At 65.7% G+C, this 111,441-nt stretch carries 113 protein-coding genes and 1 pseudogene (2 of these 114 running past the window's edge); 58 read left to right on the top strand and 56 right to left on the bottom strand.

What is annotated here, in order from left to right; genetic code table 11:
- Together ACLB6G_RS00285 and ACLB6G_RS00290 are read right to left on the bottom strand one after the other, a co-directional pair.
- Positions 1-137, bottom strand: the 5' portion of a protein-coding gene (locus ACLB6G_RS00285) for a Flp family type IVb pilin (RefSeq protein ID WP_410354106.1). Its footprint begins 37 nt before the window's first position; the window shows 137 of its 174 coding nt (coding positions 1-137); its start codon is at positions 135-137; the stop codon falls past the left edge of the window.
- 271 nt (positions 138-408) lie between these two features.
- Positions 409-576: a Flp family type IVb pilin gene (locus ACLB6G_RS00290; protein ID WP_410354107.1), complete on the bottom strand. Its 168-nt coding sequence runs from the start codon at positions 574-576 to the stop codon at positions 409-411.
- Between the two features lie 389 nt (positions 577-965).
- On the opposite strand from ACLB6G_RS00290, the gene ACLB6G_RS00295 reads away from it, so the two are divergent.
- From ACLB6G_RS00295 to ACLB6G_RS00305, 3 genes are all read left to right on the top strand, one after another.
- On the top strand, positions 966-1,388 hold the full coding sequence (locus tag ACLB6G_RS00295) for a pilus assembly protein N-terminal domain-containing protein (RefSeq protein WP_410354108.1): 423 nt from the start codon (positions 966-968) through the stop codon (positions 1,386-1,388).
- A gap of 143 nt (positions 1,389-1,531) precedes the next feature.
- A complete protein-coding gene (locus ACLB6G_RS00300) occupies positions 1,532-2,122 on the top strand; it encodes a TadE/TadG family type IV pilus assembly protein (RefSeq protein ID WP_410354109.1) in 591 nt (196 codons plus the stop codon).
- A gap of 38 nt (positions 2,123-2,160) precedes the next feature.
- Complete coding sequence (locus ACLB6G_RS00305) at positions 2,161-2,784, top strand: TadE/TadG family type IV pilus assembly protein (protein ID WP_410354110.1); 624 nt, start codon at positions 2,161-2,163, stop codon at positions 2,782-2,784.
- 40 nt (positions 2,785-2,824) lie between these two features.
- On the opposite strand, the gene ACLB6G_RS00310 is transcribed toward ACLB6G_RS00305, so the two are convergent.
- On the bottom strand, positions 2,825-3,724 hold the full coding sequence (locus ACLB6G_RS00310) for a PhnD/SsuA/transferrin family substrate-binding protein (RefSeq protein ID WP_410354111.1): 900 nt from the start codon (positions 3,722-3,724) through the stop codon (positions 2,825-2,827).
- A 133-nt stretch (positions 3,725-3,857) separates the two neighbouring features.
- Here ACLB6G_RS00310 and ACLB6G_RS00315 point away from each other — a divergent pair, with 133 nt between their 5' ends.
- The 10 genes from ACLB6G_RS00315 to ACLB6G_RS00360 all read left to right on the top strand — a co-directional run bounded on the left by ACLB6G_RS00315 (position 3,858) and on the right by ACLB6G_RS00360 (position 14,713).
- The gene (locus tag ACLB6G_RS00315; RefSeq protein WP_410354112.1) at positions 3,858-5,096 is read left to right on the top strand and encodes a phosphopentomutase; all 1,239 of its coding nucleotides are present in this window, start codon (positions 3,858-3,860) and stop codon (positions 5,094-5,096) included.
- Entirely contained in the window at positions 5,089-5,982 is an 894-nt protein-coding gene (mutM, locus tag ACLB6G_RS00320; RefSeq protein ID WP_410354114.1) for a bifunctional DNA-formamidopyrimidine glycosylase/DNA-(apurinic or apyrimidinic site) lyase, read from the top strand. Before ACLB6G_RS00315 ends, mutM begins: the two co-directional genes overlap by 8 nt.
- Before the next feature lie 39 nt (positions 5,983-6,021).
- Entirely contained in the window at positions 6,022-6,795 is a 774-nt protein-coding gene (locus ACLB6G_RS00325) for an enoyl-CoA hydratase (RefSeq protein ID WP_410354115.1), read from the top strand.
- A 166-nt stretch (positions 6,796-6,961) separates the two neighbouring features.
- Positions 6,962-7,225, top strand: a complete 264-nt coding sequence (gene rpsT / locus ACLB6G_RS00330; RefSeq protein WP_410354116.1) for a 30S ribosomal protein S20 — start codon at positions 6,962-6,964, stop codon at positions 7,223-7,225.
- A 917-nt stretch (positions 7,226-8,142) separates the two neighbouring features.
- Positions 8,143-9,612 carry a chromosomal replication initiator protein DnaA gene (gene dnaA, locus ACLB6G_RS00335; protein ID WP_410354117.1) on the top strand — a complete coding sequence of 490 codons (1,470 nt, stop codon included), beginning with the start codon at positions 8,143-8,145 and terminating at the stop codon, positions 9,610-9,612.
- A 338-nt stretch (positions 9,613-9,950) separates the two neighbouring features.
- Positions 9,951-11,069, top strand: coding sequence for a DNA polymerase III subunit beta (gene dnaN, locus ACLB6G_RS00340; RefSeq protein ID WP_410354118.1), 1,119 nt, complete (start codon positions 9,951-9,953; stop codon positions 11,067-11,069).
- A 17-nt stretch (positions 11,070-11,086) separates the two neighbouring features.
- Entirely contained in the window at positions 11,087-12,265 is a 1,179-nt protein-coding gene (gene recF, locus ACLB6G_RS00345; RefSeq protein WP_410354119.1) for a DNA replication/repair protein RecF, read from the top strand.
- 9 nt (positions 12,266-12,274) lie between these two features.
- Positions 12,275-13,036 (top strand): molybdopterin-synthase adenylyltransferase MoeB, encoded by a 762-nt coding sequence (locus tag ACLB6G_RS00350; RefSeq protein WP_410354120.1) that lies wholly within the window; start codon positions 12,275-12,277, stop codon positions 13,034-13,036.
- A 1-nt stretch (position 13,037) separates the two neighbouring features.
- Positions 13,038-14,300 carry an aconitase X gene (locus tag ACLB6G_RS00355; RefSeq protein WP_410354121.1) on the top strand — a complete coding sequence of 421 codons (1,263 nt, stop codon included), beginning with the start codon at positions 13,038-13,040 and terminating at the stop codon, positions 14,298-14,300.
- Complete coding sequence (locus ACLB6G_RS00360; protein WP_410354122.1) at positions 14,291-14,713, top strand: aconitase X swivel domain-containing protein; 423 nt, start codon at positions 14,291-14,293, stop codon at positions 14,711-14,713. Before ACLB6G_RS00355 ends, ACLB6G_RS00360 begins: the two co-directional genes overlap by 10 nt.
- A gap of 27 nt (positions 14,714-14,740) precedes the next feature.
- On the opposite strand, the gene ACLB6G_RS00365 is transcribed toward ACLB6G_RS00360, so the two are convergent.
- Positions 14,741-15,742 (bottom strand): 2-hydroxyacid dehydrogenase, encoded by a 1,002-nt coding sequence (locus tag ACLB6G_RS00365; protein WP_410354123.1) that lies wholly within the window; start codon positions 15,740-15,742, stop codon positions 14,741-14,743.
- A 207-nt stretch (positions 15,743-15,949) separates the two neighbouring features.
- On the opposite strand from ACLB6G_RS00365, the gene ACLB6G_RS00370 reads away from it, so the two are divergent.
- The 5 genes from ACLB6G_RS00370 to ACLB6G_RS00390 all read left to right on the top strand — a co-directional run bounded on the left by ACLB6G_RS00370 (position 15,950) and on the right by ACLB6G_RS00390 (position 20,964).
- Positions 15,950-16,495, top strand: coding sequence for an SH3 domain-containing protein (locus ACLB6G_RS00370; protein ID WP_410354124.1), 546 nt, complete (start codon positions 15,950-15,952; stop codon positions 16,493-16,495).
- Positions 16,496-16,707: 212 nt separating this feature from the next.
- Complete coding sequence (fabA, locus tag ACLB6G_RS00375; RefSeq protein WP_410354125.1) at positions 16,708-17,226, top strand: 3-hydroxyacyl-[acyl-carrier-protein] dehydratase FabA; 519 nt, start codon at positions 16,708-16,710, stop codon at positions 17,224-17,226.
- Between the two features lie 31 nt (positions 17,227-17,257).
- A complete protein-coding gene (fabB, locus tag ACLB6G_RS00380; protein ID WP_410354126.1) occupies positions 17,258-18,475 on the top strand; it encodes a beta-ketoacyl-ACP synthase I in 1,218 nt (405 codons plus the stop codon).
- A 9-nt stretch (positions 18,476-18,484) separates the two neighbouring features.
- Positions 18,485-19,297 (top strand): enoyl-ACP reductase FabI, encoded by an 813-nt coding sequence (gene fabI, locus ACLB6G_RS00385; protein WP_410354128.1) that lies wholly within the window; start codon positions 18,485-18,487, stop codon positions 19,295-19,297.
- Positions 19,298-19,386: 89 nt separating this feature from the next.
- Complete coding sequence (locus tag ACLB6G_RS00390; protein WP_410354129.1) at positions 19,387-20,964, top strand: putative bifunctional diguanylate cyclase/phosphodiesterase; 1,578 nt, start codon at positions 19,387-19,389, stop codon at positions 20,962-20,964.
- 19 nt (positions 20,965-20,983) lie between these two features.
- On the opposite strand, the gene ACLB6G_RS00395 is transcribed toward ACLB6G_RS00390, so the two are convergent.
- The 3 genes from ACLB6G_RS00395 to rpsO form a co-directional block, all read right to left on the bottom strand.
- Positions 20,984-22,006, bottom strand: a complete 1,023-nt coding sequence (locus tag ACLB6G_RS00395) for a class I SAM-dependent methyltransferase (RefSeq protein WP_410354130.1) — start codon at positions 22,004-22,006, stop codon at positions 20,984-20,986.
- Between the two features lie 77 nt (positions 22,007-22,083).
- Entirely contained in the window at positions 22,084-24,231 is a 2,148-nt protein-coding gene (gene pnp, locus ACLB6G_RS00400) for a polyribonucleotide nucleotidyltransferase (RefSeq protein WP_410354131.1), read from the bottom strand.
- Positions 24,232-24,523: 292 nt separating this feature from the next.
- Complete coding sequence (rpsO, locus tag ACLB6G_RS00405; protein ID WP_410354132.1) at positions 24,524-24,793, bottom strand: 30S ribosomal protein S15; 270 nt, start codon at positions 24,791-24,793, stop codon at positions 24,524-24,526.
- Positions 24,794-25,027: 234 nt separating this feature from the next.
- Between rpsO and ACLB6G_RS00410 the strand changes: the two genes are divergently transcribed.
- From ACLB6G_RS00410 to ACLB6G_RS00420, 3 genes are all read left to right on the top strand, one after another.
- Positions 25,028-26,056 (top strand): ABC transporter substrate-binding protein, encoded by a 1,029-nt coding sequence (locus ACLB6G_RS00410; RefSeq protein ID WP_410354133.1) that lies wholly within the window; start codon positions 25,028-25,030, stop codon positions 26,054-26,056.
- A gap of 74 nt (positions 26,057-26,130) precedes the next feature.
- Positions 26,131-26,901: an ABC transporter ATP-binding protein gene (locus ACLB6G_RS00415; RefSeq protein ID WP_410354134.1), complete on the top strand. Its 771-nt coding sequence runs from the start codon at positions 26,131-26,133 to the stop codon at positions 26,899-26,901.
- Positions 26,894-27,700, top strand: coding sequence for an ABC transporter permease (locus tag ACLB6G_RS00420; protein ID WP_410354135.1), 807 nt, complete (start codon positions 26,894-26,896; stop codon positions 27,698-27,700). Before ACLB6G_RS00415 ends, ACLB6G_RS00420 begins: the two co-directional genes overlap by 8 nt.
- A gap of 7 nt (positions 27,701-27,707) precedes the next feature.
- Here ACLB6G_RS00420 and ACLB6G_RS00425 read toward each other — a convergent pair whose 3' ends face one another.
- The 22 genes and pseudogenes from ACLB6G_RS00425 to tsaB form a co-directional block, all read right to left on the bottom strand.
- Complete coding sequence (locus ACLB6G_RS00425; protein ID WP_410354136.1) at positions 27,708-28,919, bottom strand: permease; 1,212 nt, start codon at positions 28,917-28,919, stop codon at positions 27,708-27,710.
- A 63-nt stretch (positions 28,920-28,982) separates the two neighbouring features.
- Positions 28,983-29,309, bottom strand: a complete 327-nt coding sequence (locus ACLB6G_RS00430) for a hypothetical protein (RefSeq protein ID WP_410354137.1) — start codon at positions 29,307-29,309, stop codon at positions 28,983-28,985.
- Between the two features lie 29 nt (positions 29,310-29,338).
- The gene (gene corA / locus ACLB6G_RS00435) at positions 29,339-30,412 is read right to left on the bottom strand and encodes a magnesium/cobalt transporter CorA (RefSeq protein ID WP_410354138.1); all 1,074 of its coding nucleotides are present in this window, start codon (positions 30,410-30,412) and stop codon (positions 29,339-29,341) included.
- An 8-nt stretch (positions 30,413-30,420) separates the two neighbouring features.
- The gene (locus tag ACLB6G_RS00440; protein ID WP_410355132.1) at positions 30,421-31,848 is read right to left on the bottom strand and encodes an aldehyde dehydrogenase family protein; all 1,428 of its coding nucleotides are present in this window, start codon (positions 31,846-31,848) and stop codon (positions 30,421-30,423) included.
- A gap of 120 nt (positions 31,849-31,968) precedes the next feature.
- Positions 31,969-32,919: a tRNA pseudouridine(55) synthase TruB gene (gene truB / locus ACLB6G_RS00445; RefSeq protein ID WP_410354139.1), complete on the bottom strand. Its 951-nt coding sequence runs from the start codon at positions 32,917-32,919 to the stop codon at positions 31,969-31,971.
- 2 nt (positions 32,920-32,921) lie between these two features.
- Positions 32,922-33,335, bottom strand: coding sequence for a 30S ribosome-binding factor RbfA (gene rbfA, locus ACLB6G_RS00450; protein WP_410354140.1), 414 nt, complete (start codon positions 33,333-33,335; stop codon positions 32,922-32,924).
- A gap of 104 nt (positions 33,336-33,439) precedes the next feature.
- Positions 33,440-35,995, bottom strand: coding sequence for a translation initiation factor IF-2 (infB, locus tag ACLB6G_RS00455; protein WP_410354141.1), 2,556 nt, complete (start codon positions 35,993-35,995; stop codon positions 33,440-33,442).
- Positions 35,992-36,621: an RNA-binding protein gene (locus tag ACLB6G_RS00460; protein ID WP_410354142.1), complete on the bottom strand. Its 630-nt coding sequence runs from the start codon at positions 36,619-36,621 to the stop codon at positions 35,992-35,994. Before ACLB6G_RS00460 ends, infB begins: the two co-directional genes overlap by 4 nt.
- 49 nt (positions 36,622-36,670) lie before the next feature.
- Positions 36,671-38,299: a transcription termination factor NusA gene (gene nusA / locus ACLB6G_RS00465; protein WP_410354143.1), complete on the bottom strand. Its 1,629-nt coding sequence runs from the start codon at positions 38,297-38,299 to the stop codon at positions 36,671-36,673.
- Between the two features lie 59 nt (positions 38,300-38,358).
- Complete coding sequence (gene rimP / locus ACLB6G_RS00470; RefSeq protein ID WP_410354144.1) at positions 38,359-38,970, bottom strand: ribosome maturation factor RimP; 612 nt, start codon at positions 38,968-38,970, stop codon at positions 38,359-38,361.
- 176 nt (positions 38,971-39,146) lie between these two features.
- Positions 39,147-39,332, bottom strand: coding sequence for a DUF2256 domain-containing protein (locus ACLB6G_RS00475; RefSeq protein ID WP_410354145.1), 186 nt, complete (start codon positions 39,330-39,332; stop codon positions 39,147-39,149).
- Between the two features lie 38 nt (positions 39,333-39,370).
- Positions 39,371-40,072: a tRNA (guanine(46)-N(7))-methyltransferase TrmB gene (trmB, locus tag ACLB6G_RS00480; protein ID WP_410354146.1), complete on the bottom strand. Its 702-nt coding sequence runs from the start codon at positions 40,070-40,072 to the stop codon at positions 39,371-39,373.
- 20 nt (positions 40,073-40,092) lie between these two features.
- Positions 40,093-41,361, bottom strand: a complete 1,269-nt coding sequence (gene metK / locus ACLB6G_RS00485) for a methionine adenosyltransferase (protein WP_410354147.1) — start codon at positions 41,359-41,361, stop codon at positions 40,093-40,095.
- Positions 41,362-41,539: 178 nt separating this feature from the next.
- Complete coding sequence (locus ACLB6G_RS00490; RefSeq protein ID WP_410354148.1) at positions 41,540-41,953, bottom strand: helix-turn-helix domain-containing protein; 414 nt, start codon at positions 41,951-41,953, stop codon at positions 41,540-41,542.
- A 146-nt stretch (positions 41,954-42,099) separates the two neighbouring features.
- Entirely contained in the window at positions 42,100-43,689 is a 1,590-nt protein-coding gene (gene lnt / locus ACLB6G_RS00495) for an apolipoprotein N-acyltransferase (RefSeq protein WP_410354149.1), read from the bottom strand.
- Between the two features lie 234 nt (positions 43,690-43,923).
- A pseudogene (locus ACLB6G_RS00500) lies at positions 43,924-45,009 on the bottom strand (hemolysin family protein); the annotation flags it as partial.
- Entirely contained in the window at positions 45,006-45,515 is a 510-nt protein-coding gene (gene ybeY, locus ACLB6G_RS00505; RefSeq protein WP_410354150.1) for an rRNA maturation RNase YbeY, read from the bottom strand. The gene ybeY and the pseudogene ACLB6G_RS00500, both read right to left, overlap by 4 nt.
- A gap of 8 nt (positions 45,516-45,523) precedes the next feature.
- Positions 45,524-46,534 carry a PhoH family protein gene (locus ACLB6G_RS00510; RefSeq protein ID WP_410355133.1) on the bottom strand — a complete coding sequence of 337 codons (1,011 nt, stop codon included), beginning with the start codon at positions 46,532-46,534 and terminating at the stop codon, positions 45,524-45,526.
- 61 nt (positions 46,535-46,595) lie between these two features.
- A complete protein-coding gene (miaB, locus tag ACLB6G_RS00515) occupies positions 46,596-48,005 on the bottom strand; it encodes a tRNA (N6-isopentenyl adenosine(37)-C2)-methylthiotransferase MiaB (protein WP_410354151.1) in 1,410 nt (469 codons plus the stop codon).
- 56 nt (positions 48,006-48,061) lie between these two features.
- The gene (olsA, locus tag ACLB6G_RS00520; RefSeq protein ID WP_410354152.1) at positions 48,062-48,907 is read right to left on the bottom strand and encodes a lyso-ornithine lipid O-acyltransferase; all 846 of its coding nucleotides are present in this window, start codon (positions 48,905-48,907) and stop codon (positions 48,062-48,064) included.
- Positions 48,904-49,395, bottom strand: coding sequence for a ribosomal protein S18-alanine N-acetyltransferase (gene rimI, locus ACLB6G_RS00525; protein ID WP_410354153.1), 492 nt, complete (start codon positions 49,393-49,395; stop codon positions 48,904-48,906). The genes olsA and rimI overlap by 4 nt, the downstream gene beginning before the upstream one ends.
- A gap of 2 nt (positions 49,396-49,397) precedes the next feature.
- The gene (gene tsaB / locus ACLB6G_RS00530) at positions 49,398-50,078 is read right to left on the bottom strand and encodes a tRNA (adenosine(37)-N6)-threonylcarbamoyltransferase complex dimerization subunit type 1 TsaB (RefSeq protein ID WP_410354154.1); all 681 of its coding nucleotides are present in this window, start codon (positions 50,076-50,078) and stop codon (positions 49,398-49,400) included.
- Between the two features lie 163 nt (positions 50,079-50,241).
- Between tsaB and ACLB6G_RS00535 the strand changes: the two genes are divergently transcribed.
- The 3 genes from ACLB6G_RS00535 (at position 50,242) to ACLB6G_RS00545 (ending at position 51,692) form a co-directional block, all read left to right on the top strand.
- Positions 50,242-50,682 (top strand): DsrE family protein, encoded by a 441-nt coding sequence (locus ACLB6G_RS00535; protein WP_410354156.1) that lies wholly within the window; start codon positions 50,242-50,244, stop codon positions 50,680-50,682.
- A 149-nt stretch (positions 50,683-50,831) separates the two neighbouring features.
- Positions 50,832-51,188 (top strand): rhodanese-like domain-containing protein, encoded by a 357-nt coding sequence (locus ACLB6G_RS00540; protein WP_410354157.1) that lies wholly within the window; start codon positions 50,832-50,834, stop codon positions 51,186-51,188.
- Positions 51,189-51,260: 72 nt separating this feature from the next.
- Positions 51,261-51,692: a MarR family winged helix-turn-helix transcriptional regulator gene (locus ACLB6G_RS00545; RefSeq protein ID WP_410354158.1), complete on the top strand. Its 432-nt coding sequence runs from the start codon at positions 51,261-51,263 to the stop codon at positions 51,690-51,692.
- Between the two features lie 89 nt (positions 51,693-51,781).
- On the opposite strand, the gene ACLB6G_RS00550 is transcribed toward ACLB6G_RS00545, so the two are convergent.
- The 6 genes from ACLB6G_RS00550 to ACLB6G_RS00575 form a co-directional block, all read right to left on the bottom strand.
- Positions 51,782-53,944, bottom strand: a complete 2,163-nt coding sequence (locus ACLB6G_RS00550; RefSeq protein ID WP_410354159.1) for a malate synthase G — start codon at positions 53,942-53,944, stop codon at positions 51,782-51,784.
- Positions 53,945-54,087: 143 nt separating this feature from the next.
- Entirely contained in the window at positions 54,088-56,100 is a 2,013-nt protein-coding gene (locus tag ACLB6G_RS00555; RefSeq protein ID WP_410354160.1) for a hydantoinase/oxoprolinase N-terminal domain-containing protein, read from the bottom strand.
- A gap of 131 nt (positions 56,101-56,231) precedes the next feature.
- Positions 56,232-56,540: a hypothetical protein gene (locus ACLB6G_RS00560; protein WP_410354161.1), complete on the bottom strand. Its 309-nt coding sequence runs from the start codon at positions 56,538-56,540 to the stop codon at positions 56,232-56,234.
- A 30-nt stretch (positions 56,541-56,570) separates the two neighbouring features.
- On the bottom strand, positions 56,571-57,779 hold the full coding sequence (locus tag ACLB6G_RS00565) for an ABC transporter permease (protein ID WP_410354162.1): 1,209 nt from the start codon (positions 57,777-57,779) through the stop codon (positions 56,571-56,573).
- The gene (locus ACLB6G_RS00570; RefSeq protein WP_410354163.1) at positions 57,769-58,533 is read right to left on the bottom strand and encodes an ABC transporter ATP-binding protein; all 765 of its coding nucleotides are present in this window, start codon (positions 58,531-58,533) and stop codon (positions 57,769-57,771) included. Before ACLB6G_RS00570 ends, ACLB6G_RS00565 begins: the two co-directional genes overlap by 11 nt.
- Positions 58,530-59,777: an efflux RND transporter periplasmic adaptor subunit gene (locus tag ACLB6G_RS00575; protein WP_410354164.1), complete on the bottom strand. Its 1,248-nt coding sequence runs from the start codon at positions 59,775-59,777 to the stop codon at positions 58,530-58,532. The genes ACLB6G_RS00570 and ACLB6G_RS00575 overlap by 4 nt, the downstream gene beginning before the upstream one ends.
- 182 nt (positions 59,778-59,959) lie before the next feature.
- On the opposite strand from ACLB6G_RS00575, the gene lepA reads away from it, so the two are divergent.
- Positions 59,960-61,771: a translation elongation factor 4 gene (gene lepA, locus ACLB6G_RS00580; RefSeq protein WP_410354165.1), complete on the top strand. Its 1,812-nt coding sequence runs from the start codon at positions 59,960-59,962 to the stop codon at positions 61,769-61,771.
- A 167-nt stretch (positions 61,772-61,938) separates the two neighbouring features.
- Positions 61,939-62,424: an RrF2 family transcriptional regulator gene (locus ACLB6G_RS00585; protein ID WP_410354166.1), complete on the top strand. Its 486-nt coding sequence runs from the start codon at positions 61,939-61,941 to the stop codon at positions 62,422-62,424.
- 11 nt (positions 62,425-62,435) lie between these two features.
- On the opposite strand, the gene urtE is transcribed toward ACLB6G_RS00585, so the two are convergent.
- The 5 genes from urtE to urtA form a co-directional block, all read right to left on the bottom strand.
- Positions 62,436-63,131 carry an urea ABC transporter ATP-binding subunit UrtE gene (gene urtE, locus ACLB6G_RS00590; RefSeq protein WP_410354167.1) on the bottom strand — a complete coding sequence of 232 codons (696 nt, stop codon included), beginning with the start codon at positions 63,129-63,131 and terminating at the stop codon, positions 62,436-62,438.
- 3 nt (positions 63,132-63,134) lie between these two features.
- Positions 63,135-63,995, bottom strand: coding sequence for an urea ABC transporter ATP-binding protein UrtD (gene urtD / locus ACLB6G_RS00595; protein WP_410354168.1), 861 nt, complete (start codon positions 63,993-63,995; stop codon positions 63,135-63,137).
- Positions 63,996-63,998: 3 nt separating this feature from the next.
- A complete protein-coding gene (gene urtC, locus ACLB6G_RS00600; RefSeq protein WP_410354169.1) occupies positions 63,999-65,165 on the bottom strand; it encodes an urea ABC transporter permease subunit UrtC in 1,167 nt (388 codons plus the stop codon).
- Positions 65,162-66,781: an urea ABC transporter permease subunit UrtB gene (gene urtB / locus ACLB6G_RS00605; protein ID WP_410354170.1), complete on the bottom strand. Its 1,620-nt coding sequence runs from the start codon at positions 66,779-66,781 to the stop codon at positions 65,162-65,164. Before urtB ends, urtC begins: the two co-directional genes overlap by 4 nt.
- A 129-nt stretch (positions 66,782-66,910) precedes the next feature.
- On the bottom strand, positions 66,911-68,161 hold the full coding sequence (urtA, locus tag ACLB6G_RS00610; RefSeq protein WP_410355134.1) for an urea ABC transporter substrate-binding protein: 1,251 nt from the start codon (positions 68,159-68,161) through the stop codon (positions 66,911-66,913).
- Between the two features lie 595 nt (positions 68,162-68,756).
- On the opposite strand from urtA, the gene hemA reads away from it, so the two are divergent.
- Together hemA and ACLB6G_RS00620 are read left to right on the top strand one after the other, a co-directional pair.
- Positions 68,757-69,971, top strand: coding sequence for a 5-aminolevulinate synthase (hemA, locus tag ACLB6G_RS00615; RefSeq protein ID WP_410354171.1), 1,215 nt, complete (start codon positions 68,757-68,759; stop codon positions 69,969-69,971).
- Between the two features lie 192 nt (positions 69,972-70,163).
- Complete coding sequence (locus ACLB6G_RS00620) at positions 70,164-70,454, top strand: hypothetical protein (protein WP_410354172.1); 291 nt, start codon at positions 70,164-70,166, stop codon at positions 70,452-70,454.
- Positions 70,455-70,463: 9 nt separating this feature from the next.
- Here ACLB6G_RS00620 and ACLB6G_RS00625 read toward each other — a convergent pair whose 3' ends face one another.
- The gene (locus ACLB6G_RS00625; protein ID WP_410354173.1) at positions 70,464-71,387 is read right to left on the bottom strand and encodes a carbohydrate kinase family protein; all 924 of its coding nucleotides are present in this window, start codon (positions 71,385-71,387) and stop codon (positions 70,464-70,466) included.
- Positions 71,388-71,429: 42 nt separating this feature from the next.
- Positions 71,430-72,656, bottom strand: a complete 1,227-nt coding sequence (locus ACLB6G_RS00630; RefSeq protein WP_410354174.1) for an ROK family transcriptional regulator — start codon at positions 72,654-72,656, stop codon at positions 71,430-71,432.
- A gap of 293 nt (positions 72,657-72,949) precedes the next feature.
- Here ACLB6G_RS00630 and ACLB6G_RS00635 point away from each other — a divergent pair, with 293 nt between their 5' ends.
- The 17 genes from ACLB6G_RS00635 (at position 72,950) to ureG (ending at position 84,647) form a co-directional block, all read left to right on the top strand.
- Positions 72,950-73,915 carry a substrate-binding domain-containing protein gene (locus ACLB6G_RS00635; protein ID WP_458543555.1) on the top strand — a complete coding sequence of 322 codons (966 nt, stop codon included), beginning with the start codon at positions 72,950-72,952 and terminating at the stop codon, positions 73,913-73,915.
- A gap of 133 nt (positions 73,916-74,048) precedes the next feature.
- A complete protein-coding gene (locus tag ACLB6G_RS00640; protein WP_410354176.1) occupies positions 74,049-75,119 on the top strand; it encodes an ABC transporter permease in 1,071 nt (356 codons plus the stop codon).
- Positions 75,116-75,898 carry an ATP-binding cassette domain-containing protein gene (locus ACLB6G_RS00645; protein ID WP_410354177.1) on the top strand — a complete coding sequence of 261 codons (783 nt, stop codon included), beginning with the start codon at positions 75,116-75,118 and terminating at the stop codon, positions 75,896-75,898. The genes ACLB6G_RS00640 and ACLB6G_RS00645 overlap by 4 nt, the downstream gene beginning before the upstream one ends.
- Complete coding sequence (locus ACLB6G_RS00650; protein WP_410354178.1) at positions 75,898-76,578, top strand: D-lyxose/D-mannose family sugar isomerase; 681 nt, start codon at positions 75,898-75,900, stop codon at positions 76,576-76,578. Before ACLB6G_RS00645 ends, ACLB6G_RS00650 begins: the two co-directional genes overlap by 1 nt.
- On the top strand, positions 76,575-77,192 hold the full coding sequence (locus tag ACLB6G_RS00655) for a nucleoside/nucleotide kinase family protein (RefSeq protein WP_410354179.1): 618 nt from the start codon (positions 76,575-76,577) through the stop codon (positions 77,190-77,192). The genes ACLB6G_RS00650 and ACLB6G_RS00655 overlap by 4 nt, the downstream gene beginning before the upstream one ends.
- Before the next feature lie 59 nt (positions 77,193-77,251).
- Positions 77,252-78,100: an urease accessory protein UreD gene (locus tag ACLB6G_RS00660; protein ID WP_410354180.1), complete on the top strand. Its 849-nt coding sequence runs from the start codon at positions 77,252-77,254 to the stop codon at positions 78,098-78,100.
- A gap of 15 nt (positions 78,101-78,115) precedes the next feature.
- Entirely contained in the window at positions 78,116-78,418 is a 303-nt protein-coding gene (locus tag ACLB6G_RS00665) for an urease subunit gamma (protein ID WP_410354181.1), read from the top strand.
- Between the two features lie 6 nt (positions 78,419-78,424).
- Positions 78,425-79,096 (top strand): HD domain-containing protein, encoded by a 672-nt coding sequence (locus ACLB6G_RS00670; RefSeq protein ID WP_410354182.1) that lies wholly within the window; start codon positions 78,425-78,427, stop codon positions 79,094-79,096.
- A complete protein-coding gene (locus tag ACLB6G_RS00675; protein WP_410354183.1) occupies positions 79,093-79,680 on the top strand; it encodes a HupE/UreJ family protein in 588 nt (195 codons plus the stop codon). The genes ACLB6G_RS00670 and ACLB6G_RS00675 overlap by 4 nt, the downstream gene beginning before the upstream one ends.
- 10 nt (positions 79,681-79,690) lie before the next feature.
- Complete coding sequence (locus ACLB6G_RS00680; RefSeq protein ID WP_410354184.1) at positions 79,691-79,996, top strand: urease subunit beta; 306 nt, start codon at positions 79,691-79,693, stop codon at positions 79,994-79,996.
- On the top strand, positions 79,993-80,388 hold the full coding sequence (locus ACLB6G_RS00685) for a lysozyme inhibitor LprI family protein (protein ID WP_410354185.1): 396 nt from the start codon (positions 79,993-79,995) through the stop codon (positions 80,386-80,388). Before ACLB6G_RS00680 ends, ACLB6G_RS00685 begins: the two co-directional genes overlap by 4 nt.
- Positions 80,389-80,401: 13 nt before the next feature.
- A complete protein-coding gene (ureC, locus tag ACLB6G_RS00690) occupies positions 80,402-82,114 on the top strand; it encodes an urease subunit alpha (protein WP_410354186.1) in 1,713 nt (570 codons plus the stop codon).
- Positions 82,115-82,182: 68 nt separating this feature from the next.
- Positions 82,183-82,479, top strand: coding sequence for a putative quinol monooxygenase (locus tag ACLB6G_RS00695; RefSeq protein ID WP_410354187.1), 297 nt, complete (start codon positions 82,183-82,185; stop codon positions 82,477-82,479).
- 31 nt (positions 82,480-82,510) lie between these two features.
- Positions 82,511-83,047 carry an urease accessory protein UreE gene (locus ACLB6G_RS00700; protein ID WP_410354188.1) on the top strand — a complete coding sequence of 179 codons (537 nt, stop codon included), beginning with the start codon at positions 82,511-82,513 and terminating at the stop codon, positions 83,045-83,047.
- 33 nt (positions 83,048-83,080) lie between these two features.
- Entirely contained in the window at positions 83,081-83,368 is a 288-nt protein-coding gene (locus ACLB6G_RS00705) for a YrhK family protein (protein WP_410354189.1), read from the top strand.
- Positions 83,365-84,018, top strand: a complete 654-nt coding sequence (locus tag ACLB6G_RS00710; RefSeq protein WP_410354190.1) for an urease accessory protein UreF — start codon at positions 83,365-83,367, stop codon at positions 84,016-84,018. The genes ACLB6G_RS00705 and ACLB6G_RS00710 overlap by 4 nt, the downstream gene beginning before the upstream one ends.
- Positions 84,015-84,647: an urease accessory protein UreG gene (gene ureG / locus ACLB6G_RS00715; protein ID WP_410354191.1), complete on the top strand. Its 633-nt coding sequence runs from the start codon at positions 84,015-84,017 to the stop codon at positions 84,645-84,647. Before ACLB6G_RS00710 ends, ureG begins: the two co-directional genes overlap by 4 nt.
- A 160-nt stretch (positions 84,648-84,807) precedes the next feature.
- On the opposite strand, the gene ACLB6G_RS00720 is transcribed toward ureG, so the two are convergent.
- The 7 genes from ACLB6G_RS00720 to infC all read right to left on the bottom strand — a co-directional run bounded on the left by ACLB6G_RS00720 (position 84,808) and on the right by infC (position 92,311).
- Entirely contained in the window at positions 84,808-85,416 is a 609-nt protein-coding gene (locus ACLB6G_RS00720) for a transglutaminase-like cysteine peptidase (RefSeq protein WP_410354192.1), read from the bottom strand.
- A gap of 176 nt (positions 85,417-85,592) precedes the next feature.
- Complete coding sequence (locus ACLB6G_RS00725) at positions 85,593-86,852, bottom strand: polyhydroxyalkanoate depolymerase (RefSeq protein WP_410355135.1); 1,260 nt, start codon at positions 86,850-86,852, stop codon at positions 85,593-85,595.
- A 337-nt stretch (positions 86,853-87,189) separates the two neighbouring features.
- Positions 87,190-89,607 (bottom strand): phenylalanine--tRNA ligase subunit beta, encoded by a 2,418-nt coding sequence (gene pheT, locus ACLB6G_RS00730; RefSeq protein ID WP_410354193.1) that lies wholly within the window; start codon positions 89,605-89,607, stop codon positions 87,190-87,192.
- Positions 89,608-89,621: 14 nt separating this feature from the next.
- Positions 89,622-90,707 carry a phenylalanine--tRNA ligase subunit alpha gene (gene pheS, locus ACLB6G_RS00735; protein WP_410354194.1) on the bottom strand — a complete coding sequence of 362 codons (1,086 nt, stop codon included), beginning with the start codon at positions 90,705-90,707 and terminating at the stop codon, positions 89,622-89,624.
- A 136-nt stretch (positions 90,708-90,843) separates the two neighbouring features.
- On the bottom strand, positions 90,844-91,245 hold the full coding sequence (gene rplT, locus ACLB6G_RS00740) for a 50S ribosomal protein L20 (RefSeq protein ID WP_410354195.1): 402 nt from the start codon (positions 91,243-91,245) through the stop codon (positions 90,844-90,846).
- Positions 91,246-91,292: 47 nt separating this feature from the next.
- Positions 91,293-91,502 (bottom strand): 50S ribosomal protein L35, encoded by a 210-nt coding sequence (gene rpmI / locus ACLB6G_RS00745; RefSeq protein WP_410354196.1) that lies wholly within the window; start codon positions 91,500-91,502, stop codon positions 91,293-91,295.
- Positions 91,503-91,774: 272 nt separating this feature from the next.
- Positions 91,775-92,311 carry a translation initiation factor IF-3 gene (gene infC / locus ACLB6G_RS00750; protein WP_410355136.1) on the bottom strand — a complete coding sequence of 179 codons (537 nt, stop codon included), beginning with the start codon at positions 92,309-92,311 and terminating at the stop codon, positions 91,775-91,777.
- Between the two features lie 170 nt (positions 92,312-92,481).
- Between infC and ACLB6G_RS00755 the strand changes: the two genes are divergently transcribed.
- From ACLB6G_RS00755 to ACLB6G_RS00775, 5 genes are all read left to right on the top strand, one after another.
- Positions 92,482-93,264 (top strand): alpha/beta hydrolase, encoded by a 783-nt coding sequence (locus ACLB6G_RS00755; protein WP_410354197.1) that lies wholly within the window; start codon positions 92,482-92,484, stop codon positions 93,262-93,264.
- Between the two features lie 137 nt (positions 93,265-93,401).
- Complete coding sequence (locus ACLB6G_RS00760; RefSeq protein ID WP_410354198.1) at positions 93,402-93,848, top strand: DUF2852 domain-containing protein; 447 nt, start codon at positions 93,402-93,404, stop codon at positions 93,846-93,848.
- A gap of 116 nt (positions 93,849-93,964) precedes the next feature.
- On the top strand, positions 93,965-94,732 hold the full coding sequence (locus ACLB6G_RS00765; RefSeq protein ID WP_410354199.1) for a M48 family metallopeptidase: 768 nt from the start codon (positions 93,965-93,967) through the stop codon (positions 94,730-94,732).
- The gene (locus ACLB6G_RS00770) at positions 94,729-94,896 is read left to right on the top strand and encodes a hypothetical protein (RefSeq protein ID WP_410354200.1); all 168 of its coding nucleotides are present in this window, start codon (positions 94,729-94,731) and stop codon (positions 94,894-94,896) included. Before ACLB6G_RS00765 ends, ACLB6G_RS00770 begins: the two co-directional genes overlap by 4 nt.
- A 21-nt stretch (positions 94,897-94,917) precedes the next feature.
- Complete coding sequence (locus ACLB6G_RS00775; protein ID WP_410354202.1) at positions 94,918-95,562, top strand: phosphoribosylanthranilate isomerase; 645 nt, start codon at positions 94,918-94,920, stop codon at positions 95,560-95,562.
- A 3-nt stretch (positions 95,563-95,565) separates the two neighbouring features.
- Here ACLB6G_RS00775 and ACLB6G_RS00780 read toward each other — a convergent pair whose 3' ends face one another.
- The 6 genes from ACLB6G_RS00780 to ACLB6G_RS00805 form a co-directional block, all read right to left on the bottom strand.
- On the bottom strand, positions 95,566-96,075 hold the full coding sequence (locus ACLB6G_RS00780; protein WP_410355137.1) for a GrpB family protein: 510 nt from the start codon (positions 96,073-96,075) through the stop codon (positions 95,566-95,568).
- Between the two features lie 5 nt (positions 96,076-96,080).
- Positions 96,081-97,424 (bottom strand): bifunctional folylpolyglutamate synthase/dihydrofolate synthase, encoded by a 1,344-nt coding sequence (locus tag ACLB6G_RS00785; RefSeq protein ID WP_410354203.1) that lies wholly within the window; start codon positions 97,422-97,424, stop codon positions 96,081-96,083.
- 69 nt (positions 97,425-97,493) lie between these two features.
- Complete coding sequence (gene accD / locus ACLB6G_RS00790) at positions 97,494-98,435, bottom strand: acetyl-CoA carboxylase, carboxyltransferase subunit beta (RefSeq protein ID WP_410354204.1); 942 nt, start codon at positions 98,433-98,435, stop codon at positions 97,494-97,496.
- 61 nt (positions 98,436-98,496) lie between these two features.
- Positions 98,497-99,336, bottom strand: coding sequence for a tryptophan synthase subunit alpha (gene trpA, locus ACLB6G_RS00795; RefSeq protein ID WP_410354205.1), 840 nt, complete (start codon positions 99,334-99,336; stop codon positions 98,497-98,499).
- A 1-nt stretch (position 99,337) separates the two neighbouring features.
- Complete coding sequence (gene trpB / locus ACLB6G_RS00800) at positions 99,338-100,504, bottom strand: tryptophan synthase subunit beta (protein ID WP_410355138.1); 1,167 nt, start codon at positions 100,502-100,504, stop codon at positions 99,338-99,340.
- 196 nt (positions 100,505-100,700) lie between these two features.
- Complete coding sequence (locus tag ACLB6G_RS00805) at positions 100,701-101,405, bottom strand: glutathione S-transferase N-terminal domain-containing protein (RefSeq protein ID WP_410354206.1); 705 nt, start codon at positions 101,403-101,405, stop codon at positions 100,701-100,703.
- A gap of 204 nt (positions 101,406-101,609) precedes the next feature.
- On the opposite strand from ACLB6G_RS00805, the gene ACLB6G_RS00810 reads away from it, so the two are divergent.
- From ACLB6G_RS00810 to ACLB6G_RS00820, 3 genes are all read left to right on the top strand, one after another.
- Positions 101,610-102,434 (top strand): cyclase family protein, encoded by an 825-nt coding sequence (locus ACLB6G_RS00810; protein WP_410354207.1) that lies wholly within the window; start codon positions 101,610-101,612, stop codon positions 102,432-102,434.
- A 25-nt stretch (positions 102,435-102,459) separates the two neighbouring features.
- Entirely contained in the window at positions 102,460-102,867 is a 408-nt protein-coding gene (locus ACLB6G_RS00815; protein ID WP_410354208.1) for a carboxymuconolactone decarboxylase family protein, read from the top strand.
- Positions 102,868-102,941: 74 nt separating this feature from the next.
- Positions 102,942-103,541 (top strand): glutathione S-transferase family protein, encoded by a 600-nt coding sequence (locus ACLB6G_RS00820; RefSeq protein WP_410354209.1) that lies wholly within the window; start codon positions 102,942-102,944, stop codon positions 103,539-103,541.
- Positions 103,542-103,629: 88 nt separating this feature from the next.
- On the opposite strand, the gene ACLB6G_RS00825 is transcribed toward ACLB6G_RS00820, so the two are convergent.
- Positions 103,630-104,658 (bottom strand): TRAP transporter substrate-binding protein, encoded by a 1,029-nt coding sequence (locus ACLB6G_RS00825; RefSeq protein WP_410354210.1) that lies wholly within the window; start codon positions 104,656-104,658, stop codon positions 103,630-103,632.
- A gap of 221 nt (positions 104,659-104,879) precedes the next feature.
- Between ACLB6G_RS00825 and ACLB6G_RS00830 the strand changes: the two genes are divergently transcribed.
- From ACLB6G_RS00830 to ACLB6G_RS00850, 5 genes are all read left to right on the top strand, one after another.
- Complete coding sequence (locus tag ACLB6G_RS00830) at positions 104,880-106,706, top strand: acyl-CoA dehydrogenase (protein WP_410354211.1); 1,827 nt, start codon at positions 104,880-104,882, stop codon at positions 106,704-106,706.
- Positions 106,707-106,932: 226 nt separating this feature from the next.
- A complete protein-coding gene (dnaK, locus tag ACLB6G_RS00835) occupies positions 106,933-108,846 on the top strand; it encodes a molecular chaperone DnaK (protein WP_410354212.1) in 1,914 nt (637 codons plus the stop codon).
- Between the two features lie 159 nt (positions 108,847-109,005).
- Entirely contained in the window at positions 109,006-110,136 is a 1,131-nt protein-coding gene (dnaJ, locus tag ACLB6G_RS00840) for a molecular chaperone DnaJ (protein ID WP_410354213.1), read from the top strand.
- Between the two features lie 113 nt (positions 110,137-110,249).
- Positions 110,250-110,849 (top strand): phospholipid N-methyltransferase PmtA, encoded by a 600-nt coding sequence (pmtA, locus tag ACLB6G_RS00845; protein ID WP_410354214.1) that lies wholly within the window; start codon positions 110,250-110,252, stop codon positions 110,847-110,849.
- 81 nt (positions 110,850-110,930) lie between these two features.
- Positions 110,931-111,441 carry the 5' portion of an NADPH-dependent FMN reductase gene (locus tag ACLB6G_RS00850; RefSeq protein ID WP_410354215.1) on the top strand. It continues 71 nt past the right edge of the window, so only the first 511 of its 582 coding nucleotides appear in the window; the start codon lies at positions 110,931-110,933; its stop codon lies beyond the right edge, outside the window.

Genomic DNA, 111,441 nt, shown 5'->3' on the forward strand with positions numbered 1-111,441 from the left:
GTGAACTTGCCGGCGACCTTGTCGCCGAGGTCGGTCAACCCGGCCATGATCGCGACCGATACGAGCGCTGCGACGAGCCCGTATTCGATGGCGGTGGCGCCAGACAAACTCCTGAGAAACAAGCAAAGCCTTCGCATCGATCTACCCCTCTTGCCTGCGGATGAGCGATGCGGTCCCGAAGCGCGCGCGCAGCAGGATAGGCATTGGCCATGGCCGTTCAGACCATGGAAAGGCAGGATGCAACCTTGGGATTATGGCCATCGTTTCGCCCCTGGCCGGGTGGCTCGCCGGCCTTGCCGTCCTTCGTCCCCGCACACGGGACATCAAGACACGCATCTGAAAGAAAAAGGGGCCACCCCGGATCGAGGCGGCCCCTGTCGTACCCTGCGGTCGAGACCGCCCCGGCGATCAGCTGCCGGCGAGCTTGGTGGCGACCGAGTTGAACTTCGTGTTCAGGTTGGTGCCGAGCGTGGTGAGGGTGCCCATGATGACAACCGAAATCAGCGCGGCGATCAGGCCGTATTCGATAGCCGTGGCGCCAGACTCGTCCTTCATGAATGCAACAAACTTCGACATGGTAGAGCTCCTTTGTTTATGCCTTGGTTGACAGCCGTTCCGTGAGTTCTTGTTCGCTCATCGGATGGGGGCAATCTACGGAGAACGTCTTGCGGTTCAGTTACGAAACGCAGTTTCCAAAACATGAACAGGGGCATGGTTAATGAAGGCTGAGCCGGAAGCCCGTTTCCAGGGCGTCTTCGGGATGGAGCGGACGGGCCATTCAGTCCGGGGCGTGCGCGGGATTCCTTTATTACGCGAACAGGCAGTCCATGCCGGGCCTGGCAATCGCGGACAGCATAGCCGGGGCGACAAGCGGCCTGCGGGCCGGCATGGCTTAACCGGCGGTTTACCATTCACGGGCATTTTCATGCAGAGAGTTCATTCCAGATCCGACCGGAGCACCCGTCATGATCCGCACCCTTGCCTTCGCCGCAGTTCTTGCCGCCGGGTTCGCATTCCAGGCGGGCGCGCCGGCATCGGCCGCTGAAGCGGGTATCGAGATATCGATGTACCAGGCCAAGATCATCAAGCTCACCCGCGCCGCCGACACCGTGGTGGTGGGAGAACCGAAGATCGCGGACGTGACGGTCAAGGATTCGACGACGATCGTCCTCACCGGCAAGGGATTCGGCGTGACCAACCTCGTCATCCTCGACCCGGAGGGCAAACCCATCGTCGACGAGCAGGTCTATGTCCGCCGTTCGCAGAACCAGTCGGTCCGGGTCTACAGGCGCAGCCAGGTGCAGACATTGTCCTGCTCGCCCTATTGCGAGACGGAATACCGCAACGAGGCGGTCATGGCGTCGGAAGCCGCCATGGCTGCCAACTGAACCGCCAGGCAATCCGCCACTCGCAATGAAGGTTAAGGCCGGGTGAATCCGGCCTTTTCGTTTTTCCGCAATCCCAAAACCGGATTTCAACCCATTCGCTGTAACGTCCTTGCCATACCAGTGCGTTGTCAAAAGGTATGGATATGGCACAAGAGACCAATGGCGTGATCCGGGCGGGGGAGATCGCGGAACAGGGCAAGACCCGCCGTACCGGCTTGTTCAGGCGCTTCGCGCGAAACAGGAAGGGCGCCACGGCGATCGAATTTTCCGTGCTGGCCATTCCGTTCTGCCTTCTCGTCTTCGCGATTCTCGAAAGCAGCATTTCCTTCGCCGCCCAGCAGGTCATGGCGAATGCCGGGGACAGCGTTGCCCGCCAGCTTCGCACCGGACAGATCAAGCCGAACGCCATCAACGAAGCCGCGCTGAAGCAGCTCATCTGCGACAAGCTCGAGATCATCGTGGCCGACGGTTGCCCCGGCCTGGAGGTCGACCTGCGCGAATTCAACACGTTCGACGCGGCCTCGAAGGTGCGCATCAAGCTGACAGCCGACAAGGACATCGACACGTCCGATTTCGATGTCGATCCGGGCGGCGCACTGACGATCAACATGCTGCGAGTTTTCTATCGCTGGCCGGTGATGACCGACCTGATGCGTTCGTCCATGTCCAACCTCAAGGACGGAAAGACGCTTCTGTTCTCGACCGTCACCTGGCGGAACGAGCCTTACAGCTGATGCGCGTGCGGAAATACCGGGGAGCAAGGGAAAAAGTCATGATGTCCTGGGCAAGAAAGACCAAATCAGGCGTGCTGGCACGCGTCCGCCGTTTCCAGGGCGACCGCAAGGGCATCGCCGCCGTCGAGTTCGCCATGATCGCGCCGATCCTGATCGTGATGTATTTCGTCACGCTGGAACTCGGCCTCGCCATCGAATCGAGCAAGAAGGTCGGGCGGACCGCTTCGATCGTCGCCGACCTTGTGACGCAGAACCAGTTCGTCACCAAGACCGACATCGACGCCATGATGCGGATCGGGGAAGGCACGCTCCAGCCCTACAACCGCTCGAACCCGGAAATCCGCATCACCGCCATCCAGTTCGATGACCAGGATCCGCCCGTGGGCCGGGTCACCTGGTCCCGCAAGGCGATCGGCACGACCACGTCGCAGCATCTTTCCAAGGACACCGATGTCACGCAACTCGTTCCAGCCAAGCTGCGCATCAAGGACACCTTCCTGGTGCGGGTCGAAACGCGGCTGTCCTACAAGCCGGTCATGGCCTGGACCTCGGACGAGAAGGAGGGGCTCGGCCTCACCGCCGCCTTCGATTCCATCGACATGGGCGAAACCTTTCACCTGCGGCCGCGCATGAGCGCGACCATCGGCTGCGGCGACTGCTGACACGGTCCGCCACCAATCCTCGAACCGCAAGGCCCGCCGGTCATTCCCCGGCGGGCCTTGTCTTTTCCTTCTCCAGGATCCCGTCCAGCATGGCTGCCGCGCCCTCGTAGCCTGCGTCCCCGACAAGGTGGAAGCCGCCTGGAAAGCGCGGCGACAATGCCTCGACGAGGTCCGGCCTGGCTTGTGCAAGCCCTGAAAGAAATCCGCGCAGGATCGTTTTCGCTTCGGCGTCGAGCGTTGTACTCACGGCGTGCGGCCCGAAGGCCAGGACAGGGCCGCGCAAGGCGATGGTCAGGCCGGCCGGCGAAAGGCCGCGCGCGCCAAGCAGCGCCATCGTGCCCGTCCCGGCGATGTCACCGCCGGGCCCGGTCAGCACATGACCGGCGAGCGCGTCGGTCCTGCCGTCGATGAAGGCCTGCAGCGCTTCCTCGCCGGTCGCGAAGCCGACCGGGCTGGCGCCCTCGGGATCGCCGCCCGGCGCCAGCGCCTCCAGGGCGCCCGGAAGGCCCGTCTCAACATGGGCCAGGATATAGGACCCGCCATCGCCGGAAACGGGCAAGCGCCGGATCACGACGGCACGCGATCCCGTCGCGCCCGTCGCGGAGACCGGCGCGGCAATCGCCTCGACGCAGGCGCAATAGCGGCGTGCCGCCACATAGGCCATGGCCGAATAGATCCCGTAGTCGACCCGTCCGGCAGCCTGCGCGTCGATCAGCGCGGCATAGTCGCGTGCCACCACAAGCTCGACCGGCAGGCCAAGGGCATCGGCATAGGCGGCCCGGATCAGGGATGCGCCGGCAGTGTCCGGGGGGCCGCCCTGCGCCGCGATCCCGATGCGGAACGTTCCCTTCTCCTCGCGCCAATCCGCCCCCGCGGCGGCGCCCGGCAAGGACGCCACGAGGACCGAACCGGCAAGAAAGGTTGCAGCAATGCGGGTCACGGCGTTCTCCGGAAGGTGCGGACAGGCGGCATTGGCGGAACGATCGTGCACCGATATGGTTTCCGAATTGCCAACAGCCCGGAGCACGCTTATCTCTGGGTCCGGCAAACCTGCATGAAAACGGAACGAAAACATGGCGCGTGCTTTCCTGTTCGTCCTTGATTCCGCCGGCATCGGCGGAGCGGCGGACGCGGAGCGTTTCGGGGACACCGGCGCCGACACCATCGGACATATCGCGGAAAGCTGCGCGCGCGGCGCAGGAGACCGCGCGGGCCTGCGTTCAGGCCCGCTTCGCCTGCCCCACATGACCGCGCTCGGCCTGGGACAGGCCGCGGCCATCGCGACGGGGCGCGTGCCGCCCGGGCTGGAGGGGCCGGTCCACGGCTTTCACGCCGCAGCGCAGGAAATCTCGAGCGGCAAGGACACACCTTCCGGCCATTGGGAGATGGCAGGCCTGCCCGTAACCTTCGACTGGGGCTATTTCCCTGACACGGACCCTTCCATGCCGGAAGAACTGCTGCAGGCCGCCGTCGGCGAGGCCGGCCTTCCGGGATGGCTGTGCAACCGGCACTATTCCGGCACGGCGGTGATCGACGACTACGGCCTGGAACACATCGCCACCGGCAAGCCGATCATCTATACCTCGGCCGATTCGGTGATCCAGATCGCCGCGCACGAGACGCATTTCGGACTGGACAAGCTGTACCGGCTATGCGCGATCATGCGCGTTCACGCCGACGCGTGGAAGGTGGGGCGCGTCATTGCGCGCCCGTTCACCGGCGAAGCGCCCGGCGCGTTCGTGCGCAATTCGGCCAGGCGGCGCGACTATGCGGTGCCGCCGCACGAGCCGACCCTGCTCGACCGGCTGACGGAGGCCGGCCGCAAGGTCTTCGCAATCGGCAAGATCGGCGACATCTTCGCCCATCGCGGCATTTCCGACCTGCGCAAGGCATCGGGCAACATGGCGATGTTCGACGCGGCGCTCGGCGCCATGGAAGAGGCCGGCGACGGCGATCTCGTCTTCGCCAATTTCGTCGATTTCGATTCCGAGTTCGGACACCGCCGTGACGTGCCCGGCTATGCCGGCGCGCTGGAAGCCTTCGACCGGCGGCTGCCTGAGGCGCTTGCCCGGCTCAGGCCCGGCGACATGCTGATGCTGACGGCCGACCATGGCAACGACCCGACATGGCGCGGGACCGACCATACGCGCGAGCGCGTTCCCGTGATCGGGACAGGTCCCGGCCTGAAGCCGGTCTCGGCGGGCCTGCGCCCGACATTCGCCGATATCGGCGAGACGGTCGCGGCGCATCTGGGCATCGCACCGGGCCGCCACGGCACATCCTTCCTCGACCTGATCCGCGCCGATGCCTGAGCTGCCCGAGGTGGAAACGGTGCGCCGAGGCCTGGCGCCGGTGATGGAGGGCGCCTGGATCGAAAGGGCGGACATCCGCCGGCCGGACCTGCGCTTTCCCTTTCCCGAGCGGTTCGCCGACAGGCTTGAAGGCCGGCAGATCACGGCGCTCGGGCGGCGCGCGAAATACCTGCTCGTCCATCTCGACGACGGCACGGTCGTCATCTGCCATCTCGGCATGTCCGGCTCCTACCGGATCGAGGCAGGCGAGACGCCGGTCCTGCCCGGCGACTTCCATCACGCGCGATCCAAGGACAGCGCGCACGATCACGTGGTGCTTCACCTTGCCACCGCCAGCGGCGCGGCCGTCCGGGTGGTCTACAACGATCCGCGCCGGTTCGGCTTCATGCTCTTGGCGCGCGAGGAGGGTCTCGCCGAACATCCCGCGCTGAGCGGACTGGGACTGGAACCGACGGGCAACGCGCTCGATGGCGCGGCGCTGGCACGTTTGTTCCGCGACAGGCGGGCGCCGCTGAAAGCGGCGTTGCTGGACCAGCGCCTGGTCGCAGGGCTGGGCAACATCTATGTCTGCGAGGCGCTCTGGCGGGCCCGGCTTTCGCCGCTGCGCAGCGCCGGAACGCTGGCCAGGCGGGACGGCGGGCCGGGCGTGCGGGCGGAACGGCTGGCGCAGGCCATCCGCGCCGTGATCGCCGAGGCCATCGCGGCGGGCGGTTCGTCGCTGCGCGACCACGTCCAGGCCGACGGGACACTCGGCTATTTCCAGCATGCCTTCGCGGTCTACGACCGGGAAGGTGAACCATGCCCGGCGCCAGGCTGCCGCCACGCCGTGCAGCGCTTCGTCCAGGCCGGAAGGTCCACATTTCATTGCCCGGCTTGCCAACGCTGACTAGGTTGGTCGCAAACCGGGCCCAGCAAGGGGAGAACCATGGCATACGAAACCATCCTGACCGACACGCGCGGACGCGTCGGCATCATCACGCTCAACCGGCCGAAGGCGCTCAACGCGCTCAACCTGACCGTCATGGAAGAGGTCTGCGAGGCGCTTGCCGGTTTCGACAGCGATGACAAGATCGGCTGCATCATCATCACCGGCTCCGAGAAGGCCTTCGCGGCGGGCGCCGACATCAAGCAGATGCAGCCGCTGACCTACCAGGACACCTATTCGAAGAACCTTTTCGCCGGATGGGACGCGGCAACGCGCACGCGCAAGCCGATCATCGCCGCGGTGGCCGGCTACGCGCTCGGCGGGGGATGCGAACTGGCCATGATGTGCGACTTCATCATTGCCGCCGACAATGCGCGCTTCGGACAGCCGGAAATCACGCTCGCCGTCATTCCCGGCATGGGCGGTTCGCAGCGCCTGACGCGCCTGGTGGGCAAGTCCAAGGCCATGGACATGTGCCTGACAGGCCGGATGATGGACGCCGCAGAGGCTGAACGGTCGGGGCTTGCCTCGCGGGTCGTTCCATTGGCCGACCTCATGGAAACGGCGATGGATGCGGCGGAGAAGATCGCCTCCTATTCCCTGCCCGCGGTGATGATGGCCAAGGAGGCCGTGGACCGCGCCCTGGAGACGACGCTCGCCGAGGGCCTGCGCTTCGAGCGGCGGCTGTTCCACTCCACCTTCGCGTTCGAGGACCAGAAGGAGGGAATGGCCGCGTTCACCGAAAAGCGCAAACCCAATTTCAAGCATCGCTGAGACGCCGGAAAGGGTCTGCAAAGCCGTGCGGGAAAGCGTTGACTGGGGCGAAAAGCTGCACTATAAGCCCCGACAACCGCGGCGGCCTTCTGGCCGCCCGACATGTTTTCGCGTCCCCACGGCCGAAAGGCCGGACGCCCCAAGCTGAGAAGAAGAGAGAGGCACCATGGCCAATACACCTTCGGCCAAGAAGGCTACGCGCAAGATCGCCGCGCGCACCGCAGTGAACAAGACGCGCCGTTCGCGCGTCCGCACCTTCATCCGCAAGGTCGAGGAAGCCATCGCTTCCGGCAACAAGGACGATGCCCGCGCGGCCCTGCAGGCGGTGCAGCCGGAACTGATGCGCGCGGCCTCGAAGGGGGTGATGCACAAGAACACGGCCTCCCGCAAGGTCTCGCGCCTGGTGTCCCGGGTGAAGGCCCTCGGCTGACAAGCCGGAATTCCTTCCTACAGCTTACCGGAAAGGTCCGCGGTGTTGCGCTGCGGGCCTTTTCCTGTTGCGGGTGCGGCAAGTCGTTAACTTTGTTTTCCTTTTGCCGGCACAGAAAGACCGCGGCCTGACACAAGGCCCGGAACGAATTCAGGACGATATTTTCCAGGTCACTAATTCGTCATTTATTTCATAGAGTTATCCAAGGTTATCCACAAACCATCCCCATGGCGGCAGGACAAGTCCCCGAAGCGGGGAGTCAAGCAAAATCTTTGAAAAAATTTCTTTGCCGCCTGCCCGGTTCGTTCGTTTGGCGAAAAGATATGAATCCAAACGATTTATCAGGCGGGGGTGAAACAGGGCACCGGAGTCAAGAGGTCTTGCGACCCAGATTCGTTAAAAATTGGTAAGTGCAAGGCTTGCCCTTTCCACAGTGTTTTTTGTAATCTCCAGACATCGAGAGGGACGGGCCCGGGGGCCTGAAACACCGTCAAAAGGCAAGAATTCCATCCCGGATGATCAATCCGGGAGCGGTGGAGTCTGCTCTCTCGACCGGTTGTTCGCAACCGGCAGCAGGATCGGGTGCGGCGTCATGCCGTCACAACGATCCGGCCTTTTTGCCAGTAGCCGGCTCTGCCGGTCGGGTGGGGCGACCTGCAGGCAAGAGGGTATCAGGACATGGGCAAGGCCTACCGGTTTGCGAAACCCCTCGGTTTCGCAAGACAGGGAAGTCTTGCCTGCGAGAGGGGGCGGCCTTTTCTTGGGCCTTCCCGGATCAGGAAGGGTTCTTCGGGGTTGCGGGCGTAGCGGCGGCGCTCCGGAGCGGGACAAGGGAACGAGGACAGATGCAGGGCGCGATGCAGACTGCAATGGCCGGGCGGAACGATGGCGTCTGCGCGGATACGAGGAACCATGAAATGACAAAGAAAGGGATGAACGCGGAAGCGTCGTTCGACCGCGTGCGGGCTCAACTGAAGGCGAAACTCGGCAACGAGGTTTACCAAAGCTGGTTCGGACGGATGAAACTGGTCGAGGCTTCACGGTCCGTCGTCCGCCTTTCGGTCCCGACCGCATTCCTGCGGTCATGGATTTCCGGACACTACAACGATCTCCTGACGCAACTCTGGCAGGCCGAAAGCGCCGAAATCCTGCGGGTCGACCTCATCGTCCGCTCGGCGACACGCAGCCGCAAGCAGGATCAGGAGGCGCAGGCCGAGCCGGCCGTTCGCCAGGCGGTGAAGGCCGGAATGCAGTCCACGGCGACAATCGCCCAGTTTCCGGCTTCGGTGCAGCGCGCTCCGGCGCGGCCGCGCCACGAAGATGGCGGGCGCAACAGCGTTCTCGGCTCGCCGCTCGATCCGCGTTACACGTTCGATACCTTCGTCGAGGGCTCGACCAACCGGATGGCACTGGCGGCGGCGCGGACCGTCGCCGAATCCGGCTCGCCCTCCGTGCGCTTCAACCCGCTCTACATCCATGCCTCGGTGGGCCTGGGCAAGACGCACCTTCTGCAGGCCATCGCGGCTGGCGCGCTCAAGCGGCAGTCACAGACCCGCGTGGTCTATCTGACGGCAGAGTATTTCATGTGGCGCTTTGCCACCGCGATCCGCGACAATTCCGCGCTGACACTGAAGGACCAGTTGCGCGACATCGACCTGCTGATCATCGACGACATGCAATTCCTGCAGGGCAAGACGATCCAGAACGAGTTCTGCCACCTGATCAACATGCTGCTCGACAGCGCCAAGCAGGTGGTGGTGGCGGCGGACCGCCCGGCCGGCGAACTGGAATCGCTGGAGCCGCGGGTGCGCTCCAGGCTGCTCGGCGGGGTGGCGCTGGAAATGGGCCAGCCTGACTACGACATGCGGCTCAACATGCTGCGCAACAAGCTGGCCGAGGCGAAGGCCGAGGACCAGAGCCTGGAGATCGGCGAGGACATCCTGGACCATGTCGCCCGCACGGTGAGCGGATCGGGCCGCGAGCTGGAAGGCGCCTTCAACCAGCTCCTCTTCCGGCGGTCGTTCGAACCGCAACTGACAGTGGACCGGGTGGAAGACCTGCTGGCGCACATCTACCGCTCCGGCGAGCCGAAGCGGGTGCGCATCGAGGATATCCAGCGCATCGTGGCGCGCCACTACAACGTTTCGAAGTCGGAACTGCTGTCGAACCGGCGCACCCGGACGATCGTCAAGCCGCGGCAGGTGGCGATGTACCTGTCCAAGGTGATGACGCCGCGTTCGCTGCCCGAGATCGGCCGGCGCTTCGGCGGCCGCGACCATACGACCGTCCTGCATGCCGTGCGCAAGATCGAGGACCTGACCACCGGCGACCAGACGCTCGCCCAGGAAATCGAACTGCTCAAGCGCCTGATCAACGAACAGGCCTGACCTATCGGGACGGGCCGGGCATTCCGGCCCTGCCCGCGGTTGCGCCATTTTCGCGGCGGACCGGACCGGCGGCGCAAAGATGCCACCGGTCGAGCCAGGCGGGAGACGCGGCAAGCAGCCGCGCCTCCCGTCCCGCCCACTGACCGGCCGCAGGCGGCGCGCCAGCGTCCGGGCGCATCCGAAATGGCGTGGATAGGCGTGTCCGCAACGCTATGCGCCCTTGCCTTCGGAGCGGTTTTCCTGTTGTTTTGCACGCTACTTCCGGCCGTCCGGCCGGACGGTCCGCCCAACCGGCAGGACCGGTTCCCTGTTTCGGTCAATCTTCCCGGGTCTCTCCCATGCGCGTCACGCTTGAACGGTCAAACCTTCTGAAGTCGCTGAACCACGTGCATCGCGTGGTGGAGCGCCGCAACACGATCCCGATCCTGTCCAACGTGCTTCTCAAGGCCGAGGGGCAGAGCCTGGAAATGAAGGCGACCGACCTGGACCTCGAGATCACCGAAGCCACGGCGGCGCAGGTCGAGCAGGCCGGTGCGACCACCGTGCCCGCCCACCTGCTCTACGACATCGTGCGCAAGCTGCCCGACGGGGCCGAAGTCATGCTCAAGGTGGAGGAGGACGGCGGATCAATGAGCGTCATTTCCGGGCGCTCCAGTTTCCGCCTGCAATGCCTGCCGCAGGCCGATTTCCCGGAACTGACGGCCGGTTCCTTCAGCCACGTCTTCCGCATGGATTGCGAAGACCTCAAGGGACTGATCGAGAAGACGCAGTTCGCGATTTCCACCGAGGAGACACGCTATTACCTCAACGGCATCTTCTTCCACACGCTGGAAGACGGCGGCAAGCTGAAGCTCAGGGCGGTGGCGACCGACGGGCACCGTCTCGCCCGAGCCGAGATGGAAGCGCCGGCCGGCTCGGAAGGCATGCCCGGCATCATCATCCCGCGCAAGACCGTCAGCGAGTTGCAGAAACTGGTCGACGCGCCGGACATGAAGGCGACGGTGGAGCTTTCCGACACGAAGATCCGCTTCACGCTCGGCTCGGTGATCCTCACCTCCAAGCTGATCGACGGCACTTTCCCCGACTATCAGCGCGTCATTCCCACGGGCAACGACAAGACCTTGCTCATCGACCGGCAGAGCTTCGGCCAGGCGGTCGACCGCGTCTCGACCATCTCGTCGGAACGCGGACGGGCGGTGAAGCTCTCCATCGGCAACGGACAGGTGGTGCTGACGGTCAACAATCCCGATTCCGGTTCCGCGACCGAGGAAATCGCCGCGGGCTACGAGGCGGATGCGCTGGAAATCGGCTTCAACGCCAAGTACCTGCTGGATGTCACGTCGCAGATCGGCGGTGCGCAAGCCCGCTTCATGCTGGCCGATGCCGGTTCGCCGACGCTGATCTCCGATCCCGACGATCCGGACGCCCTCTACGTTCTCATGCCCATGCGCGTGTGAGCGGGGTCCCAAGGGCGATGGAGGAGACGGGCGGACTTCCGCCGCGCGTCTGGCTTTCGCGTATCCGGCTGTCCGATTTCCGCAATTATGCGAGCCTGTCGCTGGCACTGGGCGACAGCCATGTCGTGCTGACCGGCGAGAACGGCGCGGGCAAGACCAACCTGCTGGAAGCCGTGTCCCTGCTTTCGCCAGGACGCGGCATGCGGCGCGCGTCCTACGAGACGGTGGCGTGCGGCAATTCAGCGGGTTTCGCCATTCATGCCGTGGTCAACGGGCCGGATGGCGAGACCGAGATCGGCACCGGCACGGCCGGGCTTTCGCCGGGCGAAGCGGGGCGGCGCATCCGCATCAACGGCGCGACCGCCCGTTCGGCCGAGGACCTCCTGGCGCATCTGCGCGTCGTCTGGCTGATCCCGGCCATGGACGGGTTGTTCACCGGCCCGGCCGGCGACCGGCGGCGCTTCCTCGACCGCATGGTGCTGGCCATCGACCCCGCCCATGGCCGCCGCGCGCTGGATTTCGAGAAGGCCATGCGCGCGCGCAACCGCCTGCTAGCGGAAGACCGCCAGGACGACCGCTGGTTCGAGGCCATCGAGGCGCAGATGGCCGAAACCGGAACGGCCATCGCCGCGGCGCGCGGCGAGCTGATGACCCTGCTCAAGGCCATGAACGAACGCCTGCCGGCCGGCAGCCCGTTTCCCAGGGCCGATCTGGCGCTGACCGGCGACCTGGAGACCGCCTGCGCGGCGCGACCGGCGGTGGATGTGGAAGAGGAATACCGCGCTGCGCTGCGCCAGGGCCGCGCCCGCGACCGGGCGGCGGGCCGCACGCTCGAAGGCCCGCACAGGTCCGATCTGGAGGTTCGCCACAGGCCCAAGGACATGCCGGCAGCGCTGTGCTCCACGGGCGAGCAGAAGGCTTTGCTGACCGGCCTCGTCCTGTCGCATGCCCGGCTGACGGGCGAAATGGCCGGCATGGCCCCCGTCCTGCTGCTCGACGAGATCGCGGCGCATCTGGACGCGGGGCGGCGGGCGGCCCTGTTCGAGATCATCGACGGCCTGAACGCCCAGGCGATCATGACCGGCACGGACGCGGCCCTGTTTTCGGCATTGTCGGACAGGGCGCAGTTCTTCCGCGTATCGGCCGGCACCGTCACGCCGGAAGAGCCGCCTGACAGCGGCAAGGGAAAGCGATAGGCTCCGCCCATGGACACGAAGCTCAGCGACAGCGAACTGGAACGCTATGCACGCCATATCGTCCTGCCGGAAGTGGGCGGGGCGGGGCAACAGCGCCTCAAGGCGGCGCGCGTGCTGGTCATCGGCGCGGGTGGGCTGGGCGCACCCGTGCTTGCCTATCTTGCCGCGGCCGGTGTGGGCACGCTCGGCATCGCGGATGACGACACGGTGTCGCTGTCCAACCTGCAGCGCCAGGTCATCCACGGAACGGACGACGTGGGCGCGGCAAAGGTGGAAAGCGCGGCGCGGGCAATCGCCCGGCTCAACCCGCATGTCAACGTCGAGGCACACGCGCTGCGCCTGACGCAAGACAATGCTGCCAACGTCGTCGAGCGTTATGATCTGGTCGTTGACGGGTCGGACAATTTCGCCACGCGCTACCTGGCGGCCGATACCTGCGCGGCGCTTGAAAAGCCGCTGGTGACGGGAGCCGTCGGGCGGTTTGACGGATCGGTGACGGTGCTGACGCCCTTTAACCGTTTTCCCGACGGCACGCCCTGCCCCGGCTATCGCGACCTGTTTCCCGAGCCGCCGCCCGCCGGCGTGGTGCCGTCCTGTGCAGAGGCCGGCATCCTCGGCGCCCTGACCGGGGTGATCGGCACATTGCAGGCCATGGAGGCGATCAAGGTCATTGCCGGGACGGGAGAACCGCTGATCGGGCGCCTGCTGCTCTACGATGCGCTGGCCGCCCGCTTCGAGACGATCCGCTACCGGGCACGCGGGAGCCGCTGACGTGACGGTTCATCTCAACGGCGAGGAAAAGGCCATTGCCGCGGGGCGGGACGGCGACGGCACGGCCATGGCCATGCGGCTTGTGGCCGAGACCGCGCGGCTGATGGGCGCGCCTCGCCTCATTCCGGTCGCCTCCGCGCATATCGACGGGGCTCTCTACCACGGCGATTCGGGCACGCTGTTCGCGGAAAAGCTGGTGGAAGGCGGTGCGCGCGTTTCGGTGCCCTCCACGCTCAATGTGGGGGCGCTGGACCTGACGGGCTGTTCGCGCCAGCGCCTTGGCGACCATGAACGGGCGATGGCGCGGCGGATGATGCAGGCCTATCTGAAGCTCGGCTGCCTGCCGACATGGACCTGCGCGCCCTACCAGGCCGGACACAGGCCCGCGGCGGGCACGGATGTCGCCTGGGGCGAATCCAACGCCGTTGCCTTCTGCAATTCGGTTCTCGGCGCGCGCACCAACCGCTATGGCGATTTTCTCGACATCGCCTGCGCCATCGCCGGCCGTGCGCCAGCCTATGGACTGCACCTGCCGGAGAACCGGGTCGCGCGTTTCGTGTTCGACCTTTCCGGCGCACCCGACGCCTATCTCGCCGACCCTTCGAACTGGCCGGTGCTGGGCTCGCTCTATGGGCGCATGGCCGGCGATGCGGTGGGCGTGGTGACAGGCGTCACCGCGCATCCGGGTGAAGACCAGTTGAAGGCGTTCGCGGCAGCGGCGGCCTCGTCCGGTGCTGTCGGGCTGTTTCACGTCGCTGGGATCACGCCCGAAGCGCCCGACCTGGAAACCGCGCTTGGCGGAAACGCGCCGGATGAGATCATCGCTGTCACGGCGGCGATGGCGCAGGATGCCCGCGCGCGCCTTTCCACCGCGGCCGGCGGCCGGCTCGACGCCGTGGCCATCGGCAGTCCGCACCTGTCGCATGAGGAATTCATCGTCCTCGACCGGCTGATCGGCGACCGGCACCTGGCCCTGCCGTTCCATGCCTGCACCGGGCGCCATGCGCTGGAGGCACTGGTCCGGAGCGGATTGAAGGACGCGCTGGAAGCCCGGGGTGTGACCATCGTGGCCGACACATGCGTGGTCGTCACGCCGATCATGGCGGCTGTCGAGGGGGGCGTGCTGATGACCAATTCGGGCAAGTTCGCCCATTACGCGCCGGGCAATACCGGATATGCCACGCTGTTCGCCTCGCTTGCCGATTGCGTGGAAAGCGCTGTCGCCGGACGGCCGGTGTTCGCGGAGCGGCCCGCATGGAACTGAAGGCTCAGATCCTCTGCGCGGGCAGGCCTGGCCGGGGGCAAGGCCTCGTGCTCGATGCACCGATCAGCTTCTGGGGCGGTGTCGATCCGAAGACGGGGCGCATCGCCGATGTGCGCCATCCCCAGCACGGTGCCTCCGTGGCCGGGACCGTGCTTTTCCTGCCCGGCACGATCGGCTCGTCCTCGGCTTCGGCGGTGATGTTGGAACTGGTCCATTCGGGGCATGCACCGGCCGGGCTGGTCATGCACCAGCCGGATGCCATCCTGCTGCTCGGCTTCCTGACAGCGGCGGAGATGGGCTGGCGCCCGCCCATGGCAGTGAAGCTGGACAAGGCGCACCACGCCCTGTTCGCAGGCCGTGACGTGACGCTGCATGAGGACGGCACGCTGGCCGCGGACATCGCCACGGCCTGATCGCCCGCACCCTCCCTCGATGATCTCTCAGGCCTGCGAGGGCAGGACGCGATCCGGCGGACGGTGTCCGTCCGCCATGGTGCGGATATTGATGATGACCTTTTCGCCCATGTCGATGCGGCCCTCGATCGTGGCCGATCCCATATGCGGCAGGATCACGACCTTGCCAGCCTCCGCCAGCTTCAGGAACCGCTTGTCCAGCGCCGGTTCGTGCTCGAACACATCGAGGCCAGCGCCGGCGAGGTGGCCGCTTTCGAGGCAATCGGCCAGCGCCGCGCCATCGACGATCTCGCCGCGCGCGGTGTTGACCAGATAGGCGCCGGCCTTCATCAGCTGGAGCCGGCGCGCCGACAAGAGGTGGAACGTTGCCGGGGTGGACGGGCAGTTGACCGAGATGATGTCCATGCGCGCCAGCATCTGGTCGAGACTGTCCCACCAGGTGGCTTCCAGCTCTTCCTCGATGGCAGGGGCGACGCGGTGGCGGTTGTGATAATGGATCGACAGGCCGAATGCCTTGGCACGGCGGGCCACCGCCGTGCCGATCCGTCCCATGCCGACGATGCCGAGCCGCTTGCCGTGGATGCGGTGGCCGAGCATCCAGGTCGGCGACCATCCGGCCCAGGTCCCGTCGCCCTTGAGCAGGTCGGCGCCCTCGACGAGCCGGCGCGGCACGGCAAGCATCAGCGCCATGGTCATGTCGGCGGTATCCTCATTGAGGACATTGGGCGTGTTCGTGACATGGATGCCGCGCCTAGCGGCAGCCGCCACGTCGATGTTGTCGACACCGTTGCCGTAATTGGCGATCAGTTTCAGGTTCTCGCCGGCCTGGGCGATGAGCGCGGCATCGATCCGGTCGGTGATCGTCGGCACCAGCACGTCGGCCTCCTTCATGGCGGCCAGAAGCTGGGGCTGGCTCATCGGCGCGTCGTCGACGTTGAGCCGGGTATCGAAGAGCTCGCGCATGCGCGTTTCAACCTGATCCGGCAGCTTGCGCGTGACGATGACGAGCGGCTTCTTTTTTCCCGGCATGTGCGACCTCTGCTCCCGATCCGTTGAGACCTCTTTAACCAAGACCGTTCACAGTGCAACGGCTCATGGCGAGAGGCTCCCCATTGCGGGACTGCGGCAGCACCCCCGGCAATGCGAAACCTGTCTAACAAGCGCCGTGACGGATGACAAAGAAAATCAGGCCGGGCCGCCCGACGTGGCGTATCCGGCAAGCAGGTCAGTTCGAAGATGCGTCATTTGGTCCTTTCCGGTCTCGCCATCGCGGCCGTTCTCGCCACCCCGTTCATGATTGCCGCACCGGCAGCCGCCGGCGAAGCCCAGGCTGCCGTGCTGGGGCCAAGCGGCCTGCCGCTGCCCCGATTCGTCTCGCTGAAAGCCAGCCAGGCAAACCTGCGGATCGGTCCCGGCACGACCTACCCGGTGGACTGGACCTATGTGAAACGCGGCCTGCCGCTCGAAATCATCCAGGAATATGACACCTGGCGGCGGGTGCGTGATGCCGACGGAACGGAAGGCTGGGTCTCCCAGGGCCTTCTGTCTGGCCGGCGGACCGTGGTCGCGGCCCCCTGGGATGCCGGAACGGGCGCGCTGCTGGACCTCATGGCCAAACCCGGCGAGGGCGCCGGGCGGCTGGCCCAGGTCGAGCCCGGCGCCATGGGGGATGTCATTGCCTGCGGCGGGCAATGGTGCCATGTCAATTTCTCCGGGACCAAGGGCTGGATGGAACAGGCCCGCCTGTGGGGCGTCTACCCCGGAGAAAAGGTCGAGGACTGATCCCGGCACGCGGGCGGCACTGCCGTCTTCGCGGAAAAATGACGCCAAAAGCTTGCGTATTAGCTCTTTCGGCTTTGCCCCGGCGCGCGCTTTCCTGTAATCGCGAACAGGACGCAGCTGCCTGCGGCACCTCATGCCGGCGCGGTGGTTTTCGGACGTGCCGCCTCCGTGCTAGGGATGCGGCCAGCCAGAAACAGAAAGACGGAACGACGATGGCCGAACGGAAGAACGCTTACGACTACGAAGACCTGCTGGCTTGCGGGCGCGGGGAACTGTTCGGCCCCGGCAATGCGCAATTGCCTGCCCCGCCCATGCTGATGTTCGACCGCATCACCGACATTTCCGAAGACGGCGGCGCCCATGGCAAGGGCTATATCCGCGCCGAACTCGACATCAAGCCCGACCTCTGGTTCTTTCCCTGCCATTTCATCGGCAACGAGATCATGCCGGGCTGCCTCGGCCTCGACGCCATGTGGCAATTGACGGGCTTCTACCTGGGCTGGCTCGGCGAACCGGGCTACGGGATGGCGCTTTCCACCGGCGAGGTGAAGTTCAAGGGCATGGTCACGCCGAAGACGAAGCTTGTCGAATACGGCGTCGATTTCAAGCGCGTGATGCGCGGGCGGCTCGTTCTCGGCATTGCCGACGGCTGGCTCAAGGCCGACGGCGAGACCATCTACACGGCATCCGACCTGAAGGTCGGCCTGTCCAAGGAAAAAGCCGGCGCATGATGCGCTTGGCCATGCCATGCAAGGAGTATCCATGAGACGAGTGGTCGTAACCGGCATCGGGATCGTATCCTCCATCGGCAACAATCCGGCCGAGGTGACGGCATCCCTGCGCGAGGCCAGATCGGGGATCACCTTTTCGGAATCCTTCGCGGAGCACGGGTTCCGCAGCCAGGTCTGGGGACGCCCGACCATCGACGGCGCCGACCTGGTGGACCGCCGCGCCATGCGCTTCCTCGGCCAGGGCGGCATCTGGAACCATATCGCCATGCAGCAGGCCATCGACGATTCCGGCCTGGAAGAGGGCGATATCACCAACGAGCGCACCGGCATTGTGATGGGCTCGGGCGGCCCTTCAACGCGCACGATCGTGGAAGCCGCCCTGACGACCGAGAAGAACGGCAGCCCGAAGCGCATCGGCCCGTTCGCCGTGCCCAAGGCCATGAGTTCGACGGCCTCAGCGACGCTTGCAACGTGGTTCAAGATCCACGGCGTCAACTACTCGATCTCGTCGGCTTGCTCGACATCCGCCCATTGCATCGGCAACGCGGCGGAGCTCATCCAGATGGGCAAGCAGGACGTGATGTTCGCCGGCGGCCACGAGGATCTCGACTGGACCATGTCCAACCTGTTCGATGCCATGGGCGCCATGTCGTCGAAGTACAACGAGACTCCGGGTTCGGCCTCGCGCGCCTATGATGTCGGCCGCGACGGCTTCGTCATCGCCGGCGGCGCGGGCGTCGTCATCCTGGAGGAGCTGGAACACGCCAGGGCGCGCGGCGCCAAGATCTATGCCGAACTGGTCGGCTACGGCGCGACATCTGACGGCTATGACATGGTCGCCCCGTCGGGCGAGGGCGCGGTTCGCTGCATGCGCCAGGCGCTTTCGACCGTCGACGCCAGGGTGGACTACATCAACACGCACGGCACCTCGACGCCCGTCGGCGACAGCCGCGAAGTCGCGGCCATCCGGGAGGTCTTCGGCGAGGACATGCCATGGATAGGCTCCACGAAATCGCTGACCGGCCACTCGCTCGGCGGCGCCGGCGCACAGGAAGCGATCTATTCGATCCTGATGATGCAGAACGACTTCATGGCCCAGAGCGCGCATATCGAGACCCTTGACCCGGAATTCGAGGGCACGCGCATCCTGACATCGCGCCAGGACGGCGCCTTCGATGTCGCCCTGTCGAACTCGTTCGGCTTCGGCGGCACGAACGCGACCCTCGTCTTCCAGCGTCACAACGGCTGAGGTGGTCCCATGACATCGTTGATGGCGGGCAAGCGCGGCCTCATCATGGGCGTCGCCAATGACCATTCGATCGCCTGGGGTATCGCGAAAGCGGTTGCGGCCCAGGGCGCGGAACTGGCCTTCACCTACCAGGGCGAGGCCTTTGGAAGGCGGGTCAAGCCGCTGGCCGAACAGGTCGGCTCCAAACACCTGCTGCCCTGCGACGTGGAGGACACGGCCTCCGTCGATGCCGTCTTCGAGACGCTGGGGAACGACTGGGGCTCGCTCGATTTCGTGGTCCATGCCATCGGCTTTTCCGACCGCAACGAACTGAAGGGCCTGTACGCGGATACAAGCCGCGACAACTTCGTGCGGACGATGGTCATTTCCTGTTTCTCTTTCACGGAGATCGCCCGCAAGGCCGCCGCGCTGATGCCGGATGGCGGCTCGCTGCTGACGCTGACCTATGCCGGTTCGACGCGGGTCATGCCGAACTACAACGTGATGGGCGTTGCCAAGGCCGGCCTGGAAGCGTCCGTGCGCTATCTGGCCAGCGATTACGGGCCGCGCGGAATCCGCGTCAACGCCATTTCGGCAGGTCCCGTGCGCACGCTGGCGGGCGCCGGCATTGCCGATGCGCGCTTCATGTTCACCTACCAGCAACGCAACTCGCCATTGCGCCGCACCGTCACCATCGACGACGTCGGCAAATCGGCGCTCTACCTGCTTTCCGACATGGCGTCCGGGGTCACCGGCGAAATCCACTACGTGGATTCGGGCTACAACACCGTCTCCATGCCATCGATCGACACGCTGAAGAAGCTCGACCAGGTTTCGGATTGAACAACGGTTGGCAGCGCTTCGTTAACGCTTGTTCTTGGGGCAAGCGTTAACGTCTCCCCGGTTATGGTTCCCGGACGAAGGGGACCAACATGGCTATGACGGGCAATCCCAAGCGCAGCATGCGCTTCAGACTGATCACGATCGCCGCTTCCGGCATTGGCAGCCTCGGGCTTGGCCTGTGGGCGGTGAGCACCGGGCTTCTGCCCGTGCATCTGGAGACCGTGTCCCCTGCGGTACTCTGGGCGATCATCGCGAGCCTGTGCACGATGTCAGCCAGCCTGGCGGCCATGTCGTTCTTCGCCGGCGTCGACGAATCGGAAGAATATGTCTACCAGGAAACCCATGTCGACAAGCTGACCGGCTTTCATACCCGCGTCGCAATGATCGAGAAGATCGCCGACGCGGTGACATCGGTGCTGCGATCCGGCAAGCCGGTGTTCATGATCGACATCGATATCGACCGCTTCAAGCAGATCAACGAGGCGATCGGTTACCAGCAAGGCGACCAGTTGATCCGTGCATTCGGCGAGCGCCTCAAGGGACAGTTTCCGCGCGAGGTGGACATCGGCCGCATGGGCGCCGGTGAATTCGTGATCCTGCTGCCCGATGAACTGATGACGGACTCCATCGAAGACTTGGTGGAGGGGCTGCTCACGGAAATGATGAAGCCCTACCAACTGATGCACAATCCGCAATCGGTGAACCTGTCGGCCGGAATCGTCGCCATGCCCAAGGATGGCCAGGACCCGATCGTCCTGCTGCGCCGGTCGAACCTGGCCCTGCAAAGGGCGCGCGCCAGCGGTATCGGCACATGGTCGATCTTCCACCCGGAAATGAGCCGGGTTGCCGACTACCGGCACTGGATCGAAAGCGAACTGCCCGTCGCCATGCGCCGGGGAGACTTCGACCTGCACTACCAGCCGCAACTCGACCTGGCTTCGGGGCGGGTCGTGGGATACGAGGCGCTGCTGCGCTGGCGCCATCCCGAACGCGGCATGATCCCGCCGTCGGAGTTCATCCCCGTCGCCGAGGAATCCGGCATGATCCTTTCGCTTGGCGAATGGGTGCTGCGCCGCGGCTGCCTCGATGCAACCAAACTGCCCGAGGACGCCTATGTGGCGATCAACCTTTCGGCGATGCAGTTCATGGCCGGAGACCTGGTGGAGACCGTGCGCTCGGCGCTCGGCGCAGCCGGGCTGGCGCCGGATCGCCTCGAACTGGAGATCACCGAGACCGCGATGACGCGCGACCGGGGCAAGGCGGCTGGCATTCTCAAGGCGCTGACAGAGATGGGCGTGTCGATCGCCATCGACGACTTCGGGACCGGCTATTCCAATCTCAGCTACCTGATGGATTTCAACTTCAAGAAACTGAAGATCGACCGTTCCTTCGTTCAGAGGCTCGACAGCGACGAGAGTTCCGGCGCGGTGGTCTCGACCATCGTCGGCCTGTCGCGCGCGCTCGGCGCCCATACGCTGGCCGAGGGCGTCGAGACCGAGCAGCAGGCCATCCTGCTGCGCGCGGCCGGTTGCGATGCCGTGCAGGGCTTCTACTACGGAAAGCCTGCGCCGCTTGACTACAACCGCGCCCATGCCGCCGATCAGGCGCCGGGGAAAATGAAGGAACTGACGGTCCTGCCGGCGCAGGCCACAGCCATGGTCCACTGACGCCCGGAGGCGGACCGGGTTAGCGGCGGGCGACGAACACCTTGAAACCGCCCTCCTCGGCCAGTCTTTCCATTTTGGCGAAAGAGGCAGCCAGTTCGTCTTCATAGGGCAATTGCCGGTTTGCGACCATGAGCAGCACGCCACCGGGCCTGAGGGCAGCCGCGGCGCGGCGGATCATCGCCCGGCCAAGATCGGGTTCCGCCTTGCGCCCGGTGTGATAGGGCGGATTCATGACGATGGCATCGAAGCGCCGCTCCACCGGTTCGGCCGCAAGGTCATGCCAGTGAAACGCCACAGGGAAAGGCACGTCCGCGAGGTTCAGGCGCGCAGCCGCCAGCGCGGCATGGTCCGCCTCGTAGAGATCGAGCGCTGAAACCTTCGGACACCGCGCGCAAACCTGCGCTGACAGATAGCCCCAGCCGGCACAGAAATCCGCCACGCGGCCGGAAAGGCTTTCGGGAAGACAGCTTGCAAGCAGGCGTGAGCCGGCATCGACCCGGTCATGGGAAAACATGCCGGGCGCGGTGCGATAATGCCCCTCGACCAAGGGCGCCGGGGCGGCTTTCGGAAAGGCCCGGGCCACCGTCGCGTCATCGGGCCGATCAAACCACATGGCAAGCCCGTGATGTTTCGCGACACTGTCCACCGCGCCGGGAAGGGCCGCCTTCAGCCGCTTCGCAAAGCTTTGCGCCCCTTCGGTCTTGCCGCCGGCAACGAAGACAGGCGTGCCCGGCTTCAGGCGGATGAGCGCCTGGCGCAGCCATTCCTCGTTCTGGCCGCGATGGCGGCCGAGAAGGATCAGGGCGCCATCGAACTCCTGGGTGTCAGAATCGGGCCAATCGGGGCTGACGGCAAATCCGGCGCGGGCCAGCGCGTCGTGGTCGGGCCGAAAGCCCTGGACGAGATGCAGTTGCGCGCCGAAGTCCTCCGGCAGCACCAGACCGGCCCCGATACCGGCGGCGAGCCAGCGTCCGCCGTCCGGCATGGCGGCAAGGCCCGAGACAAAGGGGTGAAACAGGATCTTCAGCCGGTCATCGTTCATCGTTCATCCCCTTCAACGGAATGAAGGCGCGGATGGAGACCACCCGCGCCTTCCAGGATGCCATGGAAAACAGCGCCTCAGTCGGCGTCGTCTTCCTTGCGGTCCCGCTTCTCGCGGACGATTTCCTGACCCGTTTCCTGGTCGACGACCTTCATGGACAGGCGCACCTTGCCGCGCTCGTCGAAGCCCATCAGCTTGACATAGACCTTGTCGCCTTCCTTGACCACGTCGGTGGTCTTGGCAACGCGCTCGGGGGCAAGCTGGGAGATGTGCACCAGACCGTCACGCGGGCCGAAGAAGTTCACGAAGGCGCCGAAATCGGCGGTCTTGACGACCGTGCCCTGGTAGATCTCGCCCACTTCCGGCTCGGCGACGATGGAGTGGATCCACTTCCTGGCCGCCTCGATCTCCTTGGCATTGGACGAGGCGATCTTGATGGTGCCGTCGTCCTCGATGTTCACCTTGGCGCCGGTCTTTTCCACGATCTCGCGGATGACCTTGCCGCCGGTGCCGATCACGTCGCGGATCTTGTCGGTCGGGATGGTCATGACCTCGATGCGCGGGGCAAACTCGCCGACCTCGCCACGGCTCTCGGAAATGGCCTTGGCCATCTCGTCGAGGATATGCAGGCGGCCGTCGCGGGCCTGGTTCAGCGCGACATCCATGATCTCCTCGGTGATGCCGGCGATCTTGATGTCCATCTGGAGCGAGGTGACGCCGTTGGCCGTGCCGGCCACCTTGAAGTCCATGTCGCCGAGATGATCCTCGTCACCCAGGATGTCGGACAGCACGGCGAAGCGGTCGTCTTCCTTGATGAGACCCATGGCGATTCCCGCCACGGGAGCAGTCAGCGGCACGCCGGCATCCATCAGCGCCAGCGAGGTGCCGCAGACGGTGGCCATGGAGGACGAACCGTTGGATTCGGTGATCTCGGAGACAACGCGCAGCGTGTAGGGGAACTGCTCGGCGCCGGGCAGCATCGGGCGGATGGCGCGCCAGGCCAGCTTGCCGTGACCGATCTCGCGGCGGCCGGGCGAACCCATGCGGCCGGTCTCGCCCACCGAGTAGGGCGGGAAGTTGTAGTGGAGCATGAAACGCTCCTTGTAGGTGCCGGTCAGGCTGTCGACATACTGCTCGTCCTCGCCGGTGCCCAGCGTGGCAACCACGATGGCCTGGGTCTCGCCGCGGGTGAACAGGGCCGAACCGTGGGTGCGCGGCAGGATGCCGACTTCCGAGACGATCTGGCGCACGGTGGACAGGTCGCGCCCGTCGATGCGGCTCTTGGTGTCGAGGATGTTCCAGCGCACGATCTTGGCCTGGAGCGACTTGAAGACCGTGCCGATCTGCTCGCCGGTCCACTTCGCTTCCTCGCCCTCGGCCGGAGCAAAGGCTTCCTTCACCTTGGCCTTGACGGCGTCGACGGCCTCGTAGCGCTTCTGCTTGTCAACGATCTTGTAGGCCTCGCGCAGGTCGGCCTCGGCGACCTTGAGCATCTCGCCTTCCAGTTCCGAAAGATCTTCCGGCTGGAAGTCGCGCGGGTCCTTGGCGGCAACCTCGGCCAGCTTGATGATGGCCTCGATGACCGGTTGGAAGGCCTTGTGGCCGAACATGACGGCGCCGAGCATGATGTCCTCGGACAGTTCCCGGGCTTCCGATTCCACCATAAGCACCGCATCGGACGTGCCCGCGACGATGAGGTCGAGCTTGCTTTCGGGCATCTCGTCGACATGCGGGTTGAGCACGTATTCGCCGCCGATATAGCCGACGCGCGCGCCGCCGATCGGCCCCATGAAGGGAACGCCGGAGAGCGTCAGCGCGGCCGACGCGGCCACCATGGAGAGCACGTCCGGATTGTTCTCAAGGTCATGCTGCACGACGGTGATGATGACCTGGGTGTCGTTCTTGTAGCCATCGGCGAAGAGCGGGCGGATCGGACGGTCGATCAGGCGCGAGACCAGCGTCTCGTTCTCGGAGGGACGGCCCTCGCGCTTGAAGTAGCCACCGGGGATCTTGCCGGCGGCGAAAGCCTTTTCCTGGTAGTTGACGGTCAGCGGGAAGAAGTCCTGGCCGGGCTTTGGCTCCTTGGCGGAGACGACCGTGGCGAGCACGACGGTCTCGCCATAGGTGGCCAGCACGGCGCCATCGGCCTGACGGGCGATCTTGCCGGTTTCAAGCACGAGCGGGCGGCCGCCCCACTCGATCTCTACCTTGTGGTGGGAAAACATGTCTTGTCCTTTTCATCGGCGGAACGGGCGCGCCCCCATGCGTGCGGCGCACCTGTGCGTTCCTCATCTGGCGTCTCGGACGAGCCACGGGCAAGACAGCGGGATGCTCGATCAAGGCGAAGGCGGCCACGCGCCTTCCGAGCATCCGGCAATCCTGCCCCATGACCTGTCCCATGGGCGGCTGTCCCTTCCGCGCGGCCTGTCTGCCGCCTGCCGGACCGGGACACCGGCCGGGCCACCATGGCCCGAAAAGGCAACGCAGCCGGCTTGCGTCCGGCTGCGTTTCCAGGTCTTAGCGGCGGATGCCCAGCTTGCCGATCAGCGTCTTGTAGCGCGCTTCGTCCTTGGCCTTCACATAGTCCAGGAGGCGGCGGCGCTGCGAGACGAGCATCAGGAGACCACGGCGGGAGTGATTGTCCTTCTTGTGGTCCTTGAAGTGTTCGGTCAGGTTGGTGATCCGCTCGGTCAGGATGGCCACCTGCACTTCCGGCGAACCGGTGTCGTTTGCGGCGGTGGCATATTCCTTGATGAGCGCCTGCTTGCGCTCAGGCGTAATCGACATCGGATATTCCTTTCGAAAAAGAGGATCGGGACGCCCAGAGCCGGGATGCCGTCCAGCACGGGCCATGAAACACGGCGGCCACCGGGGCCGCGATGTTGCGCTGGCTATAATGCAATTGGCGGCGGAATGGAAGCCCGCATCTCGGGCGGGGCAATTCACGGCTTGCCCGTGCTTCATCATGGTCTAAAGTCAGCCGCGACACGAAGAGAAGAAAGGACCAGAGGGAGGATCCGCATGACACCGAACCGATTGACCCGCCGCACCTTCATGAGCGCCGCCGTGGCTGCTTCCATGTTCGCCATGACAGCCGGCCACGCCGCTGCCGCCGACAAGATCAAGGTCGGCATCCTGTCGCTCACCTCGCATGCGGGCGCCTATGTCGCCCATGAGCGCGGCTATTTCGCCGACGAGAACCTCGATGCCGAACTGGTGATGTTCCAGGCCGCAGGCCCGATGGCCGTGGCGATCGCCTCCGGCGACATCGACTATGGCGTCACGGCCATGACCGGCGCGCTCATCAACCTGGCCGAAAAGGGCGCGGTCAAGGTGATCGGCGGCGCGCTGACGGAGGAAAAAGGCATTGACGGGCAGAAGATCCTGGCGTCGAACGCGGCCTTCGACGCCGGCCTGAAGACGCCGGCCGACCTCAAGGGCAAGCGCTTCGGCATCACCGGCACGGGATCCTCCTTCCACTACATGGCCTCCAAGATCGCCATGAAGGAAGGCTTCTCCACCGCCGACATGGAGCTTGTGGCGCTGCAGAAGGTTCCCGCTGTCATCGCCGCGCTGAAATCGGGCCAGGTCGACGCATGGTCGATCGTGCCGCATATCGCGGCGGGCCTTGCCGGTTCGGACGGCGCGAAGATCATTGGCGACGTGGCCGACTATATTGACGGCTACCAGGTGACGAACGTCTTCACCTCGACAGCGAACACGACCGAAAACCGGGACGTGACCGAGCGTTTCCTGAAGGCCTATTCCAAGGGCATCGCCGACTACAATGCGGCACTCGTCGACAAGACAGCCGGTGAGGATGCCGCCAACGCCATGGTCGAGCTGATCCACAAATATGTCTACACGGACCGGCCGCTGGACAAGGCGGCGGGACCGATCAAGGCCGGGGCCATGCGCCTGCAGCCCGGCTGCAAGATGAACATGGCTTCCGTCACCGACCAGTTCGAGTGGTTCAAGGCCGAGAAGCTGGTGCCCGACACGGCGAAGCTGGAAAACCTGGTGGACACGTCCTTCGTCGAGACCTACTGACGGGCAGGGACAGTTGCGGGCGGCGCCGGCATGCGCGCCGCGCCGCCAAGCCTTCACGCGGAGGACGCTAAAGGTTGGAACTCTCGCTGCGCTCGGTCGCGAAATCCTATGGCGGCCTCACCGTCCTGGACGGCATCTCGCTGGACATCGCCTCGGGCGAGATCCTTTGCCTTGTCGGTCCGTCGGGCTGCGGCAAGTCCACGCTCCTGCGGATGATCGGCGGGCTGGAGACGCCCGACAGCGGCGCCGTGCTGCAGATGAGCGAGCCGCCGGCCAATTCGCTCAACCCGCTCACCTACATCTTCCAGGATTTCGCCCTGCTGCCCTGGCGCAGCGTGCATGACAACGTGGCGCTCGTGCTGGAAGGCCAGCCGTCGGTGTCGCGGACGGAACGCGAGGCGATCATCGCCGATGTGCTGGCGCGCACAAAACTCACCGGTTTCGAGAAGGCCTGGCCGCGACAGCTTTCCGGCGGCATGAAACAGCGCGTGGCCATTGCGCGGGCGCTTGCGGTGCGGCCAGCCGTCTTCCTGATGGACGAACCGCTGTCGGCGCTGGATGCGCAGACGCGCGACCTGCTCATGGACGATCTCGTGCAACTCTGGCTGCGCGAACGCTTCACCGCCGTCTACGTGACGCACAACCTGCAGGAGGCCGTGCGGCTCGGCCATCGCGTCGCCATCCTGTCGCGCCGGCCCGGGCGGCTGCGCGATGTCGTGACCATCGGCACGCCCATCGAGACGCGGCGCCACGACGACCCGGCACTGATCGCCATCCAGCAGCGGCTTTGGGACGCGATGCGCGAGGAGGCGGAAGCCGCCGACAAGGAACTGGCGGATGCCTGACAGGGACGAAGAGCGCGGCCGGCCCGTGGCCTATCGCGGCGGCGGGTTCGACTACCGGCCTTCGAAGCTGACCGGCATCCTGACATTCGCGGCCCTGGTCGCCATCTGGGAAACGGGCAGCCGCACCGGTTTCATTTCCGGCCTCGTGCTGCCGGCGCCGTCCGAGGTGCTGGCGGCCTTTGCCCAGTTGTGGCGCAGTGGCGAATTGTGGGCGCATCTCAGCGCCTCGCTCACGCGCCTTGTCATGGGCTGGACGCTCGGCACGGTGCTGGGCATCGCTGTCGGCTTCGCCATCGCGCTGTTCGCGCCGGTGCGCGCCAGCCTGACACCGCTGGTCGCCGCCATCTTTCCCGTGCCGAAGATCGCGCTGCTGCCGCTGTTCATCATCTGGTTCGGGATCGGCGAAGCCTCCAAGGTGGGGCTGATCCTGTTCGGCACCTTCTTTCCGACCGTCATCGCCACCTATGGCGGGGTGGACAATGTCGACCGTTCGCTGATCCGCATGGGGCAGAGCTTCGGGCTTTCGCGCCTTGCCATCGCGCGCAAGATCCTGCTGCCGGGCGCCATGCCGGCCATTTTGTCGGGCATGCGCATCACCTCGGCCATCGCGATCATCCTGATCGTCGCCGCCGAACTGATCGCCGCACAGAAGGGCATCGGCGCCTATATCCAGATGGCGGGATCGCTGTTCGCAACCGACCAGCTCATTGCCGGCGTGCTGGTGCTCTCGGCGCTCGGCCTCACGGTGAGCTGGCTGATCACGCTTGCCGAACGCTGGCTGTTGCGCTGGCGCGGCTGAAGGCCGTTCAGGCAACCGCGATCATCCAGACAGCCGTGCCGCCGGCAATCCAGACGAAGGCGGCGATCGCCAGCCACTTCAGGATGCTGTCGATCGGTCCACCGTGGCGCATGTCCATCCCCTCGTCCTTTGCATAGCCGCCGCGCAGCCATGCCAGCCAGGCAAAACCGAGGGACAAAAGGGCAAAACCGGCATTCAACCAGAATGTATGGTCGAAGGCGAAGCGTTCGGAGGGTGTGACCTGCCTGCCCTGCACCTGGGCTTCGGGCAGCAGGCCGAGGAGCGCGAAGCCGTAATGGACGGCAAGCGCCGTCACGACGAGGCCGGCCAGAAACACAGCGGCGATATAGAGCGCGAACTTCCAGCCATAGAACAACGCGTTGACGCGGATGACCGGAAAGACCACGAGATCGGAGAAGATGAAGGCCATGATCCCGGCCATGGACACGCCATTGGCGAACAGGACGCCGGCGAGCGGAATGTTGCCCATGGAGCCGATGAAGGTGAAGAAGGCGGCGACCGGCCCGACCAGCGTATCGCCGAGCGTGCCGAAAAACGTCGCTTCATTGCCGCTGCCGGGAAACAGCGCGGTGAAGAAACTGCCGGGGACGAATGCCGCGATGATACCCGCGACGGTGAAGCCTACCGTCACATCCTTCCAGACCATCAGCCATTCGTCGAAATAGGCCTTGGCGACGTCTATCCACCCCTTTTCGGAACGGACGAGTGCCCGCCAGTCGGGCACCTCGCCATCCCCGTCCAGCTCAAGTCTCTCGCGGACATTCTCGACAAGCGCCGACGGGCGGGTGAGACGGACAAGCAGCCAAACCACAAGGATCAGCAGCAATCCGCCTGCATATTCCCCGACCACAAAATGCCAGGACAGGAAGGCCATGATGACGATGCCGAGTTCGATCACAAGGTTCGTGGAGGCCAGCAGAAAGGCGAACGAGGGCACGAGACCCGCCCCCTTTGCCAGCAGGCTGCGGGTCGTGGCAAGCGCCGCGAAGGAACAGGACGAGGATATGAAGCCGAAGAAGGAGGCGAGCGCGACGGTGCGCGCATTGGTCTTGCCGATGGCGTTGCGCATGCGCTGCCGCGACACGAAGACCTGGATGGTCGCCGACACGAGATAGCCCAGGCCGAAAGCCCAGAAGGCTGTCCAGAACCAGCCCAGCGTCGTCAGGGCGGACTTGCCCCAGAGTTCGAGGAATTCCATGACGGGCAAACCGGGCGCTGGCGAAAAAGTTCCGTCTCGGCCGGACCGCCGGCACCGCGCCGCTCAGCAGCCGCGCTTCACATAGGCCTTCGGCACCATGTCGGTCCAATGGACGTTTTCGGCCTGCGCCTGCGATTGGAACGGGCCATCCACCACGCAGAAAAGACCGGGATTGAAGTTCGGATAATCCCCTGTCTCCACGACATGCGTGCCCGCACTGCCCGGCAGAACGACCCCGCGAACCTCTTCCAGCACCTTTTCCGCCTCGTAGGCATCGGGCGAGCAGCCGAGGATGACATACCAGCCGCACTGGCGTTCCCCGGCTCCCGCGGGCAGGGCCATGCCTGCCAGAACCGTGAGCGCCGCTGCCATTCGCATGATCGGGACCATGGTGCCGCCTCCCCTCTGCCTGCCTGCCGCTACAGCCATCGTTTCCAGCGGAACCAGCCCAGCAGACCAATCGCCACGGCAGCCATCAGGCCAAGCGCAACCGGATAGCTCCAGGCCCAGTGCAGTTCCGGCATATGGTCGAAGTTCATGCCCCAGACGCCGGCCAGGAAACTCAGCGGTATGAAGATGGTGGCGATCACGGTCAGGACCTTCATCACCTCGTTCATCCGGTTCGACATGCTTGAAAGATAGAGATCGTGCAGGCCGGTGGCGATCTCCCGGCAGGTTTCGATGATGTCGATCAGCTGGAGAACGTGGTCGTGGACATCGCGCAGGTAGCGGCGCGTGTCCTGCTCGATGATGTCATTGCCCTCGTTGCGCAGTTCATTCATGACGTCGCGGGTGGGCCACAGCGAGCGCTTGAGTGCCACCAGATCGCGTTTGAGTTCGTGGAGCGCGTCGATGTCCTCCGGGTCCGGATCGAAGGTGACCACGTCCTCGATTTCCTCCAGGCGCTCGCCGAGCCTTTCGACGACGGGGAAATAGGCGTCGACCACGGCATCCATGATGGCATAGGCGAGATAATCGCCACGGGCGGCGCGAATGCGCGGCTTGCCCCGGCGCATCCGTTCGCGCACCGGGTCGAGGCAGTCGTCGGACCGTTCCTGCACCGTGATGACGAAATCGCGGCCGAAAATGAGCGAAAGCTGCTCGCGCGAGCTGGCCGACCGGTTCGTGACCATGTGCAGGACGACATAGGCATAGCCGGGATAGTCCTCCGCCTTGGGCCGCTGTTGCAGGTCGACGACGTCTTCCAGCACCAGGGGGTCGATACCGAACAACTGGCCCAGCGTCTCGAAGAAGGCCGTATCGCCGGTGCCGACGATATCCAGCCACAACCGCTGTCCCCCGGAGCGCAGGTCTGCGACATCCTGCAGCCGGATGTTTTCGCGCTCCTTGAAGCCGGTTTCGCTCCAGGCGATGACGCGCATGACGGGATGGGCGGCGGCCGGATCGGCCACCAGCGTTCCCGGTGGCGCGCCGACAGGCCCGCGGCTGCGTGTGACGATCGATTTGCGCCGGCCGCGCGCCCGTCCCGCCATGGTCCGGCCTACCAGCCCGAGACGATCTTGACCTCGGTGAAGTCCTCAAGGCCCCAGACGCCGCCTTCGCGGCCGTTGCCCGACTGCTTGTAGCCGCCGAAAGGCGTGCCCGCCGACAGGCCGCGGCCATTGAGCCGGACCATGCCGGCACGCAAGGCCCGCGCGACACGGCGGCCCTTGTCCTGGTCGCCGGTCTGGACGTAGGCGGCCAGGCCATAGGGCGTGTCGTTGGCGATCGCCACGGCGTCCGCCTCGTCGTCAAAGGCAATGAGCGAAAGCACCGGACCGAAAATCTCCTCGCGGGCGATGGTCATGTCATTGGTGACATCGGCGAAGATGGTGGGCCGGACGAAATAGCCGCGATTGAACCCTTCCGGCCGGCCCGGACCGCCGAGCACGAGGCGCGCGCCCTCCTCCATGCCCTTCTGGATGAGCGCCTGCACCTTGTCGAACTGCGTCTGGCTGACAAGCGGGCCGATATGGTCGCCGCGCTCCTTGGGATTGCCGACCTTGACGGCCGAGCCGTGCTTGACGGCGAGATCCACCACCTCGTCATAGACCGAACGTTCCACGAGCATGCGCGTGGGCGCATTGCAGGACTGGCCGGTGTTCTCCATGCAATGGGTCACGCCCTTGCGCACCGCCTTGTCCAGGTCGGCATCGGCGAAGACGATGTTGGGCGACTTGCCACCCAGTTCCAGCGTCACGCGCTTGACCGTGTCGGCTGCAGCCCTGGTGATGAGCGCGCCGGCGCGGGTGGAGCCTGTAAACGACACCATGTCGATGTCCGGATGGGTGGAGATGTCCGTGCCGACACCCGCGCCATCGCCGTTCACCAGGTTGAAGACACCGGCCGGAAAGCCCGCCTCGTGCATCATTTCGGCAAAGAGAAGCGCGGAAAGCGGGGCGATCTCGGAGGGTTTCAGCACGCAGGTGCAGCCGGTCGCGACCGCGGGCAGGACCTTCAACGCGATCTGGTTGACCGGCCAGTTCCAGGGCGTGATGAGGCCGCAGACGCCGATCGGCTCGCGGATGATGCGCTCGCCGCGGTCGTTGAAATCATATTCCCATTCGAAGGCCTTGAGGGCCTTCAGGAACCCCTTGAGATGCCAGGGACCGGCGCCGGCCTGGTCGTTGTCGGCCAAGTCGCGCGGGGCGCCCATTTCGAGCGTGATCATCTCGCCCATCTCGGGCAGGCGCGCGGTCATGATCCCCATCAGCTTCTCGAGCAGGGCGACGCGCTCTTCCAGCGGCGTGACGGACCAGGTTGCAAAGGCGCGCCTGGCGGCGGCGACAGCCTTGTCGACGTCGGCCCTGGATCCCAGCGAGATGACGGCGCAGGGCTCCTCCGTGGCCGGGTCGATCACCTCGAGGTCCCGTGCCACGGCGGGCTTCACCCACTGGCCGTCAATGTAGAATTCGCGCTTGTCGAGCATCATGCGTCTCCCGGTCGATTGCATTCCGGCCGCATGCGCGCGGCCCTTTCCGGCGCGCACTCTTGCAGGCCGGAGACGGATTTTCCAGAGGAAAACCCGACCGCAAGCGCCGCCGCAGCGTCAGGTGAAGACGCGGCGCGGATGGAACTGCCCGGCGGAGACGGCGCCGATGGCGACGAGGCGGCCGCGCGCGGTGACATAGGCCTCCTCGGCTTCCACCGGGGCGTCGCGGCCGCGCAGGATGACGGGATTGCCGAGACGGACCCGGTTGGCCGCGTCGTCGGTCAGCGCCATGTGCGGCAGGTCTTCGAGCGCTGCCTGCGTGTCTATGAGCAGCGCATCCAGCGCCGCGAAGCGTTCCTTCGCGGAGGCTTCGCCATCCAGCGCATCGCCCTTTTCGCGGGCGGCCTCCAGGGTCTCCACGGTAACGAGATCGTCCGCTGTGAAGGGGGCGACCTCTTCCCGGCGCAGAACGGCGACATGGCCGTAGCAGCCCAACTGCCGGCCCATGTCGCGAGCCAGGCTGCGAACATAGGTGCCCTTGCCGCAGGCGACCTCGAAGGTCGTCGTGTTGTCGTCCATGGCGGTGATGTCGATGGAGAAAATCTCCACCTCGCGGGCTGGTATGTCGACATCCTCGCCGTCGCGCGCAATGTCGTAGGCGCGTTCGCCATCGATCTTGATGGCGGAGAATTGCGGCGGAACCTGCATGACGATGCCGAGATAACCGGGCAGGATGGCCTCGACGTCGGCACGCGCGGGGCGTTTGTCAGACGTGGCCGTCACCCCGCCTTCCAGATCATCGGTGGCGCGTTCCTCGCCCCAGGCGACGGTGAAGGTGTAGATCTTCTCGCCGTCCATGACATAGGGCACCGTCTTGGTGGCATCGCCCAGCGCGATGGGCAGCATGCCCGAGGCCAGCGGATCGAGCGTCCCGGCATGGCCGGCCTTCTGCGCGTTGAACAGCCACTTCACCTTCGAGACGGCCTGGGTGGAGCCCATTCCGGCCGGCTTGTCGAGGATGATCCAGCCGGAAACGTCGCGGCCCTTCTTCTTGCGTTGGCGCGCCATGTCTATTCTTCTTTGTCTTCGTCGTCGTGATGGAGGTCGCGCGCCACTTCCGGCGAATGGAGCAGTTCGTCGATCTTGCGGAAATTGTCGAAGGACGTGTCGAGGCGGAAGCGGAACTCCGGCATGTATTTCATCTGCCGGAGCGCGCCCGATACCCGGCCGCGGATGAACTTCGCATTCGCCGCCAGCGCCTTGATCACCGGCTGGCCATCGTCGAGGCCGAGCGGCGTGACATAGGCGGTGGCGATCTTAAGGTCCGGCGACATGCGCACCTCGTTGACGGAGATCACCGTCGTCTCAAGCAGCGGATCGCGCACCTCGCCGCGCTGAAGCACATCGGCCAGCGCGTGGCGCACCTGCTCGCCCACCCGCAGCTGGCGCTGCGACGGGCCCCTGGAACTTTCTGGTCGTGACATGGTCCTGTCCCTGATTCACGGGCGCGGAATGGAACCACGGCCCATGCGTCAAAAAACGCCGGACCGGAATGATGCCGGTCCGGCGCGTCTTTTCCAACCCGCCGTTACAGCGTGCGGGCCACCTGCTCCACGCGGAAGCACTCGATGACGTCGCCCTGGCGGATGTCGTCGTAGTTCTCGAAGGCCATGCCGCATTCCTGGCCGGCATTGACCTCGGAAACCTCGTCCTTGAAGCGCTTGAGCGTCTTGAGCTTGCCTTCGTGGATGACGACGTTGTCGCGCAGCAGGCGTACGCCGACGCCACGCTCCACCTTGCCTTCGGTCACGCGGCAGCCAGCCACCTTGCCGACCTTGGTGATGTTGAAGACCTCCAGGATCTCGGCATAGCCGAGGAAGGTCTCGCGGCGCTCCGGCGAGAGCAGGCCCGACATGGCCGCCTTCACGTCATCCACGAGGTTGTAGATGATGTTGTAGTAGCGGATCTCGATGCCGGCCTGCTCGGCGGCCTCGCGCGCCTGCTTGTTGGCGCGGACGTTGAAGCCGATGATGGCCGCATTCGAGGCCTCGGCCAGCGAGACATCGGACTCGGTGATCGCACCGGCGCCGGAATGGATGATGCGCGCGCGCACTTCCTCGGTGCCGAGCTTGTCCAGCGCGGCGGCGATGGCCTCGACTGAGCCCTGCACGTCGCCCTTGATGAGCAGCGGGAACTCGGCGGTGTCGGAGGCCCTGGCCTGCGCCATCATCTGTTCCAGTGACCCGCGCGAACCGGCCTGGCGGGCCACGGCCATCTCGCGGGCCTTGCGCTGGCGGTATTCCGAGATCTCGCGTGCCTTGGCCTCGTTCTCGACCACGTGGAATGTGTCGCCGGCCTGCGGCGTGCCCTGCAGGCCGAGGATCTCGACCGGCATGGCCGGACCGGCTTCCTTGAGCTGGTCGCCACGGTCGTTGACCAGGGCGCGCACGCGGCCCCACTCGTTGCCGGCGACGAGAATGTCGCCGGTGCGCAGCGTGCCGGCCTGAACCAGGACCGTGGCCACGGGCCCGCGGCCCTTGTCAAGCTTGGCTTCGACAACGGCGCCTTCCGCCGGGCGGTCCGGATTGGCCTTCAGCTCCAGCACTTCGGCCTGCAGCAGGATGGCTTCCAGAAGACCGTCGAGATTCGTGCCCTTCAGCGCGGAGACCTCGACGTCCATGGTCTCGCCACCCATGCTTTCGACGAAGACCTCGTGCTGCAGCAGCTGCGTGCGGACCTTTTGCGGATCGGCGGCCGGCTTGTCGATCTTGTTGATCGCCACGATCATCGGCACGCCGGCGGCCTTGGCGTGATTGATGGATTCGATCGTCTGCGGCATCACGCTGTCATCGGCTGCCACCACGAGGATGGCGATATCGGTGATGTTGGCGCCGCGGGCGCGCATGGCGGTGAAGGCCGCGTGGCCGGGCGTGTCGATGAAGGTGATCTTCTGCCCGTTCTTCTCCACCTGGTAGGCGCCGATGTGCTGGGTTATGCCGCCAGCCTCGCCGGACACGACATTGGCGTTGCGGATGGCATCGAGCAGCGAGGTCTTGCCGTGGTCGACGTGACCCATGATGGTGACGACCGGCGGACGCCCCTTCAGGTCCTCGGCCTTGTCCTCGACATTGAGGATGGCGTCCTCGACATCGGATTCCGACACGCGCTTGACGGTGTGGCCGAAGTCGTTGGCAATCAGTTCGGCCGTGTCGGCGTCGATGATGTCGCCGGGCTTGATCATCTGGCCCTGCTTCATCATGTACTTGACGACATCGACGGCGCGCTCGGCCATGCGGTTGGCCAGTTCCTGCACGGAGATCGTCTCCGGGAGGATGACCTCGCGCACGATCTTCTCGCGCGGCTCCTGCTGCATGGAGCGCTTGAACTTCTCCTGGCGGCGGCGCATCGAGGACAGCGAACGGCCACGGCCCTCGCCATCGTCGTTGAGCGCGCGGTTGAGCGTCAGCTTGCCGGAACGGCGGCCCTCGTCGCTGCGCGGGCGGGCCGGGGCACGCGGGGCGGCCTCGGGCTTGGCCGGCGCGCCACGCTTGGCACCGCGCGCCTTCTCCTCCGCGTCATCCTCTTCGACAACCCCGGGAACCGGCTTGGCCGCCTTGGCGGGCTCGACGTCGCGCTTGCGCTGCTTTTCCTCGGACATGGCCTGGGCTTCCGCCTCGGCGCGCTGGCGCGCTGCCTCCTCGGCCTCCTGGCGCTCGCGCTCGGCGCGCTCGCGGGCGCGGCGCTCGTCCTCCTCGGCGAGGCGGCGTGCCTCTTCCTCGGCGCGAATGCGATCCTCCGCCTCGCGGGCCTTGGCTTCCTCGAGCGCGCGGCGGCGGGCATCCATCTCGCCACTCGACAGGCCAGAGGCTCCGGACGGCGCCTGGACCGGGCGCGGCGCGGGCTTGGGCCGCGCGGGCGCCTGCGGCGCGGCGGCGGCGGCAGCCGGCCTGGCGGTTTCTGCGGCCGGCTTCTCGTCCGGCCGGGTAAACTTGCGCTTCTTCGTCTCGACGACGACCGCCTTGGTACGCCCGTGGCTGAAGTTCTGCCGCACCACGCCCTGCTCGTTGCCGCCACGCTTGAGCGTGAGGGTCTTCTTGGAGGCTACGTGGAGGGTCTTGTCGTCGCCCGATTTGCTATCGCTCATCTATCATCCTTCGCGGCTTGTGCCGCATCCGTCTCGTTGCCGGGACCTTCCCGGTATTCCTGCAACGCAACAATGCGTCTGACCGCCGCCCGCCCGGCCTGTCCGTCGAGCACGGCTGCATGTATCACATTTGCGCCCCCGATTGCCAAACCCAATTCGGCCTCGGGAAAGAGTTTGAAGGCCGGTATAACCGGACCATCCATATATTCAACCGCCCGGCGCGCCTGATCGAGCTTGCGGACCCCGTCGGGCGCGGCTTCATGGGCGTGAAGAACGGCAACTGCCTGGCCGGAACGCACCGCGGCGTCGCACTTGGCGGCGCCGGTCACGAACTGTCCGGCCTTCCTTGCCATCAATATGGCCCCGAGCGCGGATTTTACCAGCAATTGGTCCACGAGGGCACCCAGGCCGGGGTCGGCGTGAACCTCCGCCTTCAAGGCGCGGCGGAACAGCTTCTTGCGAACCGCCTCGTCGACATGGGCGCGACTGGCCGTCACCCAGCAGCCGCGGCCCGGCAGGTTTCGCTTGAGATCGGGCACGACGGACGAATCCGGCCCGGCGACGAAACGGATCAGCCGATCCGGGTCGCCCGCCTGGCGCGTGACAATGCAGGTCCGTTCGGCCATTGTCTCCAATCAGCGCTCCTTGCCCAGCTTGCCGCCGCGATCCGGGCCATCAGGCCCGGGCCTCCGGCTGCGTTTCGCCAGCCTCGGCATCTTCCACCAGGTCTTCCTCCTGCGCGTCGCCGGCGAGATCTGCCTCGGAAACCCAGCCAGCCATGACGCGGGCGGCCATGACCATCTCCTCCGCCTCGGCATGGGTCGTCCCGAATGGCGTGAAGACGCCGTCGTGGATGATCGTCTCGCCATCCTTTCGCTCGCGCCAGCCGACCAGGTCGTCGGCGGCATAGCCGGCGAAGTCCTCGATCGTCTTGACGCCATCCTCGCCACAGGCCGCCATCATCGCGGTGGTCATGCCCGGCACCTGGCGCAATTCGTCCTCGACGCCCAGCGCGCGGCGCTTCTCGTCAAGTTCCGCCTCGATGGCCTCCAGGAAGTCGCGTGCGCGGTTCTGGATTTCCTGCGCGGTATCCTCGTCGAAGCCGTCGATGGAGGAAATCTCGTCGAGATCGACATAGGCAACTTCCTCGACGGAGGTGAAGCCCTCCGAGGCGAGCACCTGGCCGACCATCTCGTCCACGTTCAGCGCATCCATGAACAGGTTGGACCGCTCGACGAATTCCTTCTGGCGGCGTGCCGATTCCTCTTCCTCGGTCAGGATGTCGATGTCCCAGCCGGTCAGCTGCGAGGCGAGGCGCACGTTCTGGCCGCGCCGGCCGATGGCCAGGCTCAGCTGCTCGTCGGGCACCACCACCTCGATGCGCTCGGCGTCCTCGTCGAGGACGACCTTGGCCACTTCGGCCGGCTGCAGCGCGTTGACGATGAACGAGGCGGCATCCGGCGACCACGGGATGATGTCGATCTTCTCGCCCTGGAGTTCGCCCACCACGGCCTGGACGCGGCTGCCGCGCATGCCGACGCAGGCGCCGACCGGATCGATGGAGGAATCGCGGCTGACGACGGCGATCTTGGCGCGCGAACCGGGATCGCGGGCGACCGACTTGATCTCGATGATGCCGTCATAGATCTCCGGCACTTCCATCTGGAACAGCTTGGCCATAAACTGCGGATGGCTGCGTGACAGGAAGATCTGCGGACCGCGCGGCTCGCGGCGCACGTCATGGATATAGGCGCGCACGCGGTCGCCATACTTGAAGATCTCGCGCGGGATCAGTTCGTCGCGGCGGATGATCGCCTCGCCGCGGCCGAGATCAACGATCACGTTGCCGTATTCGACACGCTTGACGGTGCCGTTGACGATCTCGCCAATGCGGTTCTTGTACTCGTCATACTGCCGGTCGCGCTCGGCCTCGCGCACCTTCTGGACGATGACCTGCTTGGCCGACTGGGCGGCGATGCGGCCGAAATCGAGCGGCGGAAGCTGTTCGGCGATCTGGTCGCCGATCTCGGCGGCGGGGTTGCGCGAGCGCGCCTCCTCCAGCGAGATCTCGGTGGAGAAGTCCTCGACCGCCTCGACCACGTCCATGATGCGCTGCAGCTTCATCTCGCCGGTGTTCGGGTTGATGTCGACGCGGATATTGGTCTCCTGGCCGTAGCGCGAGCGCGCCGCCTTGCCGATGGCGTCCGCCATGGCCTGGATGACGATGCCCTTGTCGATCGACTTTTCGCGCGCCACCGCATCGGCGATCTGGATGAGTTCAAGCCTGTTTGCACTGATGGCCATGTTCGGTCTCCCTTGAGGAAATCCCGCCCGGCATCGCCTGGTCGCGGGACTTCACGCCGTCAATCCTCGTTGTCCGTTTCGCCGGCGGACGGCCTCTCCGCCGCGCCGCCCTTCTTCTTGCGGGCCTTGCGCGCCGCCTTGTCCTTCTTCAACGCGTCGCGGATCAGGTCGTCGGTGAGGACGAGCCTTGCATCGGCAATGGTATCGAAGGGGATGTCCACCACCGGCTCGTCGCCATAACTCGCCTGGTCGCGCTCCAGCGTGAACCCGTCCTCGCGCACCGCGGCGATGCGGCCCTTGAAGCGCTTGCGGCCTTCCACCATGACCGCCGTCTCCAGCTTCACCAGATGACCCTGCCAATCAGAAAAATCCGACTTGCGGACCATGGGGCGGTCGATGCCGGGCGAGGACATTTCGAGGTGATAGGCGCCGTCGACAGGGTCTTCGACGTCAAGGGCCGGCGAAATGGCGCGCGACAGTTCCTCGCAGTCCTCAACCGTCATCGTGCCGTCGGGACGTTCTGCCATGATCTGCAGCGTCAGCCCGTTCTGGCCGGACAGGCGGACCCGCACGAGGCGAAAGCCCATGCCGACGATCACCGGCTCGACGATGGCGGCAATGCGCGCGTCGATGCCTGTTTCCCTGACGATGCGGTCGTCCGTAGGTTCCAAGTGGTTTCCCTGTCCTTCTGGCGCCAGCCGCAGACGGCTGCCCCCTGCCGGGTAACAAAAAAGAGCGGGACCGGCGGGACCCACTCTCCGTCATGCGACCAAGAATTCGAGGTTGATATAGGCCGGTTCAGCGCAAAACGCAAGCGCCAAGGCGCCGGCTTGCCGAAGCAGCCGGATCACGGCGCTTCGCAGCGCGGCATTTTCGGTGTGCGCCGGGTGCGGCAGCGATCCGAGCAATAGCGGACATTGTCCCAGTCGCGCGCCCATTTGCGCCGCCACGCAAAGGGCCTGCCGCATGCCGCACAGGTCTTTTCCGGAAGACCGTCCCGCTTGAGATGCCGTTTCCTGCCGATGCCTTTCATGCGGCAGAGATGGCGTGACCTGTCTCCAGGGCAAGCGGTCAGGCGCGGATGAAGGTCAGATAGGCAGGCCGGCGGCCCTCGCGGATCGCCTTGGCCTCGTAGCGGGTGCCCGGCCAGCCCTCATAGGGCGTGTGCCAGTCGGAAGCGACTTGCGCCTGCCAGCGGAAGTCCGGATGGGCGCGGCAGAGGATCAGCGTCCAGTTGACATAGGTGTCGATGTCGGAGGCGAAGCGGAAGCGTCCGCCGGGTTTCAGCACGCGGGCAAAGCGGTCGAGGTTGGCCGCATTGACGAAACGCCGCTTCCAGTGGCGTTTCTTGGGCCAGGGATCGGGATAGAAAAGGTCGATGCCCGAGAGCGATGCCGGCGGCAGCCAGTCGAGCACGCGGGTTGCGTCATCGTCGTAGAGCCTCAGGTTCCCCCTGGGCTCGTCGTCAAGCTGGCGGCAGAGCTTTGCCATGCCGTTGACGAAGGGCTCGACGCCGATGAAGCCGATTTCGGGAAAACGGCCGGCCTCATTATGCAGGTGTTCGCCGCCGCCGAAGCCGATCTCAAGGCGCACGGCGGTGACCGGCACATGGAAAAGCGTTTCAAGCGGTTGCGGCGCGGGAGACGCGAGGTCCAGGCGCAGGCGCGCAAGCGTGCCGTCCATGCTTTCGGCCTGGCGCGGACGCAGCGTCTTGCCGTGGCGGCGGCCGAAGAAGGCTTCGCTCGCCCTCGTCTTGCGTTGCTCGGCGTTCATGCCCTGAGCCCCGGTTGCGTTCAGAGATCCTTCACGACGGCCTTGAGCGCCTTGACGAGATCGGTCTTCTCCCAGGAAAAGGATCCGTCGCGGCCGGCCTTGCGGCCGAAATGGCCATAGGCGGCCGTGCGCGCGTAGATCGGCTTGTTGAGGTCCAGGTGCTTGCGGATGCCGCGCGGCGTCAGGTCCATGACCTTCGCCACCGCCTTTTCCAGGACCGCGTCATCGACCTTGCCGGTGTCGTGGGTGTTGACATAGATGGACAGCGGCCGGGCCACGCCGATGGCGTAGGAAAGCTGGATCGTGCAGCGCTCGGCAAGGCCCGCGGCCACGACATTCTTGGCGAGATAGCGCGCGGCATAGGCAGCGGAACGGTCCACCTTGGTGGTGTCCTTGCCGGAGAACGCGCCGCCGCCATGGGGCGCGGCGCCGCCATAGGTGTCGACGATGATCTTGCGCCCGGTCAGGCCGGCATCGCCGTCCGGGCCGCCGATCACGAAGGCGCCGGTCGGATTGATGTACCACTTGCAATCCGCGGCGATGCGCAGATCGCCCAGGGCCTCGCGGACATAGGGCTCGACGACGGAGCGGACCTTGGCGGAATCCCAGCCGGCGTCCATGTGCTGGGTCGAGACCACGATCGAAACCGCCTCGACCGGCTTGCCGCCCTCGTAGCGCACCGTCACCTGGCTCTTGGCGTCCGGGCCGAGCAGGCCGGCCTCACCCTCATGGGCATGGCGGGCAGCGGCAAGGCGTTCGAGGATCTTGTGGGCGTAATAGATCGGCGCGGGCATGAGTTCGGGCGTCTCGTCGCAGGCATAGCCGAACATGATGCCCTGGTCGCCGGCGCCTTCGGAACCCTGCTCGTCGGCCGCGCTGTCGACGCCTTGCGCGATATGGGCCGACTGGCTGTGCAGGAGCACCTCGATCTTCGCCGTCTTCCAGTGAAAATCGTCCTGTTCATAACCGATGGAGCGGATGGCCTTGCGCGCCGCGGACTTGAACTTTGCGGGGTTGATCACCGGTTCGCCGCGCTTGTTGAAAAGGATGTTTCCGTCCTTGTCCTTCTTCATGAGCGAATCGGGGACGCGGACCTCGCCGGCGATCACGACACGGTTGGTCGTCGCCAGGGTCTCGCAGGCCACGCGTACCGACCAGGGATCGGTCCCGGTCTTCTTCGCCTCGCGATAGACCAGGTCGACAATCTCGTCGGAAATGCGGTCGCATACCTTGTCGGGATGGCCTTCGGATACGGATTCACTTGTGAAGATGTAGTCTGCACGCGCCATGGGAGATCCCCTCAAGAAAAACGGCGCACCATCGCGGTCGCGCCGGGCGGACGCCTTGTGCCAACAGCGCAGATATCCGTCAACCGTTTGCGGATTTCAAAACCCGCAAACGGCCTGACGTTGCAGCTTCGCAACATTGTTCAGCGAAAAATGATCGTCCCGCACCGGGCACGGTGCCTCATTCGGTGTCGGCGTCGCCGAGGGTGCGGACAAGGTCGATGACCTTGCGGCGCACCTTGGGATCGGAAATCTTCACGAAGGCGCGGTTGAGCTGGAGGCCTTCCGTCGAGTTGAGGAAATCGACGACATAGGAGGTCGAATTGTCCTCGGCCAGTCCTTCCGTGGGTCCCGACTGACCCGGCGCATCCTCGAAAAAGAAGGCGACCGGCACCTGCAGGACATCCGATATCGCCTGCAGGCGGCTGGCGCCGACGCGATTGGTGCCCTTTTCGTATTTCTGGATCTGCTGGAACGTGATGCCCAGGCTTTCGCCCAGCTTCTCCTGGCTCATGCCAAGCATGTTCCGGCGCAGCCGGATCCGGCTGCCGACATGGATGTCGATCGGGTTCGGTTTCTTCTTGTTCTCTGCCATTTTGTCCTCGCCGTGCGCCACGGCCGTTTGTTCGGTTTGTTACCCGGTGAGAGACCCTGGCGATCCGCATGCCCCCACATGCATGAATTTCGCGGTCAGCCGTCCTATGCCGGAGGTTGCACTATGACCCTGCTTTCGCCAGAGTGTCAATTCGGCCGGATTCTCGCCAAAAAGGCAAAAAAGGCGGCCAGGAGGAAGGTTATCACAATAGCGAACGCACTGTTCACTAAATTATTGCCTCCTGATCCGTCAACAGTCCGCAGCGGCACCTTCACGTCAAGGTTGGCCACCGAATCGAGCGCGAGGGCATCGATGACGCGGCCCTTCCCGTCAACATAGGCGCTGATGCCGTTGTTGGCCGCCCTGAGAAGCGGCAGGCCCAGTTCCACCGCGCGTATCTGGGCCTGGCGGAAATGCTGCCACGGGCCGGGGGTACGCCCGTACCAGGCGTCATTCGTCACGTTGACGATGAGGTTCGGGGCATTGCCGGCCGCCTCTCCGGCTTCAAGCGGAAAGATGATCTCGTAGCAAACGAGCGGCAGGGCGGTCACCCCGCCCGGAAGGTCCAGGGTGCGGCGGCCCGGCGCCGGCGTGAACTGCCCCGGGGCGTTGACGAACTGCGTCAGGCCCAGCGAAGTCAACAGGTCCGACAGCGGCAGGTATTCGCCGAAGGGGACGAGATGCATCTTGTCGGCGGCGCTGATGATCTCACCTTCGCCATTGATCGCGGTGACGGAATTGTAGAAGCGCGCGGAGGGGCTTTCGACGTCACCCTCGGCCCTGACGGCACCGGCAAGCAGCACCTGTCCGGGCTGGAGCGCCCCGGCGATGGCCGAAAGCACTTCGGGCCGTTCGGTCAGCAGCCAGGGGACGGAGGTTTCCGGCCAGATGACGAGTTGCGGGGCGGATTCGCCCGCGTCCGGCTTGCGCCTGGTCATCTCCAGATAGGTCTCGAAGATCGCATTGCGCGTTTCCGGGTTCCATTTCATCGCCTGGTCGATGGACGGCTGGACCAGGCGAACGGAGACGGCCGGCAGGTCCGCCGGTTCCGGGCGGCTCAACCGCCAGTAGCCGAAACCGGCATGGACGATGGCGAGTATGAAGGCGAGGACCAGGCCGGTCTCGCGCCAGGCACGGCCCGCCAGCAGCGCCGGCGCCGCGAAGACATAGACGGCAAGCGTATTGACGCCGAGGATGCCGATGACCGATGCGCTCTGCATGAGAACCGGAACCGGCATGGCGGCCTGGCCGACCGGGTTCCAGGGAAAGCCCGTAAAGGCGACCGCGCGGAGCCATTCGGCAACGCCGAAGCCGAAGGCAAGGGCGAAGATGCGGCCCAGATCGTGACGCCAGAGCGCGCTGGCCAGGGCGCAGGCGAGGCCGAAGAACAGCGCGAGGACCGTCGGAAGGCCCAGCACCGCGAAGGGCATGGCCCAGGCATGGGCGTCGGCTTCCACGAGAAGGGCCCGCCCGATCCACCACAACCCGGCGACGAAGTAGCCGAAACCGAACCACCAGCCGGTGGCGAAGAAGGGAAGGACGCGTGACAGGAAACCGCGGCCACCATCGCCGGCCGCCCCGTCGAGCAGCCAGACGAGCACCGGAAAGGCGATGAAACAGACCGCGAAGAAATCGTAGGGCGGCTGCGACAGCACGGCCAGGGCGCCTGCCGCGAATGCCGCGGCACGCCGCTTCCAGCCCCACAAGAGGACGATCCTGCCTGCCAGCCGCTCCATGGAGCTCCCGCGTCGTTGCGCCGCGATCCAAACGCGAATCACGGTCAACCAGACTTAGAGTATTTCGGCCGAAGATTGAATCGTCACGGCCGCAGCCGTGCGGCCAGCCCGCGGACGACGGACCGGACGCCCGCCTGCAGGCCATGGCCGGCCCTAGGAACCGGTGGCCTCGCGCGCAGGCGCTGCGGAGGGCTCGATTGACGGCTCCCTCGACGGTTCGCCGGACTGTTCATTGGCCGGTTCCGGCGCTCCGGCAACGGGCTGCGGAGGCGCACCGGCGCCTGGCGCCTTCTGCGGCTGCCTGCGACGGCCGTGACCGGCGCGCACCTGCACGATCCGCACACGCTTGACCCGGCGCGGATCGGCGTCCAGCACATGGAACTCGAAGCCCGGAATGGCCTGGACCACCTCGCCGCGCACCGGCACCCGGCCCAGCGTGTTGAAGATCATGCCACCGACCGTATCGACGTCTTCCTCGTGCTCCCCGGCGGAAAAGCCGCTGCCGATCATGCGCGCGACCTCGTCGATCTCGGCGCGGGCATCGACGACGAAGACGCCGTCCTCGGTGCGGGTCACCATCGGTTCGTCGTCGTCGTGTTCGTCCTCGATGTCGCCGACCACCATCTCCACGATGTCTTCGAGCGAGACGAGACCGTCGGTCCCGCCATATTCGTCGATGACCAGGGCCATCTGGATGCGCGCGGCGCGCATGCGCGCCATCAGGTCGGCGGCGAACATGGACGGCGGCACGAAGAGAACCGGACGGATGACGGAGAGTTCTGAAACAGGGCGCGACAGTTCCACGACGGAAAGGTCCAGATCCGCCGGACGCTGGGCGGACTCCTTGCGCGGTCGTCCGCGCCGCTTGCCGCGGGCCAAGCGCGTGATGTGGTTCAGCACGTCGCGGATGTGGATCATGCCGCGCGGGTCGTCCAGCGTCTCGTGATAGACCGGCAGGCGCGAATGCCCGGAGTTTTCCAGCGCCACGAGAAGTTCGCCCAGCGTGGTGGACAGATCCACCGCGTCGATCTCGGCGCGCGGCACCATGACGTCCTCCACCCGCAATTCGCGCAGGGTGAGGATGTTGTTCAGCATGGCGCGCTCTTCGGGCGTGAAGGCGTGCATGTGGCCGTCCTCGCCGGCCAGCGCGTCGGTCAGGTCCTCGCGCAGGCTGGAGGTGTTGCGCGGGCGAAATGCCTCTGCAATCCGGCGCAGCAATGGCCGGTTACGCGCGGATTCGGCTTCCTGCCCCGGACTGGGGGGCTCCTGTTGAGGTTCGGCTGGTTTCGGCGCGCCTGCCGCCGCTTGTCGGTCGTTCATCTTTCCTTCGCTGGCCCGCTCTCCCCGTCCGCATAGGGATCGGGGATGCCGAGATCCTCCAGGATGGCGGTCTCGAGGCCTTCCATTTCTTCGGCGTCTTCGTCTTCGAGATGATCATATCCCAAAAGATGAAGAAAACCATGAATCACCAGATGCGTGAGATGGTGATCAAAAGGCTTGTTGTCCAGTGCCGCCTCGCGCTCGACCGTCTCACGGGCAATCACGATGTCGCCGAGGACCGGTGGAAACGGATCGCCCGGCGCCAGGTCGAAGGCCGGAAAGGACAGGACATTGGTCGCCTTGTCCTGGCCGCGCCATTGCCCGTTGAGGCCGCGGATGGCCTCGTCGCCGGTGAAGACGAGGCTGAGTTCGCAGCCTGCGGCATCGCGGTCGAGCCGGTTGAGCACGGCCGCGACGGCACGGCGCGACAGTGCGGCGAGCTGCTCCTCCGGCAGCCAGCCGTCGTCCTCGATCATGATGTCCATTTCCGGCAGTGCAGCCGTCATGAGCGCGTTCAATCCGCCTCTTCGGGTGGTCTAGCCGCCCGGACCGGCGTCCGGCCGGCCGTGTCCGCATCGTATGCCTTGACGATTTCGGCGACAAGCGGATGGCGCACCACGTCCTTTTCGTTGAAGCGCACGGTAACGATGCCCGGCACGCCGGTCAGCACACGCAGCGCCTCCACCAGCCCCGACTTGACGTTGGGCGGCAGGTCGATCTGGCTCGGGTCGCCGGTCACGATCATGCGCGCACCCTCGCCCAGGCGCGTCAGGAACATCTTCATCTGCATCGACGTGGTGTTCTGCGCCTCGTCCAGGATCACCGCGCAATGGGCGAGCGTGCGCCCGCGCATGAAGGCCAGCGGTGCGATCTCGATGACGCCGGCGGCCAATGCGCGTTCCACCTTGTCGGCGGGCATCATGTCATAGAGCGCGTCGTAGAGCGGGCGCAGATAGGGGTCGACCTTTTCCTTCATGTCGCCGGGCAGGAAGCCGAGCCGCTCGCCCGCCTCCACGGCCGGGCGCGACAGGATCACGCGCTCGACCTGGCCACGCTCCAGCAGCATGGCGGCGTGGGCGACGGCCAGATAGGTCTTGCCGGTGCCGGCCGGACCGATGCCGAAAACCAGTTCGGAACGGTCCAGGGCGCGCATGTAGGCATCCTGGTTGGGGGTGCGGGCGTGGATGGTCCGCTTGCGCGTGGAAATCTGGGCAGCCGCGAGCTTGCCGCCGGTCTCCATGGTCGGCAGTTGCAACTGGTCATCGGCGGCGATGGCCATGCGGATGGCCCCGTCGACATCGGAGGCTTCCACCTCGGCGCCCTTCTGCAGGAGGCCGTAGAGGTAGTCGAGCGTGCGGCGGGCCTGTTCGGCCGAACCCGGCGGTCCCTTGACGGCGACCTGGTTGCCCTTCGAGCGGATGTCGACACCCAGCTTCTGCTCGATACGGGCCAGGTTCTGGTCGAACTGGCCGTACAGCGCCGAGGCCAGACGGTTGTTGTCGAAGGTCAGGACAATGTGCGCCATGTCGGAGGCGCCGGCGGGGATCTGCTTCAGTTCGCTTGAAGCGGTCAACGAATTCTCCTCGTCAACTGGCCGCGACCCTTGACCCGAAAAGGCTGTTGGAGCCGGCCTTCGTGATTCGCACTTTCACAATGTCACCGATTTCGATGGCGGTTTCATCAAGAATCACCGGCTGGAGCCAGGGGCTGCGGCCGACCTTCTGGCCATCATGGCGGCCGGGCTTTTCCACCAGCACGTCCATGGTGCGGCCGACCAGCGAGGCGGCGAAGGCGGCCTGCTGCTCCGAGAGGAGTGCCTGGAGCGCCTGCAACCGTTCGTCCTTGACCTGCGCGGGCACCTGGCCGGGAAGATCGGCGCCGGGCGTGCCGGGGCGCGGGGAATACTTGAAGGAGAAGGCCTGGGCATAGGTCACGTCGCGGATCAGGCGCATCGTGTCCTCGAAATCCGCGTCCGTCTCGCCGGGAAAGCCGACGATGAAATCACCCGACAGCGCGATGTCCGGCCGTGCGGCACGGATGCGGTCGACGAGCCGGCGGTAATCGTCGCCGGTGTGCTTGCGGTTCATGGCCTTGAGGATGCGGTCGGACCCGGCCTGCACGGGCAGATGCAGATAGGGCATCAGCGCGGGCAGGTCGCGATGGGCGGCGATCAGCGCGTCGTCCATGTCGCGCGGGTGGCTGGTGGTGTAGCGCAGCCGCTCCAGCCCGTCGATTCCGGCCAGCGCGAAGAGCAGTTGCCCGAGGCCCCATTCCCTGCCGTCCGGGCCTTCGCCATGCCAGGCATTGACGTTCTGGCCGAGCAGGGTGATCTCGCGCACGCCCGCTTCGGCAAGCTGGCGGGCCTCGGCCACGATCTGCGCCACCGGCCGTGATATCTCCGCCCCGCGCGTATAAGGCACAACGCAGAAGGTGCAGAACTTGTCGCAGCCTTCCTGGACCGTGAGAAAGGCGGTCACGCCGCGCGCCTGGACGCGCCTTCGGTCGGCGGCGGGCAGGTGCTCGAACTTGTCCTCGGCGGGAAAGTCGGTCTCGACGGACCGCACGCCGGCCCGGGCCTGGCGCACGAATTCGGGGAGCCGGTGATAGGTCTGCGGACCGGCGACCAGATCGACGGCGGGCTGACGGCGCATGATCTCCGCACCTTCGGCCTGGGCGACACAGCCGGTGACGCCGATGACGAGGTCGGCGCCCTGCGCCCTGCGCCCGTCCTTCAGCTGGCGCAGACGGCCCAGTTCGGAATAGACCTTCTCTGCGGCCTTTTCACGGATATGGCAGGTGTTGAGCAGGACGAGGTCCGCCTCTTCCGGGGACGCGGCTTCCGCGTAGCCTTCGGCGGCCAGCGCATCGGCCATGCGCTGGCTGTCATAGACATTCATCTGGCAGCCATAGGTCTTCACATAGACCTTTTTCTGCCCGTGACCGGCGGTGCCCGCAGCCGGGATCCCGCCCTGCTTGTCGATCGTCTCAGTCGTCATGAGGCTTCCTTAGTCCAATAGGCAGGCGAAATACAGGATTTTCCGATAAAGGCGGATCACGATTGCAGGGGAATTCCGGCCGACCGGCGGCGCTCCACCATCATGGCGCGCACACGCGCTTCCAGCTCCCGGGTCACGGCCTTGCGGTCGGACCCGGCGGTAAACGCGATGGCCTCGCCGACAATCACCTCGGCGTCGACACCGCCGTCTCCGACGATGCGCATGAGGTGGGGGGCAAGATCCTCGTCGCCGATCCAGGACAGCGCGGCCTGGTCCTTGCGGCCGGCCGGAAGGCCGTGATGGCGGGCATAGACCAGCGCCACGGGCTGCACGAAGACCTCGTTGACGCCGGTCTCCGCTATGGTGCGGCTTGCCGCCGACAACAGCGCGCTCTTGAACGGGAACAGGTAGTTGCCGTCGCCGGTCGTGCCTTCCGCAAAGAGGGCGACCGGATCGCCGCCGGCGAGGCGAAGCGCCATCTCACCGGCCTGCTGGGCGGACTTGTGGCGGCGCTCACGCTCCACGAAGATGGTGCGCGCCAGCCGTGCCAGGTGCTTGACGACGGGCCAGTGGCGCATGTCGGCCTTGGCGACAAAAGCCACCGGGGCGGCCGAACCGAGGACGAGGATATCGGTCCAGGAGACGTGGTTGGCGACGACGAGCAGCGGCCGTGCCTTCAGGAACGTGCCCTGGACGGAAACCCGGATGCCGAGGAAGGGCAGGACAAGCCGGTACCAGAGCTGCGGGATGCGCCGGGCGACCGGCCACTTGAAGGCCATTGCGGGAAGCTGGACCGGCAGCAGGACGAGCGTCACGCCGAAAGCCACGAGGACGGCCAGGGCGAGGCGCAAGCCCCTGAGGACGGCCGGCGTGGCCGCCTCCTCTCCCGGAAAGGCGCTCACCGGAAATCCACCCGCATGACGATGGCACTGTTGCGGCGCCCGTTTCCGGCTTCGTAGTAGGCCTTGCGTTCGCCGACCTTGCGGAACCCGAAGCGCCGGTAAAGCGCGATGGCCGCGGCGTTGGTCTCGTCGACTTCAAGGAACAGGCTTTCAGCGCGTTCGCCATGCAGCTTGCGCATGACCGCGTCCATGAGCAGGCGCCCGATACCGCGCCGCCGGAAGGCGCGCGCCACGGCGATCGTCAGGATTTCGGCCTCGCCCGCGGCAAGCCTGGCCAGAACGAAGCCGGCAGGCTGTCCGCTGCCCTTGCCTTCCTGGCAGGCGACGAAGGCGAAGACCGTGTCCTGCTTGAGCAGTTGCAGGAATTCCCCGTCGGTCCACGGGCGGATGAAATCCTCTTCGTGAAGGCGCGCCATGGCCTGCGCGGCCTCGATCCCGGCCGGGACCACGACGAAATTTTTCGCAAAGAAGCCGGGCCATCCCCACATCGTCAGCCGGGCCTCCGAGGCAAGGCGAAACCCTCCTGCGGCCTGGCATCCGCGCCGCGCAGGTAGAGCGGTTTCGGCTTTTCCTCCGCCGCCGGGCGCCGGGCAGCAAGCGCGGCGACCGCGGTAATGTCCGGTGCGGCATCCTCCGGCCCGAAATCGAGGCCGGACGCACCCGATGCCTCGGCCAGAAGCCTCGCTGCCGAACCGCACAGCGCCATGCCGCCGGCAACCATTTCCCCTGCCGCCGCGACGGTCATGGCGCGCGGACCGTCCAGCGGCCGGCCATCGGCGTCGAAAACCTGCGCGTAGACCTCGCCGCGGCGCGCATCGAGAGCGGCAAGGACGGGGAGGCCGGGATGCCGTATCCGCGTCTGCGCGGCCAGTGCCTCCAGCGTGGTGATGCCCGTGAGCGGCAGGTCCAGCGCCAATGCCAGCCCGCGCGCCGCCGCAACACCGACGCGAATGCCGGTGAAGGAACCCGGCCCGACGGTGACGGCCAGTCGCGTGAGGTCCTCCCAGCCCTTTCCGGCACGGCCCATGGCGGTGCCGATCACCTCCATCAACTGTTCCGCATGACCCTTGCCGATGTCTCGCGCATCGACGCCCAGGACCGCACCCGTCGCGGCATCGGCCAGGCAGGCGGCGCAGAGATTGGCGGCAGTGTCGATGGCAAGCAGCGTCATGGAAAAGCCGGTAGCCGAAAGCGAGGCGCGCGGCAAGCGCGCGAACGGCTGCCGGCGCCCTGGCCAAGGCTTGCAAGCGGCAGCGTCATGGCGCTTGCCAGCAGCGCGCTTTGCTGTATCGTCACATGCGCAAAAAGCTATATTTCAGAGGGAGGACTGAAACATGAAAAGATTGGCCACATTCGGCCTGGCTGCGGCGCTGGCGCTCGGTTCCTGGTCGGCGGCGCTCGCGGAGGCCGCGCACAAGGTCGCCATCCAGGTGAACGCCAACGATCCGGCGGTGATGAACCTGGCGCTCAACAACGCAAAGAACCTGCAGGCCTATTACGCCGGCAAGGGTGAAACCGTGGATGTGGAAATCGTGACCTACGGTCCGGGCCTGCACATGTTCATGGCCGACAGCCCGGTGAAGGACCGCATTTCCGCGATGTCGATGGAAGCGGACGGAACGATGCATTTCTCCGCCTGCGCCAACACGATGGCAGCCATGGAACGCAAGTCCGGCAGCAAGCCGGAACTGCTCGCCGAAGCAAAGGTGGTTCCTTCCGGCGTCGTGCGCCTGATGGAACTGCAGGAGCAGGGCTACAGCTATATCAAGCCCTGAACGCGGGGGCGAACTCCGGCGAAACGGAGACCGGGCGCCGGGGCGCCCGGTCTTCGCCCGTCCGGAACCGGCGCCAGCGTCACACGATCGACACGGCGGTATCCTAGCAGCCGGTTTCCCAACAAAGCGAATCATCAACGGAGCATTTCATGAGCAACGTGGAAAACTGGACGCCGCAGCAGGTGAAGGACGCGCTGGATGCCGGCGAGATCGTGCTGATCGACGTGCGCACACCGCCGGAATTCATGATGGAGCATATCGAGGGCGCGCTCCTGATGCCCATGTCGTTCTTCAAGCCCGAGTCCCTGCCAACGCAGGATGGCAAGCGCATCGTGCTGCATTGCGGCTCCGGCGTGCGCTCGGGCAAGATGTGCGAGAAGATGGGGGCGGCCGGTCTTTCGCCGCTGGCGCACATGGAAGGCGGTTTCGCCGCATGGAAGAACGCCAAGCTCCCCTATATCGGCATCGAGATGTCGAGCGGCGCGCCGGTCAAGGTGAACGGCTGAACGGCTGAACGGGGCAGGCAGGCAAGCAGTCCTGTATTTGACAAGACCATTGTCATCGTGGATGCATGGATCATGCGTCCTACTCGCGAACAAGACCTCGCCGCCCTCCTGACCCTGCTGCGGATCGTGCCGGCCGACCTGGCCGGCGCCTATCAAAGGTTGCACGAGGAGGCGGGCGTCAACCGTTCCGACCTGACGGTGCTGGAGCGGCTGGCCGACGATGGCGCGGCGACCGTGCCGGACCTGGCGCGGGCCCAGGGTGTAAGCCGGCAGCATGTGCAGCAGGTGTGCAACGGGCTGGAGGCGAAAGGGCTGATCGCATGGGGCGCCAACCCGGCGCACAGGCGTTCCCGGCTCGCCGCCGTCACCGACGAGGGCTACAAGACCGTGGACCAGGCACGGATGCGCGAAAGCCGCTTCATGCTCAATCTCGCCGGACGCTTTTCGGCCAGCGCGCTGGACACGACACGCCGGACGCTGGAAAGCCTGCGCACCATGCTCTGAGGACGAAGGCCGGGGCTTTGAGCCCAACCACGCCAAAGCCGGGGAAGAGGCACGGGAGCCCCGCGCCGTCTCACCTCCTTGCCTTTGGTTCAGCCGGCCGCGCGCTGCGCCTTGAGTTCCAGCCTGCGGCGGTGCAGCACCGGCTCGGTATAGCCGTTGGGCTGGGCCAGCCCTTCGAAGACGAGATCGCAGGCGGCCTTGAAGGCAATGCCATCAAAGCCCGGCGCCATGGGCACATAGGCCGGATCGCCGGCATTCTGGCGGTCGACGACGGCGGCCATTTCCTTCATGACGTCCATCACCTGTTCCCGGGTCACCACGCCGTGATGCAGCCAGTTGGCGATATGCTGGGACGAGATGCGCAGCGTGGCGCGGTCCTCCATCAGCCCGACGTCGTTGATGTCTGGCACCTTGGAACAGCCGACGCCCTGGTCGACCCAGCGCACGACATAACCCAGGATGCCCTGGGCATTGTTGCGCAATTCGGCCAGCTTGTCCTCTTCCGACCAGTTCGGGCGGACGGCCACCGGAACCGACAGGATGTCGTCCAGCTTGGCGCGGCCGCGGCTCTTCAGGCCTTCCTGCACCCCGGCCACGTCGACCTTGTGATAGTGGGTGGCGTGCAGGGTGGCGGCGGTCGGGCTCGGCACCCAGGCGGTGTTGGCGCCGGCCTTCGGATGACCGATCTTCTGTTCCAGCATGGCATGCATGAGGTCGGGCATGGCCCACATGCCCTTGCCGATCTGGGCATGGCCGTTCAGCCCGCACTCCAGCCCGACGTCGACATTCCAGTTCTCATAGGCCTGGATCCACGCGGCTGTCTTCATGTCGCCCTTGCGGATCATCGGGCCGGCTTCCATGGAGGTGTGCATCTCGTCGCCGGTGCGGTCGAGGAAACCGGTGTTGATGAAGACGACGCGCGACTTCGCCGCGCGGATGCATTCCTTGAGGTTGACCGTCGTGCGGCGCTCCTCGTCCATGATGCCCATCTTCATGGTGTCTGGCGCCATGCCGAGGACCTGTTCGACGCGGGAGAAGAGTTCGACGGCGAAGGCCACCTCTTCCGGCCCGTGCATCTTCGGCTTGACCACGTACATGGAGCCGGCGGCGCTATTGGCGCGGCGTCCGGCCGGGCCGATGTCGTGCAGGGCGATCAGCGCGGTCACGAAGGCGTCCATGATGCCCTCGGGGATTTCCGACCCGTCCTCCAGCAGGATGGCGGGATTGGTCATCAGGTGGCCGACATTGCGGATGAGCATCAGCGAGCGGCCCTTGAGCGTGGCCGCAGAACCATCCGGCGCGGTAAAGGACACATCCGGAGCCATGCGGCGCGTCATCGTCTTGCCGCCCTTCTGGAAGGTCTCCTCCAGATTGCCCTGCATGAGGCCGAGCCAGTTGGAATAGACCAGCACCTTGTCCTCGGCATCGACGGCGGCGACGGAATCCTCGCAGTCCATGATGGTGGTGAGCGCCGATTCCAGCACCACGTCGGCGACATGCGCCGGGTCGGTGCTGCCAATGGGGTGGCCGGCGTCGATGACGACGCGGGCATGCATGCCGTTGCGCACCGTGATGATCTCGGAGGGATCGGCCGCGTCGCCGACATGGCCGGCAAACTGGCCGGCATCCTTCAGCCGGGTCGCGCCGTCGGCGGTCTTCACGACCAGCTTGCCGTCCTCGACCGCGAAGCCTGTGGCATCGGACCAGCTTGCCCCTTCCAGCGGCGCGCTGTCATCGAGGAAGGCCTTTGCCCAGGCGATGACACGGGCGCCGCGTTCGGGGTCGTAGCCGCCGGCCTCCGGCTTGTCGCCCAGCGCATCGGTGCCGTAGAGCGCGTCATAAAGCGAACCCCAGCGGGCATTGGCGGCGTTCAGGGCGAAGCGGGCATTCATGATCGGCACGACAAGCTGCGGACCGGCGACCGAGGCAATCTCGGGATCGACATTGGAGGTCTCGACCTGGAAGGCCGGGCCCTCGGGCAGCAGGTAGCCGATCTCACGCAGGAAATCCTTGTAGGCGTCCATGTCGGCAGGCGCGCCGTTCTCGCGATACCAGGCGTCGAGCTTCGCCTGAAGGGCGTCGCGTTTTGCGAGAAGCGCGCGGTTCTTCGGGGCAAGATCGGCAACCGCGGCGCCGAAACCGGCGAAGAAGGCATCCGGCTCGACACCGGTTCCGGGCATGGCCCTCTCCACGATGAAGTCGTGCAATTGCCTGTCGATCTGCAAGCCGTTGCGGGTGACGCGTCCGGTCATGGGGGCCTCCTCGATTGGTCCGTCAGGCGCATGGGCGCCACGCTCGCCGTTCAAGAACACGCGCAGGGCTTTTCCGTCAATCGGCGAAAGTCGAAAGCACTTTCTCCATTTCGGAAAATATGCTTTTCGCCCGCCGCCGGGTGTCAGCCGGAGGCCAGGCGCGGACGGCCCGATGCGGTGGCGCTGACCGTCGCGGCGACGAGGAAGCGCTGGCCCTCCAGTTCGCTGGCCCTGATATCGCGCGTGACGACCGCCTGGGCTTGCGCCGCACCGGCCGAAAGGGCCAGTTCCACGGCGATTGCGGCAGCCCGTTCGCCGGCATGGTCGAGGGCTTCGGTCTCGGTGTCGAAATCCGCGACATGGTCGCCGATCATCACCCGGAAACGGCCATTGGCGAGCGGGGCCACTTCCGCGCTGGCGGTGAGGCGCACCTGCCCGGCCACCGCGCCGACGGCATTGGCGACACCGGCATCGGCCGGCACAATCACCTCGGCGCCGGTGTGACGTCTCAGTTTCGCGTAATGAAGGCCGGCGGAGGCGCCCAGCCCGATGACGGGCCGGTCCAGCGACAGTGCGGCATGGACGAAGCCGTCCGTCCGGTCCAGTGCACGCTGGGCCAGCGGATGGGCCATCATGGCCGCGCCGTCCAGACCGTCCTCGACCAGTGCCGTTTCGAGAATGACCTCGGCGGATCGCCGGGTGACGGCGGCGAGCACGCGGTTCGCCATCTCCTCGATGGAGGCGGCGAGCGGGCGGCCGCGCCCGTCCTTCCTGCGCATGAAAAGCGCGGTGCCCAGCCGGGCGGCATCGGTGTTCCAGTTGTCCTGCAGTCCCGCCGCATGGGCCGCATCGGACGGGGTGAAGCCGGCGACATGGGCGAGGCCGCCGGCGACCAGCCTTGCAAGCGCATTGGTCATGGGCAGGGCCGTCAGCAGGCGATCGAGCGGCTGCGGCTCGGCGGTCAGCAGGTCGAGAAGCCGCGCCTCGGACCGGCCCAGGCCTTCGGCTTGGCCAAGCCCGGTGGCCCAGGCGAAGCGTCCGTCCTGGCGTGAGGGCCGGCTGGCGGCAAGCTGACGCTCCAGCATCGGCGCGATGCGGCCCGGAAAGAGGGTTTCAGCCAGCGAAAGCGGGATGAGCCTGCGCGGCCCGAGCACGAGTTCTGCTTCCAGCGCCCCGTCGGCGAGCGTGATTTCGGAATCGCCACCAAGGCCGAAGGTGCGCATGGCCACGGCCTCGACCATGGTGCGCCAGCCGCCGACCATGGCGCCTTCCGGATCGAGGCGAGGCAGGCCCTTGTCGAGCACGGCGACATCGGTCGTCGTGCCGCCGATGTCGGAGACGAAGGCATCGCCCAGCCCCGTCAGCGCGCGTGCGCCGGCAAGGCTTGCCGCGGGGCCCGACAGGATGGTCTCGATGGGACGCTGCCTTGCGAAGGCGGCGGAAACAAGCGCGCCATCGCCGCGCACCACCATGAGCGGCGCGGCGATGCCTTCCTCTGCGAGAAAGCGCTCCATGGCATCGAGCAGCGCGCCGATCATCGGCACGAGGCGGGCATTGAGCAGCGTCGTGAGCGCACGGCGGGGACCGCCGAGCCTGGATGTCAGGTGATGCGAGCAGGTGACGGGCAGGCCCGTGCGTTCGGCGACCAGCCGGGCCGCTGCCTCTTCATGGGCGGAATTGCGCACCGCGAAGAGGCCCGCCACCGCCACGCCGGCGCGGGTGGCCGCCCAGTCGTCCAGCACCGCTTCCAGCGGCCCCAGATCGAGCGGGCGCGGACGGGCGTGGATGTCGTGGCCGCCGGGGCAGAAGACCACCGGATCGCCACCCAGTGCGCGGGCAAGCCCGTCGCGTTCCAGGTCGGCCGGCTCGAAGCCGATCATGACGAGCGCGGCGGGCGCGCCCTGTCCTTCCACCAGCGCGTTGGTGGCGAGGGTGGTGGACAAGGAAGCGAGCGCGATTTCCGACGGGGCGATACCGCTCTCGGCGATCACCGCGCGCGCCGCACCGGCGATGCCGATGGCGAGATCCCGGCGTGTTGTCAGTGCCTTGGCCCGGGCGATGACGCCGCCGCCCTCGCGCCAGAGCACGGCGTCGGTATAGGTGCCGCCGGTATCGATTCCAAGAAAGACCGGCTGGCCGGACGCGCTGCTCGTCATGTTTTCCCCTCTCCAGCAACGCGCAAAGGCTTAGGGCGGGCGCACCGAAAAGCAAGGCAAAACCGCTTCCCGCAAGCCGGACAGTGCCGGGGAAGCGGCGAAACGCGCTCGCCCCGACGGCGGCTGGCGGCCTACTCGCCGCAGTCGGCCTCACCGACCTCAAGATCGAAGCGGCGCGGGCCCATGACATCCTCGCCGCCCGGAACATCGACGATCGTCACCATCACGGCGCAGTCGCCGGCATAGACGCGGTACTCGTCCTCGTCCGTCCTCTCGATGGCATCGATCGGCTCGGAGTCCAGCGCTTCCATCACGCGCCCGTCGGCAATGATGCGCTCCAGTTCCTTCTGGCGCTGGTACCAGGGCGACAGGGCGGCAAGCGCGGGGAGCGCGAACAGGCAGGCGGCTGCGGCAATGAGGGTGCGCGGGGGCATGAACATGGGCTTTCTCCTCGGGGTCGTTTCCCGTTCCTATTCGTGATGCAGGGCCTCGATGGGATCCAGCCGCGCGGCGCGGCGCGCCGGGAAATAGCCGAAGACGATGCCGATGAAGGCCGAAAAGACGAAGGCCAGCGCCACCACGCCCCAGTCCGGCGAGAATGGCACGCGCATGAAGACCGACCCCGCATAGCCCAGGCCAAGCCCGGCTACGATGCCGATCAGGCCGCCGATCAGCGACAGCACCACGGCCTCGACAAGGAACTGCATGAGCACCTGGCCCTCCGTGGCGCCGATGGCCAGCCGGATGCCGATCTCGCGGGTGCGCTCGGTGACGCTGACCAGCATGATGTTCATGATGCCGATGCCGCCGACGAGCAGGCTGACGGCGGCCACGGCGGAGAGCAGGCCGGTCATCACGCCGGTGATGCCGGTCAGCATGGAGGAGAGTTCCTTGGTGTCCATGACCATGAAATTGTCCTCGTCGCCGGGCCGGACACGGCGGCGCTCGCGCATCAGCACCTCGATGGCCGTCTGGACCCTGGCGGTGGACACGCCCTGCTCCACGCCGACGAAGATGGTCGTCACGTCCTGTTTGCCCGATACGCGGCGCATGAAGGTGCGTACCGGCATGAGCAGGATGTCGTCCTGGTCGGAACCGAAGGCGGAAGCGCCCTTTTCCGTCAGGAGCCCGATCACGCGGCAGGCGATCTGTTCGAGCCGCACCGTCTCGCCCAGCGGATTGCCGCCGCCGAACAGTTCCTCCCGCACGGTTTCGCCAAGGATGCACACGGCCGCGCCGGAGCGGATCTCGCTTTCGAAGAATTCACGGCCCTCCGCGAGGTCCCAGTCACGCGTCGTGAAGAAGGCATTGTCGGTGCCTGTCACCTGGCCGGTGTGGTTCTCGTTGCCGGCAACGACGGTCATGGTCTGCGAATTCATCGGGGCAACCGCCTCGACGCCGGGCACCTGCTGGGCGATGGCGTCGATATCCTTCATGGTGAAGGGGGTGGCCGGACGGCCCGTGCCGGGCGGACCCCGGCTCAATCCGGGACGCACCATCAAGAGGTTGGTCCCGAGCTTGGAGACGTCGGATTCGATCTGGACCGTGGAGCCGCGTCCGATGGTGACCATGGCGATGACCGCCGCGACGCCGATGATGACGCCGAGCACGGTGAGGAAGGAACGCATGGCGTTGCGCAGGATCGCGGCAAGCGCCTGAAGCACGGTTTCACGAAACATGCCCTTGCTCCTCAAGCCGGATGCGGTCGTGCGCCGGTCGCGTGACGTCGCTTTCGATCAGGCCGTCGACGAAACGCACCACGCGGTCGGCATAGGCGGCCATGTCCGGTTCGTGGGTGACCATGATGACGGTCAGCCCCTCATCGCGGTTCAGCCGCGTGATCAGTTCCATGATCTCCACCGAGCGGGCGGTGTCGAGGTTGCCGGTCGGCTCGTCGGCCAGCAGGATTTCGGGCGCGGTGACGATGGCGCGGGCGATGGCGACGCGCTGCTGCTCGCCGCCCGAAAGCTTGGAGGGTTCGCGGTCCATGCGCTGCCCGAGGCCGACCTTTTCGAGCATGGCGGCAGCGCGGGCGCGGCGCTGGCCGCGCGGCACACCCTTGTAGATGAGCGGCAGTTCGACGTTGTCGATGGCCTTGGTGCGGGCCAGCAGATTGTAGCGCTGGAAGACGAAACCGAGATAGTCGCGGCGCAAGAGCGCCCGCTGGTGGCGGTCGAAGCGGGCGACATCGGCGCCGGCGAAGAGGTATTGCCCCGAAGTCGGCTTGTCGAGGCAGCCGAGTATGTTCATCGCCGTGGACTTGCCGGATCCGGAAGGGCCCATGATGGCGACGAACTCGCCCTGTGCAATGTCCAGATCGATCCCGCGCAGGGCGTGCACCGACGCATCGCCCTCGCCATAGACCCGGGTGATACTGCGAAACGAGATCAGCGGCGCCGGGGAACCGCCTGTCTGCTTCGACGGCGCGTTCATCGTCCGTCCGTCACGTCGGTGATGACCGGATCGCCGGCGGAGAGGTCGCCGGCCAGTATTTCGGTGACGATGCCGTCCGTGGCTCCGGTCTTCACTCGCACCTCGGCGGCCCGGCCGTCGCGCAGGACCCAGAGCGGGCGCATGCCGTCCTGGCCAGCGGCTGCGGGCGGCTGGCCGCCGCCGCGCGTCCGGCGCGGCATCAGCATGCCGAGGAGCCCGGAACCGCCCGTGGTCTCCTGCTCGACCGGCGGGGAGAAGCGCAGCGCCGTGTTGGGAACGGTCAGAACCCCGTTCTTCTCGGCCACCGTGATCTCCGCCGTTGCCGTCATCCCGGGACGCAGCAGGAGGCCGGAATTGTCGACGTCGAGAATGGCTTCATAGGTGACGACGCCATCGACCGTTTCGGGCGCGAAACGCAGCGCGGTGATGGCGGCATTGAAGGTGCGGTCCTGGTAGGCCTCGACGGTGAAGGTCGCCTCGTTGCCGATCACCACCTGGCCGATATCGGCCTCGTCGATGGCGACGGTCAGTTCCATGGCGGTCAGGTTCTCGGCCAGCGTGAAGAGGACGGGTGCGGAAAGCGTTGCGGCGACGATCTGGCCCGGTTCGACCGAGCGCCTGAGCACGATGCCGTCAATGGGCGCACAGATGCAGGCCTTGGCGAGATTTGTCTCCTGCAGCCGCAGGTCGGCCTCTGCAACCCGGATGGTCGCCTGCGCCGTCTTTATTGCAGCCTCGGCGCGCTGCCAGGCGGATTTTGCGGTCAGAAGGTTTTCGGTCGAGGCGATGCCGCGCTCGTTCAGCCGCACGGCCCGGTCATAGCCGTCGCGCCGCTCTTCCATCGTGACGCGGGCTTCCTCCAGCGCTGCCTGGCGCGCGGCAAGCTGGGCGCGGGCCGATGCGACGGCCGCCTCCAGCTTGTCGGTATCGAGGCTGGCCAGCACCTGGCCCTTTTTCACCACGTCGTTGAAGTCGGCTTCCACCGAGCGCACGGTGCCGGACAGTTCGGAGGAAATGTCGACCTGGCTGATCGGTTCGATCGTGCCGGTGGCTGTCACCGTGACGGTGATGTCCTTCACCGCCGCGGGCACGGTGGCATAGGCCACGGCCTCCCCGCCCGGGCGGCCCTGCCACCACCACAGCGCGCCCACCGCCATGGCGGCCAGCACTCCAAGCGCCAGCCAGCCCGGCCATCGGCGGCGGCCCTTGCGGCCCAGGGCCTCGATTTCAGCGGTTGTCGGCATGGTGCGATCCTGTCCCGTTCATGCGGCACACTTTGTCCAAGCGCCGCGGGCGTGCCTTGACGCGTGTCAAGCATGCGAAGGGAACTTAGGCCATGTTGCAGCGCAAGACGAGTTACATATCGGAAAGGTCCCTTGCCCGCTTGGCGCTTGCGTTTCCTTGGCCCCATGGTAAATGCGCGGGCATGACCGATACGCCACGCTCCCATATCCGCAACTTCTCCATCGTCGCCCATATCGACCATGGAAAGTCGACGCTCGCCGACCGGCTGATCCAGATGACCGGGTCCATCGAGGACCGGGAAATGAAGGACCAGATCCTCGACGCGATGGACATCGAGCGCGAGCGCGGCATCACCATCAAGGCCAATACGGTTCGCCTCGAATACGACGCGAAGAACGGCCAGCACTATGTGCTGAACCTGATCGACACGCCGGGCCATGTCGACTTCGCCTATGAGGTCTCGCGTTCGCTGGCCGCCTGCGAAGGCTCGCTGCTGGTGGTCGATGCCAGCCAGGGCGTGGAGGCGCAGACGCTGGCCAATGTGTACCAGGCGCTCGACAACGACCACGAGATCGTCACCGTCCTCAACAAGATCGACCTGCCGGCCGCGGAACCCGAGCGCATCAAGGCGCAGATCGAGGACGTGATCGGGCTTGACGCCTCGGAGGCCTGCATGATCTCGGCCAAGACCGGGCTTGGCGTCGACACGGTGCTCGAAGCCATCGTCAACAAGCTGCCGCCGCCGAAGGAAGGCGAGCGGGACAAGCCGCTGAAAGCCATGCTGGTCGACAGCTGGTACGATTCCTATCTCGGCGTGATCGTGCTGGTGCGCATCATCGACGGCGTGCTGAAGAAGGGCCAGACCATCCGCATGATGGGCACGGATGCCAAGTATCCGGTCGAGCGGGTCGGCGTGATGACGCCGAAGATGGTCATGGTGGACAGCCTCGGCCCCGGCGAGATCGGCTTCATCACCGCATCGATCAAGGAAGTGGCCGACACGCGCGTGGGCGACACGATCACCGAGGACAAGAAGCCCTGCGAGAAGCCGCTGCCGGGCTTCAAGCCGGCCCAGCCGGTGGTTTTCTGCGGGCTTTTCCCGGTGGACGCGGCCGATTTCGAGGACCTGCGCGCGGCCATGGGCAAATTGCGGCTCAACGACGCCTCGTTCTCCTTCGAGATGGAAACCTCCGCCGCGCTCGGCTTCGGCTTCCGCTGCGGCTTCCTCGGCCTCTTGCATCTCGAAATCATCCAGGAACGGCTGGAACGCGAGTTCAACCTCGACCTGATCGCCACCGCGCCGTCGGTCGTCTATCACCTCAACATGACCGATGGTTCGGTGATGGAGTTGCACAACCCGGCCGACATGCCGGACGTGGTGAAGATCGCCTCGGTGGAGGAACCGTGGATCCGCGCCACCATCCTGACGCCGGACGATTATCTCGGATCCATCCTGAAGCTGTGCCAGGAGCGGCGCGGCGTGCAGATCGACCTCAACTATGTCGGCAAGCGGGCCATGGTCACCTACGACCTGCCGCTCAACGAAGTGGTGTTCGACTTCTACGACCGGCTGAAGTCGATCTCCAAGGGCTATGCCAGCTTCGACTACCAGCTCAAGGACTATCGCGAGGGCGATCTCGTGAAGATGTCCATCCTGGTCAATGACGAGCCGGTGGACGCGCTGTCCATGCTGGTTCACCGCAGCCAGGCGGACCGGCGCGGGCGCGCCATGTGCGAGAAGCTGAAGGAGCTGATCCCCCGCCACCTGTTCAAGATCCCCGTGCAGGCGGCGATCGGCGGCAAGGTGATTGCGCGCGAAACCATTTCGGCCATGCGCAAGGACGTGACCGCCAAGTGCTATGGCGGCGATGCCACGCGCAAGCGCAAGCTGCTGGAGAAGCAGAAAGAGGGCAAGAAGAAGATGCGCCAGTTCGGCCGCGTCGAGATCCCCCAGGAAGCTTTCATCCAGGCCCTGAAGATGGGTGACAACTGAGGGGCGGCAGGGGCGCTCCTGCCAGCCTTCGACTGTCGACTCCCCCATCGAGCGGAGGGAGGCGGCAGCGTTTTGCCCTGTTTTCGCATGATCTCGATCAATGCGAGCCCGGTTGAGCAGGCCTAAAAGTTCATCTTGGATGAATGAATTGCCCCGGGAGGCGCGCGATGCGGCTGACGACACGAACGAATCTCGCCATGCGCACGCTCATGTTCTGCGCGGTCAACGACAGGCGCACCGTGCGCAAGGTGGAAATCGCCGAGGCCTGCAATGCCTCGGAAAACCATCTGGCGCAGGTGATCCGCCTGCTCGGCCAGCACGGTTTCATCCATGCCGTGCGGGGGCGAAACGGCGGCATGCAGCTTGCCCGGCCCGCAGGCGAGATCAATGTGGGTTCCGTTTTCCGCGTCTTCGAAAGCGAACTGCCCTTCGCCGAATGTTTTTCGGGCGCGGAAAACCACTGCCCGCTGACCGAGTTCTGCTGGCTGCGCCCGGCGCTGGTCAAGGCGCTGGACGCCTTCTATGCCACGCTGGACGCGATGACGCTGGCCGACCTGACAGCCGGAAACGAAAGGCTGGAGCGGCTGTTGCGCCTGCCCGCGCTGCCGCATGGCTCCGCCCGCAGCCTGTGCGGCGTGGCCGCCCATGCCTGACGGATCGCCCGTCACACGGTGAGGTGCGCGCGCACCTCCGGACGGTCCAGCGAGGGCGCATCGCCCGCATGGACGACTTCGCCGCGATCCATGATGTAGACATCATCGGCCAGTTCCCGGCAGAACTCCAGGTATTGCTCCACCAGCAGGACCGCGATGCCCTGGGTGTCGCGCAGGAAGCGGATGGCGCGGCCGATATCCTTGATGATCGACGGCTGGATGCCCTCGGTCGGCTCGTCGAGGACGAGGAGGCGGGGCCGGGTGACGAGCGCACGGCCGATGGCAAGCTGCTGCTGCTGGCCGCCGGATAGGTCGCCGCCGCGCCGGTTCAGCATGTCCTTGAGCACCGGGAACAGTTCAAACACGTAATCAGGGATGGAGCGGTCGCGCCGCTTCACCGGCGCATAGCCGGTCTCCAGGTTCTCGCGCACGGTCAGCAGCGGAAAGATCTCGCGGCCCTGCGGCACGAAGCCGATGCCGGCGCGGGCCCGGTCATAGGCGGGCGCGCGGCCGAAAACCTTGCCGTCGAGCGCGATTTCGCCGGCGGTCAGGCGGTGATGGCCGACGATGGCGCGCATCAGCGAGGTCTTGCCGACTCCGTTGCGCCCCAGGACGCAGGTGATGCGGGCGGGCTTTGCCTCGATGGACACGCCGCGCAAGGCCTGGGCCGCGCCATAGTGGAGGGAAGCGTTGGTGACGGTCAGCATGGATCAGCGCCCCAGATAGACTTCGATAACACGGGGATCGGCGGAGACGTGGTCGAGCGAGCCTTCCGACAGGACGGAGCCTTCATGCAGGCAGGTGACGCGCACGCCGAGATCGCGCACAAAATGCATGTCGTGTTCAACGACGATGACCGAATGGGTCTTCGCGATGTCCCTGAGAAGCCGGGCGGTCTCCTCGGTCTCGGCGTCGGTCATGCCGGCCACGGGTTCATCGACCAGCAGCAGCTTGGGGTCCTGGGCCAGCAGCATGCCGATTTCCAGCCATTGCTTCTGCCCGTGGGACAGGTTGGCGGCGAGATCCGACCGGCGGGCCGACAGGCGCGTGATCTCCAGGATTTCGGCTATGCGCCCTTCCCCGCTGGCCGCGGGATCGGAGAACAGCGTGCCGAAGACGGAGCGCGTTCCGGCCAGGGCGAGCGCGAGATTGTCCTCAACCGTATGGCTTTCGAAAACCGTCGGCTTCTGGAACTTGCGGCCGATGCCCATGGTGGCGATGTCGGCCTCGTCATGTTTCGTCAGGTCAATATCGCCGCGGAAGAAGACCTGGCCGGTATCGGGCCGGGTCTTGCCGGTGATGATGTCCATCATGGTGGTCTTGCCGGCGCCATTGGGCCCGATGATGGCGCGCATCTCGCCTTCCTGCAGCACGAGGGACAGGTTGTTGATGGCCCGGAAGCCGTCAAAGGAGACCGAGACGCCGTCGAGATAGAGCAGGGTCTCGCGGCGGCGCGAGACCTCCGCGCTTTCCGGCTGCGCCTGCGGTGCGTCCTCGATGTCGCGTGCCGCATAGGGATGCGGCAGGATGACCGGCTCGTCCGGATGGCGGGTCAGCGTGTGAGCGGGCATCGGTCATTCTCCTGCGGCAGGATTTGCCAGCGCGGCGTCGGTTCCGGTCTCGGCCCTGGCACTTTCGCGCCGCGCCTTCAACGCATTCCAGCCATGGGTGATGGTGCCGACGATGCCGCGTGGCAGGAACAGCGTGACGGCGATGAAAAGGCCGCCGAGCGCAAACAGCCAGAGTTCGGGCAGCGCGCCGGTGAACCAGCTCTTGCCGGCATTGACGGTGAGCGCGCCGACGATGGGGCCGATGATGGTTCCGCGCCCGCCGACGGCGGTCCAGACGACCACCTCGATGGAATTGGCCGGGGCGAATTCGCCGGGATTGATGATGCCGACCTGCGGCACGTAGAGCGCGCCGGCAATGCCGGCCATGATGGCCGACACGGTGAAGGCGAAGAGCTTCACGTTTTCGGGCCGGTAGCCGAGGAAGCGGGTGCGCGGCTCGGCATCGCGCACGGCGACCAGAAGCTTGCCGAAATGGGAGCCGGCAATGACGGCGGTGAGCGCGACGCCGGCGGCGAGTGCCAGGGCCGAGGCGGCGAACAGGGCGGCACGGGTGGTGTCGGCCTGGATGTTGAAGCCGAGAATGTCCTTGAAGTCCGTCAGGCCGTTGTTGCCGCCGAAACCCATGTCGTTGCGGAAGAAGGCCAGCAGCAGGGCATAGGTCATGGCCTGGGTGATGATCGAGAGATAAACGCCGGTGACGCGGGAGCGGAAGGCGAACCAGCCGAAGACGAAGGCCAGCAGGCCCGGCACGGCTATCACCATGAGGGCGGCGAACCAGAACTGGTCGAAGCCATGCCAATACCAAGGCAGTTCCTTCCAGTTCAGGAACACCATGAAGTCGGGCAATTCGGGATGGCCATAGACGCCGCGCGTGCCGATCTGGCGCATCAGGTACATGCCCATGGCATAGCCGCCGAGCGCGAAGAAGGCGCCGTGGCCGAGCGACAGGATGCCTGCGAAGCCCCAGACGAGATCGAGCGCCAGCGCCAGCAGCGCATAGCAGAGATATTTGCCGGTCAGCGCGACGATATAGGTAGGGACATGGAACGGGCTTGCCGGGTCCATCGCAAGGTTCAGTACCGGAACGAGGATGGCGACGACCAGCAGGAGGAGCAGCGTCGCGACGATGCCCGGCGTGAAGCCGCGGGCGAACAGGCGGTTGGTGATCATGCCTCGACCGACCTTCCTTTCAGGGCGAACAGGCCGCGCGGGCGCTTCTGGATGAAGATGATGATGAAGACCAGGACGAGGATCTTGCCCAGCACCGCGCCGGCATAGGGCTCCAGGAACTTGTTGACAATGCCCAGCGAGAAGGCGCCGACCAGCGTGCCCCAGAGATTGCCCACGCCGCCGAAGACGACCACCATGAAACTGTCGATGATGTAGCCTTGGCCGAGATTGGGCGAGACGTTGTCGATCTGCGACAGGGCGACACCGGCCAGGCCCGCAACACCGGAGCCGAGCGCGAAGGTCATGGCATCGACCCAGGGCGTGCGGATGCCCATGGCGGAGGCCATGCGGCGGTTCTGCGTGACCGCGCGCATCTTCAGGCCGAGCGAGGTGCGGTTCATGGCCCAGAGCAGGACGGCGAAGACCACCAGCGCGAAGACGACGATGAAGAGCCGGTTCCAGGTGATCGACATCTCGCCAAGCTGGAAGGCGCCTGACATGAAGGAGGGATTGGCCACCTCCCGGTTTGTCGGGCCGAAGATGGTGCGCACGGCCTGCTGCAGGATGAGCGAGACGCCCCAGGTGGCGAGCAGCGTCTCCAGCGGGCGGCCGTAGAGGAAGCGGATGATGCCGCGTTCCATGGCAAGACCGACAGCGCCGGCGGTGAGGAAGGCCAGCGGCAGGGCGATGAGCAGCGACCAGTCGAGCAGCCAGGGCGCGCCGTTGCGGATGACTTCCTGCACCGTGAAAGTGACATAGGCGCCGATCATGACCATTTCGCCATGGGCCATGTTGATCACGCCCATGACGCCGAAGGTGATGGCCAGGCCGATGGCAGCCAGCAAGAGAACCGAGCCGAGCGAAATGCCGTACCAGACGTTCTGGCCGACGCCCCAGAGCGCCAGGCGATCCTCGATACGGGTCATGGCGGCCTCGGCGGACGTCTTCAATTCGCCTTCGGCGGAGGCGGCGAACTGCGACAGCAGGCCCAGGGCATCGCGGTTGCCGACGCGTTCGACGGCGGCGATGGCTTCGAGCTTTGCGGCATCGCCCCTGTCGGACAGCAGAAGCACGGCGGCGCGGGCGGTTTCCATGCGTGCCCTGACAGCCGCGTCGGTCTCGCGTTCAAGCGCCGCCTCCACGGCGTCCAGGGCCGCCGGGTCGGGATTGGCGATGAGCGTGGCGGCGGCCTGCATCCGCACGGCCGGGTCCCTGGCGGCGAGGGTAATGGCGCCCACGGCGTCGCGGATGGCGCGGCGCAGTGAATTCTTCACGCGCACCTTCTTCATGGCGGATGCCGGCTCCGTGCCGGCCGTCTCGCCGGTCACGGGATCGAGGAGCGTTGCCGGATCGCCCGACCCACGCACGATGAAGACCGCGTTGTCGGACTGGCGCACCTGAAGCTCGCCGTCGGAAAGCGCGTTGAGCGCGGGCGCGGCGCGCGGGTCGCCGAGAGCGGCCAGCGCGGCAATCACCTTCTCCGTGTCATCGAAGTTTTTCGCCGTGCCGAAAGCGGCAATCGTTTGGCGCAGCGCCGCATCGTCCTGGGCGAGGACCGGCGCGGGCGCAAGGGCCAACAGAACAATGAAGGGAAGCAGGAGACGGAGCAGGCGCATGGCGTTTCCGGATCGAGGGGGCGGCGCTGGGCGGCGCCCCTGTCAGGCGTGGAAGAGAGGGGCGGAGCGGACGTGAAGCCCGCTCCGCCTGGTGATGGACGGGGACGCGGGGGCGTCAGGCCCCGGCCATCAGTTGGCGACCGTGCCGAGGCACGTGTTCGTCTCGGTGTTGTAGTTGCCGCATTTCAGTTCGACCCAGTCGGCCTTCAGCGGCCTGGAGTCGGGCAGATAATCCGACCAGGCGTCTCCGGGAACGAGACCCTCGGTCTGCCAGACCGTCTCGAACTGGCCGTCGTCCTGGATCTCGCCGACCAGCACCGGCTTGGTGATGTGGTGGTTGGCCAGCATGACCGAGGTGCCCCCGGTGAGGTTTTCCGCTTCCGTGCCCGGCAGGACCTCGATGACGGCGTCCGGATCGACCGTGCCCGCCTTCTCGACCGCCTTCACCCACATGTTGAAGCCGATATAGTGGGCTTCCATGGGATCGTTGGTCACGCGGTCCGGATTGCCGGTGAAGGCTTTCCATTCCTCGATGAACTTCGCGTTGGCGGGCGCTTCGACGGACTGGAAGTAGTTCCAGGCGGCCAGATGGCCGACCAGAGGCGCGGTGTCGAGACCGGCCAGTTCCTCCTCGCCGACGGAGAAGGCGACGACCGGAATGTCCTCGGCCTTGACGCCCTGGTTGCCCAGTTCCTTGTAGAAGGGCACGTTGGCATCACCGTTGATCGTGGAGACCACGGCGGTCTTCTTGCCTGCCGAGCCAAAGGCCTTGATGTCGGAGACGATCGTCTGCCAGTCGGAATGACCGAAGGGCGTGTAGTTGATCATGATGTCCTCTTCGGCCACGCCCTTGGATTTCAGGAAGGCCTCGAGGATCTTGTTGGTCGTGCGCGGATAGACATAGTCGGTGCCGGCCAGCACCCAGCGCTCCACGCCTTCCTCGTTCATCAGGTATTCGACGGCCGGGATGGCCTGCTGGTTGGGCGCGGCGCCCGTGTAGAAGACGTTGCGCTCGCTTTCCTCGCCCTCGTACTGGACGGGATAGAAGAGGATGGAGTTCAATTCCTTGAAGACCGGCAGCACGGACTTGCGCGACACCGACGTCCAGCAGCCGAACACGGCGGCAACCTTGTCCTTCTCGATCAGCTCACGCGCCTTTTCGGCAAACAGCGGCCAATCGGAAGCCGGATCGACGACCACGGCTTCCAGTTTCTTGCCGAGCAGGCCGCCCTTGGCGTTCTGCTGCTCGATGAGCATCAGCATGGCGTCCTTCAGCGTCGTTTCGGAAATCGCCATCGTGCCCGAGAGCGAATGCAGGATGCCGACCTTGATCGTTTCCTCGGCATGGGCGGAAAAGGCCATGCCCGACATGGCCAGCATGGCGGCCAGGCCGGCGACGAGGGACTTGCGGGAACCAGTCATGTGAATACCTCCGACAGGTTTGTTTGCACCGCAAAAAGAGAGAGCAACACCCGTGCCAAGTGCGGGCGGCGCGGCTCAAACAGGTGGAATCGGCATGGAATCAAGGCCTTGACAGGACGTGGAGGGGAAAGGCGGGCGTCCGCGATATCGCTTGTTTTTTAGGCATGATCAATCCAATGCCCTATAATTAATCAATCGACGGACTTGGGAATCCGGCCCGGAACGCATATATTCAACGTGCTGCATTCATTGCGGCAGGTTGTTTGCACCACAGACGGCCAGGACCCTCCTCCCGGAGACGGGGGGAGGGTTTTCATATGCGCAGGATGCGTGTTTTTCCCGCCAATTGAGCGAGATCAATGACCCCGCGCGCCTCTATGACAAAAAGTAGCAGCGTGAAGGGGTTGGCCAAGGCGCCGGGATGTCGGAATATCGGCCGGTCTCGGCCCCGGGGAAGCGGGGTTGCCGAATTCATCGGCAGGCGGTATGGCCAAACGTCGCCATATACGGTAACACATGCAAAAAACAGCATGTGACTATGGGAGTAGACGGCATGGATTTCGAGCAGCATTTCAAGGACCGGCTTGCCGACCTGAAGAACGAGGGCAATTACCGGGTCTTTGCCGATCTCGAACGCCAGGCCGGTTCGTTCCCGCGCGCCGTGCGCCACAATGGCGGCGACGTGCGCGACGTGACCGTGTGGTGCTCCAACGACTATCTCGGCATGGGCCAGCATCCGAAGGTGGTCGCCGCGATGAAGTATGCCATCGACCGCTGCGGCGCGGGCGCCGGCGGCACCCGCAACATTTCCGGCACCAATCATTTCCATGTGCTTCTGGAGCAGGAACTGGCCGACCTGCACGGCAAGGAAGCCGCGCTCCTGTTTACATCCGGCTACGTGTCGAACTGGGCGGCGCTGGGCACGCTGCTGTCAAAGATTCCCGGCATCATCTGCTTTTCCGACGAGATGAACCATGCCTCGATGATCGAGGGCATCCGGCACTCCCGCTGCCAGAAGGTTCTCTTCCGGCACAATGACGTGGCCGACCTGCGCGCCAAGCTCGAGGCTGCCGATCCGGCCGCGCCCAAGATGATCGCCTTCGAAAGCGTCTATTCCATGGATGGCGACATCGCGCCGATCAAGGAGATCTGCGACCTGGCCGACGAATTCGGCGCCATGACCTATCTCGACGAAGTGCATGCCGTCGGCCTTTACGGCCCGCGTGGCGGCGGCGTTGCCGAGCGCGAAGGCCTGATGGATCGCCTGACGGTGATCGAGGGAACGCTTGGCAAGGCGTTCGGCGTCATGGGCGGCTACATCACCGCATCCGCCGCGCTGGTCGATTTCGTGCGCTCCTTCGCCTCCGGCTTCATCTTCACGACCGCGCTGCCGCCGGCGCTGGCAGCGGGGGCACGGGCCTCCATCCAGCACCTCAAGGTCAGCCAGATGGAACGCGCCCGCCATCAGGAGCGCGTCGCCAGGGTGCGAGCGGCGCTGGATGCGCGCGGGATTCCGCACTTGATGAATCCGAGCCACATCGTTCCGGTCATGGTCAAGGATCCGGTCAAGTGCAAGTGGCTGTCCGACATCCTGCTGGACAATTACGGAATCTACGTGCAGCCGATCAACTATCCGACGGTGGCAAAAGGGACGGAGCGCCTGCGCATCACACCGTCGCCATACCATTCCGACGCGGATATCGACCATCTGGCAGGGGCGCTCAGCGACCTGTGGAGCCAGTGCGCGCTGGCGCGGGCTGTCGCCTGACCGGCCTGAAAGCTTGCAGGCAATGAGAAAGAAGCGCCCGTCCGGGGCGCTTTTTTTTGCGGCCGCGCATTCCTGAAACCGTTCGTTCAAATGCGATTCAAATGCCGGGTCCGTCCACAAACGTTTGGTGACGGCTTTCATCCATGATCGCTGATGGAACCGGGGGGCGCCTGCTTTGACGGGATGGACGCCATGAAACTCGAACGTATAGAAACGAATTTTACCGATGTCCTGGACGGCGTGGCCTTTGCCATGGGCTGTGCCGGCATGCGGGTCATCGTCATCGTGAGCAACGAGACGCTGGTGCGCATGGGCCTGCCATTGAAGGACGAACTGCGGCCCGGCTTCCTCGCACAGCATCTTGCATTCTGGCAGGATGTGGCAAGCGGCAAGTTCGAACGCGGCGAATACGAGAACCGGGGATCGCGCGTGCGCATCCTGCCACGCGACATCGCCATGACGCAGTTCAGCCGGGCCAGTTGAGGGCGGCTTTCACGCCAGTTCCGACCGCCAGGGCGGGTTCGCGCCCGCCCGCGACACCGTAACCGCCGCCGCCGCCATGCCCAGTTCCAGCGCGCGCGCGATCATGCCGGGAGCGGGCGCACGCAGCGCCTCAAGCGACAGCGCGCCGTCCGCATGGAGGCTCGCCAGGAACCCGGCATTGAACGTGTCGCCCGCGCCGACGGTATCGACGACCTTCACCTTTCGGGCAGGCCGCCGTATCTCTCCGCCGGGAACGTAGGCCGCGGCGCCTTGTCCACCGCTCGTCACCAGAACGATCGACGGTCCCCGCTGCAAGAGGGCACGCGCCAGATCGCCCTCATCGCCGGGCCCTTGCAGCCAGTGCAGGTCCTCATCCGACAGCTTGACCACGGTCGCGGCCGCGATCATCCGGACGATCCTGGTGCGATAGGCGGCTTCGTCGCGGATGAAGCCCGGCCGGATATTCGGGTCGAGCATGACGGGCCGCCGCGACGCCTCGCGCAGCATGAGCGCCTCGTAGGCGCCGCCGCAAGGCTCGACGGCAAGGCTGATGCCTCCGAAGAACATCGCCTGCACGTCCGGCCCGGTTTCCGGCATGTCAGCGGCGGCCAGCATGCGGCCGGCCGTGTTCTCGTCATTGAACGCATAGGTCGCCTGCCCGTCGACAAGGCGCACGAAAGCCAGCGTCGTCGGCCGGTCCGAGCGGATGACGCGGGCATGGTCCACCTGCGCGGCGGCAAGCCCGTCGAGCAGCATGTCGCCGAAGAAATCGGTGGAGATGCCGGACAGGAAACCGGCCGGCGCGCCCAGACGGCCAAGCGCGATGGCGGTGTTGTAGACCGCCCCACCGCAATGGGGCGCAAACAGCAATTCGCCGCCGGCGCCATGGCGCGGCAGCATGTCGATCAGGGCTTCGCCGCAGCAAAGGATCATGGTCCCACCTGTCCTGGGATGAGGTGAATGCCGGCGGGCATCTCAGTTTTCCTTCAGGAAGGCATCCTGCCCGACGAGGAAGCGTTCAAGCAGCGGCAGCGCGGCGGCGCCAAGTGCGCGTGCATTGTGCCCGACGGTCCCCTCGCCCACGGCCGGAGCCTCGATGCCGGCGAGGTTCATCGCGGCAAGCCTCCCGGCCGTTTGCGCGACGATACGCCCGCGCACGCTTTCCGGCATGGAGCCGTCGATCAATGCCGCCTCGAAATCGATGACGCTGGCGGCCGACAGGATGGCATGGGCCAGCCCGCCCGCCGTTTCGTCGATCCAGGGGTCGAGAATGGCCGGGTCGACCTGCCAGCGTTCCGGCGAATCCCAGAGGATGGAGGAGGCCTGACCCCGCTCGTCCATCGCCTGTTCCAGCCTGGCGATGGAGGCGACATCGATCAACTGGCATATCCGGCCGCCAGGTCCGGGCACCGGCATGGAACCGAGAGCACCGGCATTGCCGGTGCGGCCCGGATAGAGATTACCGTTGAGGACAATGCCGCCGCCAACAAAGAAGCCGATATAGAAATAGACGAAATCGCGCGGACCGCCGGGCCGTCCGAAGACGAGTTCGGCGCTGCAGGCGGCGGTGGCATCGTTCTCAAGGAAGACAGGCAGATCGCAGCGCGCGGCGATTTCCGCCCGCATGTCCACCTGACGCCAGGCTTGCGCCGTCTCGGCCGGCGCGCCGATGGATTCGGCCCAGTCCCACATCCTGAACGGCATGGCGATACCGAGGCCCGCAAGGCGCGCGCGTGCCTTTTCGCCAAGCGTCGCATCGATGCGCGCCCTGGCTTCGCCGACAAAGCGGATCATGTCCCCCGGCGTGGGGTAGCGGTAGGTGTGATGCACCTGTTCCAGGACATTGCCGAGAAAGTCGGTCAGCACGAGATCGGCGCTGCGGCGGCCGAGCTTCAGGCCGTAGAACCAGGCGCCGTCCGGGGCCAGCGACATGGGAACCGACGGCTGGCCGACCCGGCCGCGCACGGGTTCGCCGCGCAGGAGCAGGCCGTCGCCTTCAAGTTCCCGCATGATCACCGAGACCGTCTGCGCCGACAAACCCGTCATGCGGGCGATGTCGGATTTCGCCAATGCGCCGTGGCGGCGGACGAGCGACAGCACGAGCCGCTCGTTATAGGCCCGCATGCCGCTCTGGTTCGATCCGCGATTGAACCGCTCGGGCGCGGGATCGCCGTCCTGCTTGCGCGTGGTTCCGCTATCCAATGGTTCCTCCCGACTGGCCGGCTTCCTGCATCATGCCGCGGGCGGCCAGCTCCGTATTGCCAGAGAATGCTCAAAGGCACCATTGCTGTCAATTATTAAATCATATTGATTTATCTATTGACAGAAGCGGGAGGATGAGTCTTTCTCTAGGGCAAGGCAGGTGCGGGAGGACCTCGGCCTGCCGGCGGGGCACCGCCCCGGTCATTCCATCCGAGGGAGGATCATCCTTGAAAACGCTCGCTACACTCACATCCGCCCTGCTCGGCGCCGCGGCGCTCGGTGCGCTGGCAACGATGCCGGCAGCCGCTGAGAACATCAGTGCCTGCCTGATCACCAAGACCGACACCAATCCGTTCTTCGTCAAGATGCGCGAAGGCGCGGAGGCCAAGGCAAAGGAGTTAGGCATCACGCTCAATTCCTATGCCGGCAAGGTGGACGGCGACAACGAAACCCAGGTCGCGGCCATCGAGACCTGCATCGCCAACGGCGCCAAGGGCATCCTGCTGACGCCGTCCAGCACCTCGGCCATCGTACCCTCCGTCCAGCAGGCCCGCGATGCCGGCCTGCTTGTGATCGCGCTCGACACGCCGCTCGACCCGATCGACGCGGCCGACATGACGTTCGCCACCGACAACTTCAAGGCCGGCGAACTGATCGGCCAATGGGCGAAGGCGACGCTCGGTGCCGAAGCGGACAATGCGCGCATCGCCATGCTCGACCTGGATGTCTCGCAGCCCACCGTCGGCGTGCTGCGTGACCAGGGCTTCATGCAGGGCTTCGGCATCGATCTCGCCGATCCGAACAAGTGGGGCGACGAAAGCGATCCGCGCATCGTCGGCCATGACGTGACCCAGGGCAACGAGGAAGGCGGCCGCAAGGCGATGGAAAACCTGCTCGCCACGGATCCGTCGATCAACGTCGTCTACACGATCAACGAACCGGCCGCGGCCGGCGCCTACGAGGCACTGAAGTCCATCGGACGGGAAAACGACGTGCTGATCGTCTCCGTGGACGGCGGCTGCCCGGGCGTGGCCAATGTCGAGGCCGGCGTGATCGGCGCGACATCGCAGCAATATCCGCTGCTGATGGCGTCCAAGGGGATCGAGGCGATCGCCGCATGGGCCAAGGACGGCGTGAAGCCGAAGGCGACCGAAGGCAAGGCATTCTTCGACACCGGCGTCGCGCTGGTCACCGACAAGCCGGCCGAGGGCGTTCCGTCCATTTCGGTCGAAGAGGGCAAGAAGCTCTGCTGGGGTTGATCCCGGCACCGGTCGGGCGGACAGGGTCCGCCTGACCTTTACGCCCATTCCCAAAAACCGCACACTGGCCTGACGGCGCGGAGCACCGGTCCTGCCGGAGCGCGCAGCGCCGTGGCCATGGGAGGACGACACCGTGACCGATACCGACCGATACGAGGACGTGGTCAAGACCCGCCGCGACGAGACGTTCGCGGAGTTCCGGCAAGGCGACCGCGGCATCATGAGCCGGGTGCACCATGCCCTGCACACCACCCCCGCACTGGTGCCGCTGATCGTCCTGCTGGCCGCTGTCGCGGTATTCGGGGCGGTGCTGGGCTCGAAGTTCTTCTCGCCCTTCGCCATGACGCTGATCCTGCAACAGGTCCAGATCGTCGGCGTGCTGGCGGCCGCGCAAAGCCTGATCATCCTGACGGCCGGCATCGACCTCTCGGTTGGCGCGCTGGCGGTGTTGTGCTCCGTCATCATGGGACAGTTCACATTCCGCTACGGCATTCCGCCATTCCTGGCGGTGGCCGCCGGGCTGGCCTTCGGGACTGCCATCGGCGCGGTCAATGGCTGGCTCGTCAGCCGCATGAAGCTGCCGCCCTTCATCGTGACGCTGGGCATGTGGCAGATCGTGCTGGCGGCCAACTATCTCTATTCGGCCAACGAGACGATCCGCGCGCAGGACATCGAGGCACAGGCGCCGTTCCTGCAATTCCTCGGCGCGAAGTTCCAGGTTGGCGGCGCCACCTTCACGCTGGGCGTCATCCTGATGATCGTTCTGGTGGCCGTGCTGGCCTATGCGCTGCGCTCCACCGCCTGGGGGCGCCATGTCTATGCGGTCGGCGACGACCCGGAAGCGGCCGGTCTTTCCGGTGTCAACGTGCACCGGACGCTGATGAGCGTCTACATGCTGGTCGGCTTCATCTGCGGCCTGGCGGGGTGGGTGATGATCGGCCGCTTCGGCTCGGTCTCGCCGTCGGCGACGACCGGCGTGATCGGCAACATCCAGTCGATCACCGCGGTGGTGATCGGCGGCATCTCGCTGTTCGGCGGACGCGGCTCCATCCTCGGCGCCTTCTTCGGCGCGCTGATCGTGGGCGTGTTCGAACTCGGCCTGCGCATGGCGGGCGCCGACCCGCAATGGACATATCTGCTCATCGGCACCCTCATCATCGGCGCCGTGACTGTGGACCAGTGGATCAGAAAGGTGACGGCATGACGGGCGATCCCATTCTCAAGGCACGCGGCCTGAACAAGCGCTACGGCAAGGTGACCGCGCTCGACAATTGCGACTTCGACCTGATGCCAGGCGAAATCCTGGCGGTGATCGGCGACAATGGCGCGGGCAAGTCCACGCTCATCAAGGCATTGTCCGGGGCGGTGATCCCGGATGGCGGCGACATCTGGCTCGACGGCGAAAAGGTCGGTTTCGAGTCCCCCAACGACGCGCGCGCCAAGGGCATCGAGACCGTCTACCAGACATTGGCCATGAGCCCGGCGCTCTCCATCGCCGACAACATGTTCATGGGCCGGGAACTGCGCGCGCCGGGCGTGATGGGCAAGTGGTTCCGCAAGCTGGACCGAAAGGCGATGGAGGACTTCTCGCGCCGGAAACTGGCCGAACTCGGACTGATGACGATCCAGAACATCAACCAGCCGGTGGAAACCCTGTCGGGCGGCCAGCGGCAGGGCGTCGCGGTGGCGCGCGCTGCGGCCTTCGGGTCCCGGGTCATCATCCTCGACGAACCGACGGCGGCGCTCGGCGTCAAGGAATCGCGGCGCGTTCTGGAACTCATCCTCGACGTGCGGGCGCGCGGCATTCCCATCATCCTCATCAGCCACAACATGCCGCATGTCTTCGAGGTGGCCGACCGCATCCACGTCCACCGGCTCGGGCGGCGGCTCTGCGTCGTCGATCCGAAGCAGCACAGCATGTCGGACGCCGTGGCGCTGATGACCGGCGCCAAGGAACCGACCGCAGGGGAGATGGCCGCCTGATGCAACGCAGCCGCGTCAACGCCATCATCGCCGAGGCCGATGCCTTCATCCGGTCATGCGGCTATCTCCTGCCGCCGTTCGCATACTGGTCACCGGAGGAGATGCGGGAGCGCCGTCCGCCCGGCATAGTCGATGCGCGGCTTGGCTGGGACATCACCGACTACGGCAAGGGCCGGTTCGAAGACCTCGGCCTGTTCCTGTTCACCGTCCGCAACGGACGCGCCGCCGACCTCGCGGCAGGGCGCGGGATGCTCTACGCCGAGAAGATCATGATCTCGCGCAAGGAGCAGCTGTCGCCGATGCACCGGCACGTCATCAAGGCCGAGGACATCATCAACCGCGGCGGCGGAACGCTGGCGCTGAAACTGTTCATGAGCGCGCAGGACGGCTCCATCGACCATGATGCCCCCGTCTGCGTGCCCTGCGACGGGGTGGAGCGGCGCCTCGATGCCGGCGGCATCCTGACGCTTTCCCCCGGCGAGAGCGTCACGCTGATGCCCGGTGTCTGGCACGCCTTCTGGGCCGAAGGCGCGGACGTGCTGATCGGCGAGGTGTCGACGGTCAACGACGACGAGACCGACAACATCTTCGCCGAGCGCGTCGAGCGTTTCTCCACCATCGAGGAGGATTGCCCGCCCGCGCACCTGCTGGTTTCGGACTACCGGACCTGGCTGGCATGAGCGCGCGCCGGGTTTCAAACGGCGATCTGGCCGGCCTGATCGCAGAAGCGGCGGCGGGCCGCGAGCGCTATACCGTGGCAATCGCCGGCGCGCCGGGCGCGGGGAAATCCACGCTGGCGGCCGGCCTGGCCCGGACACTGGGCGGCCGCGCCGTCGTGGTGCCGATGGACGGGTTCCATCTCGACAATGCCATCCTGGAAGCGCGCGGCCTGATGGCGGTGAAAGGCGCGCCGGAGACCTTCGACGTGGCCGGGTTCGCCGCCCTGCTCGGCAGGCTTGCCACGGAAGACGCGGTGGCCATCCCGGTCTTCGACCGCGCCGCCGACCTGTCGCGGGCCGGCGCGGCGATCGTGTCGACGGCCACGCCCATCCGCATCGTGGAAGGCAATTACCTGCTCATCGACCGGCCAGGCTGGCGCAGCTTGCGGCCCCATTTCGATCTTGCCGTCATTCTGGATGTGCCGGAAGCCGAACTGGAGCGCCGGCTGGTGCAGCGCTGGCTGGCGCATGGCCTTGACCCCCAGGCAGCGCGGTCGCGGGCGCTCGGCAACGACATTCCCAATGCGCGGCTCGTAGCCGCCGAATCCAGCGGGGCGGACCTGATCGTTTCCTGACCGCCCGGCAGATGGCACAGGGCTTGCTAGCTCATGGCAAGGACGGGAGCGGGAACCGGATGAACCAGATCGCCACCATCGCGCCAGCCATGCAGCGCACCTCGGGCAGCGGCCGCATCATGGTCAAGGCGGTCGGCGCGCACACACGGCTGGACCGTTTCTACCAGGAGGGCGCAGCCAAGATCCGCATACCGCGCCTGCCGGGCAGGACAGGCATGGAAGCTGTCCTCATCAACACCGCCGGCGGCCTGACCGGTGGCGACCGTCTCTCCTGGGATGTCCAAGCCGGACCGGGCACGGCGCTGACCATGACGACACAGGCCTGCGAGAAGGTTTACAAGGCGGCAGGCGGCACGGCGCAAATCGATGTCGCCCTCGCCGCCGGCGACGGTGCGTCGCTGGCATGGCTGCCGCAGGAGACCATCCTTTTCGACCGTGCGCGGCTTGTCCGCCGCCTTGAGGCCGATCTCGCGCCCGATGCACGCCTTCTCGCGGTGGAAGCCACGATCTTCGGGCGCCAGGCCCATGGCGAAAGCGTGCGCGAGGCGCTGTTTGCGGATCGCTGGCGCATTCGCCGGGCCGGCCGCCTGATCCACGCCGACGACCTGAGACTTTCCGGCGACGTGGCCGCGACGCTTGCCCTTCCGGCCGTGACGGGCGGCGGTATTGCCGTCGCCACCGTGCTTCTCGCCAGCGAGGATGCGGAGGCACTGCTGGAGCGGCTCCGGGCGTTGCTGGCGGCTTGCCCTCACGTTCAGGCGGGCGCATCCTTCTGGCCGACGGCAGGGTCTGGCAAGCTTCTTGCCAGACTGGTGGCAAGCGACGGCATCAGCCTGCGCAAAGGCCTTTCCCCGGCGCTGGCGCTGCTCAATCAGGGGGCACCATTGCCCAAAATTTGGTCACTTTGACGGAGTGAGATACGCATGATCCTGACACCGCGCGAAAAGGACAAGCTGCTGATTTCCATGGCGGCCATGGTGGCGCGGCGGCGGCTGGAGCGGGGCGTGAAGCTCAATCATCCCGAGGCGATCGCGCTGATCACGGATTTCGTGGTGGAAGGCGCGCGCGACGGGCGCGCGGTCGCCGACCTCATGGAAGCCGGCGCCCATGTCATCACCCGCGCGCAGGTGATGGAAGGCGTTGCCGAGATGATCCATGACGTGCAGGTGGAAGCAACCTTTCCCGACGGGACCAAGCTCGTCACCGTGCATGAGCCGATCCGGTAAGCGCCGATGAACCAGTCACCCGACCCCGGCAAAGGCAAGAGCGGCGAGACGATCCGCGCCGCCGAAGCGCGCATGATCGCGGATGCGACGCTCTTCGCAGCGCGCGCCCATGCCGGCCAGGTCCGCGAGGATTCGGGCGAACCCTACATCAACCACCTTGCCGAGGTGGCCGCTTTCCTGTCAGCGCTGGAACCGTTCGATCCCGAACTTGTTACCGCCGCCTGGCTGCATGACGTCGTGGAAGAGACCGCTTTCACGCTGGACGACATCCGCATGCTGTTCGGCGTGGAAGTGGCTGAGCTGGTCGGCGACGTCACCGATCCCCCGGACCTGAAGGGCAAGGCCCGGCGCGACCGGCAGGTCACGCACACGCGCGAGAGCGGACCGCGCGTCAAACTCCTGAAGCTGGCTGACAAGACCTCGAACGTGGAGGAGCTGATCGGCCTGCCGGCGGAGAGCTTCGACCCAAAGGGGAATGAACGCTACCTGAAATGGGCGCGCCGCGTCGTTGCCGTCTGCCGCGGCCTGGCGCCGGACCTGGAAGCCCGCTTCGACCGCTCCGCCGAGAGGCTGGATGCCGAGATCGCCGCGGCAAGGACGCGGGAAGAGCCGAAGAATAACGGGAAATCGGAGCCATCGCGCCGCAAAGGCAAACCGAACAAGGAGAAGAAGAAGTGAAACGCATCATCCCGGCCCTTGCGGCCGTTCTCGCGTCATCCGCACCGGCCTTCGCGCATCTGAACCCGGCCGAGCACGGCTCGCTGGCCGCGGGGCTGACGCATCCGCTCTTCGGCCTGGACCACGTCCTGGCAATGCTGGCCGTCGGCCTGTTCGGAGCGTCGCTTGGCGGGCGGGCGGTCTGGGCGCTTCCGGCCGCCTTCGTGAGCGCGATGATCGCCGGATTTGCCCTGTCCCTGGGCGGCTTGGTGCTTCCTTTCGTGGAGCCCGTCATCCTTGCCTCGGTTGTTGCGCTCGGTCTCGTTGTCGCCATGGCGGCGCCACTCTCAGCCGGCTGGGGCATGGCACTTGCCGGTTTCTTCGCGCTGTTCCATGGCAATGCCCATGGCGCGGAAATCGGCATGGCAGGCATCCTGCCCTATGCGGCGGGCTTCGCCATCGCCACCGCTTTCCTGCATGCCTCGGGCGCGGCTTTCGGCCTCGGACTGCAGCGACTGGCCGGCGATCGCGCCGGCCGAATGGCGGTGCGCGCAGCCGGCGGGGCGACAATGCTTGGCGGCCTCGCGCTTGCCTTGGCGGGTTGAGGTGGCTGACATGATCCCCGGTGAAATCATCACCGCCGTTGGCGAGATCGAACTCAATGCCGGCCAGCCGACCGTCACGCTGGAGGTCGCCAATACGGGCGACCGGCCCGTGCAGGTGGGCTCGCACTACCATTTCTTCGAAACCAATCCGGCGCTTTCCTTCGACCGCGACCGGGCGCGCGGCATGCGTCTCGACATCGCGGCGGGAACTGCCGTCCGCTTCGAGCCCGGACAGGCGCGCGAGGTGACGCTGGTCCCGCTTTCGGGAAAGCGCGCCGTCTACGGGTTCCGCCAGGCCGTGATGGGGGACCTGTGAAACGCAAGCTGATCGCAATCGTCACGCTGCTGGCCGCCCCGTGGCCGGCCATGGCGCAGGATGTGGACTGCGCGAATGCGCAGACACAGGTGGAAATGACCTTTTGCGCCGAGCAGGCATGGATGGCCGCCGACGAGGACCTGAACCTTGCCTATGGCATGGCCCAGGCCGCCATGAAGCGGCTGGACAGCTATCTCGGCGACCAGAAGGGTGCATCGGCCATGCTGCGCGACGCCCAGCGCGCCTGGATCGACTTCCGTGACAAGGCCTGCGCGGCGGAAGGCTATCAGGCGCGCGGCGGATCGATGGAACCGATGCTCATCTACATGTGCCGCGAGAGGCTGACACGCCAGCGCACCGAGGACCTGCGCCTGATCGGCGAAGAGAACTGACCGGAGAGAGACCATGCCCGCCAGGATACCGCGTGCCGCCTATGCCGCCATGTACGGCCCGACCAAGGGCGACAAGGTGCGCCTTGCCGATACCGAACTGTTCATCGAGGTGGAGCGCGACCTCACCGTCCATGGCGAGGAGGTGAAGTTCGGCGGCGGCAAGGTGATCCGCGACGGCATGGGCCAGAGCCAGGTGACGCGCGCGGCCGGCGCGGTCGACACGGTGATCACCAATGCGCTGATCGTCGATCACACCGGCATCGTCAAGGCGGATGTGGGCCTGAAGGACGGGCGCATCGCCGCCATCGGCAAGGCCGGCAACCCCGATACGCAGCCCGGCGTCGACATCATCGTCGGTCCCGGCACGGAGGCGATCGCCGGTGAAGGCAAGATCCTGACGGCCGGCGGTTTCGACGCGCATATCCATTTCATCTGCCCGCAGCAGATCGAGGAAGCGCTGATGTCGGGGCTGACCTGCATGCTGGGCGGCGGCACAGGCCCGGCGCATGGCACGCTGGCGACGACCTGCACGCCGGGGCCATGGCACATTGCCCGCATGATCGAGGCGGCGGACGCCTTTCCGATGAATCTCGCCTTTGCCGGCAAGGGCAATGCCTCGCTGCCCGGGGCGCTGGAGGAGATGGTGCTGGGCGGCGCGGCGGCGCTGAAGCTGCACGAGGACTGGGGAACCACGCCGGCGGCCATCGATTGCTGCCTTGCGGTCGCGGACGCGCATGACGTGCAGGTGATGATCCATACCGATACGCTGAACGAGAGCGGCTTCGTGGAATCGACCATCGATGCCATCAAGGGCCGCACGATCCATGCCTTCCACACGGAGGGGGCCGGCGGCGGCCATGCCCCGGACATCATCAAGGTGGTCGGCGAGACGAACGTCATCCCGTCCTCCACCAATCCGACGCGGCCCTATACGGTGAACACGATCGCCGAGCATCTCGACATGCTCATGGTCTGCCACCATCTCGATGCCTCCATCCCCGAGGATATCGCGTTTGCCGAGAGCCGTATCCGCAAGGAGACCATCGCGGCGGAAGACATCCTGCATGACATGGGCGCCTTTTCCATCATCTCGTCCGACAGCCAGGCCATGGGCCGGGTGGGCGAGGTCATCATCCGCACCTGGCAGACGGCCGACAAGATGAAGCGCCAGCGCGGTCCGCTGAAGGAGGAGACCGGCGACAACGACAATTTCCGGGTGCGCCGCTACATCGCCAAATACACGATCAACCCGGCCATCGCGCATGGCCTGTCGCGGGAGATCGGCTCGGTTGAGGCCGGCAAGCGGGCCGATCTCGTGCTGTGGAACCCGGCCTTCTTCGGCGTGAAGCCGGACATGGTGCTGATCGGCGGGACCATCGCCGCCGCGCCGATGGGCGATCCGAACGCCTCCATCCCGACGCCGCAGCCCGTCCACATGCGCCCCATGTTCGGCGCCTATGGCAAGGCGCTGACCAATTCCTCGGTCACCTTCGTGTCGAGGGCCGCGCTGGATGCGGGCCTGCGCGAAAAACTGGGCACGGCCAAGCAGATGCTGGCGGTGGAGAACACGCGTGGCGGCATCGGCAAGAAGGCGATGGTGCTGAACGATTTCACGCCGCAGATGGAGGTCGACCCGGAAACCTACGAGGTCCGGGCCAATGGCGAATTGCTGACCTGCGAACCGGCCAGCGTCGTGCCCATGGCGCAGCGCTATTTCCTTTTCTGAACACTCGATCCGGCGGCGATGCGGGGCTATCCTGCCTCTGTCGCCAACCAGGACCGGGAGGACCCGTCATGATCCATGTCATCGCCACCATCACGTTGAAGCCGGGTTCGTTCGATACGTTCCGCGAGGCCGCCATGCCGTGCGTCGAGGCGACGCGGGCGGAACCGGGCTGCGTCGTCTACGACCTCAACAGGAGCGTGACCAATTCCAACCGCGTCGTCTTCGTGGAACAGTGGAAGAGCCGCGAGGACCTGGAAGCCCATTTCGGACGCCCGCACATGAAGGTGTTCCGCAATGCCACGTCGACCCTCATCGAAAGCCGGACCGTCGAGGTCGTCCATCCCGAACGGATCGAGACGCTGTGACCGCCTGCCCGATATTGCGAGGCCGAACGCCATGAGCGAACCCGTCTGCACCACCGTCATCCGCGATTTCTCCAGGGCCGCCGGCACGATCACGCTGGACGAGACCGCGCGCCATCGCCGGCGCCTGCGCATGGTCAGCGACGAGGGCATCGCCTTCATGCTCGACCTCGCGGAGGCGCGCCTGCTGCGCCATGGCGACGGGCTGGTGCTTTCCGATGGCCGCATCGTCGAGGTCATCGCGGAACCGGAGCCGCTCATGGAGGTCAGGGGCCGCGACGGCCGCCACCTGCTGGCGCTGGCCTGGCAGATCGGCAACAGGCATCTGGCCGCACAGATCGACGCCGACCGCATCCTGATCCGGCAGGATCACGTGATCCGGACCATGCTGGAAGGGCTCGGCGCGCAGGTGCGCGACGTGAATGCCCCGTTCGACCCGGAAGGCGGAGCCTATGGCGGCGCCCATTCGGGCCATCATCACCAAGATCACGATCACGGGCACAGGCACCATGACCATGGACATCATGGCCACGGCCACCATCATGAGGGGCACACCCATCATCATGACTGAACAGGGCGCCGGCCCGGCCGGCGAGACAGACCGTTGAAAATCTTCGCACCCGGAAACAGGAACCTTTCGCACCGCCACGAGGCGGTCTACGCGGCCTACGAAATCGCCTTCACGACCGTGGATTTCCTGGCGGCCTTCCTCTTCGTCGCAGGATCGGCGCTTTTCTTCGACAAGAGCCTGGAGACGCCGGCGATCTGGTGCTTCCTCGTCGGCTCGGTCTTCTTTGCGCTGAAGCCGACGCTTCGGCTGGCCCGCGAGGTTCACTATCTGGCGCTGGGCGATGTCGACGACGTGGCCCGGCGCTATTCGGCAAAGCCATGAACCAGACCGCGCTGATCCGCCTGATGTCGTGGCTGTCTCCGGTGTTTCCCACCGGGGGGTTCGCCTATTCGGGGGGGCTTGAACAGGCGGTGGCGCATGGTCCCGTCTCCTCACCGGACATGCTGGAGACATGGCTCGCCGGGCAGCTTCGCCACGGCGCGCCATGGAACGACGCCGTCATCCTGGCGCAAGCCTGGCACGGCGAACGGAAGGGCTGCGACCTCGCGGCGCTGGCCGAACTGGCCGGGGCGCTCGCCGGGTCGGCACAGCGCCATCGCGAGACGCTCGACCAGGGCGCGGCCTTCCTCAAGGCCGCGGCACACTGGTTCGGGCCGGGCTCCCTGCCTGCGGTGCTGCCACTGCCGGTCGCCGTCGGCCTTGCCTGCGGGCGCGGCGGCGTGCCGCTGGAACCGGCGCTCGCGGCCTATCTCAACACGCTCGTCTCCAACCAGTTGCAATGCGCCATCCGCCTGTCGGTCACTGGCCAGGACGGCGCGGCGCGCCTGCTCGCCGCCCTGGAGCCGGAGGTAAACGCGGTGGCCGGCGAGGCGGCGGCTTCCACACCGGACGATCTGGGCGGGTTCGCCTTCATGGCGGAAATCGCGGCGATGAATCACGAAACCCTGCAACCGAGGCTGTTCCTGTCATGACTTCCACCAACGGACCCCTTCGCGTCGGCATCGGCGGGCCGGTCGGCTCCGGCAAGACGACGCTGACCGAAAAACTGTGCAAGGCCATGCGCGATCAATGGTCGATCGGCGTCGTCACCAACGACATCTACACGCGGGAGGATGCCGAGGCCCTGATGCGGGCGCAGGCGCTGCCCGCCGACCGGGTGATCGGCGTGGAGACAGGCGGCTGTCCGCATACCGCCATCCGCGAGGACGCCTCGATCAACCTGCGCGCCATAGCGGAGCTGACGGAACGGCATCCGGACCTCGATATCGTGTTCATCGAGTCAGGCGGAGACAACCTGGCTGCCACCTTCTCCCCCGACCTCGCCGACCTGTCGATCTACGTGATCTCGGTGTGCCAGGGCGAGGACATTCCGCGCAAGGGCGGGCCGGCGATCACGCGGTCGGATCTGCTGCTGATCAACAAGGCCGACCTCGCGCCCCATGTCGGCGCCGACCTGACGCGCATGGAGGCCGATGCCGGCAAGGCACGCGGCAAGCGCCCCTATCTCTTCACCGGTCTGCGTCACGGCGAGGGAGTCGAAGCGATCGTCGACTGGCTGGTCACGACAGGCGGTCTGGCGCGCGCCACCGCCGCCGAATGAGCCTCACGGGGACCGGCGCGACGCGGCTTCTGGCGCGCGCACCCGCTCACAGCCTGTCCACAGCTTGCGCACAATTTGTCCCGGCCTTGTCCCCTGGCTTGTCCAGACGCGGCAGGGGCAGGCGCAGCATCAAGAAAGATGGCGTTGCGGAACGTCCGGTTCAGCGGACGGAGGCCACGGCGGAGCTGTCTCCGGTGCGCAGCGAAACCCAGCGCCCGGTATCGGTGCTGGACTGGCGCTTGAGGAAGCGATAGCCGGTCTCGTTCCACAGGCGCACACGGTCGGAGAGATTGTCGAGGATGTAGTCGCCCTTGTCGGTGCGCACGGTCAGCACCGCATGGCCCTCGCCGTCAGGCTTGCGGACCACGGTGATCAGCAGGTTGGACAACGGAACGCCGGCCCGCGCCAGTTCGCGGCGCTTTTCCAGCACATAGTCCTCGCAATCGCCGGCCTTTCCGGGATAGGTCCAGACCTCGTCCTTGCCGTAAATGTCGTAATCGTTCATCGGTACGATGGCGCGATTGACCGAGACGTTGGTTGCATTGATGCGTTTCCACAGCCCGGCAGTAAGGCGGGACGGCCCGGTATCCGCCATGCGGATGGCGCATTCGGCCGGATTGGCCCGGCAGAATTCATAATGACCGATGGGCTGCGACGTGATCCCGCCGGTGGCCATGTTCGCGCCCGCGGCATTGCCCGCTCCGCCGGTGGTCAACAGGAGGCCCGCCGCCATGGCAAGCGCCGCTTGTGCGGAAATCCGAACCTTCATGAAGCGCCCACCCTGTCTGCGTCTGCCCGTTTTCAGCCTTAACAAAACGTTAACGGCTGGGCCAAGGACAAGTCAATCGCGCGTCCCGGATATGGTAAACGTGGAGCCTTCACGGTGACGAAAAAAGGCCACCCCGGTGCGGGATGGCCACAGTCATGGTTTGTGGACAACCGGAATCAGGCGCTCTTTCGTGCCTTCGGCCTGGCAGGTGCCTCGGCGCGGGCCATGAAATCGACGATCCGCGGCACGATCTCCTTGCGGAAGCGGGAGCCATTGAACACGCCGTAATGGCCGACCCTGGGCTGCGTGTAATGGAGGCGCCGGTCATCCGGAATATTGGGGGTCAGGGCGTGGGCGGCCTCTGTCTGCCCGCCGCCCGTGATGTCATCGTTCTCGCCCTCGACCGTCATCAGCGCCACCCTGCGAATGGCCTTCGGATCGACGGACTCTCCACGATGCAGCATGGTGCCGGTCGGGATCGCATGCTCGATGAACACCGTCTCGACGGTCTGGAGATAGAATTCCGCCGTCAGGTCCATGACGGCAAGATACTCGTCATAGAAATCGCGATGCTTCTCGGCGCTGTCGCCGTCATCCTTGACGAGATGCAGGAAGAAATCCTTGTGGGCGATGATGTGGCGGTCCAGGTTCATGCTCATGAAGCCGGACAACTGGAGGAAGCCCGGATAGACCTCGCGGCCGAAGCCCGGATGCGGCCAGGGCACGGTCATGACCGCATTGTCGCGGAACCACTGGATGCCCTTTTCCTGGGCAAGGTCGTTGACCGCCGTCGGCGAGCGCGTGGTGTCGATCGGCCCGCCCATCAGGATCATGGAGGGCGGCGCCAGGGGATCGTTGCGCTTCTCCATCAACGACACGGCGGCGAAGACCGGCACGGACGGCTGGCAGACCGCCATGACATGGGTTCCCTCACCCAGATGATGCAGCATCTCGATGACGTAGTCGATGTAATCGTCTAGGTCGAAGCGGCCCTCCGACAGCGGAACCATGCGCGCATCGGCCCAATCGGTGATGTAGACATCGTTGTGCTGCATCATGGCCTCGACCGTGCCGCGCAGGAGCGTGGCGTAGTGGCCGGACATGGGCGCGACGATGAGGAGCTTGGAATCCTCGCGGCGACCCTTCGGAAGGTCGCGCCGGAAATGCAGCAGGTCGCAGAAGGGCTTCGACCAGACCACTTCCTCGGTGACACGCACCGTCTGCCCGTCGACCACTGTTTCCGGCAGGTCGAAACCGGGCTTGGCGTAGCGTCTGGTCATGCGCTCGAACAATTCCGCCGAAGCAGCCATGGAACGGCCGAAGGACGAATGGGACAGCGGATTGAGCGGGTTCGAGTAGAAAAGCTTGGCGGCATCCGCAACGGCGCGGAACGGCTGCAAGGCAGCGTGGTTCATTTCATAGAGATGATAGAACATGAAAAGCACGTACCCCTTCATGAAAATACGGCCCACCGGCCGGACCCGGGCGCAAGGCTGCTTGGCCGAGCATACTCGCGAGTATGTAAACAAACGGTGCCGGCTGGCAATTGGACATTAGGCGATCAAACTCACTGGTATCCTGATGAAAAGCAGTTGACCGGGTCAACTGTTAGAACACCAATCATAATGCTTGAACAGGGGCATCAAAGTCCCCTTTTCATGTTTTTTGCCGGTTTTCCGGGGTTTTTTCCCCGTCCCAGACACGTCTTACCTAGCGGAAAGCAAAAGGGCGGCCGTCCGGACCGCCCTTTTTCCTGTCCTCTTTCCACCAGAATCAGCCCCTGAGCACGCCCCCGGTCTGCTTGGCGACATTGGCGACGATGGCCGAGGACAGCTTTTCGAAGTCCTCGTCGGTCAGCGTCCTGTCGGTCGGCTGGATGGTGACGGCGATGGCGACCGACTTCCTGTCCTCGCCGATGGAGGCGCCCTCGAACAGGTCGAAAACGGTGACGCCGGTGATCAGCTTCCGGTCGGCGGCAGCGGCCGCGCGGGTGATGTCGCCGGCCGCGACGGTCCGGTCGACAACGAAGGCAAAGTCGCGCGTCACCGCCTGGAAAGCCGACAGGTCGAGGCGCGGCTTGGTGCGCGTGGCCTTCGCCTTGGGCTCGGGAATGGTGTCGAGATAGACCTGGAAGCCGCACACCGGGCCGGAGACATCGAGCGCTTCCAGCACCTTGGGATGGAACTCCCCGAACCAGCCGAAGACCATCTTCGGGCCGAGGCGGATGACGCCGGAACGGCCCGGATGGAACCAGTCCGGCGCACCGGCGGCGACCTGGAGATTGGCCACGGGCGCACCCGCGGCTTCCAGCGCGGCGAGCGCGTCCGCCTTGGCGTCGGCCCAGCCGACGGGTGCGGCATTGCCCGACCAGTGGCGGCCCTCCTGGCCCATGTGGGCGGTGCCGCGGCGCACGCCGGACGCAACGCGGCGCTGGCCCTCCGGCGTGTCGGCCTCGTAGATGCCCGACACCTCGAACAGGGCCACATCCGCAAACCCGCGCTGGGCATTGCGCTGGGCTGCCGTCAGCAGGCCGGGAAGCAGCGAGGGACGCATGTCCGACATGTCGGCGGCAATCGGGTTTGCCAGTTTCAGGGCCTCGCTGCCGCCGCCGAACAGGGCGGCCTGGTCGGCGGGAATGAAGGACCAGTTGACCGCCTCCATCATGCCGCGCGCGGCCAGCGCCCGGCGGGCGGAACGCGTGCGCAACTGAAGCGTGGTGAGGATGCGTCCGGCGACCGATTCCTCGCCTTCCAGCGGAACCGGCACGATATTGTTGACGCCATGAATGCGCATGACCTCCTCGACGAGATCGGCCTTGCCGTCGATGTCCGGGCGCCAGGACGGCACCGTCACGTCAACGACCGCCTGGGTGCCGTTCGGCTCGAAACCGAGACGGGCCAGGATGTCGAGGGATTCGGTCATGTCGACGGCGATGCCGGTCAGGCGTTTCACTTCCGACACGGGGAATGACACGACCTTGCGCTCAGGCGCCTTGTAGCCCTCGACAACGAGTTCGCTCGGCGTGCCGCCGCACAGTTCCATGACCAGATGGGTCGCCAGTTCCGCGCCCGGCACCATGAATTCCGGGTCGACGCCACGCTCGAAGCGGTAGCGGGCATCGGTGATGATGCCAAGGTCGCGGCCCGTGCGGGCAATGTTCATCGGATCCCAGAGCGCGGATTCGATCAGCACGTCGGTGGTGGTCTCGTCGCAGCCGGAATGTTCGCCGCCCATGATACCGGCGATGGATTCCACGCCGTTGCCATCGGCGATGACGCAATTGTCCGGGCCGAGCGTATAGGTGCGCTCGTCGAGCGCCAGCACCGTTTCGCCTTCGCGCGCCCTGCGAATGACCAGGTCGCCCTTGACCTTGGCGGCGTCGAAGACGTGCAACGGGCGGCCACGGTCGAAGGTGACGTAATTGGTGATGTCGACCAAGGCATTGATGGGCCGCAGGCCGATGGCCATGAGACGCTGCTGCATCCATTTCGGCGACGGGCCGTTCTTCACGCCCCTGACCATGCGCAAGGCAAAGCCCGGACAAAGGTCGGGCGCCTCGATGGTCACCCTGACCGGGCATTCGCCCTGGCCGGCGACGGGCATCACGGCGGCAGCCTTCAGGCGGCCAAGCCCGGCGGCGGCGAGATCGCGCGCAATGCCATGCACGCCGGTGCAATCGGGCCGGTTGGGCGTCAGGCCGATCTCGATGACCGGATCGTCAAGGCCGGCATAGGCGGCGAAGGACGTTCCGACCGGTGCATCCTCCGGCAGGTCGATGATGCCGGAATGTTCGTCGGACAGTTCCAGTTCGCGCTCGGAACACATCATGCCATGGGATTCGACGCCGCGGATCTTGCCGACGCCCAGCGTCACGTCGATCCCCGGAACGTAGGTGCCCGGCAGGGCCAGCGCGCCGACGAGGCCGGCGCGGGCGTTGGGCGCGCCGCAGACGATCTGCAGCGGCTTGCCGCCATTCACACCCGGACCGCCATCGACGGAAAGCACCTTCAGCTTGTCGGCATCGGGATGCGGCTCGGCCGTGAGCACGCGCGCGATGACGAACGGCCTGAAAGCGGCCTTGTCGTCCACGCTCTCGACCTCAAGGCCTATCATGGTGAGCGTCTCGACGATCTCGTCCAGCGTGGCATCGGTTTCAAGGTGATCCTTGAGCCAGGAGAGAGTGAATTTCATGTCCCCGTTCCTCCTTATGCGCTCAGGCCGCCGAACAGCGTCGGCATGTCGAGCGGGCGGAAGCCGTAATGGTTGAGCCAGCGCACGTCGGCATCGAAGAAGGCGCGCAGGTCCGGCATGCCGTATTTCAGCATGGCGATGCGGTCGATCCCCATGCCCCAGGCGAAGCCCTGATACTCGTCGGGATCGAGGCCACCCATGCGCAGCACGTTCGGATGGACCATGCCGCAGCCCAAGATCTCCATCCAGTCGGAGCCTTGGCCGAACAGCACCTCACCGGGCCGCGAGCGGTCGCACTGGATGTCCACTTCCAGACTCGGCTCGGTGAACGGGAAGAAGGACGGGCGGAAACGCATGTTCAGGCTCGGCACCTCGAAGAAGGCCTTGCAGAATTCTTCCAGCACCCACTTCATGTTCGCCACATTCGCGGTCCTGTCGATGACGAGGCCTTCGAGCTGGTGGAACATGGGCGAATGGGTCGCGTCGGAATCGCAGCGGTAGGTCTTGCCCGGAATGACGATGCGGATCGGCGGCTTCTGGGTCTCCATGGTGCGGATCTGCACTGGCGACGTGTGGGTGCGTAGCAGCTTGCGCTCGCCGTCAGCGCCCGGATTGAAGAAGAACGTGTCGTGCATCTCGCGGGCCGGATGGCCCTCGGGAAAGTTCAGCGCGGTGAAATTGTAATAGTCGGTCTCGATGTCCGGGCCTTCGGCGATGGAAAAGCCGAGGTCGCCGAAAATGGCGGCGATCTCGTCGATGACCTGCGAAATGGGGTGGATGCGCCCGCGCTCCACCGGCGCAGCATGGACCGGCAGGGTCACGTCCACCGTCTCGCGGGCGAGCCGCGCCTCGATGGCCGCGTCGCGCAGTTCCTGGCGGCGGGCGGCGAGCGCTTCGGCGACCCGGTCACGCAGGCCGTTGATCTTCGGCCCCATTTCCTTGCGCTCGTCCGGCGTCATCCTGCCCAGGGTCTTGAGCAGTTCGGAAACCGAACCCTTCTTGCCGATGGCGGCGACACGCACGGCCTCGATGGCCTGCTCGTCGGAAGCCGCGGCGATGTCGGCCATGATGGAGGTTTCAAGGGTATCGAGATCGCTCATTGCTGATCGCCCATGTATCCGTTGTCCGGCGGCGCTTGTAGCGCCTGTTCGTTACGCTTTGAACAGAAAAAACCCGCGCCAGCCCAGCCAGCGCGGGTTTCCCAAATTCACGATGTCAAGCTTGGGAAGGCGCTGGTCAGGAAACCGCGCTCTCAAACTCGTTCGGGGTCTTGTCCTTGAGGTATTCAAGGGCAGTCTTGGCTTGGGCCACGAGCGCGGCAAAGGCCTGCGGCTCATGGATGGCGAGGTCGGAGAGAACCTTGCGGTCGACCTCGATGCCGGCCTTGTTCAGACCGTCGATGAAGCGGCCATAGGTCAGGCCGTGCTCGCGGACGGCGGCGTTGATGCGCTGGATCCACAGCGCGCGGAAATTGCGCTTGCGGGCCTTCCGGTCGCGCGTCGCATACTGCATCGATTTCTCGACGGCCTGCTTGGCGATGCGGATGGTGTTCTTGCGACGGCCATAAAAGCCCTTGGCGGCCTTCATAACCTTCTTGTGCTTGGCGTGGGCGGTAACGCCGCGTTTTACACGTGCCATGTCATGATCTCCTGATAATCAGCTGAAGCGTTTGCCGGGGCCGGGGCTCAGAGGCCGCCGCCATTGGGCAGGTAGTTCTTGATGACCTTCTTGGCGTCAGCCTCGGGAAGGACCATCATTCCGCGGGCATCGCGGATGAACTTGTTGGAACGCTTGATCATGCCGTGGCGCTTGCCGGCGGCGGCAACCTTCACCTTGCCGGTGCCGGTGATCTTGAACCGCTTCTTGGCGGCCGACTTGGTCTTCATCTTGGGCATTTTGCTCTGTTCTCCTTTTGCCGGCCCGAAAGAGCCGCGTTTTTCGCCTCTCCGCAGACCAGAGCGGAAAGACAGCATGAAAACCGCCACGGCATGCCCTGCCGGGCGGCTTCGAACGACGCGTCATTACAGGATGGGCGGGCTTCGCGCAAGTCCTGCCCGACCGATTCGCCCGAACGGCAGCCGGCATCTGCCGATTGCTTGCGTCCGGCACGAAAAACCGGCGTCCGCGAGGAACGCCGGTTCCGTCGTCGTTCAATGAAGGGCCGCGATCAACGCGGCGCCAGCACCATCATCATCTGGCGGCCTTCCAGCTTGGGCTCGGCCTCCACCTTGGCGATTTCCTCGACCTCGGCGCGAACCTTGTTCAGCAATTGCATGCCCAGTTCCTGGTGCGCCATCTCGCGGCCGCGGAAACGCAGCGTAACCTTCACCTTGTCGCCGTCCTCGAAGAAGCGGCGCACGGCCTTCATCTTCACCTCGTAATCGTGGGTGTCGATGTTGGGACGCATCTTGATCTCCTTGATCTCGATGGTCTTCTGCTTCTTGCGCGCCTCGGCGGCCTTCTTCTGCTTCTCGTATTTCAGCTTGCCCAGATCGAGGATCTTGCAAACGGGGGGAGAAGCGTTCGGCGAGATCTCGACGAGATCGAGACCCGCATCCTCGGCGCGCGCGAGCGCGTCCTGTATCGAAACTTCTCCGAGATTGGCTCCGTCCTCGCCGATAAGCTGGACTCGGGGGACACGGATTTCCTGGTTGGCGCGCGGGCCTTCCTTGACTGGAGGCGGCGCTCTGAACGGTCTGCGAATGGTCGTGGTCTCCTCAACTGTTTCGCCAATGAACGACATTGCCGGGCCGCTTGTTCCCGGCATTTGTGCGGCACTTCTTCCAGCCGCGCTGCAAAGTCAATAGCACAGAATGTTGCATGAATCACCTGCTGCGTTGCAAACAGGCAAGAAAGGGGAAAGAGGCTCCGACCATGGACGAACAAGCCGGCCTGATCACCGTCGAGGGCAATGCCATCGCCTGGCGCCGCGTGACCGGCGGCGGGCCGGGCCTTGTCTGGCTGGGCGGCTTCAAGTCGACCATGGACGGCACCAAGGCCCAGGCGCTCGCCGCATGGGCGCACGAAAACGGCCTGGCCTTCCTGCGTCACGACTATTCCGGCCATGGCTTGTCGGGCGGGGACTTCGCCGAGGGGACGATCTCGCGCTGGCTTGCCGAATCGCTCGCCGTCTTCGACGCGCAATCCAGCGGCCCCCAGATCCTCGCCGGTTCGTCCATGGGCGCGTGGATCGCGCTGCGCATGGTGCAGGAAATGGCCCGTCGCGGGCAGAAGGGGCGGATCGCCGGCCTTCTCCTGATCGCTCCCGCGCCTGATTTCACAAGCGAACTGCACGGCCCGCGCCTGACCGATGAGCAGAGGCAGGCGCTGGAGCGCGACGGCTTCTTCACCGCTCCGTCGGCCTATGACGAGGCGCCTTACGTCTTCACGCGCGCCCTGTTCGAGGATGGCGAGGCCAACCGCGTGCTGACAGGCCCGATCGACACATGGTGCCCGGTCCACATCATCCAGGGCATGGCCGATGCCGACGTGCCCCACGCCCATGCGCTCAGGCTGGTGGAACACCTGCCCGCCGATGACGTGACGCTGACGCTCGTCAAGGATGGCGACCACCGGCTATCACGGGCGCAGGACCTTGCCCTGCTGATGCGCGCGGCGGAAAGGATGGTTGCCCGGATTCGCCGCGACAGCGTCTGACACCACTGATATTTCCTTTTATTTACAGTTATTTGTCCGTTTCTGGCAGGCGCCGTGCTTGAATCGCCAAAATTGCGTTCCCATCTCGAAATCAAGCGGTCGCTGTTGGCCGCTACCACCGAGAGGAATGGCTGACCATGACCCAAACTGCTTTGATCAGACCTGCCTGGACCCCGGCCACGATCGGCCTGATGGTTCTGGGTTTCGTCGTCTTCTGGCCGCTTGGCCTCGCCATGCTCGCCTACATCATCTGGGGCGACCGCCTGGATGGCTTCAAGCGCGACGTGAACCGCGCCACCGATGACATGGCGCGCCAGTTCCGCGGCTGCGGCCGCAATCGCGGCCATGCCCGCACCGGCAATGTCGCCTTCGACGACTGGCGCGAAGCGGAAATCGAGCGGCTCGCCGAAGAGCGCCGCAAGATCGACGCGATGCGCGAGGAGTTCGAGATGTACATGCGCGAACTGCGCCGGGCCAAGGACAAGGAAGAATTCGACCGCTTCATGCGCGACCGCGAAGCCTCCAAGGCTGCCGAAAGCCGGCGCCCGGGCGGCGTGCCGGACATCCCGGCCAGCGACGCATAACGGCTCTTCCCTGCCCCGCCAACCATGCGGCCGGACCCTCCCTGGGCCCGGCCTTTTTTCTTGGCATTCACGATTGCGGATTCACGGCCGCGAGGAATCAGCTAGGATTTGCGGCCATGCTGCCCGGATTCCTGACCCGCAAGACCAAGCCCCGGCCCGCCGGCCCCAGGACACGGGAACGCGTGCATAGCGTCGCCGGGCGCGAATTGCCGCTGAAGATCGTGGAAAGCGCCAAGGCCGTGCGCCTGACACTGCGCATCGGCGCGGGCGGGCAAAGCCTGCGCGTGACCGTCCCGGAAGGCCATCCCGAGCGCGATATCGACCGGTTTCTCGACCGGCATCGCGGCTGGCTGGAGTCCAGGCTGGCAAAAATGCCCGAACGCCCGGACCTGCGCCCCGGTGTCAAGCTGCCGGTATTCGGCGTACCGCACCGGATCATCCACGAGCCGGGCAAGCGTGGCACGGTGGAACGGACCGTGCTCGACGGCGAACCGGTGCTGATCGTGCATGGCGACCGGGCCCATCTGAAGCGGCGGCTGGCCGATTACATGAAGAAGCTGGCGCGTGCCGAGATCGAACCGCTCGTCGCCAGACACGCGGCCGCGGCGGGCGGGCGGGCCGTCACGTCGATCCGCTACAAGGACACGGTGAGCCGCTGGGGCTCCTGCTCGTCCGGCGGCGGGCTGTCCTTTTCCTGGCGCATCGCCATGGCGCCGCGCCCGGTGATCGACTATCTCGTGGCCCATGAATGCGCGCATCTCAAGCACATGGATCATTCGCCCCGGTTCTGGAAGCTGTGCGCAGACCTCTGCCCGCGCATGGACGAATCGAAAGCATGGCTGAAGCGCAACGGGCAGGCCCTGCAGGCCATCGGGTTCAAATGATGCGATCATTCCCGGCCCTGATCGCGGTGCTCCTGACCGGCCTTGCCCTGCTTGCCGCGTGCCAGAGCCTCGACCCGTCCGCGGTCCGCCCCGAGCCGCCTGCGCCGGCCGAAGACGGATACCTGCCCGGCGAAACGCCGATCCGCCCGCTTGCGGCCGATTGAGGCTCGGGGTAAGTGCCGCCCATGGACATCAAGATCTGCGGATTGAAGACGGAAGAAGCGGTGCGCGCGGCCATTGACGGCGGCGCGACCCATGCCGGCTTCATCTTCTTTGCGAAGAGCCCGCGCCACGTGGACGTGAAGACCGCCGCGCGGCTGGCGGCGCTGGCAAGCGCGGCCCACGTTCAGTCCGTCGCGGTCACCGTCGATGCCGACGACGCCACGCTGGACGAGATCGTCCGCGTGATGAAGCCGGACATGCTGCAATTGCATGGCAAGGAAAGCCCGGAGCGCGTCGCGGCGGTCAAGGCGCGCCACGGCCTGCCGGTGATAAAGGCGCTGGCCATTTCGCAGGTGCAAGATTTCGCCAGGATCGCCCCCTACAAGGGCGTGGCGGACCGGTTCCTGTTCGATGCCAAGCCGCCGAAGGGTTCCGACCTGCCCGGCGGCAATGCCGTGTCCTTCGACTGGGCATTGCTCAAGGGGCTGGAGCCGGGCCTCGACTATCTTCTGGCCGGCGGCATTCATGCCGGCAACGTGGCGGAGGCCATCGGCATCGCCCACCCGCCCGGACTCGACATTTCGTCGGGCGTGGAAAGTGCGCCGGGCGTAAAGGACAAGGGGCTGATCGCGGCATTCCTGAAAGCAGCCAGGAGCGCCCGGACCTGACCGTCAGAGCGTGATCTCGCCGCGGGCGATGCCGTCCAGCACGGCGCTGACGAACAGCGCCTTTGCGGCGCGGTAGTCGGCCAGGGGCCGGCCTTCGAACAGGCGCTTGATCTCGTTGAAACCGTCGACAAGGGCAGGATGGGCGGCGAGTGCCGCCGCGAACAGGTGAAAGTGATCGAACGCACCGCCGATGGCGGCAAGCCGGATACCGGCGGGCATGGATTCGCCGGGCATTTCGAAGGCGGCGAAATCATTGGTGCGGACAGAGCCCGCGTCGCGCGGGAACGCCTTGGCGAGCGCCGCATCCGCGGCCGGGAAATCCGCCTGCGGCACCCGCACGAGGATATCCAGATCGCCCGTCGTCTCCAGACCGGCGCAGGCGGTGGAGCCGATATGGGCGATCCCGGCGGCCGCCGGAAGGAGCGCGCGCAGGCGCGGCGACAGGCTTTCGAAAAGCGCGCCTGCCTGCGCGCGAACGGTCTCCGGGTCCGGGTGAAGGCCGGGGCGCTCCATCGCGGTCACGATGGCGGCGTGCTGTTCTCGTCCAGAACGGACCCGGCGAGGTAGAGCGAACCGCAGATGAGGATGCGCGGCGGCAGGTCGTCCTCGCTCCAGGTCTCGCGCATCAGCTTGAGCGCGTTCGACACGGAACTGACCGGCTCGGCCGAGAGGCCGACCTCACGGGCGCGGGCGGCCAGCACATCCGGGCTTTCGCTATCGCCGCTGCCGGGAACCGGAACGCAATAGCAGTGACGCGCCAGCCCCTGATAGGCATGGAAATAGCCGGCATGGTTCTTGGTCTTCAGCATGCCGGCGATAAGGAAGAGCGGCCGGTCGTCGCGCTCGCCACGTCCGGCCAGTTCCTCTGCGACGACCTGGGCCCCGGAAGGATTGTGGCCGCCATCCAGCCAGATTTCCGCACCTTCCGGTGCCAGTTCCACCAGGTCGCCGGAGTGCAGGCGTTGCAGGCGGGCCGGCCATTCGGCGGCTTCCATGGCGGTATCGGCGGCGCGGTGGCCGATGTCGAAACCGGCCATGCGCACGGCGGCGATGGCGGTGGCGGCATTGGCAAGCTGGAAGCGGCCGGGCATGGCCGGCAGCGTCAGGTCGAAGAGCACGTCATTGTCCTGGTAGACGAGACGGCCGTTCTCCTCATAGGCCCAGAAGTCCTGTCCATAGGTTGCATAGTCGCATTCCAGCCGCAGGGCAGTCTCCTCCAGAACCGCGCGGGCCATGTCGTTTTCCTGGAAACCGATCACGACCGGGCATTCGGGCTTGATGATGCCGGCCTTCTCGGCGGCGATCAGTTCCACCTTGTCGCCCAGCCAGGCCTCGTGGTCGAGCGAGATCGGCGTGATGACGGAGACAGCCGGTTCGCGCACGACATTGGTCGCGTCGAAGCGTCCCCCCATGCCGACCTCCAGGATGCAGGCATCGGCTGGGTGCTCGGAGAAGAGAAGGAAGGCCGCGGCGGTCGTCAGTTCGAAAACGGTGGCAGGCTCATCGCCATTGGCTTCGCCCACCCGTCTGAGCGCATCGGCCAGAACGGCATCCTCGACCAGTTCGCCGCCGCCGGGCTTGCCGAGACGAAAGCGCTCGTGCCAGCGGACAAGATGCGGCGATGTGTGGACGTGGACGGAAGCGCCGGCGGCCTCCAGCATGGCGCGGGCGAAGGCGATGACCGAACCCTTGCCATTGGTGCCGGCAACGTGGATCACCGGCGGAAGGCGGTCCTGCGGGTTGCCGAGCCTTTCCAGCAACGCGCGTATGCGGTCCAGCGACAGGTTGTAGCCCTGCGGGTGCAGGGCGGACAGCCGCTCGATCTCGACTTGCGCAAGGCTTTCGGCGGGACGGATCGTCATCGGATATCCACATGCAGGGGGCGGCGCCTGCCGGCCGCCCGTTCGGGGTTCTTGCGCTGGCGGGAAGGCTCAGGCGCCGGCCTTTTCCTCGTTGGCGGTGCTTTCCGGGGCCGGGTCCGGCGCCCCGGCATCCGGCTCGGCCGCGGTCTCATCCGCAAGGGCGGGCTGGCCGGTGAGCATGCGCAGCAGGCGGGCTATGGTGCCTTTCAGTTCCTTGCGCGGCACGACCATGTCGACCATGCCGTGGTCACGCAGGTATTCCGCCGTCTGGAACCCTTCGGGCAGTTTCTCGCGAATGGTCTGCTCGATGACGCGCTTGCCCGCGAAGCCGATGACCGCGCCCGGCTCGGCAATGTGGATGTCGCCCAGCATCGCATAGGATGCCGAGACGCCGCCGGTCGTCGGATTGGTCAGCACGACGACATAGGGCAGGCCCGCCTCTTTCAGCATTTCCACTGCGACCGTGGTGCGGGGCAATTGCATGAGCGAGAGGATGCCCTCCTGCATGCGGGCGCCGCCCGAGGCGGCGAACAGGACCAGCGGGCGCTTCAGTTCGATCGCCTTCATGAAGCCGTCGATGATGGCCTCGCCGGCCGCCATGCCGAGCGAACCGCCCATGAAGGAGAAGTCATGCGCGGTGACGACGACCGGCAGGCCTTCGATCTCACCGGTGGCGTTGACGATGGAATCGTCCAGCCCCGTCTTGGCGCGGCTTTCCTTCAGACGGTCGGTATAGCGCTTGACGTCACGAAACTTGAGCGGGTCCTGCGGCACTTTGGGTGCCGGCAGAAGCTCATACTTGCCCTCGTCGAAGAAGCGCTTGAGCCGTTCGCGGACCGGCATCTTCATGTGATAACCGGAGGTCGGGATGACCCAGAGATTTTCCTCCAGCTCCTTGTGGAAGATCATCTCGCCGGTCTCGGGACACTTGATCCAGAGATTTTCCGGCATGTCGCGCCGGCCCAGCATCGAATTGATCTTGGGGCGGACGTAATTGGTGATCCAGTTCATCTGTTCTCAGGGCCGCGGCTGAAACGCGGCCTTCCCTGTGATGGGTTCCAATGTGGGCGCTTCAACCGGCCTGCGCAAGCCGTGCCTCGGCAATCCCGTCCGCCAGGCCGCGCACCAGCGTTGCCACGGCCTCGGCCGGATCGGCGACAGCGTTGCCTTTCGCATCAACCACGTTGGCGATGGCGTTGACCACGGCCGTGCCCACGACCACACCGTCGGCCGAGGCGCCGATGGCCTTGGCCTGGCTGGAGGTCTTGACGCCGAAGCCGACACAGACCGGCAGGTCGGTATGGCTCTTGATGCGGCGAACCGCATCGGCGACCTTGCTGGTATCCGGAAGGGCCGATCCGGTAATGCCGGTCATGGAAACGTAGTAGACGAAGCCCGAGGTGTTGGCGAGCACGACCGGCAGGCGCTTGTCGTCCGTCGTCGGCGTGGCGAGGCGGATGAAGTTGATGCCCGCCTTCAGGGCCGGAACGCAGAGTTCATCGTCCATTTCCGGCGGCAGGTCGACGACGATCAGGCCGTCAATGCCGGCCTCCTTCGCGTCGGCCAGGAAGCGGTCGACGCCGTAGATGTAGATGGGATTGTAATAGCCCATCATGACGATCGGCGTGTCGTCATCCTCCTGGCGGAACTCGCGCGCCATCTGCAGCGTCTTGACCAGCGTCTGGCCATTGTCGAGCGCGCGGCGGCCGGCCATCTGGATCGCCGGGCCGTCGGCCATGGGATCGGAAAAGGGCATGCCCAGTTCGATCACGTCGGCGCCGGCCTTCGGCAGCGCCTTCATGACGCGCAGCGAGCTTTCGTAATCGGGGTCGCCGCCCATGAAATAGGTGACGAGGGCCGGGCGGTTGATCTGCCTGAGGGCAGCGAACTTGCGGTCGATACGGGTGGTCATGTCAGAGATCGTGTCCCAGCATTTTGCCGACGGTGAAGACGTCCTTGTCGCCACGGCCGCAGAGATTCATGACGATGATCTGATCCTTGCCCATCTTCGGCGCGCGCTTGATCACCTCGGCCAGCGCGTGGGAGGGTTCGAGCGCCGGGATGATGCCTTCCAGGCGGGTGAGCAACTGGAAGGCTTCCAGCGCTTCCGTGTCCATCACCGGCACGTATTCGACGCGGCCGGTGTCCTTCAGCCAGGAATGCTCGGGCCCGATGCCCGGATAGTCCAGCCCGGCGGAGATGGAATGCCCTTCCTTGATCTGGCCGTCGCCGTCCTGCAGCAGGTAGGTGCGGTTGCCATGCAGCACGCCCGGCGAACCGGCGGTCAGCGAGGCGCAATGCTCCTCGCCCTGCAGCCCCTTGCCGCCCGCTTCGACGCCGACGATCTGCACGCTGTCGTCGTCGAGGAAGGGATGGAACAGGCCGATGGCGTTCGACCCGCCGCCCACGGCGGCGACCAGCATGTCGGGCAGGCGGCCCTCGACGGCCAGCATCTGCTCGCGCGTCTCCTTGCCGATGACCGACTGGAACTCGCGCACCAGTTCCGGATAGGGATGCGGGCCGGCTGCCGTGCCGATCAGGTAGTAGGTGTCCTCGACATTGGTGACCCAGTCGCGCAGGGCCTCGTTCATGGCGTCCTTGAGGGTGCCGTGACCGGCAGTGACGGGATGCACCGTGGCGCCGAGCAGCTTCATACGGAAGACGTTGGGCGCCTGGCGCTCCACGTCGGTGGCGCCCATGTAGACCTCGCAGGGGAAGCCGAAGCGCGCCGCCACCGTGGCCGAGGCCACGCCATGCTGGCCCGCGCCGGTCTCGGCGATGATGCGGGTCTTGCCCATGCGCTTGGCCAGCAGGATCTGGCCCAGGCAATTGTTGATCTTGTGCGAACCGGTGTGGTTCAGCTCGTCGCGCTTGAAATAGATCTTCGCGCCGCCGAGATGCTCCGTCAGGCGCTCGGCGTAATAGAGCGGCGACGGGCGCCCGGTGTAATGGGCGTTGAGATGATCCAGCTCGGCCCTGAATTCCGGATCGTTCCTGGCCTTGTCCCACTCCTCCTCCAGATGGAGGATCAGCGGCATCAGCGTCTCGGCGACGAAACGGCCCCCGAAGATGCCGAACATGCCCTGTTCGTCAGGACCGGTGCGGAAGGAATTGGGTTTTGCTGGCTTGTTCAAGACATACTCCCGGACTTGGATCGGCCCTCCCATAAACCATGGCGCATTGCGGGGCAATGCAGGCAGGCGACGCGCGGGGTCGCAAAAAGGGCGCCGATACGCCCTCCCCGCCGTGCCTGGCGCCCGGCCGGTCAGCCGCAGGTCATTCGCGCGGCGGAATGTTCAGCGCTGCCTGGCTGGCGGGGCGGTCAAGGCAGCGGTCGAGCCAGGCAACGACATTCTTGCATTCGGGCAAATTCACCAGGTCGCCCGCCTCGTAGAAATCCCGCACGGTCCGCACCCAGGGCCAGGTCGCGATGTCGGCGATCGTGTAGTCATCGCCCATGATGAAGCCGCGGCCTTCCAGGCGCCGGTCCAGCACCTTGAGCAGGCGTTCGGTCTCTCCTGCATAGCGCTCCAGCGGCCGCTTGTCGGCGATGTCCTTGCCCGCGAACTTGTAGAAGAAGCCAAGCTGGCCGAACATCGGGCCGATGCCGCCCATCTGGAACATGAGCCACTGGATGGTCTCGTAGCGTTCGGCCGGATCGGCGGACATGAACTTTCCCGACTTCTCGGCCAGATAGATCAGTATGGCGCCGGATTCGAACAGCGGCAGCGGCTTGCCGCCCGGTCCGTCCGGGTCGATGATGGCGGGGATCTTGTTGTTCGGATTGAGCGACAGGAATTCCGGCGTGGTCTGGTCGTTGCGCCCGAAGGAGACGGTGTGTGCCTCATAGGGCAGCCCCGTCTCCTCCAGCATGGCCGAAGCCTTGATGCCATTGGGCGTGGGGAACGAATAGAGCTGGATGCGGTCCGGGTGGGCAGCCGGCCAGCGGCGCGTGATCTCGAAGCCGGACAGATCGGTCATGGGAAGAAGTCCTCTCGCATTGTTGCCTCTTGAACAGGTAACCCGCCGGCGGAAAACAGCAAGGGGGCAGGTGCGGCTTCGCGCGCGACGGTGCGTCAACGCCACGAACATGCGTCTTGCAAGCCGGCGCGCCGGGTGTATCGTCTGCGTGCCGCATGAAAACAGCAAGAACAGGTGCGGCACACCAACAGAGGGAGAGATGACATGTGCCATGCGTGCGTTATGGACAACGTGAAGAGCCGGATGCTCAGCCGGCGCGACTTCTTCAAGGCGGCCAGCCTGCCGGCCGCGGCAACGGCCCTTGCGGCGACCGGTTTCGCACCGCCCGCACTGGCGCAGGGGGCGACCAAGGTGGCCGACATGACCCATGCCATGGGCGAGGACTTCCCCACCTTCTTCGGCGAGCAGCAGCTCTTTTTCGAACAGAAGTTCAACTATGCCGAACACAAGTTCAACCTGAAGGAACTGCGTGTCAACGAACACACCGGCACGCACATGGATGCGCCGCTGCACTTCTCCGAGAACGGCATGTCGGTCGACGAGATCCCGGTGGAGAGCCTCGTGGTGCCGCTCGCCGTCATCGACATCAAGGCCAAGGCCGCGGAGAACGCCGATGCGCAGGTGACTCCCGACGACATCAAGGCTTGGATCGGCACCCATGGCGACCTGCCCGCCAAATGCTGCGTGGCGATGAATTCGGGCTGGGACAAGCATGTTGGCGGCGGGAAGTTCCGCAACGTCGGTGACGACGGCAAGACCATGCACTTTCCCGGCTTCCATGCCGAAGCGGTGAAAATGCTGATGGAAGAAGCCGATGTCTCGGGCATCGCGGTGGACACGCTGTCGCTCGACCATGGCCCCTCGCCGGATTTCGCCGTCCACTATGCCTGGCTTCCGAGCGGGCGCTGGGGCATCGAGTGCCTCGCCAATCTCGACGCGGTTCCGGCCAGCGGCGCCACGCTGGTTGTCGGCGCGCCGAAGCACAAGGGCGGCACGGGCGGGCCGGCGCGCATCTTCACGCTCATGTAACGGACAGGGAAAGGGAAAAGGCGGCATGTCGACAGTCAGGCTTGTGAGCTATGAGGAAGCGGATGCGGCGGTGCGCGCGGTCTATGACGACATCCGGGCCACGCGCGGCTCCGACTTCATCAACAATTTCTGGCTGGCGCTTGCCGCCGATCCGGCGCTGCTAAAAAGCACCTGGGAAGAGGTAAAGACCGTCATGACGGCGCCGGGGCCGCTGGACCCGCTGACGCGCGAGATGATCTACATCGCCGTGTCGGCGGCCAATGGCTGCACCTATTGCGCCCATTCCCATACCGCTTCCGCCAAGGCCAAGGGCATGACGGATGCGCAATATGGCGACCTGCTGAAAGTCATCGCGCTGGCGGGCAAGACCAATCACCTTGCCAATGCGCTGCAGGTGCCGGTGGACGCCGCCTTCGAGAAATCGGCCGGCTGAACGCGAAACCGGCTTGGCAATCGGCGCGGGCGGTGCAAGCCTTCGCCCCCATCACGATATTCCGGAGGAAACTGATGTACACGGTGATCGGCTCGCCCGGCTCGCGCATGACGCGGGTCATCTGGATGCTTGAGGAACTGGGCGAGGCCTATGCGATCGAGAAGGCCAAGCCGCAATCGGAGACGGCGCGGGTGCACAACCCGTCCGGGCGCATTCCGGCCCTCATCGACGGGGAGATGCGGCTGACCGATTCGGCTGCGATCTGCGTCTACCTGGGCGAGAAGCATGGCGACAAGGGCTTTGGCTCCCGCTCGCTGGCCGAGCGGGCGCAGATCGACAGCTGGATGCATTTCGCCCAGTCGGAACTGGAAGCGCCGCTCTGGAACAAGCTGAAACACCGCATGCTGCTGCCCGAGGAACTGCGGGTGGATGTGGGGCCGTGGTGTGCCTGGGAGTTCGCCCGCGACGTGAAGGCGCTGGCGCGCCGTCTCGGCGGCAACGAATTCGCTCTCGGCGACCGGTTTTCGGCCGTCGACGTGATCCTCGGCCATATCGGCACATGGGCGCGCGGCGCGAAATTCGCCATCGAGTCCGAAACGGTCAATGCCTATCTGGACCGGATCCTGGCACGCCCGGCGCTGGCCCGCGCGCGCGAACGCGAAGCCGCCGCCTGAGACAGGCCGATCCGGCCAGGCATGCGCACCAAAGAAAGGAGCCCGGGCGCGACACCCGGGCTCACGTGTCTTCAGAAGCGGGCGCCGGTCATTCGCCAGCGTGTTTGGCCAGCAGGGCGCGCGCGTCCTTGATCATGTCGGTGCCCGGACGGCCGGCGCCATTCATCTCTTCGGCCCAGGCATCGATCAGCGGTGTGGCGATGTCCTTCCAGCGCTGGGTTTCCGCCTCGTCGAGCGTGATCAGACGGGCGCCGGCCTTTTCGGCCACTTCGCGCCCGCGCACGTCGCCGGCATCCATGGCCGCGCCGAACAGGCCCGCCGTATCGACGCCGGAATTGTCGTCGATGATCTTTTTCAGGTCATCGGGCAGCTTGGCATAGGCGTCCTTGTTCATGGCGAAGACGAAGGTGGCGGTGTAGAGGCCGTTCTTGCCGGCAAAGCCGGTGACGTTGGAGACGATCTCGTCGACCTTGAAGGAGGGCGCGACCTCGAAGGGAATGGTCGTGCCGTTGATCACACCCTTGGACAACGACTCCGCAACGGCGGTAACAGGCATGCCGACCGGCACGGCGCCGAGCTTTTCCAGCATCTGGTTGACCACGCGGGTGCCGCCGCGCAGCTTCATGCCGCTCATGTCCTCGAGTTTCTCGACCGGATCCCTCGAGTGGATGAGGCCGGGACCATGGGTGTGCCAGGCGATGACGTGATAATCCTTGAAGTCGTTCATGCAGTATTTCTCGCAATACTCATGGAACGCCTTGGACGTCTGCTCGCCATTGGTCATCATGAATGGCAGTTCGAAGGCTTCCGTGGACGGGAAGCGGCCCGGGGTATAACCGATGACGGTCCAGGTCAGGTCGATGACGCCGTCGCGAAGCTGGTCGACCAGTTCCGGCGGCTTGCCGCCAAGCTGCATGGCCGGATAGAGATCGATCTGGATACGGCCGCCGGATTCCTGCATCACCTTCTCCGCCCAGGGCGCCAGGGCCTTGGCCGGAATGGTGGCCTGGGCGGGCAGCATCTGGTGCAGTTTCAGGGTGACGTCCTGCGCATGGGCGGCAGCCGATGCGACGATAGTGGCGGCGGCAGCCGCCAGCAATGTGGTCCATTTCTTCATGCCGGGTTCCTCCCTTGGCGTATCGCGGTTGGTCTTCCAGTTACCGCTGATGGGTCCATAAAATGTTATGAAGCATATCAATGTCAAGCTTGCTTCCACAGCGTGACGCCGAAGCGCAAACATACTACCGGGTATGTTGCTGTTGACAGGAAGGCGGCGCGCTTCCTACCATCCGCCGTCACCGTCCGGGCTCGCGCACGGGCACGAGGGGAGAAAGCATCATGCCGGCATTCGATCGCGAGGCAATCGATTTCCTTGTCCACGACTGGCTCGACGCGGCGGGACTCGCGGCGCGGCCGCATTATGGCGATCATTCGCGCGAGACCTTCGATGCGCTTCTCGACCTTGCCGAGAAGATCGCTGAGAACGAGTTCCTCCCCTCCTTCAAGCCGGGAGACCGCGACGAGCCCGAACTCAAGCAGGACGGGACGGTCACGGTGAACCCGCTGATCAAGCGCGCGGTGCAGGCCTATCTCGACGCCGGCTTCCAGCTTTCCAGCTTTCCGGCAGAGCAGGGCGGCATGCAGATGCCGCATCTCGTCGCCAGCGCGGCCAAGGTGTTCTTCCAGGCGGCCAACGTGGCGGCGGGTGCTTATCCCATGCTGTCCACCGGCAATACGCGCGTGCTGCTGACGCGCGCCTCGCAGGCGCTCATCGATGCCTTCGCCGTGCCGCAACTGGAGGGCCGGGCGCTGGGCACGATGTGCCTCTCGGAACCGCAGGCCGGTTCCTCGCTCGGCGACATCACGACCAGGGCCGAGTTCGAATGCGAGGATGCACTGGGCCGGCGCTACCGCCTGACAGGGCGCAAGATGTGGATCTCCGGCGGTGACCACGACATCACCGGCGACATCTGCCATCTCGTTCTGGCCAAGATCCCCGGACCGGACGGCAAGCTGCCGGCGGGCACGAAGGGCATTTCCATTTTCGCGGTGCCGAAGCAAATCCCGGTGGCGGTGGCCGGCGAAGCGACGCGCAACGACGTCGTGGTCGCCGGACTGAACCACAAGATGGGCTATCGCGGCACCACCAATTGCCTGCTGAACTTCGGCGAGGGCACGCAATACTGGCCGATGGGACGCGCCGGGGCGGCCGGCTGGCTGATCGGCGAGCCGGGCGAAGGGCTGGCGATCATGTTCCTGATGATGAACGAGGCACGTATCGGCGTCGGTCTCGGCGCGGCAGCGCAGGCCTGGCGGGGCTACCTGCTTTCGGCGCAATATACCCGCGAACGGCGGCAGGGCCGGCTGGCGCATGACCGCAATGCCAGCGAACAGGTGCCGCTGATCGCCCATCCAGACATCCGCGCCATGCTGCTGGCCCAGAAGGCCTATGCGGAGGGGGCGCTGGCGCTTTGCCTCTATTCGGCGCGGCTGGTGGACGAGATCCATTCGGCCACCGACGAAAACGCCCGGTCCGAGGCCGAAACCCTGCTGGCCCTGCTGACACCGGTCAACAAGACGTTTCCCTCCGAATTCGGCCCGGCCGCCAACTCGCTGGCCATCCAGTGCCATGGCGGATACGGTTATACGCGCGACTTCGACGTTGAACAGCTCTACCGCGACAACCGGCTGAATCCGATCCACGAGGGCACGACAGGCATCCAGGCGATGGACCTGATCGGCCGCAAGATCATGGCGGACAAGGGCGAAGGGCTGAAACTGCTGGCCGCGCGCATGGCCGCGACCATGGAGGCAGCGGGCAAGGCCGGCGGGCTGGATGCCCAGGCAAAGGCGCTCGGCGATGCCATGGCCGCGGTCTCCAAGGCGATCGGCGCGCAGGCGGCAAGCCCGGAAACCGCATTCGCCAACGCCACGCCGCTGCTGTTTGCCTTCGGCCATACGGTGGTCGCATGGTTGTGGCTCGACCAGGCGGTGGCCGCGAAGAAGGCCCGTGCGGCCGGGACGGCCGGCGATGCCTTCCTTCGGGGGAAGCTGGCGGCGATGGACTACTTCATCGACTTCGAACTGCCGAAGGTGGATGCCTGGCTGGCGCCCTTCGCCCGCGGCAGCCGCGCCGCGCTGGACGCGGGGGAAGACATCTTCTGAAGCGTCACACCGCTGCCCGGCATGGCATGGCGACAGAAGATGCATCCCCTTCGGCCAAACAACTGCCAAGCAGCCTTGCGCGGCAAAATCCCCCTTCTTATATACGCCGCAACACCGGCCATGGCGGGGGAATCATCTGCCCGTGCGGGCCGGCGCACTTCAACGGGGGCCGCCACCGGAACGCCTGATGCATGGGTCCCGGCGGCCTGCTAAACGGAGAGAAGACATGGCTAAAGTTATTGGTATCGACCTGGGCACCACCAACTCCTGCGTCGCCGTCATGGACGGCAAGGACGCCAAGGTCATCGAGAATTCAGAAGGCGCGCGCACGACGCCGTCCATCGTCGCCTTTTCCGGCGAAGGCGAGCGCCTCGTCGGCCAGCCGGCCAAGCGCCAGGCCGTCACCAACCCCGAAGGCACGGTTTTCGCCGTCAAGCGCCTGATCGGCCGGCGCTACTCCGATCCGACGGTGGAGAAGGACAAGAAGCTCGTCCCCTACAAGATCGTCGAGGGCGGCAACGGGGATGCATGGGTCGAGGTTTCCGGCGAGAAGTATTCGCCGTCGCAGATTTCCGCCATGGTGCTCCAGAAGATGAAGGAAACGGCGGAATCCTATCTCGGCGAGAAGGTCGAGCAGGCCGTCATCACCGTTCCGGCCTATTTCAACGACGCCCAGCGCCAGGCCACCAAGGATGCCGGCAAGATCGCCGGGCTTGAAGTGCTGCGCATCATCAACGAACCGACCGCAGCCGCGCTCGCCTACGGGCTCGACAAGAAGGAAGGCAAGACCATTGCCGTCTACGACCTTGGCGGCGGCACGTTCGACATTTCCATCCTGGAGATCGGCGACGGCGTGTTCGAGGTGAAGTCGACCAATGGCGACACCTTCCTCGGCGGCGAGGACTTCGACATGCGGCTGGTGGAATACCTGGCCGACGAGTTCCGGAAGGACCAGGGCATCGACCTGAAGAACGACAAGCTGGCCCTGCAGCGGCTCAAGGAAGCCGCCGAAAAGGCCAAGATCGAGCTGTCGTCCTCGTCGCAGACCGAGATCAATCTGCCATACATCACCGCCGACGCCTCCGGCCCGAAGCACCTGGCCATCAAGCTGACGCGCGCGAAGTTCGAGAGCTTGGTCGATGACTTCGTGCAGCGCACCATCGCGCCGTGCAAGGCCGCGCTCAAGGATGCCGGCATGTCGGCCGCGGAGATCGACGAGGTGGTGCTGGTCGGCGGCATGACCCGCATGCCCAAGATCCAGGAGACGGTGAAGCAGTTCTTCGGCAAGGAGCCGCACAAGGGCGTGAACCCGGATGAGGTGGTCGCCATGGGTGCGGCCATCCAGGGCGGTGTCCTGCAGGGCGATGTCAAGGACGTGCTGCTGCTCGACGTGACCCCGCTGTCGCTGGGTATCGAAACGCTGGGTGGCGTGTTCACCCGCCTCATCGAGCGCAACACCACGATCCCGACGAAGAAGAGCCAGACCTTCTCCACGGCGGAGGACAACCAGAACGCCGTGACGATCCGGGTCTTCCAGGGCGAGCGCGAGATGGCGGCCGACAACAAGCTGCTCGGCCAGTTCGATCTGGTCGGCATTCCGCCGGCCCCGCGCGGCGTGCCGCAGATCGAGGTGACCTTCGACATCGACGCCAACGGCATCGTCAACGTCTCGGCCAAGGACAAGGGCACCGGCAAGGAGCACCAGATCCGCATCCAGGCATCGGGCGGCCTGTCCGACGAGGATATCGAGAAGATGGTCAAGGACGCCGAGGCCAATGCCGAAGCCGACAAGAAGCGCCGCGAGAACGTGGAAGCCAAGAACCAGGGCGAAGCGCTGGTCCACTCGGCGGAAAAGTCGCTCAAGGACTATGGCGACAAGGTCTCCGAGGATGACCGCAAGGCCATCGAGGATGCCATTGCCGACCTGAAGACCGCCCTTGAAGGCGATGACGGCGAGGCGATCAAGGCCAAGAGCCAGGCGCTGGCGGAAGCCTCCATGAAGCTCGGCCAGGCCATGTACGAGGCGCAGCAGGCCGAAAGCGCGGAAACCGACGCCAAGGCCGACGCGGCCAAGGACGAGGATGTCGTCGACGCCGATTTCGAGGAAATCGACGACGACAACAACAAGAAGTCGGCCTGAAGCGGCTGCAAGGGACAAGGGCCGGCGGTTCTCCCGCCGGCCTCTTGCATCACGGCAGGGACCGCCGGGTCGAGCCGGGCAGGCGCTGACCGCCGCCACGCATGACCGGAAGGTGGGACCCTGGAGATGACGGAACGCATCAACGGGAATGCCTGACGCATGGCCAAGGCTGATTTCTACGAAACGCTGGGTGTGGCGCGCGGTGCAGACGAGAAGGAGCTGAAAAGCGCCTTCCGCAAGCTCGCCATGAAATACCATCCGGACCGCAATCCGGGCGATGCCGAGGCGGAAAAGAAGTTCAAGGAGGTCGGCGAGGCCTACGAGGTGCTCAAGGACCCCCAGAAGCGCGCGGCCTATGACCGGTTCGGGCATTCGGCCTTCGAGAACGGCATGGGCGGCGGCGGCGGGCCGGGCGGCTTCGGCGGCGGCGGTTTCTCCGACATCTTCGAGGACATCTTCGGCGAGATGATGGGCGGCGGGCGCCGCCGTTCCGGCGGGCGCGAGCGCGGCGCCGACCTTCGCTACAACATGGAAATCACGCTGGAGGAAGCCTTCCAGGGCAAGACGGCGCAGATCCGGGTTCCGACCTCGGTGTCCTGCGACGAATGCTCGGGCTCGGGCGCCAAGCCCGGCACGCAGCCCGAAACCTGCGCGACCTGCGGCGGCGCGGGACGCGTGCGCGCCAGCCAGGGCTTCTTCTCCATCGAGCGGACCTGCCCGACCTGCCAGGGCCGCGGCCAGACCATCAAGGATCCCTGCCCCAAGTGTTCCGGCGCGGGTCGCGTCACCGAGGAGCGTTCGCTGTCGGTCAACATCCCGGCCGGGATCGAGGACGGCACGCGCATCCGCCTTGCCGGCGAGGGCGAGGCCGGCATGCGCGGCGGGCCGGCCGGCGACCTCTACATCTTCCTTTCGGTCAAGCCGCACGAATTCTTCCAGCGCGACGGTGCCGACCTGTTCTGCTCGGTGCCGATTTCCATGACGACCGCGGCGCTCGGCGGCCAGTTCGACGTCACCACGCTCGATGGCAGCCAGGCGCGGGTGAAGGTGACCGAGGGCACGCAGAACGGCAAGCGCTTCCGCCTGAAGGGCAAGGGCATGCCGGTGCTGCGCCAGCCCACAATGGGCGACCTCTACATCCAGGTCGCGGTCGAAACGCCGCAGAACCTGTCGAAGCGGCAGCGCGAACTACTCGAGGAATTCGAGACCATCTCGTCGAAGGACAACAGCCCGCAATCGGCCGGTTTTTTCAGCCGCATGAAGGATTTCTTCGATTCACTGGGCGATTGATCCGCCGTCGTGGCACGGCAGGCGCGTCGGGGGCCCCTTGGAATCAGGGGTTCGCCGCGCCATAGTGATCTTATGAGGGTATGATCATACCCGGAAACGGAGACAGACGGCCGATGGCGCTTCCCCAGGGAATCCGCAAGTTCCTCAACCACTTCGACGAGGACTTCAAGTTCTTTCGCGGCTGGATGGACAATGCAAAGGCGGTGGGCTCGGTCACGCCGACCAGCCGGTATTGCGCCCGTTCCATGGCTTCCGTCATCAATCCGCAAAGCGGCCTGCCCGTGCTGGAACTGGGACCGGGTACGGGTCCGATCACGCGGGCAATCCTGGAGCGCGGGATTGCGCCGGAAAACCTCTACTCCGTGGAGTATTCGGAGGATTTCTACGAACACCTGAAATCGGAGATCCCCGGCGTGAACTTCATTCACGGCGATGCCTTCGATCTGGACAGGACGCTCGGCGAAAACCGGTCGCTCGTCTTCGACAGCGTCGTCTCCGCGGTGCCGATGCTCAATTTTCCGATGGCAACCCGGATCGCGCTCGTCGAAGACCTGCTCGACCGCATTCCCAAGGGCCGGCCGGTCGTCCAGATCACCTATGGCCCGAAGTCCCCGGTGCCGTCGGGCAAGGGCAATTTCTCCGTGCGCCATCACGATTTCGTCCTGCGCAACGTTCCGCCCGCCAATCTGTGGATCTACCGGCGCGGCGACTGATCCGGCCTTGCGGCGAAAGCACACTGCACCATATGTCCGGTTGCACACCACCGAACGGCGCACTTGCAACCAGGCCTTGTCATGATTCCGAAAATCCTCGTCTTCGCCGGCTCGATCCGGAACGGCTCGTTCAACGGACAGCTTGCCGACGCCGCCATGAAAACCCTGGCAGAGACCGGCGCGGACGTCACGCGCATCTCCCTGGCCGACTATCCGTTGCCGATCATGGACGAGGACCTGCAGAAAGAGCATGGCATCCCGGCCAATGCGATGAAGCTCGGCCGGATGATCGCAGCCCATGACGGCGTCTTCATCGCCTGTCCGGAATACAATGCCTCCATACCACCGCTGCTGAAGAACACGATCGACTGGGTGAGCCGGATTTCCTCCGACGGCGAGCAGGCGCTCAAGCCCTGGAAAGGCAAGCCGGTGGCGCTCGGCGCGGCATCCAACGGCATGCTGGGCGGCATTCGCGGCCTCTATCACGTGCGCGCGGTGCTGATGAATTGCGGCTGTCATGTCCTGACCGAACAGACCGCCGTGCGCCAGGCCTCCAGGGCCTTCGACGAGATGGGCATGCTGCACGGGGATT

Origin of the sequence: Zhengella sedimenti (genome assembly GCF_046506625.1) — a bacterium.
Lineage (GTDB): Bacteria > Pseudomonadota > Alphaproteobacteria > Rhizobiales > Rhizobiaceae > Zhengella > Zhengella sedimenti.

Bases quoted from the DNA above. Each gene is read 5' to 3' on its own strand.
- ureG (WP_410354191.1), top strand. From the start codon at position 84,015: ATGACTTCCACCAACGGACCCCTTCGCGTCGGCATCGGCGGGCCGGTC.
- dnaA (WP_410354117.1), top strand. From the start codon at position 8,143: ATGACAAAGAAAGGGATGAACGCGGAAGCGTCGTTCGACCGCGTGCGG.
- ACLB6G_RS00655 (WP_410354179.1), top strand. From the start codon at position 76,575: ATGAGCGCGCGCCGGGTTTCAAACGGCGATCTGGCCGGCCTGATCGCA.
- metK (WP_410354147.1), bottom strand. From the start codon at position 41,361: ATGGCGCGTGCAGACTACATCTTCACAAGTGAATCCGTATCCGAAGGC.
- ACLB6G_RS00700 (WP_410354188.1), top strand. From the start codon at position 82,511: ATGAGCGAACCCGTCTGCACCACCGTCATCCGCGATTTCTCCAGGGCC.
- ACLB6G_RS00460 (WP_410354142.1), bottom strand. From the start codon at position 36,621: ATGGCCGAACGGACCTGCATTGTCACGCGCCAGGCGGGCGACCCGGAT.
- dnaJ (WP_410354213.1), top strand. From the start codon at position 109,006: ATGGCCAAGGCTGATTTCTACGAAACGCTGGGTGTGGCGCGCGGTGCA.
- ACLB6G_RS00650 (WP_410354178.1), top strand. From the start codon at position 75,898: ATGCAACGCAGCCGCGTCAACGCCATCATCGCCGAGGCCGATGCCTTC.
- urtD (WP_410354168.1), bottom strand. From the start codon at position 63,995: ATGCCCGCTCACACGCTGACCCGCCATCCGGACGAGCCGGTCATCCTG.
- pnp (WP_410354131.1), bottom strand. From the start codon at position 24,231: ATGTTTTCCCACCACAAGGTAGAGATCGAGTGGGGCGGCCGCCCGCTC.
- ACLB6G_RS00295 (WP_410354108.1), top strand. From the start codon at position 966: ATGATCCGCACCCTTGCCTTCGCCGCAGTTCTTGCCGCCGGGTTCGCA.
- ACLB6G_RS00720 (WP_410354192.1), bottom strand. From the start codon at position 85,416: ATGAAGGTTCGGATTTCCGCACAAGCGGCGCTTGCCATGGCGGCGGGC.
- ureC (WP_410354186.1), top strand. From the start codon at position 80,402: ATGCCCGCCAGGATACCGCGTGCCGCCTATGCCGCCATGTACGGCCCG.
- infB (WP_410354141.1), bottom strand. From the start codon at position 35,995: ATGAGCGATAGCAAATCGGGCGACGACAAGACCCTCCACGTAGCCTCC.
- dnaN (WP_410354118.1), top strand. From the start codon at position 9,951: ATGCGCGTCACGCTTGAACGGTCAAACCTTCTGAAGTCGCTGAACCAC.
- tsaB (WP_410354154.1), bottom strand. From the start codon at position 50,078: ATGACGCTGCTTGCCATCGACACTGCCGCCAATCTCTGCGCCGCCTGC.
- ACLB6G_RS00390 (WP_410354129.1), top strand. From the start codon at position 19,387: ATGGCTATGACGGGCAATCCCAAGCGCAGCATGCGCTTCAGACTGATC.
- ACLB6G_RS00810 (WP_410354207.1), top strand. From the start codon at position 101,610: ATGTGCCATGCGTGCGTTATGGACAACGTGAAGAGCCGGATGCTCAGC.
- ACLB6G_RS00670 (WP_410354182.1), top strand. From the start codon at position 78,425: ATGAACCAGTCACCCGACCCCGGCAAAGGCAAGAGCGGCGAGACGATC.
- ACLB6G_RS00695 (WP_410354187.1), top strand. From the start codon at position 82,183: ATGATCCATGTCATCGCCACCATCACGTTGAAGCCGGGTTCGTTCGAT.
- ACLB6G_RS00545 (WP_410354158.1), top strand. From the start codon at position 51,261: ATGCGTCCTACTCGCGAACAAGACCTCGCCGCCCTCCTGACCCTGCTG.
- ACLB6G_RS00725 (WP_410355135.1), bottom strand. From the start codon at position 86,852: ATGTTCTATCATCTCTATGAAATGAACCACGCTGCCTTGCAGCCGTTC.
- rimI (WP_410354153.1), bottom strand. From the start codon at position 49,395: ATGTGGGGATGGCCCGGCTTCTTTGCGAAAAATTTCGTCGTGGTCCCG.
- ACLB6G_RS00420 (WP_410354135.1), top strand. From the start codon at position 26,894: ATGCCTGACAGGGACGAAGAGCGCGGCCGGCCCGTGGCCTATCGCGGC.
- ACLB6G_RS00825 (WP_410354210.1), bottom strand. From the start codon at position 104,658: ATGAAGAAATGGACCACATTGCTGGCGGCTGCCGCCGCCACTATCGTC.
- ACLB6G_RS00770 (WP_410354200.1), top strand. From the start codon at position 94,729: ATGATGCGATCATTCCCGGCCCTGATCGCGGTGCTCCTGACCGGCCTT.
- nusA (WP_410354143.1), bottom strand. From the start codon at position 38,299: ATGGCCATCAGTGCAAACAGGCTTGAACTCATCCAGATCGCCGATGCG.
- ACLB6G_RS00560 (WP_410354161.1), bottom strand. From the start codon at position 56,540: ATGTTCATGCCCCCGCGCACCCTCATTGCCGCAGCCGCCTGCCTGTTC.
- pheT (WP_410354193.1), bottom strand. From the start codon at position 89,607: ATGAAATTCACTCTCTCCTGGCTCAAGGATCACCTTGAAACCGATGCC.
- ACLB6G_RS00570 (WP_410354163.1), bottom strand. From the start codon at position 58,533: ATGAACGCGCCGTCGAAGCAGACAGGCGGTTCCCCGGCGCCGCTGATC.
- ACLB6G_RS00475 (WP_410354145.1), bottom strand. From the start codon at position 39,332: ATGAAAGGCATCGGCAGGAAACGGCATCTCAAGCGGGACGGTCTTCCG.
- fabA (WP_410354125.1), top strand. From the start codon at position 16,708: ATGGCCGAACGGAAGAACGCTTACGACTACGAAGACCTGCTGGCTTGC.
- urtB (WP_410354170.1), bottom strand. From the start codon at position 66,781: ATGCGCCTGCTCCGTCTCCTGCTTCCCTTCATTGTTCTGTTGGCCCTT.
- ACLB6G_RS00830 (WP_410354211.1), top strand. From the start codon at position 104,880: ATGCCGGCATTCGATCGCGAGGCAATCGATTTCCTTGTCCACGACTGG.
- ACLB6G_RS00620 (WP_410354172.1), top strand. From the start codon at position 70,164: ATGAAACTCGAACGTATAGAAACGAATTTTACCGATGTCCTGGACGGC.
- ACLB6G_RS00360 (WP_410354122.1), top strand. From the start codon at position 14,291: ATGGAACTGAAGGCTCAGATCCTCTGCGCGGGCAGGCCTGGCCGGGGG.
- ACLB6G_RS00760 (WP_410354198.1), top strand. From the start codon at position 93,402: ATGACCCAAACTGCTTTGATCAGACCTGCCTGGACCCCGGCCACGATC.
- fabB (WP_410354126.1), top strand. From the start codon at position 17,258: ATGAGACGAGTGGTCGTAACCGGCATCGGGATCGTATCCTCCATCGGC.
- ACLB6G_RS00815 (WP_410354208.1), top strand. From the start codon at position 102,460: ATGTCGACAGTCAGGCTTGTGAGCTATGAGGAAGCGGATGCGGCGGTG.
- ACLB6G_RS00425 (WP_410354136.1), bottom strand. From the start codon at position 28,919: ATGGAATTCCTCGAACTCTGGGGCAAGTCCGCCCTGACGACGCTGGGC.
- fabI (WP_410354128.1), top strand. From the start codon at position 18,485: ATGACATCGTTGATGGCGGGCAAGCGCGGCCTCATCATGGGCGTCGCC.
- urtC (WP_410354169.1), bottom strand. From the start codon at position 65,165: ATGATCACCAACCGCCTGTTCGCCCGCGGCTTCACGCCGGGCATCGTC.
- ACLB6G_RS00565 (WP_410354162.1), bottom strand. From the start codon at position 57,779: ATGTTTCGTGAAACCGTGCTTCAGGCGCTTGCCGCGATCCTGCGCAAC.
- ACLB6G_RS00315 (WP_410354112.1), top strand. From the start codon at position 3,858: ATGGCGCGTGCTTTCCTGTTCGTCCTTGATTCCGCCGGCATCGGCGGA.
- ACLB6G_RS00785 (WP_410354203.1), bottom strand. From the start codon at position 97,424: ATGACGATCCGTCCCGCCGAAAGCCTTGCGCAAGTCGAGATCGAGCGG.
- ACLB6G_RS00395 (WP_410354130.1), bottom strand. From the start codon at position 22,006: ATGAACGATGACCGGCTGAAGATCCTGTTTCACCCCTTTGTCTCGGGC.
- lnt (WP_410354149.1), bottom strand. From the start codon at position 43,689: ATGGAGCGGCTGGCAGGCAGGATCGTCCTCTTGTGGGGCTGGAAGCGG.
- ACLB6G_RS00550 (WP_410354159.1), bottom strand. From the start codon at position 53,944: ATGACCGGACGCGTCACCCGCAACGGCTTGCAGATCGACAGGCAATTG.
- ACLB6G_RS00575 (WP_410354164.1), bottom strand. From the start codon at position 59,777: ATGCCGACAACCGCTGAAATCGAGGCCCTGGGCCGCAAGGGCCGCCGC.
- ACLB6G_RS00350 (WP_410354120.1), top strand. From the start codon at position 12,275: ATGGACACGAAGCTCAGCGACAGCGAACTGGAACGCTATGCACGCCAT.
- ACLB6G_RS00585 (WP_410354166.1), top strand. From the start codon at position 61,939: ATGCGGCTGACGACACGAACGAATCTCGCCATGCGCACGCTCATGTTC.
- trmB (WP_410354146.1), bottom strand. From the start codon at position 40,072: ATGAACGCCGAGCAACGCAAGACGAGGGCGAGCGAAGCCTTCTTCGGC.
- ACLB6G_RS00820 (WP_410354209.1), top strand. From the start codon at position 102,942: ATGTACACGGTGATCGGCTCGCCCGGCTCGCGCATGACGCGGGTCATC.
- ACLB6G_RS00300 (WP_410354109.1), top strand. From the start codon at position 1,532: ATGGCACAAGAGACCAATGGCGTGATCCGGGCGGGGGAGATCGCGGAA.
- trpB (WP_410355138.1), bottom strand. From the start codon at position 100,504: ATGTTCGGCATCTTCGGGGGCCGTTTCGTCGCCGAGACGCTGATGCCG.
- dnaK (WP_410354212.1), top strand. From the start codon at position 106,933: ATGGCTAAAGTTATTGGTATCGACCTGGGCACCACCAACTCCTGCGTC.
- ybeY (WP_410354150.1), bottom strand. From the start codon at position 45,515: ATGACGGCTGCACTGCCGGAAATGGACATCATGATCGAGGACGACGGC.
- truB (WP_410354139.1), bottom strand. From the start codon at position 32,919: ATGGCGCGCCAACGCAAGAAGAAGGGCCGCGACGTTTCCGGCTGGATC.
- ACLB6G_RS00440 (WP_410355132.1), bottom strand. From the start codon at position 31,848: ATGCTCGACAAGCGCGAATTCTACATTGACGGCCAGTGGGTGAAGCCC.
- ACLB6G_RS00365 (WP_410354123.1), bottom strand. From the start codon at position 15,742: ATGCCGGGAAAAAAGAAGCCGCTCGTCATCGTCACGCGCAAGCTGCCG.
- ACLB6G_RS00410 (WP_410354133.1), top strand. From the start codon at position 25,028: ATGACACCGAACCGATTGACCCGCCGCACCTTCATGAGCGCCGCCGTG.
- ACLB6G_RS00555 (WP_410354160.1), bottom strand. From the start codon at position 56,100: ATGACGAGCAGCGCGTCCGGCCAGCCGGTCTTTCTTGGAATCGATACC.
- corA (WP_410354138.1), bottom strand. From the start codon at position 30,412: ATGGCGGGACGGGCGCGCGGCCGGCGCAAATCGATCGTCACACGCAGC.
- ACLB6G_RS00755 (WP_410354197.1), top strand. From the start codon at position 92,482: ATGGACGAACAAGCCGGCCTGATCACCGTCGAGGGCAATGCCATCGCC.
- ACLB6G_RS00635 (WP_458543555.1), top strand. From the start codon at position 72,950: ATGCCGGCAGCCGCTGAGAACATCAGTGCCTGCCTGATCACCAAGACC.
- ACLB6G_RS00660 (WP_410354180.1), top strand. From the start codon at position 77,252: ATGAACCAGATCGCCACCATCGCGCCAGCCATGCAGCGCACCTCGGGC.
- ACLB6G_RS00290 (WP_410354107.1), bottom strand. From the start codon at position 576: ATGTCGAAGTTTGTTGCATTCATGAAGGACGAGTCTGGCGCCACGGCT.
- ACLB6G_RS00645 (WP_410354177.1), top strand. From the start codon at position 75,116: ATGACGGGCGATCCCATTCTCAAGGCACGCGGCCTGAACAAGCGCTAC.
- ACLB6G_RS00305 (WP_410354110.1), top strand. From the start codon at position 2,161: ATGATGTCCTGGGCAAGAAAGACCAAATCAGGCGTGCTGGCACGCGTC.
- ACLB6G_RS00625 (WP_410354173.1), bottom strand. From the start codon at position 71,387: ATGATCCTTTGCTGCGGCGAAGCCCTGATCGACATGCTGCCGCGCCAT.
- ACLB6G_RS00370 (WP_410354124.1), top strand. From the start codon at position 15,950: ATGCGTCATTTGGTCCTTTCCGGTCTCGCCATCGCGGCCGTTCTCGCC.
- ACLB6G_RS00710 (WP_410354190.1), top strand. From the start codon at position 83,365: ATGAACCAGACCGCGCTGATCCGCCTGATGTCGTGGCTGTCTCCGGTG.
- rpsO (WP_410354132.1), bottom strand. From the start codon at position 24,793: ATGTCGATTACGCCTGAGCGCAAGCAGGCGCTCATCAAGGAATATGCC.
- ACLB6G_RS00540 (WP_410354157.1), top strand. From the start codon at position 50,832: ATGAGCAACGTGGAAAACTGGACGCCGCAGCAGGTGAAGGACGCGCTG.
- mutM (WP_410354114.1), top strand. From the start codon at position 5,089: ATGCCTGAGCTGCCCGAGGTGGAAACGGTGCGCCGAGGCCTGGCGCCG.
- rpsT (WP_410354116.1), top strand. From the start codon at position 6,962: ATGGCCAATACACCTTCGGCCAAGAAGGCTACGCGCAAGATCGCCGCG.
- rplT (WP_410354195.1), bottom strand. From the start codon at position 91,245: ATGGCACGTGTAAAACGCGGCGTTACCGCCCACGCCAAGCACAAGAAG.
- ACLB6G_RS00325 (WP_410354115.1), top strand. From the start codon at position 6,022: ATGGCATACGAAACCATCCTGACCGACACGCGCGGACGCGTCGGCATC.
- ACLB6G_RS00535 (WP_410354156.1), top strand. From the start codon at position 50,242: ATGAAAAGATTGGCCACATTCGGCCTGGCTGCGGCGCTGGCGCTCGGT.
- recF (WP_410354119.1), top strand. From the start codon at position 11,087: ATGGAGGAGACGGGCGGACTTCCGCCGCGCGTCTGGCTTTCGCGTATC.
- ACLB6G_RS00490 (WP_410354148.1), bottom strand. From the start codon at position 41,953: ATGGCAGAGAACAAGAAGAAACCGAACCCGATCGACATCCATGTCGGC.
- pmtA (WP_410354214.1), top strand. From the start codon at position 110,250: ATGGCGCTTCCCCAGGGAATCCGCAAGTTCCTCAACCACTTCGACGAG.
- urtE (WP_410354167.1), bottom strand. From the start codon at position 63,131: ATGCTGACCGTCACCAACGCTTCCCTCCACTATGGCGCGGCCCAGGCC.
- urtA (WP_410355134.1), bottom strand. From the start codon at position 68,161: ATGCTGGCCATGTCGGGCATGGCCTTTTCCGCCCATGCCGAGGAAACG.
- ACLB6G_RS00665 (WP_410354181.1), top strand. From the start codon at position 78,116: ATGATCCTGACACCGCGCGAAAAGGACAAGCTGCTGATTTCCATGGCG.
- trpA (WP_410354205.1), bottom strand. From the start codon at position 99,336: ATGACCACCCGTATCGACCGCAAGTTCGCTGCCCTCAGGCAGATCAAC.
- pheS (WP_410354194.1), bottom strand. From the start codon at position 90,707: ATGAGCGATCTCGATACCCTTGAAACCTCCATCATGGCCGACATCGCC.
- ACLB6G_RS00510 (WP_410355133.1), bottom strand. From the start codon at position 46,534: ATGGCGCACATTGTCCTGACCTTCGACAACAACCGTCTGGCCTCGGCG.
- ACLB6G_RS00680 (WP_410354184.1), top strand. From the start codon at position 79,691: ATGATCCCCGGTGAAATCATCACCGCCGTTGGCGAGATCGAACTCAAT.
- rpmI (WP_410354196.1), bottom strand. From the start codon at position 91,502: ATGCCCAAGATGAAGACCAAGTCGGCCGCCAAGAAGCGGTTCAAGATC.
- ACLB6G_RS00805 (WP_410354206.1), bottom strand. From the start codon at position 101,405: ATGACCGATCTGTCCGGCTTCGAGATCACGCGCCGCTGGCCGGCTGCC.
- ACLB6G_RS00765 (WP_410354199.1), top strand. From the start codon at position 93,965: ATGCTGCCCGGATTCCTGACCCGCAAGACCAAGCCCCGGCCCGCCGGC.
- lepA (WP_410354165.1), top strand. From the start codon at position 59,960: ATGACCGATACGCCACGCTCCCATATCCGCAACTTCTCCATCGTCGCC.
- rbfA (WP_410354140.1), bottom strand. From the start codon at position 33,335: ATGTCACGACCAGAAAGTTCCAGGGGCCCGTCGCAGCGCCAGCTGCGG.
- accD (WP_410354204.1), bottom strand. From the start codon at position 98,435: ATGAACTGGATCACCAATTACGTCCGCCCCAAGATCAATTCGATGCTG.
- ACLB6G_RS00430 (WP_410354137.1), bottom strand. From the start codon at position 29,309: ATGGTCCCGATCATGCGAATGGCAGCGGCGCTCACGGTTCTGGCAGGC.
- ACLB6G_RS00775 (WP_410354202.1), top strand. From the start codon at position 94,918: ATGGACATCAAGATCTGCGGATTGAAGACGGAAGAAGCGGTGCGCGCG.
- miaB (WP_410354151.1), bottom strand. From the start codon at position 48,005: ATGACGACTGAGACGATCGACAAGCAGGGCGGGATCCCGGCTGCGGGC.
- ACLB6G_RS00780 (WP_410355137.1), bottom strand. From the start codon at position 96,075: ATGGAGCGCCCCGGCCTTCACCCGGACCCGGAGACCGTTCGCGCGCAG.
- hemA (WP_410354171.1), top strand. From the start codon at position 68,757: ATGGATTTCGAGCAGCATTTCAAGGACCGGCTTGCCGACCTGAAGAAC.